The following is a 115,343-nucleotide window of genomic DNA, read 5'->3' as shown; positions in this document are numbered from 1 at the left end:
CTAATTGTAAGGTGGCAAAAACTTCTGATAGAATTTTTGATGGCGATCGCATTAAATCAACTACTCTTGGTTTATTTAGACACATTGTCTGAATCAGGATGTCCAGGATTAAAGGATGAACAGGATGAAAACAGAAGTTTTATTACCAATTACCCATTACCAGCCTAAACTAGATCAGGACTTACGCAAAACAGAATGGAAGTAGGGGTGATTCATGAATTACCCCTACGCAAGAATCAGGTTTTGAGTTCAATCTTGCGTAAGTCCTATAGATAGCTAACAACTTGAGTTATTACTAATTATCTCACCTGCAAGACTAGCACTTCTTCCCGTGGATAAACTAAGGTTTTCCCGACTGGTAAAACAGCTAAAGCATTAGTTTGGGCTAAATTAATTAAATTACCAGAACTATTATTACCCCCGGCTTGATAAAATTCATAAACGCCATTGACTAAATGTAACTTACCCCAGATATAAGTTTCCATTTTGCCATTAGATTGTAGTTCGGAGTGCGATCGCACTTTCAAAAATTGCCCTTGCCAACCTTGAGCAAGTCCCGCTAGTTTTTTAATCGTCGGTTGCACAAAGCGCCAACAAGTCACCAACGCAGACACAGGATTTCCGGGTAAACCAAAGTATAGAGTATTGGGGAAAGTTGCAAAAGTCAGAGGTTTACCTGGACGCATTTGCACAGACTGAAAATGGATTTTTGCGCCCAGTGATTGTAAAATCTTTTCTATATAGTCATAATCGCCTACAGACACGCCACCAGAAGAAATAACGATATCAGAATTAGCGATCGCATACTCGATAATTTCTTTTAACGCAGTCGGATCATCTTTAACAATTCCTAAAACTAACACTTCAGCCCCCACTTCCCTAACCAAAGTTGCCAAAGCAAACTGATTAGAATCTACTATTTGTCCAGCTTGCAGCGCTTCTCCCGGCATCACCAACTCATTACCACTAGAAAAAATTACCACGCGAGGACGACGAAAAACACTGATTTGATCATGCCCTGCCGCAGCTAAAACTGCAATTTCCGTAGCACTTAGGCGAATACCCGCTGGTAAAAGTTCGCTTCCTGCTTTGTAAAAATCTCCCTTGCGTCTCACAAACTCTTGCGGTTGGGGTGCAGCAAAGATAAAAACGCGGTTTTCCTGTCGGTGTGTTTTTTCCTGCATAACTACAGTATCCGCACCATCTGGCATCACCGCACCCGTAAAAATTCGTGCCGCTTGTCCTGGTTTAACAGTAATTTGCGGTTTATATCCAGCGGGAATTTCTTCCACAACTTCTAAAACAGTTGGTTTTTCAGCAGTTGCTTTCAGCACATCTGCATAACGCACCGCAAAACCATCCATTTCGGAATTATCCCAATGAGGAAAATCCAGATAACTATTTACAGAAGTTGCCAAAATTCGATTATGTGCCGTTAATAAATCGACAAATTCTATATCCTTCTGCTTATCTAACCCTTGCACCAAATTTAAAATAGTAGCTTCTGCATCTCTGACTGACAGCATAGTTAATAATGATAGTTTTTGATATTTTAGTCTAGTGTTGTGTAATTTTTAAGTACTCAGTATTTAAAGGCAACAAATATTATATTTTTACCTTGATTGCATAAATAAATTGGTATAAAAAGACTTTCTCTGAAATGTAAAATAAATGTTACTTTTCTAGGAAAGTCCGTATAAAAGTAGTAAATTCTAGATCAGCAATATTACAGCAGATTTCAGAGAAAATAATTACTAAATTGAAGCCAAAAATCCAAGTATAAAGGTCATTTAAGAGTTTATCAATGCTAACCTTTGAGTTCCTTATGCTCAAGCTCTGGGAAGCTTGGCTTCTGAATTTTGCTGTAATTTTTCTTAAATTCCCTAACTATAAATACGCTTTACTCCAATTTTTCAACCGTAAATATACTGCTTTAATCATTTAGGAGACTTCACTCAATGGCTACTCTTTCTTGGAAAAACGCTGCTAACGGCAACTGGAATCTTGCCAGCAATTGGACTCCCGGCACTATACCAAGTTCGGCGGATATTGCCCAAATCACCATTGGTGGCACTTATACTGTTCTCTTAGATATCAACAGAACTCTGACTGGTTTAACTCTTGGTACAACTATAGGAATCCAAACCCTCGATATTAACGGTTATACCTTAACCCTAAATGGCGCGAGTACCGTTAGTAACAATGGTGTTTTAAATCTGGCTAGTGGAACCATCACCGGAGCAGGTGCTTTAACAATTTCCAGCAAACTCAACTGGAGTAATAGCACATTAAGCGGCACAGGCAAAAAGACCGTCAGTGGCACATTAAACCTGAGTGACTATCAATACTTAGATGGAACAACCTTAGAAACATCAGGTACAACGTTTTGGACAGGTAATGGCTATTTGTACGGTTCTAACAACGCAGTTTGGAACAATACCAGCACAGGAGCTATTGACTTACAAGGAGATGCAGATTTGTACTGGGGGAGTGGTAATCAACCCACTTTTAATAATGCTGGTACTTTCACAAAATCCAATGGTACAACCACAGATGAATCCTATATAGGTTTTATCTTCAACAACACAGGTACAGTCCAAGTCAAGACAGGGACATTAAATCTTTACGGTGGGGGAAGTAATAGCAGTATTTTCAGTATTGATACTGGAGCTACATTAAAAATTAGTAATGGAAATTACGATTTAAATACAGGCAACAGCGTCACTGGTGCGGGAAACTTTAATATTGAAAGTGGGACAACTACAGTTAATGCTGCTTCTACTTGGGCTGCCCCTGTTAACTTGATTGGAGGAACTTTAACAGGAGCAGGTGCTTTAACAATTTCCAACAAACTCAACTGGAGTGGAGGTACATTAAGCGGTACTGGCAAAAAGACCGTCAGTGGCACATTAAACCTGAGTAACTATCAAACCTTAGATGGAACAACCTTAGAAACATCAGGTGCAACGGTTTGGACAGGAACTGGCTATTTGTATGCTCAAAATGGCGCAACTTGGAACAATACCAGCACTGGCACTATTGACCTCCAAAGCGATGCCGATTTTTATGCCTCTGATGCTTTATCCACTTTCAATAATGCTGGTACTCTCACCAAATCTAACGGTACAACCACCGATCAGTCCTATATTAGTGGACTCTTCAACAACATCGGCATAGTTGATGTTAAGAAAGGGAAGTTAGGATTTACTGGCAGTTATACCCAAACTGCGGGAACAACTCGCCTCAGTGGTGGTAGTCTCACTTTTGATTCTTCTAGTTTTCTGAACCTGCAAGGAGGAACTTTAGTAGGAGTTGGAACTATCACAGGTAATGTTAACAATACTGGTGGTCAAGTCAATCCTGGGAATACCATTGGTACATTAAATATCATAGGTGACTACAGCCAAAGCAGTACGGGAACACTCAACCTAGAATTAAGCAGTGCAACCACCTTTGATAAATTAGCAATTACTGGTGCAGCAGATATAGGTGGTATCCTCAAACTGAATTTAACCGGTGCCTATACACCCACCATTGGTAATAAATTTACAGTTTTAACTTATGGTTCTGCCACAACCAAGAGCTTCAACAGCATTGAAGGCATAGATATCAGTAGTAGTCTAGCTTTTGCACCAACATCCACAGGTAATAACTTAACCTTAGAAGTAGTAGACCAAGTTCAGAATTTAGGGGCGATAATTCCCTACGTTTCTCAAACAGTCACAGACTTTGTAGGTGATACAGACCTATTTGATTTTTATCGCTTTAATGTCACCACAGCCAGCAATGTCCAACTTAAACTTAGCAATTTGACATCTAATGCCAATGTTTGGTTAGTTGATGGATTAGGTCGTACTCTTGCCCAAGGTATTAAAGCCGGAACTGCTGATGAAATTGTGAGTTCCATAGTTGACGCTGGAACATATTACGTCAAAGTCTTCCGACCTGCTGCTGGGAATAATGCCAACTACACTTTACAAGTTGCAGCCTCAACCAATCCCTGGCCAGTACAGTTTGGAACATCTGGTCAAGAGCAAAATAGTGGAGTCAGCAATGACAGTAGCGGCAGTATTTTTGCAGCAGGCTTTACCACTGGGGCTTTTGCTGGAAATACTAACGCTGGCAACGATGATGGCTATATTACCAAATACAACCCCGATGGCAGTCAAGCCTGGATTAAACAGTTCGGTACTTCTGGTACTGATTATGCCATTGGAACTGGTAATGATAGTGCTGGCAATGTTTATACCGCTGGCTACACCAATGGAGCTTTTGCGGGGGCTACCAATCTCGGTAGTAACGATGGGTTTATTACTAAATATACTTCGGCGGGAACCCTAGCTTGGGTAAAACAATTTGGTACTGCTGCCGATGACACTTCTTTCGGAATTAGTGTTGATAGTAATGGCAATAGCTATATAGTTGGTAAAACCTATGGTGCATTTGCTGGTAATGTCACCCAAGGAGCCTATGACGCTTATATTGCCAAATACGACACTAATGGTACTCAAACCTGGATCAAACAGTTTGGTACAGACCAAGATGATGAAACAATAGGCGTTAGCGTAGATAGTAACAATAATATCTATGTTTTAGGCTCAACAGCAGGGGCATTTGCTGGAAATACCAATGCTAGTGGTTATGATGTCTTTGTCAGTAAATACGACTCCAGTGGAACTCAAGCTTGGGTTAAACAACTCGGTTCATCTGGAAATAATTATGCCAATATCAATGGCATTAGTTACGATAGTACAGGAAATGCCTTTATTACTGGCTATACTGATGGTACTTTCAGTGGTAACACCAGTTTAGGTTCTTATGATGGTTTTGTTGCCAAATATAGCAGCACAGGAACATTGGCTTGGGTTAAACAATTTGGGACAACCTCCGAAGACTATTCTATTGCCTCCAAAACAGATAGCGCTGGTAATACTTATGTTACAGGTTGGACTGGTGGTCAATTTGCAGGAAATACTGCTTTAGGAGGCTATGACGGCTTTCTGGCGAAATATAACACCAGTGGGACGAGACTCTGGGTTAAGCAATTTGGTACAAACTCAAATGATTATGCTAATGGTTTGAGTATTGATAACCAGGGCAATATATACGTTAGTGGTTGGACTGAGTATGGCAGTTTCCCCAGCTATACTAATCAGGGAGGGACAGATAGCTACATAGCCTTATTCGATACTAATGGTAATCAGCTGTCTGTTCCCATCACCTCAACAGTTGTTCCATCCAACATCACCCTAGCTGTATCTCCTGCCAGTGTCACCGAAGATGGAACTACCAATCTAGGTTACACCTTTACCAGAACTGGCAGCACCGCCAATGCCTTAACCGTCAACTATACCGTTGGTGGAACAGCCACTTTCAACACAGACTATACCCAAACAGGTGCAGCCAGCTTTACTAGCACTACCGGAACTATTACCTTTGCAGCTGGTTCGAGTACAGCAACCTTAACTGTAGACCCCACAGCAGACACCACAGTTGAAGCTGATGAAACCGTGGCTTTAACTTTGGCTGCTGGCACAGGTTACACTATTGGCACAACCGCAGCGGTAACGGGAACTATTACCAATGATGATGTAGCACCATCTGTCACCATCAATCTTAGTGCTGACCAGACAATTGTTGAAGGAAGAACCAGTCCACAAAACCTTACCTACACTGTTACTCTTTCCAACACCAGCAACCAAACCATTACCGTGAACTATGCAACTAGTAACGGTACAGCTATAGCGGGTTCAGACTATACCAACACTACAGGAACATTAACCTTCAACCCTGGAATCAAAACTCAAGTCATCAATATTCCCATTGTCAATGATGGTATCAATGAAGCAGATGAAACCTTTACCCTAACGCTGACATCTCCTACCAATGCCAGTTTAGGGACTAAAACCAGTGCCATTACAACCATAACCGATACCCTCGTTGCTTCTGCTACCACTACCTTACCAACCAACGTAGAAAACCTGACTTTAACAGGCACAACGGCTATTAACGGTACAGGTAATGCCGGCGATAACGTCTTTAAGGGTAATCAAGCTAATAATACCCTGACAGGTCTGAATGGTAATGATACATACTCTTTTGTTGCTAATACTGCTTTAGGAACCGACAGGATTATCGAAACTACAACAGGAGGAATTGATACTATTGACTTTAGTGGTACTACTGCCTCAGTAAATGTGAATTTGGGAGTAATCACCTCACAGACTGTTAATAGTAATCTGAAACTCATTCTCTCTGCCAACAACGTCATCGAAAATGCTACAGGTGGCACAGGTAATAACCGTCTCACGGGTAATGCCCTCGATAACCTTCTCATTGGTGGTGAAGGCAATGACCAACTGCAAGGATTAGCAGGAAATGATATTCTCTGGGGAGGACTAGGCGATGATCTTCTCAATGGTGGAGTCGGTAATGATCAATATCGTTTCCAAGGCAATGGAGTATTTAGCACTAGTTTAGGCGTTGATTACATTACCCAGTTTGATGCCGGACAAGATAAAATTGTTCTGAGTAAAAGCACATTCACGGCTATTACTAACACTGTGGGACAGGCTTTAACTAACTTTGCAGTTGTCTCTGATGATGCATTAGTCAATGCAAATGCTGCTCGGATTGTTTATAGTCAAAGTACTGGTAGCCTCTTCTATAACCAAGATGGAAATGTTCTGGGTGTAGGTAAGGTGTTTGAGTTTGCCCGTTTAGGGAATCTTGATATTACCCTTGCTAGTAGCGATTTTAGTCTGATTGCTTAGATATATGGGTGCGTTACACCAGGTTGACGCACCCTAAATCTGGATTATGCTTCCATAATTACAGCAACAGTAAGTTGCTTTTCGAGCAGCTATAGCAACGGACAAGGCAGTTAGGACATCAACTAATGATAAAACTTAGACACCAAAAGACTTTTAGCTCTGTCACCTGCTATATATTCGTACAAATATTATCCCAAGTATCAACCGTAAATAAACTGATTTAACCATTTAGGAGATTTAACCCAATGGCTACTACTTCATGGAAAAACGCTGCCCTGACGCTGACATACAATCAACTCAGCGCATTTTCTGGTTTAGATAATTTCTGGCAGGTTTTCGATACCGCTTTTGGTACGCAATACAATCGTAGTTTCGCGGAAAATCTGCGTTTACAGTGGCAAGCTGGTGATTTTAGTCAACTTCCGCAAATTGAGATTGTTGATAGTAGCATTCTTGGTGGTGCTAATGGGGCTTATGCCAGTAGCACTAATAAGATTTATCTGTCAAATATCCTTATTGCTAATGCCACAACAGCAACTATTAACGCGGTTTTATTAGAGGAAATTGGACATTTTATAGATGCTCAAATTAATTTAACAGATAGCGCAGGAGATGAAGGGGCGATTTTTGCTGAGTTAGTACAGGGTTATAGTTTGGATATTGAAATTTTAGAGGCTTTAAAGGCTGAGGATGATCACACGACGATAGCTGTAAATGGGCAAATCATTCAGGTAGAACAGCAGAATTTTACAGGCACTAATGGTAATGATACTATTACTGGAACTTCAGGAAATGATGTGATTCAGGGCTTGAGAGGCAATGATACCTTTTACGGTGGTGCGGGTAATGATGTATTCGTATTTGATTTTGAACGGTATCAAAACAATTATGATGTAGTCATGGATTTTGTTCAGGGACAGGACAAAATTGATATTAAAAACCTGAATATTAGTGCTTGGTCTACTCTGCAAACGCTCATTAGTAATGATGGACAAAATAATGCCTTAATTACCACTTATTATGGTGGTTATGCGTCCCAATTAAAACTCAATGGCATCAATTCTACTCAACTACAAACTACTGATTTTATCTTCAATACAGTTAATTCCAATGATACTATCGATGGTGATGATTACAATGGCGATCGCTTATTCGGTGGGTTAGGAAATGATACCCTCAAAGGATTTAGAGGTGAGGATATCTTGTTTGGGGAGCAAGGAAACGACCGTTTAGAGGGTGGTGCAGAGAATGATATCCTCTACGGCGGTGCAGGTAACGATACATTCGTGTTTGATTTTGACCGATATCAGCGATATCAAAACAATAATGATATCGTTATAGATTTTGTTCGGGGACAGGACAAAGTTGATATTACAAAACTTAACATTGCTGATTGGGCTACCCTGCAAATACTCCTGAGTAATGATGGACAAAATAATGCGCTGATTAAAACTTATGCTGACGGACTTGAATCCAAGTTACAGCTGAATGGGATTAATTACACTCAACTGCAAGCAACTGACTTCATTTTTAACACAGTTAATGCCAATGATGTTATTGATGGTAATGACTATCATGGCGATCGCTTATTTGGTGGTTTAGGGAATGATACCCTGAGAGGATGGAGAGGTGAGGATGCCTTGTTTGGGGAACAAGGAGATGACCGTTTAGAAGGTGGTGCAGACAATGATATCCTCTACGGCGGTGCAGGTAATGATACAGCAGTCTACGCTGGTACTCGTTCTCAATATCAGCTGAGTAACTCCAATGGACTTTATACCATTACTCATTTGATCAGCAATGGTGACGGAATTGATAAATTATACGATATTGAGAAAATCCAATTTTCAGATCAAACCATAACTCTGATTGATACTGCACTTCCCGTCATTAATCTAGCGTTATCTCCTAGCATTGTCAGTGAAAATGGAAGTGCCAACCTCGTTTATACTTTCACTCGCACAGGTAGCACAGCCAGCGTCCTAACAGTGAACTATAAAGTTGGTGGTACAGCCACCTTGAATACCGACTACAATCAAAACGGTGCAGCAAATTTCACTACTACCACAGGAACTATTAACTTTGCGGCGGGTGCAAGTAGTGCCACTCTCAGCCTTGATCCCATCCCAGATACCATTGTGGAATCTGATGAAACAATTATCCTCACTCTCTTTAGTGGTAACGGATATGCGATCGCAAATACAACCCCTGTCATCGGCACAATTAGCAGTAATATTAATAATAATGTTGGATTTAATTATAGTGAAGCTTTAGAGAAATCAATTTTATTTTATGAAGCCCAACGTTCTGGTGAACTTAAATGAAGCCACAAACCGAGTTCCTTGGCGTGGTGATTCCGCACTCAATGATGGTGCAGATGTTGGAGTTGATCTAACAGGCGGCTACTATGATGCCGGAGATCATGTCAAATTTGGTTTTCCCATGGCTAGTTCCATGACAATGCTGAGTTGGGGGGCTGTTCAGTATCGCAACGCCTATCAGCAAAGTGGACAACTAGACGAAATCATGGATGCTATCAAATGGGGAACCGATTACATCCTCAAAGCCCACGTCACCAACGGTAACATTACCACAGGATTTTGGGGACAGGTAGGATTAGGCGATAGCGATCACGCCTTTTGGGGTCCCCCCGAAAAGATGACCATGGCACGCCCTGCCTTCAAAATAGATGCGACTAAACCAGGTTCTGATCTGGCAGGGGAAGCAGCCGCAGCTTTAGCATCTGCATCAATTATTTTCCGATCCACAAATGTCACTTACGCTGATCGTCTCCTACAAAATGCTATTCAATTATTTGCCTTTGCCGAAACCTATAAAGGTAAATATTCTGACTCCATTACCGATGCCGCCAAGTTTTACAACTCCTACGGATATAACGACGAACTAATTTGGGCTGCAACATGGCTGTACAAAGCAACTAAAGCAGCAGGAAATGCGAACACAACCTATCTTAGCAAAGCCGAAAACTACTCTACAAATCTCAATTTAGGTACATGGACTCAAACATGGGATGATAAATCCTATGGTGCAATGGTTCTTCTCGCCCAAGAAAGTACCAACATTCGTTATCGGACTGAAGTAGAAAAATGGCTTGGTTTCTGGACTAATAAAAACGGTACAGGAGTCACATACACACCCGGTGGACTGGCATGGTTAAATCAGTGGGGTTCTCTTCGCTACGCCGCAAATACTGCTTTTGTTGCAGGTGTGTATGCTGATACGGTGAACGATCCAAATAAACTTTATTCCACTTTTGCAGAAAGCCAAATTGATTACATTTTAGGTGATAATCCCAACCAACGTAGCTATATGGTTGGCTTTGGTAATAATTCACCTCAAAATCCCCATCATCGTGGTTCCCACGGTTCTCTGACAAATAACATTAACGATCCAGTTGTTAATCGCAACGTCCTTTATGGTGCAATGGTAGGTGGACCCAACCAAGCTAACGATAACAGCTACTCAGACGATCGCACTAACTATGTTACCAACGAAGTTGCCCTTGATTACAATGCAGGTTTAACAGGTGCCATTGCACGTATTTATGGACTTAACGGACAACCGTTGAATACTAATATTACTCTAGCTGTAACACCAACTAGCGTCACCGAAGATGGAACTAGCAATCTAGTTTATACCTTCACCCGCACAGGCAGCACCACCAATTCCCTAACCGTTAACTATAGCATTGCTGGTACAGCCAACAGTAGCGACTATACAGGGGCAACACCCGGAACAGGAAAAACCATCATTTTTGCTGCTGGTTCGAGTACAACAACCCTAACAATAAACCCAACAGCCGATACCACTGTTGAAGCTAACGAAACCGTGGCTTTAACTTTAGCGACAGGCACAGGTTACACCGTTGGTACAACCACTGCCGTTACAGGAAATGTTACTAATGATGATGTAGCACCATCTGTCACCATTAACCTCAGTGCAAACCAGGCAATAGTTGAAGGTAGAACCAGTCCACAAAACGCAGCTTATACCGTTACTCTATCTAACACCAGCACTCAAACTATTACCGTGAACTATGCAACTAGCAACGGTACAGCTACAGCAGGGTCAGACTATACCAACACTACGGGAACCTTGACTTTTAACCCAGGGGTAAAAACTCAAATCATCAATATTCCCATTCTCAATAATTCCCTCAATGAAGCAAATGAAACTTTTACTCTGACACTTTCATCTCCTGGAAATGCCAGCTTGGGTACAGTCAAACAAGTAACGACAACTATAACTGATACTCTTACTGCATCTGTGACTACTATCCTACCAACTAATGTAGAAAACCTGACTTTAACAGGAACTGCAAATATTAATGGCACAGGTAATGCCGGAAATAATGTGATTAAGGGTAATGGTGGTAATAATATCTTAACTGGTGGTGTTGGTAAAGATACCCTGTTTGGTGGAGTAGGAACTGACCGATTTAGCTACAAAACCCTTACCAATTCTCTTTTAAATAACTTTGACATTATCACCGATTTTAATGCTACCACTGGCAATGATTTATTTCTTGTTACTAATACACGATCTGGTTTTACTACTGCGGGAACTGTTGCAACTCTTGATGCTGCGGGAATTAGTACTAAATTAACAACAGCTAATTTTAGTGCAAATTTTGCAGCGAAATTTAGCTTTGGAACCCGTACCTTTGTGGCTATTAACGATGCTACGGCTGGTTTTAATGCTGCTGCTGATGCCATTATTGAAGTAACTGGTTTAACGGGAACCCTAGGAATTAATAATTTTGTAACCGTTTAGGTTGAAAACCATAGTTTTTTGGAATTAGGGTTTAGGTGTAGGGGTTTAGCACTGCGCTTTACCCCTACTTCCATAATTGACTGCTATACTATCAAACTAAATCCTTCACACTAACAATTCCTTCAGCACACCACGCTTCTAATAGCCATTTTTTAGATTGGTGATCAAGTGCTGGTAAAATGCGGAAATTAAAAACATCTTGCCAAACTTCAACGTTATTCTGGGAAACAAAGGTTTTTTCCAATTCTTTAAACTGTAGATAATCACGATCATTAATAGCAATCAGCAGAGGAATAATTGTGCTGATTGAAATTTGAGTAGCAGCTATGCCTATAGATGTCATTGTGGGTAATCCTCAAAAATACAAATAAATGGTAAAAACACCTGTTTAGTATTGATGATTGCAACCAAACGCTTATCTTCGCTTGTGTCCACTGCGAAACAGACTCATGCAACAATTACTTAAATTATGACCTTAATATTAAAGATAAGAGCAATGATTATTTCCCTACACCTAAACATAAACACTTATTGTGTATGACCATCGTTAAAGTACCCCAAAAACACTACCCCAAGGCAGAAATTATCCGTCGAGGCATGGCACTGGGGATAGATATTCTTGGTGTCTGGCTAGTTAGTTCCCTGCTAGGGAGCAATAATTTTGGAATTCAATTTGTCCAAATTTGCGTCTTTATTCTCTCTTGGCTAGTTTTGCGGGTAATAGTGGTGTACAACAATCGTGGACAAAGTTTAGGGCGTTGGGCTTTTGATTTAAAAATCTTAGAAGTCGAAGGTGAAAGAATAGTTGGCAGAATCCCCCAGTTGCAGGCATTATTGAAGCGGGAGGGGATTATTTGCTTTAATGCCTTGCTAACATCTATCGCTTTGACAAATATAATAGCTAATCCCACTGCTATACTGCTATTACTTCCTTTAGGAATTGACTGTGGTGCCGCCTTATCAGATACTCAGATGCGGCAGGCTCTGCACGACCGCTATGCTGGAACTATCATCGTTTCATCACGACGTGGCTATTCGCTAGATTTAAAAGTTAAACGATTAGTTGAAAAATTGCAGCGAAGTGTGAGAAGATAGTCATTTGTGTTAATTCTCTCCAGGCTTTACTGTTTGTAAGATTATGGCTAAGAGTAAAGGTGCCCGCATAATAGTGACACTAGAATGCACCGAGTGTCGTACAAACCCTGACAAACGTTCTGCTGGCGTTTCTCGCTACACCAGCACCAAGAACCGTCGGAACACCACTGGTCGCTTAGAACTGAAAAAGTTCTGCACCCACTGCAACAAACACACTGTTCATAAGGAAATCAAGTAAATATGAGCTACTACCGTCGTCGCCTGTCGCCAATCAAGCCAGGAGAACCAATTGATTATAAAGATGTTGATTTATTACGGAAATTTATCACAGAGCGTGGTAAGATTCTACCCCGGCGGATTAGCGGTCTGACCTGTAAACAACAGCGCGAATTAACATTAGCGATTAAACGCTCTCGGATTGTGGCTTTGTTGCCATTCATCAACGCAGAAGGCTAAGAAGATTTTGGATTTTGGATTTTGGATAATGATCCAAAAAAAAGTAACGTTGGTAATAGAAATTAAACGTTCACTTTCAGTCCAAAATCTAAAATTTGATCAACACCAAGGGAGTGTACAATAATGGCATTCCAAATTGAAAATCAACAGATTTGGAGTTAGGTTATGGGGAACAAAAAACAGGAAACAGGTAAGAATTTTACTTTTTTCCTAATCGCCAGCCTAAACTAGATAACTAGGAACTTGGTTTACTAGTCATTTAATCCAAAATCTAAAATCTAAAATCTAAAATTACTATAAAGTGCGAGAGTTGTGGACAAGGGGACGCTAGTTGAATTTAGGGTTCAAGGCGATCGCCGTTTGGGCGTAGTAGATCGTCCAGACGGCAAGACCCGTTGGTTTGTGGTAGATGAACGAGGTCAATCCCACAGCCTCGCGCCTCGACAACTAACTTACATAGTTAACGGGCAAAGTTATCAGCCCTCAGAAATTACCAATTTTTTAGAGCAAGTCAACCCTTATCTAGATCCATCTAGCTTGGAAGTGGCTTGGGAACTATTAGTAGACGACGGGGAAACTATCACCCCTGGAAAAATGGCAAATCTGCTATTTTCCGAATCAGAAGCAGTTCATTGTTATGCAGCTCATTGCTTGTTATCAGAAGACAAACTCTATTTCAAGCAGAAAGGAGAAGCTTATGAACCTCGCAGTGCGGCACAAATAGCAGAACGTAAACATCAAATTGAAGTAGAGACGCAAAAAGCTAAGGGACAACAGGAATTTTTAGCGCGTGTAGAACAGGCACTCAATGGTGAAAGTGTAGAATGGCAACGACCGGATCGCCAGCGCTTAGAAACACTGGAAAAATATGCAGCCCTAATGGCGGACATCGTGCGAATGGGAGTAAATTTTGACTCTTTAGCTCGTGCGTATCCGCCTCCAGCCCCAGTATTAGAAACCATGAATATGCTGGGACGTTCTGCTACTCCCCAGGCTGCTTTTCAACTATTGATCGACTTGGGTTGGTGGAGTTCCCATGAAAACCTGTTCCTGCGTCGTTCTTCAATTCCCGTTCAGTTCCCCAATAAGGTATTAGAAGTGGCGCAACAACGCTTAGATTTCCCACCAACTGACTTGGATGTAAATCGCCTGGATCTAACTCATCTGAAAGTATACACCATTGATGATGAAAGTACTACAGAAATAGATGATGGTCTGAGTTGGGAATTGCTACCAGATGGACAGGAACGGCTATGGGTGCATATTGCTGACCCCACCCGGTGGTTAATACCAGAAGATGAGTTAGATTTAGAAGCCAGAAAGCGGGGTAGTACTGTTTATTTGCCTACGGGGATGATTCCCATGTTCCCAGAGGTATTAGCAACAGGCCCGATGAGTTTGGTACAGGGGAAAATTTGTTGCGCCCTCAGTTTTGGGATAGTTTTAAATCAAACGGGATCTGTAGAAGATTATTCTATTCATCCCACCTTGATGAAGCCTACTTATCGCCTCACCTATGAAGATGTGGATGAGATGTTGGAATTAGGGGTAGAAGCAGAACCAGAAATTGCTGCGATCGCTAATTTAGCAAAACGGCGTAAAACTTGGCGATATAACCAAGGAGCCATCAGCATCAATATGCCAGAAGCAATGATCAAAGTCAAAGATGATGACATCAGCATTGACATTTTAGATGATTCCTCATCTCGGCAATTGGTAGCAGAAATGATGATTCTCGCTGGGGAAGTAGCCGCACGTTATGGACAAACACATAACATCCCCTTGCCTTTTCGTGGTCAACCCCAACCAGAACTGCCACCAGAAGAAGAATTACTGCAACTTCCCCCTGGTTTTGTCCGTTCCTGCGCCATGCGTCGTTGTATGCCCAAAAGTGAAATGAGCATCACACCCGTACGTCATGCTGGTTTGGGCTTAGATACATACACCCAAGCAACTTCCCCTATTCGTCGTTACAGTGACCTCCTCACCCACTTCCAACTCAAAGCCCATTTGCGTGGCGAAGTTTTGCCCTTCTCCCCTGAACAGCTAAAAGAAGTGATGATGACAGTCACCAGTACCACCCAGGAAGTAACAATGGTGGAACGACAAACAAACAGATATTATGCTCTAGAATATTTACGCCGTCATCCCGAACAAGTATGGCAAATCACAGTTTTGATGTGGCTGCGGGAAGATAGCAACTTGGCATTAATTCTCTTAGAAGATTTAGGCTTGCAATTGCCAATGGCTTTTAGGCGTTCTGTTAATTTGGGTGAACAGTTGTCCGTTAAAGTTAGTCTCGCTGATCCGCAAAAAGATATGATCCAATTTCAAGAAATAATTTATCAAGAATCTCAATTAGCAAATTAGATACAAAATACAGCAGAATTTAGGAGTCAGAAATCAAGAATCAGGATTAAAACTGGCTTTGAATTTAGATTCTGTACCTCATTGATCTGTAATCCGCTGTATGAATAACGGGATTTCTCTGAAAAGACCCTACCCATAGCTTGCTTCCCCAGCATAGCTGTAAGGCAAAATTTGGGAAACCCTATGTAAGTTTTGAAAATTAAAGATTTTTGCCAATAGAGATAATTTGTAGCTTAAAAAAGGGATAAATAGAAATAGTTTCGTCTGTGGTGCATATTCCCCTTATTTTTATATGACATATTGCCTCAGAATCGCCGACTTACCAGAAAATGAGCGTCCCCGTGAGCGATTAATGACACATGGCCCGAAAATCTTAGCTACTGCTGAGTTAATTGCCATTCTGCTGGCTACTGGACAAGGGCCGGGTAAACTCTCCGCAGTCGGTTTGGGGCAACATATATTACATGAATTAAGCAAACATCAGCGTGATCCTTTGGCAGCTTTAAGGGAAATTACCCCGGCTGAATTGATGGCAATTCCCGGAATTGGCCCTGCAAAAGCAACAACTATTCTCGCAGCCATTGAATTAGGCAAACGTGCTTTTTTATGCCGTCCTTCAGATGGCACAGTCATAGATAGCCCACTGGCTGCGGCTGCCACGCTTAGTCAAGATTTGATGTGGCAGAGTCAAGAACGTTTTGCAGTACTACTTTTAGATGTGAAAAATAAGTTTTTGGGAACTAAGGTAATTACTATTGGAACTGCGACTGAAACCTTAGCTTCTCCCCGTGATATTTTTCGGGAAGTGATCCGTCATGGTGCAACGCGGGTAATAGTTGCCCATAATCACCCTTCTGGTAATTTAGAACCGAGTGAAGCAGATATAGAATTAACACGACAATTATTAGCAGGGGCAGAACTTTTAAGTATTCCGTTATTAGACCATTTGATTTTAGGTAATGGCACTCATCAGAGTTTACGAGAAACTACAACTTTGTGGGATCATTTACCCCAGGTAGATTGAATTAACTACCGCTATCAAATATATAGGAATCCGGTTTGATTCCTAAATTTACTCGTGGAGGTAGGGAATAGGGAATAGGGAATATATGGTGTACTGAGTTTGTTCAAAAATCAAATAGGAGTCCTATATATTGTTTTCCTGTTGAGGGGGCGACAAGCAAATCTGTTATTCTCAATAGCGGGAAATAGATAAGCACAGAGTTAACACTATGCTTGTTACTCTGTGTTTTTTATTTTGGTGATTGGGGCATTTGCACCCTTAATTTGTAACGCCCTTTGTTTCTTAATCGTTAATTTAAATATTTTTATATTATCTCTCATCTGTCTTACGACTGGTTTAAATATATTACTTTAAGATTACGTTTTTGCCTAAAAATAGTATTTTAATTAACCTGGAATTTTCGATATTATTAAAGATACTTGTAAACAGATTTTATTTTTTCTAAATCATTTTTTTGATGTAGATTTAATTACAAATTAATTATACAAACTACCCAATTATAACTAAGTTATTTAATCTGGAATATTGAGTAGTATGATTGTATTTTACACAAGAACTAAATATCTGATTTTTATCACTAACTGCTAAAAAATCAGTATAAGTTAGCAATTATTGGCTTTGTTGGTTATTTTTTATCATCATTGTTGTAATACACAGATTTAAATTCCACTTGATTTGTACCAGGATTGTAGAGAGTATAGGTAGCTTGACCGGGAGTGCGTCCCACATTTCCCACCCCAACTACTTGACGTGGTGTAACAGTAGTTGTTTGCGGAGATACTTGGTGATCAAGGGTGATAATTCCACTGGTAATAGAACCAGTTTGTAGTTGATACTGAAAAGTTAAACCAGAACGACCGCAAAATAAATTATTCGCTTGCATCCGCGCTAGTTTATCTAGCATTTGGATAGGAGGAGTTTCTGGGGTAAGTTCTTCACTGACATCTATCGTAGAACCGTGAATTAGCAAACAATCCAACTCAAAAAAACCAAAATCAAGCGATCGCACCCACTCCACAGTCTGACGAGAAACACTCTCCCACAACATCTTCACCGTATCCCCTCCATATTTCGCCAATAAATCAGGCGCTTCCCCAGTCGCCCCCAAACCATGCAAAATCAAACACTGTTCCTCCCACCAACCCTTACAAATCATCGGTTCTAACTCACCCTGCAAAGGTGACTTCACCCTTTCCACCAGCGCCTCAGATTCCCTTCTTGGGCCAACTAAATCACCCAAAATATACAAAGCCTCTAAATAACGTTGGCGCTTAATATCTGCCATCACAGCTTCATAAGCCGCCAAATTCCCTTCAATTCCACTCAAAATAGCCCACATAGTCAATTTTAGATTTTAGATTTTAGATTTTAGATTTTAAATTGGTAATGAGTATTCATATTCCCCGTCCCCAATCCCTTTACTTTGTGCAAACATGAGTTGGATCATCAGCCCGTTCTGCAAACTCCAACCCATGCGCCAAACGCCAAGCAAAAATTTTTGGTAATCCCTTCTCAATAATTGCTGCACAAGTTTTTTGATAATCATAAACAACTTCTTGCAAAGTCACAGCTTGACTATCAGTATCGTAAATCACATAAGTCGCATTTGGTCTACCATGTCGAGGTTCTCCTACAGAACCAACATTCACAATTTGTTTGAGAGGAGATGTAAATCTAATATCCCGTGATTCTTCTTTACTATCAACCCGCACCTGTAACTGACCAGCATCAAGATTCCGGGAATAAGGAACATGAGTATGACCGCAAAACAACACATCTGCACCTGTCGCAAGCACCCTTTCTAAAGCGACAAAAGCATCAAGTTCAGGTAACAAATACTCATGATTACTATGGGGACTACCGTGAACAAAAGCTAAATTTCCTTCCTGGAAACTGTAGGGTAAATTAGCTAAAAATTCACGGTTTTCTGAATGAATTTCCTTATTTGTCCATTGGTGAGCTTCTATTCCTCTTTTCTCGGCTAATAATGAGGGATAACTACAATCACAAGCATTCAAACCTTCCACAATATCTTCATCCCAGCAACCGACACAAGTAGGAATATCTAAAGAGCGAATTTGGCTAACGACAGCGTTAGGATGGGGGCCATATCCCACCAAATCACCAACACAAAAGATTTTTTCAGCTTTTTGCTGGTCAATATCTAACAAGACAGCATCTAATGCTTCAAAATTACCATGAATACATGAAATAACAGCTATTTTCACCCTTGTTGCTCCGCTAATAAAATTTCTTTTACCTGTTGTTGATACTGCACAATCAGAGAATCAGATAAACAGCAATCTGATAATGTTTGTTTTAAAGATGGTTCATCTAAATTTTTCCCCACTACTTCAATACCACTAAACCGCTGAGGTCTACCTTCTAAACAGCGTGGTAAATCTAATTCTAGAAAATCGGTTTGGGGAACACCAGCAACAAAATTACAATAAAGAGAACGTCCATCATTGACATCAAAAATGCCCTTAGCACGGCTAACTACACCATAAGCACCATGAGTTATTTCATACCAAAATTCCTCTAAACTGTTTTCATCAATAACTTGACCGGTCGTAGCTACCCGCCAGAGGTTTTCTACTGTCATAGTTTGGGCTGGTGCGCCATAGACAATTTCTTCAGCCCAAGAATTGTATTCAGTGTTTTTGGTATTTGGTGGTAAGACTGCTACAGCACGGTAAGTTAGATTGTCTAATCCTGAAACTATTGATTTTAATTCTAGATAAAAACCCAATTCGACATAAACCGCATCTGCTTTGGGTAGTTGATGAAAAAATTCAATTTCTTGACCATCGCCAAAAACTTGAATACCAGGAAAATCGGTAGCTATGCGAGTTTGGTCAACAATAACATTCCCTGTCCCAGGACTAAAATAAATTAATTTATCAACAGATTTAATATCTCGAATTTGTTGATAAATCCAGTTGGTTTTTCCAGATCCAGATAATCCAGCGACGACAGTAATACTTGGTATAGTCATAATCAGATCATAAAAATACAATAAGTCAAGAGTTAGGTTTCACCGTGAGCGTCAGTCGAACGGAGCCAGAATATTTTTCAAATCCATATATCTAAATTAAAATTTAGTAGGAATATAGCGTTTCTCGGTTGAATGAGATACAAAAACCCCACCCCCAACCCCCTCCCCGCAAGCGATGAGGGGGCTATAATGTATCTCATCCAAGTGCCGCTATAATTTCCATTAACCTAATTAAAAAATCAATAATGTAGAGATAAGAAATTTCCTATTTCTACATAGTACACCTAAATTTACATTTGCATCCAGCCAAGGCTTTTAGTGAAAATTAGGATTGTGTCGAATCAAATTCATAAACTCTTCACGGGTGCGAGCATCTTCTGAGAATACACCACGCATTGCACTAGTCACAGTCCAAGAACCGGGTTTTTGTACACCGCGCATCACCATACACATATGAGTTGCTTCTATAACCACTGCAACCCCTTTGGGTTTGAGTAAACCTTGCAGTGCATCAGCAATTTGTAAAGTTAACCGTTCTTGTACTTGTAAACGTCTTGCATACATTTCACAAATGCGGGCAATTTTTGATAAACCAATGACTTTACCATCAGGAATATAGGCGACATGAGCGCGGCCAATAACTGGCAAGATATGATGTTCACAGGAACTGAAAATATCAATATCCCGGACTAATACCATTTCATCAGCGTCTTCTGTAAAGACTGCTCCATTTAACAGTTCATCTAAGGACTCATTATATCCTTTGGTGAGAAACTGCAAGGCTTTAACGACTCTTTTAGGAGTATCTTTTAACCCTTCCCGGTCAGGATTTTCGCCTAGTCCAATCAGCAAAGTTCTGACAGCTTGCATCATTTCTGCTTCTGTCACAATTGGTTGTTGCTGAGTAGATAAAGATGACACTACCTGAGCAGCAGAATTCAGATCGGGACGAATCGATAAAGTCATTTTCTTTGTTTTAATTGAGATAGATTATGCGTTGGTTAATAGTTAAAAACATTTGAACAACTATTAAGCAACTTGAGCTATTTTTTCACACTTATTGATTATAACAAACATTTGTTAAGTTGTGTGTGAATTTCCCTAGCATCCAATTTTCTACCAATGAAAACTACTTGATTTTTAGGTGAAGTAGACCATTCATCAGCGTGTAAGTTATAACGAGGCCCACTCAGTTGAAAAATATGGCGTAAATCACTATCACTAAACCATAATATGCCCTTAGCTCGAAATACGTCCTGGGGCATTTCTTCAGTGAGAAAATCCTCAAATTTATTAACGTCAAATGGTCTATCAGATTGAAAAGAGATTGAGACAAAGCCATCATTTTCTAAATGATGAGAGTGATGTTCATGATGATGATGGTCATGATTTTTATGGTGTTCATGATCATGATGATGGTGTTCAGATGCGTGAGTATCTTCTTTATCACCAGAAATATATACATCTTTTGGTGTTAAACCTACACCTAAAATTAATGGTAAAGCAACTTCTCCATATTGAGTATGTAAAATTCTCGCTCCATTTTTTACATCATGGATAAAATGTTCTACTTCTTGTAGTTTATCTGGTGTCACGAGGTCTGTTTTATTGAGGAGAATAATATCTCCGTAAGTAATTTGTTGTAAAGCTGCTTCACTTTCAAAATGTTTCTCATTAAATGTCTCAGCATCTACTACTGTGAGAATTGAGTCTACATTTGTTAAATCCCTTAGTTCTGTTCCCAGAAAAGTTAAAATTATTGGTAGTGGATCAGCAACACCAGTAGTTTCAATTACTAGATAATCAATGCGTTCTTCTCTTTCTAAAACTCGATAAACTGCATCAACTAGACCATCATTAATGGTGCAGCATATACAGCCATTACTGAGTTCTACCATATCTTGGTCTACAGAAACTAGTAGTTGGCTGTCAATGTTAATATCACCAAATTCATTCACAAGTACAGCAACTTTTAAATCTTGTTTATTTTGGAGAATTTGATTTAAAAGTGTGGTTTTTCCACTACCTAAAAATCCTGTGATGATAGTTACTGGCATTCCTTGTTTGGGAATTTCAGGAATTATATTTGCAGTTGGTGCTGTTAATTGAGTCATCATCAGTTCAATAATTCGAGACATATAATGAGAATCGTTATCATTCTAGCGCAAAAAGCTCTAAATGTTATTGATGTTGTAGTTTATTTTTGGGGAAATATTTTGAAGTGCTGTTAGCTGGCTTTGATTCCAGTGATGTTACGGGAAAAAGCTACACTGGGTTTAGCGATCGCAGGAACGATTTTTTCACAAGCCATTCTTGCACCAGATAAATTCCTTGCTGTTGGCCCCACTTGTAAGGCAGCTAAACCACCCATGATAAATAATTCACAACCAGGCCAACGCAGATACGTATCTAAAACAGGTAAACCGTTGACGATTTGGATGGGGTAAGCGGCTAAAATTTCTTTTAATAATGGTTCTGTGGTGACATCGAATTTAGTACCAGTGGCTAACCAGATATAATCACACTCGTAAAAGTTACCATCACCACATTCTACCAGCCAATTATTACCCAACCATTCGGCTTTGATGACTTGACAATTTTCATCAATTATGATTTTACCACGATGCTTTTCTTTGCGTAGTTGGGTAGCGAACTGCTGAAAGCAGCAGCGCTTCGCTATCGCAGGTGTGATAGAACCACCATTTCTAGCTTGCTGAATCATTAACCAGCGTTGTTGCCAATTTTGCTCAAAAAATCCTTTGAGATATTTTGGGCCTAACCAACCCGGTGCTGCATCAAATAGCTTTTCTGACAACTGTCGTCGCATCATCAAGTGAACTTTTGCACCACGAGAAATAGCACCTACAGCCAAATGTCCACTTGTCAAACCACCACCAACAATCAAGACTCTTTGAGACTTTAACTGTAATTGACGTAAATCTACAGTTTGAGAATGGCAAAGTCTATCTTGAGGATAGAGTGACTGAATCTTGTTTACCCAATCAGGAATGTGTATTTTACCACTACCCGTTGCCAACACTAACCGCCGTGCAGTTACTTTTTGTCCATCTGACAGCCCTAATTGAAATTGAGGACGAAAATGATTAAATAACGGTTTAATGCTGGTTACAGCCAAAGGGATAACTTGATTTTGTAACTGATGTTCTGCTATTATACCCTCGCAAAAATCCGCAAATAGTTTTGTCCCTGGTAAATCGTAGGGGGGAAAGAGTTCCTGAGAACGAGATTCAGCAAATTTCCGTAAAGCGAAGGGGTTAGGGTGGGGATGATGAACTGCGGGCGATCGCAAATGAGGAATTTCCAAAGCCGCAAATTGCTGTTTCCAACCACTCATCCATGTACCACTGGGGTCAAATACGGCAAAGTTACCTTTCATTGTCTGCCGTTTTTGTAAGAGATGGGCAACTAAAGTCAGTGCATGAGGTCCAGCACCAATAATTGCTAAGTCAATTTTTGTCATTAGTCATTAGTTATTAGTTATTTAGTTATTAGTCATTGGTCATTAGTTACTCGTATTTATTCTGAACTTCTGATAGCGAAGCGTGGCGTTAGCCATACTTCTGAACTCCTGTAACTCCTGACTCCTCAAAAGTTACATCAACATAAGAGCAACTTCTTTGGCAAAGTAAGTCAAAATTAAATCAGCACCAGCCCGTTTCATACTGGTTAAGGTTTCTAAAATCACCTGTTTCTCATCTATCCAGCCATTAGCGGCCGCTGCTTTAATCATTGCGTACTCACCGCTAACGTTGTATGCTGCAACTGGTAAATTTGTTACTTTTTTGACTCGATGTATGATGTCTAGATAAACTAAAGCTGGTTTAACCATGATGATATCTGCACCTTCGGCAATATCTAATTCCACCTCTTTTAAAGCTTCTTGGCTATTGGCAGCATCCATTTGATAAGTCTTTTTATCACCAAATTTCGGGGCTGATTCTAAAGCATCTCTAAAAGGGCCATAGTAGGCTGAGGCATATTTGGCAGAGTAAGCCAAAATACATACATTGATATAACCTTCCGCATCTAAAGCTTTGCGAATTGCCCCAACTCTACCATCCATCATGTCAGAAGGAGCAACAAAATCAGCGCCGGCTGCTGCTTGGGAAAGTGCCATTTTTACTAACACTTCTACTGTGGGGTCATTTAAAATAATGCCGTTTTCATCGACTAAACCATCGTGACCATGAGTGGTGAAGGGGTCAAGGGCAACATCGGTAATAACGATGATTTCGGGAACTGCTTTTTTAATAGCTTTGACAGTTTCTTGTACTAAGCCTTCTGGGTTGTAGCTTTCTGTACCTGTGTCGTCTTTTTGATTTTCTGGGATAACGGGGAAAAGTGCGATCGCATTTATTCCCAAGCGTGAAACCTCAGCTATTTCTTTCAGCAGCAAATCCAGAGAAAAACGATAACATCCGGGCATAGAAAGAATTTCTACTTTTTGTCCTTCCCCTTCCATCACAAACATCGGATAGATCAGGTCATTTACACTTAAAGTCGTTTCCCGCACCATTTTCCGCAAGCTTGCATTCCGACGCAGACGACGGGGACGCTGAGGCAGGTTTAATGGCTTATCGGTGTTTGAATTTGCAGACGACATAGAGTTTATATAAAATGATAATCATTATTATATAGGCTGCGGGGCAGTATGTAGGGGTAAAGCAAGAAATATTAGATATCAACCAGTAAACAGACTATTAACATCTCTTGATTGATGGAGTACCCGAATTATCTCAATTCCATCATCAATTGGTGTGTAAAATATGATGTATGGTTTAATTGGAAAGCTTCTGAGTTCTGGTAACAAATCATCACGGCTTCTGCCCATGCCAGGAAATTGAGCTAACATTGGCAAGCTATTGAGAATTTTAGCAATTTCTTTGTCTGCTGCAATTTGATTATTGTGGGCAAGATAAACCCATATATAGCCTTTCCCACTCTAGTTAGATACAAAATTATCCCTCCCCAACCCTCCCCTTGGTAAGGGGAGGGTGCGCGACAGCGCGGGTGGGGTGTATTTCATGAGCTTGGGAATTGCTATAGTAGGCTGCGTCAGATATTAAAAATTTGTTGATTATTACGAAATTATTAAGTCTGCCCCATCCTAAAAGATATATTTAGTGTGACTACTCCAAGAAGAAAAAGAACCACAGGTAATGATAGTAATGGTGATATACTGTATTACAATCCCGAAGATGAACCAAAAGTGAAGGAAATAGTTCGCCAAATTAATAAACAATATAATCCTTAGTTTTTTCATGCCATATATTGAAATTAAAACCAGAAAAATCATTGATTCAACGTTAGAGTTAGATGCAGGCAAAATTACTAATCGACAAAGATTGATTGATTTCTTTAAAGAAGAAATTGTTGAAGAAAGTCGCAATATGTTGAAGAAATTAGGTGATACTCCTGCGAAAGAGGAATACAAAAAACACAGCTATCCTCTAAAAACATTACAAGCAATTTTAGAAAATTTAGAAAATAAACAATATGGTTATCTTGCAAAATTATCATGATAAGTTAAGTCAAAATAACTAAATCTAAAACCTTTATAAGATAGATACCCGACTTTTTTTACTTCGGGTATCTTCCATATTTTATCCTTTAATCCCTTGATATCTTCCCAAAGCAATTAAAGGAAAATACTGTTGATAGAGGTGATATTTGAGATAAAAATGACAGGGAAAACCTGTTCCTGTAAAATATGATTCATCCCAAGTACCATCTGATCTTTGAGTTTCTAACAAGTAATTAATCCCTCTTTCAATACTATCAAACGGTATTTTTACTGTTGCTTCTCCTGCTGCTATTAACCCAATTAAACCCCAAGCTGTTTGAGATGCGGTACTATCTCCCTTACCTTTCAAACTCGGATCATTGTAACTAAAACAAGTTTCACCCCAACCACCATCAGAGTTTTGAACTTTGACTAACCAAGCTGCACCTTGTTCTATTTCACTGCGATATTTTTGGGGATTTATTAATGCTAAAGCTGATAAAACTCCGCTAGTTCCATAGATGTAATTTACACCCCAACGCCCAAACCAACAACCTTCTTTTTCTTGTTCATTAAGAAGATAATCAAGGGATTTTTCTAACTTATCTGATGGAATTGATAAGTTACAAGCCCCCAACATTTCTAATACTCTAGCGGTGACATCGGCTGTATTGGGATCTATCATGGCTTTTAAATCGCCATAGGGTACAGAATTGAGCCAATCTTGATTATTATCAATATCAAAAGCTGCCCAACCGCCTGGTTGACATTGCATAGATGCAATCCAATTTAAAGCCCGATTTATAGCTTGTTTTTTAAGTTCTTCATTCGGTAATTTTGTTTGATGTAACGCCATGACAACTACAGCAGAATCATCAACATCTGGATAGAAGCGATTATCAAATTCAAACGCCCATGCGCCAGGTTTTCCTTGTTTATTTTTTACTGACCAATCACCATAATCTAAAATCTGTTTTTCTAATAACCATTCTCCAGCTTTTATGATTGCAGGATCATCTGCTGGAAAACCTGAATCAATTAAGGCACGAATTGCCCAAGCTGTATCCCAAACGGGTGAAACACAAGGCTGAACACAATAACTATTCTCTGTTTCAATGGCAAAATTATCAACTGCTTTTAAACCACGATAGATAATTGGGTCGTTAGCATCGTAATCTAAACACTTCAATGCTAACAGGGAGTTCAACATGGCGGGAATAATTCCCCCCCAATCACCTGTAGCTTCTTGACGTTCTAAAATCCATTTTTCTGCGGCTTTAATGCCTTCATTTCTAAAAGGAACAAAATTGAAACTTTCTGCTAATTTAAAGCCATTATCTAAGATGTTAAATATATCCGACCAATCGCCATTTTTTGGTAATTCCCATTTGACGTTTTTCACCCCTTCTGTATATAATTCATCTAAATTTATAGGTTGATCAATTTTAAAGATAGGTTTGCGATCAAAGACTATTAATAAAGGTACTGTGCTGGAACGCGCCCAACTCGAAAGTTCATAAATATTGAAGGGGAAATTATCGGGTAGCAGCATTACCCAGGATGGTAATGAAGGAAGTCCACGCCAGTTGTAGCAACCAATTAAGGCAAGGTGTAATTTGGTGAAAATGCGGGTTTTGCTGATTCCGCCTTTTTCTAAAATCCAAGATTTAGCTTTTATTAGTGCAGGATCATTTGCAGGTACACCTAATAAACGCAAAGCCATATAAGCTTCTACGGTTGTACTCAGTTCTCCACCGTCTCCATAAAATAGTTCCCAACCGCCATGTTCTCGTTGTTGCGATCGCAGATAGGTTTCTACTTTATGCAAAGGTCGAGTTTTATCTGTTCCCCAAATCTTATGCAGCAGAACGGCTTCGGCAGTAATGGTAACGTTGGATTCTAACTCAGCCCACCAATAACCATCTGGCTTTTGAATCGCAAGCAGATGTTTTTGACTGGCTTTAATTGCTTCTGCTATTTGCTTGACTTGCACCCTGTTTTGTGTTTGCATGAATTACTTTCCTCCGCACTACATGATATTTAATCACATATCTTCTGACTACAGGAATATGGATTTAATGAACCGCAAAGGCGCGAAGGACACGAAGGAAGAGGGAAGAAGGAAGATAAAACAGAGTATTCTGTGTGAGTTACTGAGAGTTTGCAATAGATATGGCGACAATTTTATTGGGGTTGGTGGTTTTATCTTTGGTAATTTGGTTATTTTTACTTTTGTTTTGGGGGCAGTTTTGGCGGGTAGATCAGCAATTAGAAACAAGTGAAGACATCTGCACACAACAAGGCTTACCTACAGTCTGTGTGGTGATTCCAGCACGAAATGAGGCTGATGTGATTGCCATTAGTGTGCGATCGCTCCTCCTACAAGACTACCCTGGCGATTACAACATCTTTTTAGTAGACGATCATAGTACAGATAATACAGCACATTTTGCCCAAGAAGTAGCCCAAACCGTAGATAAACCCCAACAATTACATATTGTCTCTAGTCAAGAATTACCCGCTGGTTGGACTGGTAAACTATGGGCGATGGAACAGGGTATACAAAAAGCCAATCAATTACAACCTGATTATTTTTTACTTACTGATGCAGATATAGAACATAATCCTAGCAATCTGCGGCGATTAATTGCCAAAGCTGAAGGAGAGAATTTAGACTTAGTCTCAATTATGGTCAAACTGCGTTGTCAAAGCCTTTGGGAACAACTACTAATTCCTGCTTTCGTCTTTTTCTTCCAAAAACTCTATCCTTTTCGCTGGGTAAATAACCCCAAAAAAACTATAGCAGCGGCTGCCGGCGGTTGTATGTTAATTCGTCCAACAGCCCTAAATCGCATTGGGGGAATACAAGTAATTCGCCAAGCTTTAATTGATGATTGTTCTTTAGCAAAAGCCATCAAATCCAATCAAGGGCGAATATGGTTAGGATTAAGCAATTTAACTTATAGCTTGCGTCCTTATGATTCCTTGAAAACCATCTGGGATATGGTAGCGCGTAGTGCTTACACCCAACTGAATTATTCTCCCTGGCTGCTAGTAGGAAGTGTGTTGGGAATGATCTTAGTTTATCTAGTGCCACCGATGGGAATAATTTTGGGTTTAGGGTTAGGAAATTTGCTTATGACTATCACTGGTTTAATCACATGGTTATTGATGACTTTAGCTTATTTTCCCATCATTCATTTTTATAAATGTTCCCCTTGGCTAGTCTGCTGTTTACCTATAATTGCCCTTTTCTATACTTTAATGACTATAGATTCTGCTATCCGTCACTGGCAAGGACGTGGTGGTGAATGGAAAGGTAGAGTTTATTAAAAAAATGCAGACAGAAGAAGATTAATCAGCTTTTTAACATTAATTTTAAAATTTTTATTCCTTTAGATATAGTCTCTGTAATCATTATCTATTGTTTTTGCATCTATCGGATGATTGTCAAGAGGAATACTTTTGTTAAAATATGGGTGTAAATGATGATTTTTTGATAAAACAAATTTCATCATTTTAGAAAATGTATTTATTGCAGGTTAAGCTTATGACATTACAGAATGAAAAAAGACAAGTTTATCAAGATAAAGTCAAAGCACAATTAGATAAATTCAATGCTCAGATTGATGAAATGAAAGCCAAGGCAAATCAAGCTAAAGCAGATACAGCCTTGGAATATAACAATAAATTGGAAGAAATATATACTAAGCGTGATGCTGCTCAAGCTAAATTAGAAGAATTACAAAAAGCTAGTGAGCAAGCTTGGGGAGAGATGCAAGTTGGTTTTGAAAAAGCTTGGAAAGAACTAAATACGGCTTTTGAAAGCGCTGTTGCTAAACTCAAATAAACCGAATCTACTAATCCCTTTTTCTAGTAGATGAGCTTAAGTCAAAGCATCTCCTCCAGCAGAGAATAAGTATGAGAAAATGAAGTGAAGTTGAGTCGTAACATCACTTTTTTTTATTTACTTAACTTCTCTTCTTTACATTATTTACTAAATTAGCTTAAGGATTCAGAATGTTTGATATATAGTGCTTGCTGAAAAAGTCGTATTTAAGCCAGACCAAGAATCAATTAACAATCCTTTAACTAAACTAATTTTTTTTTACTTGCCATTTTTGAATGGCATCCTGAGCGTCTTCGTAAGCGGGTGTTATTTCTGGAACTAAAGTAGCGGTTTCTATGGCGGTGCTGATTTCTCCTTGGGCGGCACGATTTTTAGCTAAATCTAAAATTTTTTCACTCCATTGATTGATTGATGTTTGGGCAATTTCAAAGCCTGGTTGCCCTGGTGGTACTCGCTTGGCAACTTCAATAGCTCGATTATAGGTTGATGCCTGTCCAGGTTGAATCAAGGCATTAGCGGCATCTAACAAAGTTTTGTTACTTACATACCGCTTGATTTCTAGTCGCCATTTGGCGATCGCAGATTGTGCTTGGGGATATAGCAACTCGTCCTTGGTAATTAACTCAGCAGCTGCGATCGCATCACTATATTCTTTTTGTTGAGCGAGTTCCTCAGCTAACTCTAAAATCAACTGATTCCAAATCTGAATATTTTCCTGAGCTTGTTGATAAAGAGGTTCACCGGGTTTAATTTTTTTAGTCGATGCGATCGCTTGACTCAAATCACTAGCTTTAGTTGCGCTCAAGGACATTTTACCTAGCTCTAAAATTGCTTGGTTACGCTTTTGGGAGTCCACAATGGGCAGCCTAGCTGGTTTTATTGGTTCTACAGTTGGGGTAACAGGGGGGAAACTCTTGGAAAATTGGGAGTCGCTGGTAGTATTATTTACGGTTGTAGAGAACTTTTTGAAACGAAAACTAGCCTGATTGTTGAGAACAAAGGTAGCGATTAAACCTACTATCATCATGCTGCCTCCGCCCCATAAGATAAATTGTTTCCAAATGGGGGTATTTGCCTGAATTGAAGGCGTAGCGTAGTCTTTGGCAGCAGAGGGAATAAACCTAGCTCCTGTGTTTAATTCTGGGGAAGTAGCCAGAATTTGATTACCGTCTACAGATAACGTGCCGACTGATTCATCTGCATTGGCAGAAGTCTTGTTGATGGTAGTTTCTACGGTTTTCTTTTCTGCCCACCAAGCTTTATCTGTAGTCGAATTTTTAGATTTATTGTCTGCTAATGGGGGAGTAGTGAGAGCAACAGCAAAGTTTTCTTCAGGAAAAATCAGTTGCTGTGTTTCTGATTCACTGTCTAATTCCAAGATCGGCAAAATGGCTTGCTGATGGGATGGAATGACAGTTGCAGGGTTTTGAATAGGTCGCCAGTGGTGTTGACAAAGTTCCGGGGTGAGGGAACTGACATAACTTTCTAAATCTGTTACGTAGCCACCTTTGCCAGCACGTAAAGCTTCTAATAAGGCTGCTGTAAAGAATCCGTGACCTAATTCGCTACTTTCGTGGGAAAATTGCTCTGGTTGGCAAGACAGCATGACCGCCATTTGTAATTCTTTGGCCATGTCGAGAATTTCTTGCCCAACAGGAGCATCTGCTTGTGTGCCAAAGGCGCGGTTGATATCGAAAATGAGTAATACATTCAGTTGGGCAACTTGGAGACTTTGCATCAGCGATCGCACTTCTAGCCCAGTTTCAGAAACCATATCTGGGTTTCCTGCCACCGGCATTAAGTAATCTTTGTCGTTATAGTTGACTCCATAACCGCTGAAAAATAACCATAGATGGTCTTCTGGTTGCCAAGATGTTGCTGCTAATTCCTCCAGCAAAGACAAAATATTATCTTTCGTTGGATAGGAAGTTTTTTCCCCTATTGGTGGTGAAGTATTGGTCATCAGTAGGCAGTTTTGGGGGAGTAAACCTGCTTCTGTCAACAAAAAATCATGTAATGCCTCGGCATCGGCTTGAGCGCAGCTTAAAGGTTGAAATAATTCATATTGATTGATGCCAATAGCGATCGCCCAGTAATTTACCATCCCGCTCTTTGTCGGTTGTTGTTTGCTGAAAATTGCGGTTGGCCTTGTCGAAAAACAAAGCTAACCTATGTTTTATCAAACAGAATACAGGAGTTCAGGAGTCAAAAGGAATTCTATGAGACTACTGACAACTGACTCCTTCTTCATAGTCTAGGTGGGTTTCCACTAATTCCTAGATATAATGTAGTTCTTATGACGTTGAAATTTCGGAAAATACTTGCATTCGTTGAAAATGCTTCAGTCATCATTCAGGAGGGCTACAAGTTTATGAACAGGATTTACACTCAACAATCATCATTCATTCCCTTTTCATTTATTGGCCAATTTGGCAGGAAAATCCGGATAATTCAAGCTGGAGTCTTCCTATTCTTAGCGTTTCCTCTCTGGTTGGCTACGGAAGCGATCGCACCTCAAATTGTGCAAGCTTACACAGCCAGAGTTGATTTAACCATTGACAGACTGCCCGCAGAAAACTACGAAACTGTTCTCAGAAGAGCAGAAGCAGTGGCTAGGGCAGCGGCTCAACGCAGTTTTGACCAAGACATCTTAGTAACAGATGTTTCCATAATTGTCTCCGTACAAAATTATGGAGCTATCGCCCCAGTTATAGCCTTAGATGTTAGTCGTCTGCAATGGAAACAGCGTCCTGACCCCCAACGTTGGGTAACTTATTTTAAAACAGCGCGATCGCTACTTTTCTTTGAACAACAGACACCAGTCCCTGACGCTGCTCCTGCTGTACCTCCAACCACAGCTACTCCACCCACAGTTAAGGAACCAACACAACCATAACGATAAAAAACTCATCTTCTTATTTAGACATCTCCGAAAATTCAACTCTCTATCATTGCTAATGTCAATTGATGGCCTAGAATAAAAAGGTTGTCAATAATCACGATATCCGCTATCATGGCTGTTCCAAAGAAGAAAACGTCCAAATCCAAACGAGACAAACGCCGCGCTACCTGGACACATAAGGCTGTTGTTGAAGCTCAGAAAGCCATCTCTCTCGGCAAATCAATTTTGTCTGGACGTTCTAAATTTGTCTATCCAGTTGCTGAAGAAGAAGAAGAAGAGTCATAATCTCTCGTTAAGGAAAAGCACAAACAGCGTATATGGGAGTGCTTTTTCTTTGCTTGCCTGATGGCATTAACGACTAACCGCTAGACGCTTTGCGTTATAGCGGAGGTTTCTAGAAGGTAATTTATGAAATTTTTTCAAGAACCAAACTAAGAAAAAAGTTAATGAAACTATCAAACAGAATCCCTGAAATCTTGAAAATTTCAGGGATTGGATTGTTTATTTTGGAGTTGCTATTGTCAGATTAAACCGAGTTCGCGTTTGAGTAAATTTATTGACTGAGAACCAATGTAGTTTTCACAGCGAATTAGTTTTGGTGGACGAATCAGATCATCTAGAACTATTTGCACTCCGGCTTGAACTGCTGAATAGCTTGCTTGATCTGTACAAAAAATGATTTCAGATCGTTTAACGATCGCTTGCAGTTTATAACCATCCTTAGGCTGGGAAGTCATTACGAGTAATTCATCACCTCGTAAACCGTGGAGGATGACTTCGGTGGCTCTGAGAATGCCAGGACTGAGGCTGACTATACCTATACAACTAGCTTTGGGTAAGTTTTTAACGACATTGAGTTCCTTGGCATAATCGTGAATATCTAGGGGAATCACGCGTACAGCTTTTGGTGCGGCGATCGCTTCCACTTCGCCGATAAAATAACGACTGGTGACTAATGTAGCCGAAGTAGTTTGGTCTAAAACTGCTAGTAACTCTTCCATAGCGACTAACTGAACTGGAATTTCTAAAGCTTCTTCCAATTCATCTACCATTAATTCCCCAGCCCCGATATCCTGAGATGGTGCGACTACAAGCACCCTGGCACTACACCGCAAGCGCCAATCAACTTCTGCTAGAAATAGCTCTCGTGCTTGATTCAGGGAGCATCCTTGACCAAGTAACTCATCGAGAGTTTGTTGAACTACTTTGTATGCTTCAGGATATTGCTTGAGAATTGGCGACTGTAACCTACTCCCACCTTCATGTCCTTGAGCGCGGACATAGATTCCTGAACCCGCGAGACTTTCGACAAATCCTTCTTCCTCCAACTGGCGGTAAACTTTGCTAATAGTATTCCGGTGTAATCCCGTTTGCATAGCCAGCGCCCTTGTGCTAGGCAACTTGTATGCAGGTGAATACTGCCCAGATGCGATCGCAAATCGGATTTGATTAAACAGTTGGGTGGATGCCGGAATTTCGCTGTCTGGCTGAATACGGAATTGAATCATCAACAATTCTCCTGATTACTGGTAGCTGCAATTAACCCGATGTGGATGCTACCTGTTAAATATAATATTCTTGATACGTGAGATGTTTTAAGGAATGTTGCTAATACATTCAAGTTTATTAATGGATAATTTGGTTGAAAGCCGTCTGAAGATACTGGCATAGTTATATCAGACAATTAGAGAGCTTGAGTAAAAATTATTATGACAGAGCGATTAATAAACACTACAAAAGTTAATCTTTCCCAAAATGATTGCCAAGTAGAAGCTTATCTAGCCACACCAACAGCACCCGGTTCTTACCTAGGAGTGATAGTTTTACAAGAGATATTTGGGGTTAACGTTCATATTCGAGATGTGACAGAACGGATTGCTAAACTGGGATATGTAGCGATCGCACCCGCACTTTTTCAACGTCAAGCACCTGGATTTGAAACCGGTTACACCCCCCAAGATATAGAAATAGGCAGAGAATATGCTTGGTCACAAACCAAAGCCTCAGAACTCTTGAGCGATATTCAAGCAGCTATCAATCATCTCAAAACTTTGCCCCAAGTCAAAAAAGATGGATTTGGTTGTATTGGTTTTTGTTTTGGTGGTCACGTAGCATACCTAGCTGCCACCCTCCCAGATATTCAAGCCACAGCTTCCTTTTATGGTGCTGGAATTACCACTCGCACCCCCGGAGGTGGAAACCCCACTATTACCCGCACCAGAGAGATTACAGGCACTATCTACACCTTTTTTGGCACAGAAGATGCAAGCATTCCCAAAGAACAGATAGACGAAATTGAAGCCGAGTTAAAAAAATATAACATTTCCCATCGTGTGTTTCGTTACGATGGATCTAACCATGGGTTTTTTTGTGACCGTCGTGCCAGTTATAATCCTAAAGCTGCGGCCGATGCTTGGGAAGAAGTTCAAAAACTTTTTGCCCGCGTTTTAGCAGCTTAACAAGAGTTTTTTAGGAAATAGAGTTGTTTAAGGGATTTTCTAGCTGATTGTCCCTGTTAGCCTATCTCTCGCGCTTTGGCACTACTGAACTCCTAAATTTCTTCTTCTCATACAATTTATCTTCAAACGTCATGAATTCCGAATCACAACTTTCTCAAACAGCCAATTCGTCTTTTTCAATGGACGACTTTGCTCAAGCACTGGAAAAACACGACTACCAATTTCAAAAGGGACAGGTTGTACATGGCAAGGTGTTTCAACTTGACCATGATGGAGCCTATGTTGATATTGGTGGTAAGTCGTCCGCTTTTCTCCCCCGCGATGAGGCTTCGTTGAGAGCAGTAACTGATTTAGCGGAAGTTCTGCCAATGCAAGAAGATATGGAGTTTTTGATTATCCGAGATCAAGATGCTGAAGGTCAAGTTACACTGTCTCGCAAGCAGTTAGAAATTCAGCAAATCTGGGTAAAATTGTTACAAATGCAGGAAAATTCCCAGACAGTGCAAGTGCGAGTAACAGGAGTGAATAAAGGTGGTGTAACTGTTGATCTTCTTTCTTTACGAGGATTTATTCCGCGATCGCACCTCGCCGACCGTGATAACTTAGAAACACTCAAAGGTCAAACTCTCACCGCTGGCTTTTTGGAAATTAATCGCAACACCAACAAACTCATCCTTTCCCAGCGTTTAGCAACTCGTTCTAGCAGCTTCAGCTTATTAGAATTAGGTCAGTTAGTAGAAGGTAAAATTACTGGCATTAAACCTTTTGGTGTATTTGTCGAATTAAATGGTGTTAGCGCCTTACTCCACATTAAACAAGTGAGCCAAAAATTTATCGAATCATTGGAAAAAGTCTTTCAAATCGGTCAGCCAATTAAAGCCGTTATTATTGATTTAGATGAAGGTAAAGGCAGAGTAGCCCTTTCCACAAGAGTTTTAGAAAACCATCCTGGTGAAGTGCTGGAGAATTTTGCAGAAGTCATGAGTTCAGCCGAAGCGCGTGCTAATCGGGCTGCAAATAAAACTGCTGAATAGATAATTGGTGATTGTTAATTGGTGAGATGGAAGGAAAATATCTGTAACCTTTTCTTTTTTCCCCATTACACAAATCACAGCCCTTTTCCTTAGCGATAGCTGCTTCAGAGTTCTGGAAATGTTTTTCCACTAAAGGCAAATTTAATTAATACAATTAACTTTACTAAATTGTCAAACATAGACTCTGAAGAAGCTTCGCTAATTGACGATTAAAAAATTCTCCCCACAATGACGATGGGTGCTTTGTTTGAGCAAAATTAGGGTCTGCTGCTGGTTTTTTGAATTATCAAAACAAATAAATTTCTATAGTGCAAGCGATCGCACTCCCAACTCCCTACATCAAAAAGCGGTACCTTATGTTAGCTATCTCTCAAAACAAGTTATTTATCTATGTAAATACCATGCAAACCATAACTCTGAACTCTCATGTTGGGCAAGATGGAATATTACATTTAGATATTCCTGTAGATGTTACTAACGCTGACTTAACTATTACTGTTATTTTAATACCTGTTACTGATTCTCAGCAGCAAAATCAACCAAAAGGAAAAGGTTGGCCTGCTAATTTTTTTGAAGAAACATCAGGATGTTTAAAAGATACTCCTTTAACTATAGATTCAGAAGGAGTTTTTGATGATTTAGCGGAGTTTAAATTGTCATGAAATATTTGCTGGATACCAATGTATGTATCAAATATCTCAATGAAGATTTGATTATTCGCCGGAAACTAGAAAATACGGATTTAGAAGATATTGCAGTTTGTTCAGTTGTGAAATTAGAGTTATTTTATGGGGCGATGGGAAGTGATAACCCTAATCAAGTTTGGGCAAAAGTAAAAAGATTTTTAGAAGTGTTTATTTCCTTACCTTTAGATGATATTTCAGCTTTAAATGCAGGTAGGATTCGCGCTCAATTGGCTAATACTGGTACTCCTATTGGTTATAATGATTTATTAATTGCTTCTATTGCGCTGTCTCGTGATTTGATTTTGGTCACTCATAATACTAAGGAATTTGTCAGGGTTGAAGGGTTAAAACTAGAAGATTGGGAAATTGAAGGATAGAAGGTTAAAAAAGATCGCACTCCACAAACCCATAATCCAAAAGCGAACTGACAAGTCAACGCTTGCGCTATCGCTCTCCAAACTCCCTACATCAAAAAAGCGATCGCATTCTTAACTCTTTACACCAAAAAGCGATTGCTCTTACTAAATCATCAGTTAAAAAAGTACAATTTAAAAGAAAAATTACGGCTCTTGCGTCTCTTTTATGGAGAATTAATACTAAAGTGCCAGTTTAATAAACTACGTAATCTGAAATTGCTAAAGTTACGAAATCCATATCCAAGTCTTTTGATTAATTTGAGTTTATTATTAATTCCTTCTACAGTACCACTAGTAGTTCTGCCGTCAAAATAACCTACAACTTCACCAAACCACCTAATCATTGTTCCTATACTTTTGGGAAAATAAGAAAGTCCATCGTGCATCCAATCTAATAAATTCATTATGCTTTCGCCCCAAGACTTAGTGGATTCAAATATGTCTCGAAATTCTTCTTTTAGGGCGTGCATTTTTGCCAGAATAGGGGAAACTTTTTGAACATTATTTAATCTTTCTTTTTGTTGTTCATTTAAAGAATCTTCATTTTTATTAAGCTATATTTGCTTTTATTTAATCCTGCTAATATTCGGTCTCGCTCTGATTTATTATCTAAAGACATGGCGGCTCTCTTTTCAGATTTACGCATAGCATCTAATTCATCATTTACTTGTTTCATTACATGAAATCTATCAGCAGTTATATTCGCATTTGGCATTAATTCTTCTACTAAACTTTTATAAGGAGACCAAAGATCCATACTCACTTCAACTATTTGTTCAAGTACCTGAGATCCCCATTTGACAATAACTTCACGTATTTCTTCTATTCTTCTTGACTTCACCAACTCAATAGGTTTACGAGTATCTAAATCTACTAATACTGCTAAATAACTTCCTTGACCTTTCACCAAAGCAATCTCATCTATGCCTAACCTTTTCACCTGATTTAAATTAATGTTTAATATTTGTGATACTTGTGCCTTTAACATTGATTCAACTTCTTCATCGCTTAAGTCATTTCTTTCGGCAACACTATGAATATTACTGTCTAATACTTGTGCAACTATATCTATGGCTAGTCTTTTAGTATATCCTTTACTTTTATCTACAAAATTTAGCTTTTCACTGAAGACCTTTTTGCACTTGTTACATTTGAATTGACGGCGATTTATTCTTAACAATACTGGTTTTTCACTCCAAGATAAATCGTGAATTAGCCGCCAATGATTTTGATGTATACTATAGGTGGTTTTTTCACAGTCTGGACAAGTAGAATAGTTGACAGCTTTCTCTATTGTTATAATTATTCCTGCCCCAACAAGTTCTTGAAAATCTAACACTTTCATCTCTGGGAGATTGAGGATTTGATCTACGCTAAATTTCATAACTATCCCTAAAACTTTTGTATTTGATAATTATGATTGTAATCCTATGCTTATTCCCATATATCAAAAAGTTTGCAAACCTTTACAGGGATAGAGTTTTCAACTTTAATAATTTAAATTTATCGGCATTAAATTTTAATACTTTTAGTTTTCTCCATAAAAGAGACGCAAGAGCCAAAATTACTATTTAATCTTCATAATCTTCGTATTTTTTAAGCTGCTTCTCTTCAGTAGATTCAGGATTATTAAGATACTCAATTAATTCTTGTAAAACCAGGGCTATTTCATTCTAAATAATTGCTTGAATGTGCTAAGACCAAAACAGGCAAATCTTTAGTGCTTGAGCCATATTTTTAAAGTCATGAGAACGGTAAATATTTAGAGCTAAATTACAAAACGACCTATAAATTTGTATTAATGCCTCCTTATTGACAATATTTTAATCAATCAAACGATAAATTAAGACTTCTTTGTTAACATATCAGAATTGTATTTTGTCAAGACAATTTAGATGCGTTTCCTCTGTTCTTCTATTCCCTCTTATTTCCATTCTTCACGCTGTTTCAGATATGCTGGTGATAAACTTATAATTAACTCCTTTGCCTCTTCATCATTGACATCACTATTCTTTGGTCATGAGGTTGTCGTGTCATGAAATTGCATAAGATACCGACATTTATTAAATTTATTAGGTTTATATCTAGCTTAACTTAATATGATTTAATTATTTAGGGTTTTAGCAATGCTAAACCCTTACAAAATATATCTTCATCAGGTTTGTAATAATTTATTTCACCCTAGTTATCAAGTGGTCAAGCTCAAATTATCTGATTTGTTAATATTCTTAATACTAATAAACTCAAGTTGTTAACAATCTAAATTAATTCCCAAAAATTGAATATTTAATATTGACATCTAGCTACAAAAGAGCATAGGATGTGTTCAAACAACAATATAAAAATACCTGTTAAATATCTTGCAGGAAAAAATATGCTGTTTAGTTCAGCTAACTTACCTTATTGGATTTTCCTGATTACAGGAGTATTGCTTTTTCTATTCATGATTGTTCTGGGAGGGGGAGAATCAGAATTAGATGCTGATGCAGATTTAGATGTGGAAACAGACAGTGATGTGAGCTTTGGAGATTTTCTAGGATGGGCAGGTATTGGCAAAGCTCCATTGTTGTTATTGTTGGCAACAGATTTAAGTTTGTGGGGTTTGCTTGGCTGGATGTTAAATGTTGGACTTGGTGGTATTTTACGAAACAAACAGATCCCTTTTATCAGCGTAATGATTTTATTAATTTCCCTAATTATTAGTTTATTTTTAGGGAGGTTAATAGCTGAACCAATTAGTAAAATTTTTGCAGAATTTAGTGAAGATGCAAGTAGCGATCGCTTAATTGGTTGTATCGGAACTGTTTCTTCTGTTTATATTCCTAGAGAAAATTTAAGCAAAATTGGACAGATAGATGTGCTAGATGCAAAAGGAAATTTTTTAACAATTAATGCCGTTCTTCCAGATTGGGCAACTATCGCACCGCAGAGAGGGGAAAAAGTAATAGTAATTGAACTTAAACAGCAAATTTATCTAGTTATTGCCAAAGAAACTGTAGATGAAGAACGTTGGTTAGATAGCTCAAATCGTAAAAATTAACTTTGATCAAAGGAAAAAATATATGCTTTTTTGGTTAACATTTATCCAGGCTTTACCAACTGTTGATGTACTGGAAATGCCATCAGTTCAGTTACAGTCAAAACAGCAACAGACAACCTTGATTAATCCTACTTTTCCCCTGACAACTCAACCGAGTTTAGCGCAAATTAATGGAGGGTTAGTATTTCCCGGTGTCATTGTTACTTTAGTTTTACTTCTGTTATTGAGCTTATTTGCTTACACAAGAGTTTATGTTGTCACACCCAACAACGAAGCCTTTGTCAGAACTGGGGGATTATTTACTAAAAAGAAAGCAGTTATTCTCTATGGTGGCTGTATTGTTTTACCAGGGTTTCATCAATTAACAAGAGTACCTTTGCGGGAAATTTCTATTGATGTAGAACGGACTGGTAAAATGGCTGTGCGTACCAAAGATTATCTGAGAGCAGATATCAGAGTTACTTTTTATGTGTGTATTAATGCATCCGAAGATGATGTTTTAACAGCGGCTGCAAGACTATCTCAAAATGGTACTAAAATTAATCCTGAAGACATCAAAAATGCTTTAGAAAAAAGAGCAGATGATGCAATTAGAGCCGCAGCTAAAACCAAGGATTTAGCAGAAATTGATTCTGATAAATTGGGGTTTGCTCAGGAAGTACTGAATTTAGTGGGGACAGATTTGAAGAAAGTGGGATTAACACTAAATAATATTGCAATTTCGGAGATATTAGAAAGTGTTACTTATGATCCTGATAACTTCTTTGACGCTCAGGGTGTGCGCTTGCGAACGGAAATTATTCAACGTTCAGTTCAACAAAAACGGGAAGTTGAGTTATCAGCACAGGTGACTATTGAGCAAAAAGAATTAGATGCTCAAAAAAGATCATTGCAAATTGCCCAAGAACAAGAAAGTGCTAAACTATCTCAAAAGCTGCAAGTAGAAGCACTAAAGGCACAGAGAGAAAGGGAAATTCAAGAGTCTAAAGATAGAGAAGCTGCAACTGTACAACGTACCAAAATTTTACAAGCAAAGTCGGTTGAAGAAGAAGAAATTCGCAAAAAATTATCCCTACAACAAAGCCAAATTGAAGCTGATATTACTTTAGAAGAACGGAATAAGCAGCTAAAAGTAGCACAATCATTACAAAAACAAGAAGCGGAACTAGCAGAGATTATCCGTCAGCAAAGTGTAGAGTCTGGTAAGTTACAAGCACAGGTACAGATAGTTGAGTCAGAGAGATTAGCAAGAATAGCTCAAGAAGATCTAGCAATTGCGATCGCTAACAAAAAACGTGAAAGCTTTGTTGCACAAGCAGAACAAGCTAAAGCCGAGGAATCTGTCAAAACAGCTAGTGAAGTCGAAAAAGCTGAACGTACCAAACGATTATCTATTATAGCCGCAGAACGGGAAGCTCAAGAACGCAGTATTAGCGATCGCAACATTGTGGAAATTGACGCTTTCCGTCGTCGTCGTCAAGCTGAGATTGCTCAAGAAGCAGCAGAATTGGAAGCGGAAGCAATTCGCACTCTTGCGGATGCTAACCGTGATAAAGCCTTAGCGGAAGCGGAGGGTATTCAAGCCAAAATTGCGGCTGAAAACACGATTAGTAATGCTAATCTGAGTGCTAAGATGCTGACTACTATCTGGCCAGAATTAGCGGATAAACTGCCAGAAATCGTCTCCGCTTTAGCACCACAACCAGGAGTTTTAGGAGATACTCGTATTTACTCATTCCCTGGTGCAAATGGTACTAGCGGTAGTCAAGATATTAACAAGTTGCTACTATCAACTAGTGGATTATCCTTGATTAATACCTTGTTAGATGAAGGTAAATTAGGGGACTTAATTGGCCAAGTCAGTCAAATGGTACGTGGTAATAACTCAGCCATCACACCAACCCTCAACCAACAAGATACAGAAATTAATTGATAATTCGTAATTCGTAATTCGTAATTCGTAATTGAATAAGAATTATAAATTAGGAATTTTTAAACAGTAGCCATTTCTTGTACTAGGACGTAAGGTTCAATGATCAGGGCATGAAATCGCTTGCTACGATTGCCATTCCACTCTCCTACCTGATCTACAGAGGGTTTGGCAATCAATTTCTCTTCAATCCATTGTTGCACTGAGGGAATGTTGTCACCTGCGATCGCAACTGCTACATCTAATAAGTCTATCCCATCTGCTACTACAATCACTGCATCCCTTTGCACATGGGGAATTAGCCAATCCCACTCTGCTTCATCGAGATTTTGTTTTAATTCTGCTCTTAAATCCGACATAATTCCCGACTTTGTACTTATAATCTTGATTTTACATGATTTATCAAATCGCGTAACATTATTTTGCTCCGAATGCCAGAAATCATAATTTATAAATTCTTAAAAATTTTCATTAATTGCCAATAGCTAATTTTCTGATTGCATTTCTTCGATTTCCAATAAAGCTACAATTATTCCCGCCATAGGAATAGAGATAAAAATACCGAGCAAACCTGCCACCCTAGCACCAATTAATAAAGAGAAAAACACTACTACAGGGTTTAAGTTCATTGTTCCTTGCATAACTCTTGGAGCAATTAAGTTATCTTGAATTTGCTGGAGAATCACACAAGCTATCAATACTTTTAACGCTAACCAGGGATTTTGTGCTAAAACAATTAAAGTAATTGTAGCAACTCCTAATGTTGCCCCTATGCCTGGAATCATATCTAAAATTCCAACTATCAGAGATAGCAATAAAGCAAAGGGGACATTAAAAAATAATAAAACTATGAAGGTTGCACTTGTCAAAAACAAAGTTAATAATAACTGACCGCGAAAAAAACCTAGAAAACTACGTCTGATGATATTGGTAAATCTTTGACGACGATTTGGTGGAACTATTTTGAGAATAAAATTCCATAGTTTTTGTCCATCCAGTAACATGAAAAAAGCGATGACAGCAATAAATATAAAAGTGATGAAATTGGTTAGTATACCTTGTAAAATAGCTAAAGTTGTAACCAGTGTTGATATAGCTTGATCGCGGAGTTGAGTTTCAATTAAACTTAAATCTATCTGCAAATTACGAGTTTGCAGAAATTCTTCTATTCGTTCTATTAAAGGAACTAAAGAATTTAAAAAATTTGAAACACTATCTATTAATTGTTGTCCTTGAGATAAAACTGTTAAGCCTACGGTAATAATGAGTACTCCAATGATCAGAATACTCGCTAAAAAAACTCCAATTACTGCTACGGTATGAGGTAAAAAACGTCGGAGAACGTCTACAGGATAGTTGAGTAAAAAAGCCAAAATTGCAGCGAATGAAAAAACCACAATTACTGCTTGAAAATAATCCAAAAGTTGGACAATAGCCCAACCAGAAGCAACTAAAAGTAAAAATCGAACTAAGACTAAATTATTTAGTCTCTGCCATAAATTCTTGCCTTCAAACCCACTCATATAAATTTTAGATTTTAGATTTTAGACAGAACTTACGCAACTGGAACATCGATAAAGTGCCTCAGACTGTATAAATCTAGTAAATAAACAGATTTTTGATATCTGATGCACCCTATAGATTTTTGGTGTGACACGCAGCTTTAGCCCTATGTGATTATCAAACACTCAAGGAATCAGATTTTGCGAGCATTATCTGTGACAATTATTTTCTCAATTTTTTTAACTAACTAGGGCTTGCTGAAGTTCAAATATATACAATTGACGAATTGTTCGCTACATCCTTAAAGCATATTCCTTAGTGGATAAATACTGTCTGCACTATTACAATTCATGATCCAAAATCTAAAATTGCTGTTATCGCCCTAAATCGTGCATTTCATTAATTACAGTCGCACATTTTTGGGTCATCGCTTCTAATTCTTGTTTATTAGTAGAACTAGGAGCATCAATTACTTTACCAATTCTGACAGTAATGGGAACTGCACGAGGAAGAGATGAACCAGGTTGTAAAATCTTGTCAGTACCCCATAAACTCACTGGTAAAAAAGGTACTTTTGCTTTTCCTGCTAATAATGCTGCGCCTTTTTTGGGGTCAGTAATGCGACCATCTGGAGTACGTGTACCTTCTAAAAAAACACCTACAGCCCAGCCATTATCAAGACATTCTAGAGCCGCACGAATAGCCGCACGGTCAGCACTACCCCGACTAACGGGATAAGCACCATACAACTTAATCGCTTGTGCTAAAACTGGCACTTTGAACAATTCTTCCTTAGCCATGTACGCTACGGGACGACGTACACAATTAGAAACAATTGGTGGGTCAAAGTAACTCGCATGATTGCTAACTACTAGCAATGGCCCAGTTTGGGGGACATTTTCCACGCCATAAATCTTGATACGAAAGTAAGTATGCAGCGTGGGACTAACTACAGACCACTTAAAAGCGTAGTAAAGTGCCAGACTGATAAAAGGTTCGCGTTCTCTGGTCACGGAGGATAATTTAAAGGAGACTAAGGTCTAGGATAAGCGATCGCGATCGCTTTTCATCAGTCAACGGCATCATTTAGCAAAACTATCATCCCTTAGAGGATTTGTACCTGAGATTAAACAGTCTACTGACTTGTTTCCAGACCAGTCTGTGAAGGTGGTGTCATCTTTGTAATGTCGGGGTGTTTGGAGCATCAATTGCCATGCTTGACCAGCATTCAACAAATTGAAACGCTCAGGGTAATGTGTTTGTAATAATGCTTGTACCATTGGTGCATAATCTGAATTTATGCCGGGAAAAATGTGATGTTCTGTATGATAAGAAAAGTTGAAATGTAATAAATCAAATAATTTGGGAACTCGAATAGATAGACTATTTACCAGCACATCATTTATACTTGTCATTTGACACAACATATGATTCGTATAAATATAAAATATCAGACCTGCATAGCCTATCCAAATGGGTAAAAAGTAGCCCAGCAGAAGTTTGATGGGATGGAATTCCAGGTAAGTTAAGATGCTGGCATGGATTCCCACAATCATTAATAATTCTAGAGCGATTGCCCGTCGTTCTTTCCCGCTAACAGTAAAAGCTACCACAGGATATTGGGCTTTACCATTGTTAAATAACAAAACTGAGGTCAAGTTACGAAATGCGTGAACTCCCCAAGCATGACCCATACCGATAGTCAATAAAATAGGATTTACTTCAGCGGAGGGTACAAAAGCATTCTGAATCCATTTACCCCAAGTTTTAGGTTGACTGTCTAAATAATTGCGATCTGGATCTTGCAGAGAATTAGTCTTATTGTGATGCTCTCGATTGTGTACTGCCTTCCATAAAGTAGGAGGCATCCATAACATCGTTAATCCCAATAGACTAATCACGCGTCTCAACCAGGGATTTTTAATCGTGCGGCTGTGTAGCAAATCGTGGGTGCTAAAAAGGAGAACGATGACACTATTAGCCATCACTAATGCTAGTGGTAAATAAAGCCAGAGCAAATACCATTTCCAGCCATCAAGATGATTTGCAATTCCCCAACCCAGCATCAAAATTGCTAGATTAATTAACAAAATCCAGACTTTATTTGTATCAGGTAAAAATGCTTCTGCTGGAAGTAAAGGACGCAACTTTTTAGCATAGTCTGCTTGCGTCATCCAAATTTTTTGATCAACTGTATTCATGAATATTGTTAGTTTTATTTTAAGGGTTATTACGCCAGTTTTTGAGAAATTTTAAGGCAGTATCAGGTTATTTTTTGGCGCTATTTTACTGAAATACTTAACAAATTACTGAAAATAAATTAAGAACCAATTCATCAAGTAAATCTTTGATAATGCGGCAAATTCTAAAAACGCGCTCGATAGTCTACTACACCAAAAACTTCAAGGAATAAAGATTCTACCTGCTCCCATATAGTTTTCAATATCTAATAAAATATCCACGAGACGAGCAGCACATTTTTCTCTATGAGAACTCCACAAAAAAGATGATCCAATCTTGTGGGATGGGCATCTTGCCCGTCCTTGTATTATTAGCGGGCAAGATGCCCGCACCACAAGAAATTTTGGGATATTTTTTTAATTGGAGAACTCTATAACCACGCTCATCGAATCGATCAGGATTTCCAATAGTGATAATTGGTAGTGAAGTTGCTATATTTTCCTCACGAATCATTTGCTCTAGCGAATCATATCCTTTCATATTTCGATTAGCTGTAATCAGAATCATTTGGTTCGATTGAGCAAATTGCCACACAATTCTGTCACTACTATCTGTTGGTAATCCAGCTTGTTTAAATGTAAAGAAACGAATTGATAATAGATCAATCCAGCCTTCAGCAGCAAGTGTTCCCCAAAATAAAACAGCGTTCCCTGTCAAGTTATAGTCAATTAGGAAATTCATGATTGGGATGTGATACACTCTTGCCAAGATTGTAGTTTTGCACGTAGAGCTTGCTGACTAACTTTAGTAGGCATAGCTGTTATTTTGGCAAATCGTTCGCGGTTTTTTTCCTGCCAATATTGTCGAATTTCCTCTGCTGTTTGGAGAAATTCTTGATACTCAGCTTCTATTTCTACAGGATGAGCTTCTATATAGGCTAAAGCCAAGTTCACCTGCTCATCATTTAGTCCGAGCTTTTCACGAATCAATTTGGATGGATATTGGGCTTTCAGATAGTCCATCACATCGTATAAGGTAATACGAGTCCCGGAGATAATTAGTCCCTTTTCTGTCCGAATGACACCTGATTGTCCATTGGATAAGGTTGTCATATCCATCATCTCCTAGAAATTGTTTCTGTTGACCTTAATTTAATTGTGAATGAATTTATCCTAAACAGGCAACTCCCCAGCATTACGAACGTTTTCTAAAATTAATCCAGCCGCAGTGCGTTTGATTAATCCTGTTAATACATTACCTGGACCAATTTCCACAACGCGCTCAATTCCATTTTCTGGTAATTGCAAAGAGATTTCTCGCCACCTAACTGAACCTGTCATTTGTTGAGAAAGGCGTTGTTTGATTATATCAGCATCAACTGTGGGAACAGGTTCGACATTAGACAAAATTGGGACAACAGCAGACTGAAAAATCACTGAGTCGAGAATTTCTTGAAATTCTGTGGAAGCAGCTTTCATTAAATGTGAATGAAATGCACCTGAAACTTTTAAAGGAATTGCACGTTTGGCTTTGACTTGCGACATAACAGCCTGTACACCATCTGGAGTCCCAGAAATGACGACTTGAGCCGAACTGTTATCATTTGCTAAAACTACATCAGGTGTCTCGTTAATGACTTTTTCTAATTGTTCCCGGTCAAAGTTCATCAGTGCGGCCATCATCCCACCAGCAGAGTTATCCATGATTTCTGCCCGGCGTTTAACCAAGTGTAAACCCGTAGACCAATCAAAAACGCCAGCAATATAAAGGGCTATGTATTCTCCTAAACTATGACCAGCAACAACATCCGGTTTTTGTCCCTTTTCTCTTAATAAATCAGCGAGAATACTTTCTATTACATAAAGAATAGGTTGGGTATAAAGTGTGCGTGATAGTTTTTCTTCGTCATTTTTACAGATATCTATAACAGACCAGCCCAAAATTTCCTCCGCTTGGGCAAATTTTTCTTGAGCAGATGGTATTTCTAGTAGATCCATTCCCATACCCAAGGTTTGCGAACCTTGTCCGGGAAACACCCATGCAGTTTTAGTCATTGATAAACGGTAATTTGGTAATTGGTAATTGGTAATTGGTAATTGGTAATTGGTGATTGGTGATTGGTGATTGGTAATTGGTAATTGGTGATTGGTGATTGGTGATTGGTAATTGGTGATTGGTGATTGGTGATTGGTAATTGGTAATTGGTAATTGGTGATTGGTCAGAGAAATTCCAAATCCCCCTCTGCTCCCTGCTCCCTGCCCCCTGCCTCTTCCAAATCCCTATCTTCCCCATTGAAAAATTGCTGCACCCCAGCTTAGACCTGCTCCAAAGCCGGAGGTAGCAATGATATCATTGGGTTTAATTTTTCCTTCTCGCACGGCTTCATCTAATGCTAGGGGAATAGAAGCGGCTGAAGTGTTGCCATAGTTGGCGACGTTACTTATTAATTTATGTGCTGGAATATTTAAACGTTCAGCTACCGCATTAATAATTCGCTGATTTGCTTGATGCAATACAAGCCAATCTATATGATCAACGGTGAGATTAGCTGCAAATAAGGCTTTGTCTATAACTTCTGGCACCTTTTGGACTGCAAAGCGGTAGACTTCTTTGCCGTTCATGCTGATGGGTTGGTAAGTTCCTTTGGTAACATTGATACCTGGACGCAATTCTTGAGCAGCACCTTCATAAGTAAGGTTGAGGTAATGATTTTGAGTACCATCACTTTTAAGAGAAAATCCTAATAAGCGATCGCTCTTATTAGCTTGCAACACTACTGCCCCTGCACCATCACCGAACAATATACAAGTGCGTCGGTCTTGCCAATCTACCCAACGAGAGAGGATATCGCCCCCGATCAGGAGTACATTCTGATAGACACCTGTTCTGATATATTGGGCTGCTGTGACTAGTCCAAATACAAAGCCGGAACAGGCTGCTGTTAAATCAAAGGCAACTGCTTTAATTGCACCTAATTCAGCTTGAATTCGGCAAGCACTACCAAATAAATCATCAGGTGTAGAGGTTGCCAGTAAAATTAAATCAATATCCTCTGCTTTAATCCCTGCCGCTTCAATAGCCTGTCTACCGGCAGTGGTAGCAAGTACACTTAATGACTCTGGTGGCAAAGCTAACCGCCGTTGACTAATTCCTGTTCTTGTAGTAATCCACTCATCTGATGTTTCTACCAGTTGAGTTAGTAATTTATTATCTAAGGTAGTTGCTGGTACTGCCGAGCCACTGCCTGTAATTGCTATACCGTTTAACATTGGCACTCCTAATCTCCCCAGCTATCAGTATTTTTGTCAATTGTCAGTTGTCATAAATCAGTTGTAGTTTTTACCAGCATAAATGACAAATGACTAATGACAATTAACTCTTCAGCTAATCGCTTTCACTCTGTAGGATTTGATATTGGGACTGAAGTCTTTGCAGTACCTGATTATCTACAGCTTCTTTAGCCATGCGAATAGCACTAAAAATTGAAGGCGCTTGAGAACTACCGTGACCGATAAAACAAATTCCGTCTACGCCTAAAAGTAAAGCACCTCCATGTTCGGCGTGATCCATGCGCTGTTTGACACGCTTGAGGTTGGGTTTTAAAATTGCCGTCCCGATTTGACCATGTAGTCCTTGGGGTAATTCTTCGCGCAGAATTTGTAGAATTACGCCTCCGACTGCTTCGGCAAATTTTAATACTACATTACCGACAAAGCCATCGCAGACAATGACATCAAACTCACCGGATAAAATATCACGCCCTTCAGCATTACCAGTAAAATTAATTTGGGTATTTTCCTTTAACATTTGGTGGGCGCGGAGAACGACTTCATTGCCCTTGGTGTCTTCTTCGCCGATATTCAATAAACCTATTTTGGGTTCTTCTGTTCCCAAAACATACTGACTATAAATCGACCCCATGACAGCAAACTGCTCTAAAAACTTAGGACGACAGTCTACATTAGCGCCGACATCAAGTATCAATACTGGCTTACCTGCTTTGATTGTCGGAAATACTGTGCCAATAGCTGGACGGTCAATTCCTGGCAATCTTCCTAAGCGGAGCAAAGCTGATGCCATTGCTGCTCCAGAGTGACCGGCAGAGAATACAGCATCTGCTTGCTGTTTTTTGACTAAATCCATTGCTACATTGATGGAGGCCTTGCGTTTGCGTCTGACTGCATTTAAAGGTTCCTCATCCATAGCGATCGCTTCCTCAGCAGAAACAATCTCTAAATCCACCATATTTGTTTTTGGCGGCATAGCAGCTTCAATTTTTTGGGGATCACCTACCAACAAGATTTTTACACCCAATTCTTCCCGCGCTCGCAGTGCGCCAGCGACGATTTCCTTGGGTGCGTGATCCCCTCCCATAGCGTCAATTGCGATCCTTACACCAGTCGATCCCATTGCTCCTAGCTCAAAGAAACCTTACAAATTTTATCAGATTGCAATACTTAAAACTTCAAAATTCCCAAAAAAGACAGAAGGAACTGGACTTTTTCTGCAACTAAGGGAATTAGGTAAACATTGTTGGCTCAAATTCCGCTTGTAAACGACTAAGTTGTTACGCTGCTAAATTTAATAATTTGTAGCCTATAGTCCTTGGAGTAAGGCTTTGAGGCAAAAAAGTAAATGCGTAACAGCTTATCAAACTGTTTTGTAGACAATGTTATTTATTAAGTAAAATTACTTAATAAATAAATAAAAATTTACTAATATCCCCAGGGTGAAATGAAAAATGAGATTCCCGACTTTTTTGATGAATCGGGAATATGAAAAATTTTATCAACTTCTGGGAGTTTGCGCGTCTAACCAAGTAATTAAATCAGATACTTCTGAAAAATCTAAAAATTCTTCTCCCAATATTTCTAATTGTTCAGTAGATAATAAGCGAATTCGTTCCATTATTGGCGAATCTATGACACCAAAACGGCGATTCAATTGACGATTCAAGAAACGGAAAGCCTCTTTTTGTTCTCCCTTTTGCAAAATATCCTGATAAATTACAGATTCTTGCATAATATCCTCGCTCAATAATTGACGAATTAGATTTTTCTCAAATCGTAAACCTGCTAAAATCTCTGTGTAAGCAGCGGTATTCTGTCTAGCTTCCACATTTGTAATTTTAGCAATTTCTCTGGCGACTTGTGATAATAACCCTGGTGCGGAATTTGTTTTTGTTAATGGCGCTAATGGAAGTAATGCGGGGTTATTGAGAAATAAAGCTGAATCTTGCTCCCACATTCTGATGACTCGATAGCGATGATTTGTCATTTCATCAATATAAGCCTCGGTAAAAGCGATTTCATTACTTGTTTCTTGCAAGAAAATCACCACTTGAGTAACAGGTAGATTATATTGTCTAACTAATCTGACAAAATAATCTAACATTCTTAATGGAATGGGAGTGTCTGATTTGGTATTGGTTTGAAATTCTAGATGTAGGATTCTGTTTTTCGTTTGCAGCAAAATAACAGAATCTGCGCGAATTGGTTCGATGCTGAGTTCGGTTTTTAAGACTTTGATTTTTTCGACTGTTTCCGGTAACAACCAGTTGGCAAAATCAAGGGGATATTTTTCAGCTAAGATTTTACAAACATTATCAAAACTCACGATTTACACCCTTTTTTGGCTGATAGTCAGTAATTCAATATTCAAGTTTTCTTTTACATCTTCTGGCGGTTCAAACATGATCTCAAAACCTCCGTTGGGTATAGTTCGACGCAAAAATCTTAAATGGTCTTCTGCATCTTGGCGGTTAGCAAAACGGGCGACGGTGTGAGATTGGGTAATTATTACAGTTCTGACTATGACCCAAGGATGATTTTGGGTAACAACTGGTTTTATCATGGTGAATGTCTCCTTTTGTTTGGGAGCCGGAAGTCAGAGGGAAGCGTCGGAAACTTATTTGCTGGCTTCTGACAATATTTGTAGTGGGCAGGGTATACCATCCAGTTCTGCGGGGATGATACCCGTGTAAATTAGGCTGTCTGCGTATACTTTGCCATGGGGGGAGAGTGAGAAGGCTTTCGGTTCGGTGTTTTGAATATTCATTTTACAATGTAGATTGTATATTGACAAAAATAAAACTTACATTGTAAAATGTCAACAGACAGATCCAAAAATTTTTTTGACTTCTAATCTCTCTCTATGTATTTGAATCCAGCCTGAACAGCAACTAAAGTTAGATATTTCGATGTAGCGAGGGTTGGCTGATAGGCGTTGTTTTCCCATTGGCTAACTGTTTGCTGATAGACTCCAAGTCTTTCTGCAAATTCTGCCTGTGTTAAACCCATGTGAAGACGCAGTGCTTTGATTAATTCGCCATTCCACAGTACAGTGTCACCTTTAACCTGAACTTGAAAGTTATTAGGAGGTTTGTAAAATTTTACTTGCTGCTGATCAAAATCAACATCTTCAACGCGATATCCTGCTTCTATCCAGGCAGAAGCTTGTAATGCGCCTTTGCTGCGATTACTCCACCATGATCGTTTATTTTTTGCTGAGTTAGGCAGAGTATCTTTGATTAAAGTCTCAATTTCAGCAAAAGAAAGGGTTATTTCATTTTGATCACTGCCACGCAAAAAATCTAGGAGTGGCTGGTATTTGCTACCCTCCTTCATGTCACTTCTTCTTCTCCTAAAATCATTAATCCTTAAGGGGTTTTAGCTTCAGTGACTGGGTTTTAGCTTCGGTATACATCTATTAAACCTAAAGCTTCTTTAAATATCGCCAAGAATTAAGGCAACTTTTTTAATTATATGTATGCAGGTTACACCTAAATAATATGCTATTTTGGGCGATTTCTACGGATTGCACGTTGATCTCGTTTCTATTCAGAGGCTAGGAATGCTATCAGAAAAGACTCTGCCTCTAAAATGTCACTCAAGGCAGAGCCTTTCATAATTCATTCCCATACAGAGTATGGGAACGAGAATAAACTAACTCAACACCCAACTAACTAAAGTTCTCACACCAAAACCGGTTGCACCTGCACCGTTGTAGCCATTTTCCTTATCAGCCCACACTGGCCCAGCAATATCTAAATGCGCCCAAGGGGTATCCTTAACAAACTGTTTGAGAAATAAAGCCGCAGTAATAGAACCACCATAACGAGGGCCGGTGTTTTTCATATCGGCAATTCCCGATTTCAAGCCATCAAAATATTTGTCTTCCATTGGCATCCTCCAAATCTTTTCGCCGCCAGCTTCAGAGGCTGTTTGCAGTTGGGAAGCTACAGCATCATCTGGTGTAAATAAGCCGGCAATATCGTCACCCAAAGCAACTACACAAGCACCAGTGAGAGTGGCTAAATCAACGATCGCATCTACTCCCAATTTATCAGCATAAACCAAGGCATCAGCCAGGGTTAAACGCCCTTCTGCATCGGTGTTGTTGACTTCGATTGTTTTGCCATTAGAAGCGGTTAAGATGTCTCCTGGGCGCATAGCGCGACCGCTAATCATGTTTTCCGTCACGGCAGAAATAAAGTGAACTTCCACATCTGGTTTTAACTGACCAATGGCTTTAGCTGCGCCGAGAGTAGCGGCTGCACCACCCATATCCATTTTCATGGTTTCGATGCCGCTACCTGCACCTTTAATGTTAAGTCCACCAGAATCAAAGGTTACACCTTTACCGATAATTGCTAATTTGCGTTTTGGTGTTCCTGCTGGTTTGTAGGTGAGGTGAATAAATTTTGGTGGTAAATCAGAGGCTTGGGCGACTCCTAAAAATGCACCCATACCTAGTTTTTCACATTCTTCTTTTTCCAAGATTTGGATTTCTAAACCGTAATCTTTAGCGATCGCGATCGCAGTTTCTGCCATAGTAATTGGTGTCACTGCATTCGCTGGGGCTGCTACTAACTGTCTAGCCAAAATTACCCCAGAAACAATTTGCTCTGCACGGGTAATAGCTGCTTCTTGTCCCCCTAATCCTAGTAAATCAATAGTTTCAATTTGGGGATTTTTGTCTTCTGGCTCTGATTTAAAGCGCGTATCTTGGTAAAGTGCTAGTTGTGTACCTTCAGCAATTGCTTGAGCCGTAGCAGTGGGATCATTGTTCCATACTGGTAAACTCATCGCTAGAGTTTTGGTTTTTTGCTTTTTAGCAGTTCGCGCCACTGTAGCTGCAACACGGCGTAAAGTTTCTAGTTTCAGCACCTCTGGTTTACCTAAGCCGACCAAAATCACCTTCCGCACTGGATGACCAGCACCTGCCCGCATCACAATGGTGCTATTGAGCTTACCAGTAAATTCTTCTTCAGCAATGAGTTCTTTTAAAATTCCGCCACATTTCTCATCTAGAGTCGCTAAATCACCTGTTAATTCTACTGCATCTTCAAATAAAGCGATCGCTAAAGTATCACCTGTCCAATCTAATAAAGCTGTATTTGTAGGTTGAATCGTCATTTTTGTAATGTTCTGTAAACTTTCCTTACTTGTACCAGTATTGCTCAAAATTTCCAGGGTGTGGGGACTGAAGTTTGAAACTAGCTTCTCCTGTTAAGATAATCCCTATTAGGGATTGAAACGAAGTTATTCTGTCAAAAATCCCCGATTGGGGATTAAAAACCTATGTTAAACCTCACAAACACCAAGTTGAGCTTTATTGCTAATAATTCTCTTGATGAAAATCAAGCCAAGAGAGAAATTGCTTATAGCATGGATTTATTAATTCCCGGACTGTACTTATGGCTACCAGGAATACATATTCGCATCGGTGGTGCTGTTCCCGACGATCAGCCTTATAGATATCCAGGTAAAATTCACAGTAATGCAGGAATATCTTTAGTATTACCTGGGTATAAAATATTTACAACTTTTTTGCACCATGACCGAAATCACAGCCAACTATGATGAAACCTGGAAAGAAGCAATAGGAGACTATTTTGAGTCATTTATAACTTTCTTTTATCCAGAACTTCATCAACAAATTGATTGGACAAAAAACCCCGTTTCTCTAGATAAAGAATTAGAACAAATTACCGCATCTGCGAAAACAAAAAATCGCCACGCTGATAAATTATTCCAAGTGTGGTTATTAGATAATCAAGAACTTTGGATATTAATTCATGTAGAAGTACAAAGTCAATATGACAAAGAATTTGCACAAAGGATGTTTATCTACAACTATCGAGCTTTTGATTTATATCAAAAACCAGTTGTTAGTTTAGCAATACTAGGAGATGAAACTAAAAGTTGGCGACCCAATTCTTACCAATATGGTTTAGGAAATAGTCAACTGCTTTTTAACTTTTCTATTGTGAAACTCCTAGATTATCAATGGGAAGACCTGGAGCAAAATAATAATGTTTTTGCTATAGTAGTAATGGCACATTTAAAGACCAAAGCCACTACGAGCAATTTATCAGCCAGAGAGCAGTGGAAATGGAATTTAGCCCGGTTACTTTATGAAAGAGGCTATAACCGTAAAGAAATTGCTGATTTGTATAAAGTCATTGATTTAATGATGGCTTTATCTGAAGAACTACAATCAAGTTTTGAAGAAAGATTAGCTAATTATCAGGAGGAAATAAAAATGCCCTTATTAACTAATATTGAAAGACGAGCGATAGAAAGAACTCAAAAGCAAGATATTATCAAACTATTGCAAGTCCGGTTTGGTAATATTCCAGAAAATCTAGTTGAAAAAATTAATCAGGTTGATGATACATCTTTGTCAGAAAAACTCCTGATATCAACAATTAGTGTTAATTCTTTGGAGGAATTTCAACAGTTAATTAACTCTAATTTGCCAGAACCAGAATAAAATTTTTAGTTGGTTTAGGAAAAAGTTAGAGATTTTATCTTCCCCTTTATTCGTAAGTATTCAGCTATCAGCGGTCAGCTTTTTAACGGTTACAGAAAAGATCACTATCCGATTATCTACCGATTGATCAAACATTCTGACTCATGACTCCTGACTCCTGAATTCTTACAGTTTCTACAAATTCATTATCTTTAAGAATTTCATACAGATTGACACTTTCTTCTAACAAACAGGCGTGTCCACTATCAGGAAGCATCACTATCTTGGGATTCGGTAAAATATTATCTAATCGTTCCACTTCACTCACAGAAGGTAACAAGCGATCGCTCCCCCCAGCAATAAGCAAAACCTGTTGCTTCAGTTGTCGCAATCTTTCCTCTTCCACTTGAAACTCCCGCAATAACGACAAACGCCAGTTTACCGTTTCTGCGGGGAGAGAACGCATCGTTCTGAGTAGTTCATGGCGATCGCTACTAGACATACGGGATAACGATGCTAAAAATGGTAATAATCCCAATGCACCAACATCATAAAACCATGACGGTACGAAGTCTGTTAGTTGCGATAAAGAGTTCAGCCAAGGACGCAGTTGAAACGCTGAAGCTGGATTAATCAAAATAATGCGTTTAAATAAATGTGGTGATTGGATAGCGACTTTCATAGCCAAACAACCACCAAAAGACTCCCCACATAAGTAAACTGGACGGTGACAGCTTTTTTCTAATTCCGCATGAATCAAGTCTAAAACGTTCTTTGTTAGCACCTCCCAGGTAGTGAGGTCTTGTCTGGGGATCGCCAAACAACGGACATCAAAGCCAATTTCTAGACCGGCAGTTTGCGATCGCAACAGTTGACCACTTCCATCCATTCCTGGTAAATAGACAAACAGCGGATATTTTGGTTGTATGCGTTTGGGAGTCAGGAAACAAGGTTTAAGTTCAACGTCTGCCATTTTACCAAGGTGTATATCTTTATTTATTGACCTTGTTTAACTCTACACTTTCACTTGCACTGATGGGGAGATGAAAAAATGGCAAGAAACAAAGTTGAGATTGGACATGAACACATACAATACAAAATCCTTTAATTCAATAATTTTAGCCTTTTGCCTCCAGCATAGCCACCTCAAACCACAAAAATCAACTTTTCTAGACAAAAAATAGCCAACTCTGAAACCATGATTACAGAATTAAGTAAAGTTTCAATGAATTATATAGAAATGAGTGAAAGCACTTCATCGACCCTTCATAAATTCACTCAAGATGATTAATAGATAATTGGAAATAGCTGACCGTAGCTTTAGCCATTTATCATGAAAATGTGAAGGGTATAATACACTTAATCTCCTGATGAGGCAAGCACCAAAGTTTACCTTTTTCAGGGAAGCTATTGCTACTAAAAAAACACTAAATCATGATAAATTTGCCCATCATACCAAATGAAAAAATCCTGCTGAAATATACTTTAAATAGCAAAATATCTGCATGAGAAATAATGCTAAATAGTAACAAAAAATATCTACCAATTAGTTAGACTTCTAGCTAATTAGTACCTTATTTCAGAAAAAATCGTAGTTTTTCTTGATATAATCTTTATATTTCTTTACTATAGCCTAGTCAGTCTATAGCTAATGCCAAGCTGCGCTATAAGCCAGAAATGTCTAAATTATAGAGGTTAGTGTATTTTCCATAACATCTATTTGTAACAATCACTGTAACAAACAGCTTTCACCATGATTATTAGCAACTACCATCCTAAAACTTGTAATAAATTAGCTGATTTTCTAAATATTACAAAAAAATTATGGAGTTGATAAATTTGCTAATATGAAATTGCTGCTGGAAAAAATAGCGGCAATGTTATATAATTGCTTGGTTTTGCGGGATTAACTAAGAAAACTGTATGAAGAAGAAATTCAGAATGCATAAGTGCTACTCCTGTAACTCATTAATTTTTTCTTGTTAATAATTTGTTTTTTTAATTTACATGACCCTAGTGAATAAAACAAAAAATACCTTTGTACTGACAACACCTTTATACTATGTAAACGATGTTCCTCATATTGGCAGTGCTTATACAACAATAGCTGCGGATGTAATAGCCAGGTTTCAACGCTTATTGGGAAATCAAGTACTGCTGATTACGGGTACAGATGAACATGGGCAAAAAATTCAGCGTACAGCAGAAAATTTAGGAAAAGCACCACAAGAATTTTGTGATGAAATAGTACCAAGTTTTCTGAACTTATGGCAAGTTCTGAATATTCAATACGATCGCTTTAGTCGCACTACCACGGCAAATCATCAAGCAATTGTCAAAGAATTTTTTCAGCAAGTTTGGGAAAACGGCGATATTTACCAAGGACAACAAAAAGGTTGGTACTGCGTATCCTGTGAAGAATTTAAAGAAGAAAGAGAACTGCTAGATGACAAACGTTGCCCCATACATACTACCAAGCCAGTAGAGTGGCGAGACGAGCAAAACTACTTTTTCCGTTTATCCAAATATCAAACCAAACTAGAGGAATTCTATCAGTCTAGACCAGATTTTATCCAGCCGGCAAGTCGGCGAAATGAAGTTCTCAACTTTGTGAGTCAAGGTTTACAAGACTTTTCGATTTCGCGGGTGAACTTAGATTGGGGTTTTCCAGTACCTGTAGATTCCAAACATACCCTTTATGTGTGGTTTGATGCCCTCTTGGGTTATGTCACCGCATTGTTAGAACCAGACGATCCAGAACCGACTTTAGCCAATGCCCTAAAAACCTGGTGGCCAATTAATCTCCACCTGATAGGTAAAGATATATTGCGCTTTCATGCAGTTTACTGGCCAGCAATGCTGATGTCAGCTAATTTACCCTTGCCAGAGCGAGTATTTGGGCATGGATTTTTGACTAAAGACGGTCAAAAAATGGGAAAAACTCTAGGTAATACCCTTGATCCAATCGCATTAGTCAAAAGCTATGGTAGTGATGCCGTTCGTTATTACTTCCTTAAGGAAATCGAATTTGGCAAAGATGGAGATTTTAATGAAATTAGGTTCATTAATGTTTTGAATGCAGATTTGGCAAATGATTTAGGTAATTTGTTAAATCGTACTTTGAACATGGTGCAAAAATACTGCGCTGGAAAAGTGCCTGCAATTGCTCCAGAAGTTATTCCGGTTGAGAATCCTTTGAAAGCGATTGGTTTACGTCTAGGGGAGCAAGTCAAACAAGCCTATGAGACACCAGCTTTCAGTGAAGCTTGTCTAGCTGTTCTTTCACTGGTACAAGCCAGCAACAAGTTTATTGATGAACAAGCTCCTTGGTCATTATATAAGCAAGGAAAACAGGAAGAAGTGGAAGCAGTGCTGTACACAGTTCTGGAATCTGTGAGACTAGCAGCTTATCTCCTATCTCCAATTATTCCTAATATCAGCAGTGATATTTATCAGCAACTAGGATGGGGCATAAACTTTAACAATCAACCAGAAAGTTCAATTGCTGCTCCTTTTACTAACCATGCAAAATGGGGCTTACTTTCAGATAAACAGCAGTTGGGTACACCCCAACCAATTTTTAAACGTATAGAACCACTAAAAAACGATTAGTACTTGCAATTTTTGATTCACTTTAAAGACTGAATCGGGGCTTAACTTATATTTAGCCCCGGAAAATTATCATAAGCCAATCTAAGAAGTATGTAAAAGTTATACCAAGAAAGAAAAATGATGGTGAAAAATGGGATGTACATAACCTAGATGCACAAAGCGATTCCCAATCAATTCGGATGATCAGCGTAGCTCCACAAAGTAGCACAGCAATCCCTAAGGGGAAGCAAGCTACACAGGGTAAACCCCCAAAATCGCGCTGCTTCACCAAAATCCAAAAAGGTATTAGTGATTTCTATCAAAAATAACAAGGATAAAAACTGAGGTATGAGAACGATGTTGAATAATTTGGAAAACGACTCAATATTTACACCAGAACAAGTTTTAGAAAATCGTGGTCGTGTAGCCATATTTATAGATGGCTCAAATTTATTTTATGCGGCTTTACAATTAGGAATTGAAATTGATTACACTAAGCTTTTATGCCGATTAACTGGGGGATCAAGGCTGTTGCGGGCTTTTTTCTATACTGGTGTAGATCGGACAAATGAGAAGCAACAGGGATTTTTGCTCTGGATGCGTCGCAATGGTTACCGAGTCATTGCTAAAGATTTGGTGCAACTGCCAGATGGCTCAAAAAAAGCTAACCTGGATGTAGAAATAGCTGTTGATATGATGGCTCTTGTTGATTCCTATGATACCGCAGTTTTAGTTAGCGGTGACGGCGATTTAGCTTATGCTGTAAATTCGGTCAGCTATCGGGGTGTCCGGGTCGAAGTGGTGAGTTTGCGATCGATGACTAGTGATAGCTTAATTAATGTGAGCGATCGCTATATTGATTTAGAAGCCATCAAAGAAGACATCCAAAAAACACCCCGTCAAAGCTATCCATATCGACCTTTATCTAGTATGGGTTTTTTGGATGAGCATCGAGATAGTGAAGGACATCTAGAAATTCCTGAATAATGCAACATCAAAAAGGCAGGACGAATGGAGGCAGAAAGTCACAACTTCCGGGGGGAAGTAAAACCAACTCCCCTCACTTCTATTCATGGTCAGGGGGAAAATTATGGGAGAATTTTAAATTGCCAAAAAATTGGTCTTACCTGCCTTTGACCTTATTTTTGGTCATCGGTTTATTTTCCTGTGGAACTCCATCTCCTACTAAACCAGATCCAGGGGATGCATCTAACCAAGATAGAGATAGTAAGTTGACTTTCTTTGGTGTAGCTTTAGAACAATTTGATGAAGTAGGCAGACCAATTTGGAAAGTTAAAGCTATTAGAGCAAAATATACCAAAGAAAAGGAAATTGGTGAGGCTGAAAATCCTGATGGCGAACTTTACCAAGATGGCAAAATAGTTTACACGATAAAAGCAGACAAAGCCGACATTCAGCAAGATGGTAAACAACTGTTGCTTAGAGGTAAAATTCTGGCTACAGATCCTCTTAATGGTGTAGTCTTGCAAGGTAATGAGTTAGAATGGCGACCCCAAGAAGATTTATTAATTGTTCGTAATCAGTTAAATGGTAATCATAAACAATTAAAAGCTACAGCCCAGGAAGCAAGAGTAAAAACCCGTGAACAACGGGTAGAATTTTCTGGAAAAGTAGTGGCAACTGCTAATGACCCACAATTGCAAATGCGAACCGAACATTTAATTTGGCAAGTCAAAGAAGAGAAATTAATTGGTAATCGTCCTATTGAAATTGACCGCTATAAAGACAATAAAATAACTGATCGTGGTCGAGGAAATGCAGCAGAAATTAATTTAAAAACAAAAGTTGCTACTATTCAACCAAAAGCCCAATTAGAGTTACTAGACCCATCTATGCAGATAACCAGTAACTCTATGACCTGGAACATTAAACAAGAAATTGTGAAAACAAATTCCCCTGTGCGTGTTTTTCACAAGACTGAAAATGTAACTGTAACTGGCAATCAAGGGGAGATGAAAATCCCACAAAAAACAGTTTATTTAACAGGCAATGTTAACGCAGTAGGGCAACGTCGTCAGTCTTTAAAATCAAATAAACTCACTTGGTATTTAGACAGAAAACTATTAGAAGCCCAAGGAAATATAGTTTATCGTCAAATTGACCCGCAATTAAATTTCACTGGTGAAACAGCTATTGGGAATCTACAAACAGAAAATATTGTTGTCAAAGGTGGCAGTTCCAAAGAGCGAGTGTTAACAGAAATTATTCCCCAAGATGGTAGTTATTAGGGTGATGGTATGTTGGGGAAGACAAATAAATTCTGACTCCTGTTGTATCTTTTTCCCGTTCCTCATCACTAGCTTCTATATAAAATCTCATTTCTCTGAACTGAACCTAATTTTGGTAATGACTGTGTAGCCGAGTGAGGAGTAAGGACAGTAGGAACACCAGCGGATGCTTGCAATTGTTTGACCAGATGTTGCAAAAGTTTATCTTGTTCGGCACGGAAACTTGACACATTGTTACCACGATTGATGATCGCAAACCAGACTAAACCGCGATCGCGTGTAGGCACAACTCCGGCTAAAGCACTCACATCGCTGAGAGTTCCTGTTTTCATCACAGTCGCAGCGGGCATATGTCTAGAGTTCATTGTCCCCCGGTGATCTAACCCAGACATAGGAAACAAATCACCTAAGGTCAGATTATAGGCAGAAGCTGCATTTTGTAGCGCCATGAACATGGCACATACTGCTCTAGGGGAAATACGATTTTCTCGTCCCAGTCCAGAACCGTTAATTAATTGAATTTCTGACTGGGGAACTCTGGCCAGGTTAGCAGCAGTAGCTTTAACTATATTTGCTCCACCCACCGACTCAGCTAACATTTCTGCCATATCGTTATTACTGTAAATATTCATCTCCTTAATGAGTTCCTTTAAGGGTAAAGAAAGATGACGTACCAGTAAAGTTTGTTTAGGGTTAGGCTGCGGTGCGACTTTAACCGTACCAGCAATCACAATTTGGGGTTTGGGTGTTCCCTTGGGCATGATTGAGTATTGGTAAATCACAGAACGATTCCACGTTTTATGATCTAGGGCTTGTTTGAGTAATTGACCAGCCAAGAGGGGATTGCGTTGAAAATTCATGGCGAAATTGCCAGTAATTACCAAGTTGCCCTTTACCTGCTTGATGCCAATTTTGTTGAGAGCATTAGCAAGAGCGATCGCTTCCTCACCCACAAACATCGGATCACCACTACCAGTAATCACCAAATCACCCTGAACAACCCCATTGACAATTGAGCCTGTAGTACTAACCAAAGTCTCAAATTGATGGTCTGGCCCCCAAGTTTTAAAAGCCGCTAGTGAAGTCGCTACCTTAGTTAAAGATGCTGCGGGTAGAGGGATTGTACCTTGGTGATTAGCCATCAGCATTGGCCCAGACTGCAACCAAATTCCCTGGTGCTTGATCAGATCTTGGGTTACTACCTTGGAGGTAATTAGGTCTTTGAGATATTCTTGTACACTCATAGCTCCTGCTGGGTTGGGATCAGGGGCAATGACAAAGCCCGGACTACTTTGCCAAGCCAATGCATCTAAAGCATTTAAAGGCTTGATCTTGACCCCAGCCATATCGAGCCAAAGTGAAACCAAACCTGAACCTAATAATTCCAGCATATTTAATTCCTCTATCTTTGTTCAGATGTCTGATATTGTTTTTTAGTTTGCAGAGAGATTTCTCGGTCGATCTGTAGCTTGTTTCCCTTTAGGTTATGCGATCGCGCCTTAAAACCGCATTTTTTATTGTTTAGATACTTGCCATCAGGAAAGCTCAATCATCGACAGCTTAACTATACAAGCTTTATTTACCCTCATCAGCATTGAGTCATAATAACTAGTGTTCTGCGTATTTGGAAGTAGGATGTATCACATTATTTAGATAATTACTCCATCTAAAATTAGAGTTAAATTAACCAAAAATTTCCAGGTTTATTTTTTAACTCCTTTGATTGCACGGATAATATTAAATCTCAAATTATTGCTCTTTGCCTGAATAAATATCTAGTGTAAAAAGGTTCACTTATCCTAGATCAAACCAGCTTTTTTCCCTAAGAACCCTCGTCATAGAGCCTATTTCCTTTCTGGATGTGCAGCTTCCTTAGCAGAAGGAATACACATTTCATTAATGACCGCAATCAGTTGATATAAACGACCCAAATCCCGTTGATTGAAGTATAAAACTAAACGGGGTAGCTCAGATGTTTCATCTTGACCCTCTTGAGGTAATATCTGACTTTTTTCAATTTTGCCTTTGACAAGAATATCACTGAAATTATCATTCAGTTGTTCTACTTTGGTATCCGATAAATCTTGTTTGAGACGAATTACTAACTGATCACCGACATAACGGCTAGAGTGATAAACCTGGTAAAACCGAGTAATAGCATTGCAAGCAACTTCCAAATTATCTGTAATCGTGTACAGACTAGGATCATCTGGACTAACCAGACCTTTTGCCACCAATTGATGATTGATATATTCGCTCCAAGAGCGCCAATAATCACCACCAGGAGGATCAATTAAAACTACAGGAACTGGGCCAAATTTACCTGTTTGGCTTAATGTGATACATTCAAAAGCTTCATCTTGAGTACCAAACCCACCAGGAAACAGAGCTACCGCATCACTTTCTTTGAGCAAAAACAGCTTGCGGGTAAAGAAATATTTAAAGTGAAGCAGTTTAGGATCACCATCAATAAAATGGTTGGCCTGCTGCTCAAATGGCAACTGAATATTTAAGCCAAAAGAATTGTCTCTTCCTGCGCCTTCTTGACCGGCTTGCATAATACCACCACCACCGCCTGTCATCACCATAAAGCCCAATTGAGAAACAGCACGAGCAAATTCAACTGCCATCTGGTATTCAGGTGTTTCTGGCGCTAAACGAGCAGAACCAAAGATAGTAACTTTGCGAACGTGTCGATAACCATAAAATAGTTGAAAACCTCCTTCCATATCGGCTAAAGCAGCAGATAATATTTTCCAATCAAGACGATCAATTTCATCATCAGCTAGACGCACTATGGTAGCAAGTGCCTGCTGAATAAACTGCCGATGTTTTAAAGTTGGTAGACGATCTATTAATTCAACAATATCGGCTTGGAGAGATTCTAATATTTCAAACGATGCAGATGAATTCATGAGAACTACCATAACAATGGCATTATATTTTATCTAAATTTTGTCTGTCATGTATCAATACCTTGATACTCTCCCATGCAAATTCTTGAATAAGCCAATACAAAATAGGGATGTATCCTCTGGAAAAGATACATCCTTAGCTGTTCAACATACCACTTTTGTGGAAAGAGTTTTTCAGAGACGCAAAATTTGCGCCTCTTAGCTTAAATAGTTGACAAATACAGGACTTACGCAAAACAGGATGGAAGTAGGGGTAATTCATGAATTACCCTTACGTAAGAATCAGCTTTTGAGTTCAATCTTGCGTAAGTCCTAAAATATTCACCTAAAACTAGAGTCAATGGATGACTCCAAAGAATTTTGTAACTTGATTGATCTCAAAGATACTTTTCTAGGGTTGTAGATAATGTAGTTTTAGGCACAGCACCTACAACCATATCCACCTTTTGTCCACCTTTAAAAATCATTAATGTGGGAATGCTGCGGATACCATACCGACCAGCAACTTGGGGATTTTCGTCCGTGTTGACTTTCACCACTTTTAGTTGGCCTTCGTACTGAGCAGCGATTTCCTCGACAACAGGAGCTACCATGCGGCAAGGACCGCACCAAGGGGCCCAAAAGTCAACTAAAACGGGTACATCACTTTGGAGTACGTCTTGATCAAAACTATCATCCGTAACACTTGCGGCTGCTGACATTCCTAAAAACCTTTGACTATTATATTTCTGAGTTTTGTGAAAATTCTACCATAGCAAAAACATCTGCTTGGGTGTAAAGAATGTACATTTGCAAAGAAGCTAGATAAGGAACCGCCCGAACAGTAGTCCGGGCGGAGTGTGGTGTGAGGAGTGAACGGAAACATGCGTCTCCGCTATCTCTATTGTAGGCGACAGATGAGATTTTTCCCGTGATTATTTAGGGTACTGGAAAAATTTCTTGGAGGCAGAAGGCAGAAGAAGCAGGGGAGATAAGGCAGGGGGCAGAGGCGAGGTGTTTTCCTCCTGCTCCCTTTCCTCTTTCCAATACTCAGTAACTTTCGTTATTTGCCCATGCCCAACTGTTGAGCTTTTTGGTAAACTTTCCCTTCAGTTAGTAGAGAAGGAGCAATGACAACTTCAACTTGTTGCATTTCTTGAATATTTTTAGCTCCTAATGTACCCATGCTAGTTTTTAAGGCTCCTAAAAGATTATGAGTACCGTCATCTAATCCCGCAGGGCCTATAAGTATTTGCTCTAGAGTACCAGTAGTACCAACGCGAATGCGAGTACCACGAGGCAATACTGGGCTAGGAGTTGCCATACCCCAGTGATAACCCCGTCCAGGGGCTTCAGCGGCTCTGGCAAAGGGAGAACCAATCATAACACCATCAGCACCGCAAGCGATACACTTACAAATGTCCCCACCTGTGATTAAACCACCGTCGGCAATGACTGGGATATACTTACCCGTTTCCCGATAATAATCATCTCGTGCTGCTGCACAATCTGCGATCGCAGTTGCTTGAGGTACACCCACACCCAACACCCCACGAGAAGTACAAGCAGCACCAGGCCCAATTCCAACCAATACCGCAGCGGCTCCGGCTTTCATCAAATCCAAAGTCACTTCATAGGTTACACAATTGCCCAGTGCCACAGGAATGGGCATAGAACGGCAAAATTCTGCTAAATCAAGCGGTATAACAGACTCCGGTGACAAATGGTCTGTAGAAACGACTGTCGCTTGGATAAAAAATAAATCAGCCCCAGCTTTGGCCACTACCTCACCAAATTTACTAGCACCTACTGGAGTAGCACTCACTGCCGCAATGCCACCTTGTTGTTTAATTTCCTGAATACGTTTTTCAATTAATTCCGGCTTTATTGGTTCGGCATAGAGTTCTTGCATGAGGGCCACAAATTCATCTTTCCCCACAGACGCAATCCGATCTAAAATCGGCTCTGGATCTGCATAGCGAGTTTGGACACCCTCTAAATTAATCACGCCCAAAGCCCCTAGCTGGGACAAACGCACAGCCATCTCTACATCGACAACACCATCCATTGCACTGGCAATAATAGGGATTTCTCGCTCAATATTGCCAATACGCCAGCTAGTATCTGCCAAACTCGGATCGAGTGTTTTGTTCCCAGGGACTAGAGCAATTTCATCAATTCCATATGCTCTACGAGCTATTTTTCCCCGCCCAAGTTGAATTTCCACGCTTTCACTTTTCTCAAATCTGTTTAAGCTAGGGTATCAAATTGTGGGGATGTTGGCAGGGATTTTTTTCTAGGAGACTAGGGATTGGGAAGACTAGGGACTGTAGCTGGAGATAAATTTTATCTTTTTCCTGCCCCCTATCCTCTAGCTCTTGAAAAATTATTATCTATTTTTTACCTTGTTCAGCACCTGTGTAACCAGTTGCTACCCACAAGATGGCTCTAACTCCATCACGAATAGATTTTTCAATAGGTTCCGGCGATGTTTCCGAGGGGACTGATATAGATTTAAACTCAATACCCCGACTCCCCAAAACAATCTCACCGATGACACAAGCACGACGCATATGAAAATCGGAAGTAATTAAATAAACGCTTTTAATGCCACGAGCTTGCAATTCATCTACCAACGTAGTAAAATTAGTAACCGTATCTACAGCTTCATAGTCCAAGTGTAAACGCCGGGGATCAACTCCTGCTTTAGTAAATACTTGTCTTGTATATCTAGGTGGACTACCTCCAGTAATCCATATTGGTATATCTGGGTGATCTTTTGCAAAATCCGCTGTGAATTTCTCCCTTTCTAAACGTCTAGTAGAACCGCCCAACACTAACATGGCTTGTGGATGTACAATCCGGTTTTGTACTTCCTTGTATCCCCACCACACCAAAATTGGTAAGATAAAAGATATAAGCCGTAAAGATTGACCCGTAAATAGTGGCTTATTCAAGGCTCTCTAGGTGTGTCTGCAAAGACCAGAATTTTTTCTAAAAATTATGTAGGATAAAAGACTTAGGTAAGATTTACCCAAATCAGGACTGGGAGTATTTTTATGTTCAGAAGGATTAAATCACGATATAGTTCTGATTACTCTCTTCGATGAACTATCCTAACCTAGATCGGACAAATCATGATAGGGGTTAAAACCCATTTATTTATTAAATTGTTTTTAGACAATGGCATCAAACAAGATTATGATTGTCGTTTTCTGTGATGTAAATTCTAATAATTTACGAAGTAGTTAAAATTATACTGCACACGGATGAAACCTATGGCAGGCTACGCTATCAGAATGACATTTTTAAACCATTTTTAATATATTGTTGCCATATTCTTTGACTCCTTTCTTTTTTAGTATCACATACTACTTGTAAAAGGTAGCAATTGAACTATCCAATAAATGACGTATTCATTACCTAATTTATATGATCCGGAAGCATTTTCTAGTAAAACTTCACGAAAATGCAAGGAAAAAATAAGCATTTTTTCAGTAGTTATGGTTCTAACTATTATTCCAACTATTATTTATATATACGGGACTGGTGCGACTTGAACGCACGACCTGACGCTTAGGAGGCGTCCGCTCTATCCAACTGAGCTACAACCCCAACTGTGAAGCATACATAATTATAGCAGTAGTTTTACAAAGATTGCCAAATATTCTCCCAACCGTCTCCACCTATTTCTAAACCACAAAGATGACTTTGTGCCTTGAGAATAATTTTAGATTTGCCTCCAGTAATTTCACGCAATTCTAAATCTAATTTTCCTTGCATGGTGTCTCGACAACAAAATGTTAAACCATCTGTTGTGGGTGCGCGTAAGGGTGTACCTGGTAAATCAGTAATTCCTGTCAGTTCAACCTCATATTTAGAGTTTTTGGCTTGCATTTGCCATTTTCCCCAAGGCTGAATTTCCCAGTTTACTTGTGAGTTCCAAGGAACGAATTCATAAAACTTGCCTTGGTAGTGTATACCAATCATGGCGACGGATTCCATCCACCACAAGACACCACGTTTTCCACCACCAGCAGTTAGTGCTAAATCAGGCTCGTTGTCAAAATAATTACAATTGAGCCAAAACCATTTTTGTGGAAAAGCACCACCCCAATTTTTCTCACTGTAAGCTGGTGCGTTGGTAAATTCGTATATTTTGCCATTCCAGTCTATCGAACCCGTGGCTAAACCATGAGCCATTAAAATTTGCCATCCCGGTTCAAATATCTGCGAAAATGATAGCCAACCGGCGGTTGATTGCTGAATGCTATTTTGATTACCCCAAGCATATACGGGCTTAATTTCATATTGCCATCGGCAATAATTACCCGTGGCAGGATCAGTAATTATGCCTTGGTTTAAGGTAGCAGTGGCTTGATAGCCTTCTTGAACATGATGCTCAAATTCTGTGGGAAGGAGATATAAGGGAGAAACCTGGACATTTGTTTTTCCCCAATGTCCTAAAGCTAAGACATCCCGACTCGCCCAAAATTTGTTGACATCAGGAAAGGTACGAAAGAGGTATTCATCATTTATACCCAGGATTTGGGCTGCACCGCCACTGTAAGGCTTACCACCTACGGGATCTTCGATGGAGTACATGAAGGCGAATGTTTGCCGAATTTCGGGCAATGTGACGCGATAATACCAGCCTTCAAAGAAGCGGCGGTTTGTACCGTCCCAATGGTAGCCGCTGTGGGGTGTTTGAGTTGAGTTGAGGAAGTTTTTGGGAATACTCAGCATAGATGCTTTTATTGTGCCTATTTTTCAGGATATGCGATGTCAGTTCGCTAAAAGCTGGCTATAAAAATTATCAATAATCTTCAGTAAACTTTATTAATGGTGCTTTAGCGATAGCGTAACGCACCCTACAAATACTGTCCTTCGGACTAAAAAATTGCCAGTAGAATCACATTTTATCTAAGGGTTGGCAGGATTTAAAAAGCTGAATCCAAATGGCAATAATGCTATTTACCCAAGTTGCTAGTTATAGGGAAAGCGATCGCATTCTCAAGGTAGCACCCACGATTGCAGATTTGCCAGGGGATGATGATGTCAGACTGCAATACATAACATAAGCTATTAAATATTAGATTATTAATACAATAAAGTAATAGCGGTACTACGTTTGGTTAAAGTTTTGTGATACATAAAAAAAATAAGCAAGGTTAGAATGTGGAAAATACATACAAGCCCTATCTTAATGAATCCTTTACTAAGCTCCACTCTGACGCTAACACACAATCAACTGAGCGCATTTTCTAGTTTAGACAGCTTTTGGCAGGTTTTTGATACCGCTTTTGGTACGCAATACAACCGTAGAATAGCGGAAATTCTTCGTTTACAGTGGCAAGCTGGTGATTTTAGTCAAATTCCGCAAATTGAGATTCTTGATAGCAGCATTCTTGGCAATGCTAATGGGGCTTATGCCAGTAGCACCAATAAGATTTATCTATCAGATACCTTTGTTGCAACAGCCACACCAGCAGCTATTAGTGCGCTTTTATTAGAAGAAATTGGACATTTTGTAGATAGTCAAATTAATCTGACGGATAGTGCCGGAGACGAAGGCGCAATTTTTGCTGAGTTAGTACAGGGTTATAGTCTAGATGATGCCACCTTACAAGCTTTACAAGCCGAAGATGATTCAGCAACCATTACTGTAAATGGGCAAACTATTCAGGTAGAACAGCAGAATTTCACCGGAACATCAGGTAGTGACAATATTACAGGAACCTCTGATGATGATGTCATTCAAGGCTTAGGTGGTAATGATACACTTTCTGGACAAGGTGGAAATGATCAATTATTTGGGGGAACAGGTTCTGATACCCTCACAGGTGGAACAGGACAAGATCAATTTGTCTTTGAATATTTCAATGGTTCTAGTATTGCCCAAGACTTAGATGTAGTCACTGATTTTGTGCAGGGAGAAGACAAAATTGACCTCAGAAATGTTGGTATTGCTGACTATCAGACACTCTCATATCTCATCAGTGATGATTCTCTAAGTAATGCCGTCATTGCTGCCCGCTATAACAACTCTTCTAGTTCCATTTATGGTTATAGATTGAGAATCAATGGTTTTAGTAGCAGTCAACTAGCAGCTACAGATTTTATTTTCAGCACATCTGTGGTTAATGATACCATCACAGGAACCAACAACAGTGATGATTTGTTTGGTGGTTTGGGTAACGATATTCTACAAGGTAGTGGAGGAAATGACCGTTTATTTGGTGAACAGGGAGATGATAGGTTTCTGGGAGGAACAGGTTCGGATAACTTCTATGGTGGCACAGGACTAGATACATTTGTCTTTGAATATTTCAATGGTTCTAGTATTGCCCAAGACCTAGATATAGTCAGTGATTTTGTCCAAGGACAAGACAAAATTGACCTCAGAACTGTTGGTATTGCTGACTATCAGACACTCTTAACTCTCATCAGTGATGATTCCCTAGGTAATGCCGTAATTGCTGCCCGCTACAACAACTCTTCTAATCCCATTTATGGCTATAAACTGAAAATCAATGGTTTTAGTAACAGTCAACTAGCAGCCACAGATTTTATTTTCAGCACATTAGTTGTTAATGACAATTTCACAGGAACTAATAACAGTGATGATTTGTTTGGTGGTCTGGGTAACGATACTCTACAAGGTAGTGGAGGTGATGATCGTTTATTTGGTGAACAGGGAGATGATAGATTCCTGGGAGGAACAGGTTCTGATACCCTCACAGGTGGAACAGGACTAGATCAATTTATCTTTGAATATTTCAATGGTTCTACTCTTTCCCAAGACTTAGATGTAGTCACTGATTTTGTCCAAGGAGAAGACAAAATTGACCTCAGAACTGTTGGTATTGCTGACTATCAGACACTCTTAACTCTCATCAGTGATGATTCCCTAGGTAATGCCGTAATTGCTGCCCGCTACAACAACTCTTCTAATCCCATTTATGGCTATAAACTGAAAATCAATGGTTTTAGTAGCAGTCAACTAGCAGCCACAGATTTTATTTTCAGCACATTAGTTGTTAATGACACCATCACAGGAACTAATAACAGTGATGATTTGTTTGGTGGTCTGGGTAACGATAATCTACAAGGTAGTGGAGGTGATGATCGTTTATTTGGTGAACAGGGAGATGATAGATTCCTGGGAGGAACAGGTTCTGATACCTTCTATGGTGGAACAGGACAAGATCAATTTGTCTTTGAATATTTCACTGGTTTTACTAATAGTCAAGATTTAGATGTAGTCACTGATTTTGTTAAAGGACAAGACAAAATTGATTTGAGAAATATTGGTATTGCTGACTATCAGACACTCTTAACTCTCATCAGTGATGATGTTCTAGGTAATGCTCTCATTACCACCCGTAAAAACAACTCTACTGGCGATTATAGAATGCAAATCGATGGTTTTAGTAGCAGTCAACTAGCAGCCACAGATTATATTCTCAGCACATCAGTTGTTAATGACACCATCACAGGAACTAATAACCGTGATGATTTGTTTGGTGGTTTGGGTAATGATACTCTGCAAGGTCAAAATGGCAATGACCGTTTATTCGGTGAACAGGGCGATGATAGGTTATTTGGGGGAATAGGTAATGACAGCCTTTATGGGGGTGAAGGAAGTGATACAGCAGTTTATTCAGGTACTCGTTCCCAATATCAAATTACCAGTAATGCAGGAGTATTCACAATTACCGATTCAGTAGCTAATCGTGATGGCATAGATACATTATATGGTGTCGAAAAAGTACAATTTTCTGATCAAATCATCACTATTGGTGATGTAGCATTACCAAGCATTACCCTAGCGGTATCTCCTGCCAGTGTTACCGAAGATGGAGCAGCCAATCTGGTTTACACCTTCACCCGCACAGGTAGCACCACAAACGCCTTAACTGTTAACTATAGCATTGGCGGCACAGCGGCTAATACCGACTACACGGGTGCAACACGTGGAACAGGAAAAACCATCACCTTTGCAGCTGGTTCCAGTACCGCAACTCTAATAATAGACCCCACCGCAGATACAACTGTTGAAGCTAATGAAACCGTGGCTTTAACTCTAGCTACAGGTACAGGTTACACCATTGGTACAACCGCTGCGGTAACGGGAACTATTACTAACGATGATGTAGCATTACCCAGCATTACCCTAGCTGTATCTCCTGCCAGCGTCACGGAAGATGGAACAGCAAACCTAATTTACACCTTCACTCGCAGCGGAGGTACTACCAATGCTTTAGTCGTCAACTATAGCATCGGTGGAACAGCAAGCAGCAACGACTACACAGGTGCAACACCAGGAACAGGTAAAACCATCACCTTTGCAGCTGGTTCCAGTACCACAACTCTAATAATAGACCCCACCGCAGATACAACTGTTGAAGCTAATGAAACCGTGGCTTTAACTCTAGCTACAGGTACAGGTTACACTATTGGTACAACTGCTGCGGTAAGCGGAACCATTACTAATGATGATGAAACATCATTTATAACTGTTAACCTCAGTGCTGACCAGACTATAGTCGAAGGTCAAACCAACCCCCAAAATGTCACTTATACCGTTACTCTTTCCGACACCAGCACCCAAACTATTACGGTGAACTATGCAACTGCTAACGGTACAGCTATAGCAGGTTCAGACTATACCAGCACAACAGGAACTTTAACCTTTAACCCAGGGGTAACAACTCAATCCATTATTATTCCCATTGTCAATGATGCCATTAATGAACCGAATGAAACCTTTACTGTGACGCTGAGTTCTCCCACTAATGCCAGTTTGGGGACTAAAGCCAGCGCCATTACAACCATTACTGATACTCTGAATGCCTCCACTACCACTACTTTAGCCGCAGGTATAGAAAACCTGACTTTAATAGGAACAACGGCTATTAATGGTAAAGGTAACGTCAACGATAACGTCCTCAGAGGTAATAGTGCTAATAACATTCTGACAGGTTTAAATGGTAACGATACTTATGCTTTTGTTGCCAATTCCGCTTTAGGGACAGATAGGGTTGTAGAAACAGCAACAGGTGGTATTGATACTCTTGACTTTACTGATACTACTGCTGCTGTCAAAGTAAATCTTGGTACAACTACTACACAGACTGTCAATAGTAATCTTAAACTCGTTCTTTCCGTGAATAATGTCATCGAAAACACCACAGGTGGTAACGGTAATGATCGTCTAACAGGTAATTCATTAAATAACCTGCTTGTTGGTGGTGATGGAAATGACCAACTGCAAGGTTTAGCAGGAAACGATACCCTATCGGGAGGTCATGGTGATGATGTTCTCACAGGAGGAGTTGGTGCTGATGAATATCGTTTCCAAGGAAATGGAGTTTTTAACACTAATTTAGGCGTTGATTTGATTACTGATTTTGCTGTTGGACAAGATAAAATTGCTTTGAGTAAAGCTACATTCACGGCCATTACTAATGCGGTCGGACAAGCATTAACCGATTTTGCAGTAGTTGCAAATGATGGGTTGGTAGATCCTAGTACTGCCCGCATTGTTTATAGTCAAGAAACTGGCAGTATTTTCTATAATCAAAATGGTAATGTTTTGAATGCAACAGCAGTGTTTGAGTTTGCTTATTTAAGTAATCCTGATATCACTCTCAGTAGCAGTGATTTTATTTTGATTGCTTAGTTTCCTGCTATCGGATTCCTATTTGATTTTTGAACAAAACTACGTGTTTTAGGGTGCATTAGGGATTTCATCCTAACGCACCCTACAAATAGTATAAATACTTAGGGTTTTTCAAAGTTCAAATACTATTGCCGTACAAGCTGGCTATAGAAATTATCAATAATCTTAAGGAAGATTTCAGAATTGTTGCGATAGATTCAGGACTTACGCAACTGGCACAAAATAACAGCGTGACTGAGTGAAGCCACGTAGTCATTGAAATCAAATCAAATCAAATCAAAGACTTATGAACCTCTGGACGTTTTAATTGTTGAAATAGATAATTAGACAGTAAATTATGCTTGATCTTATAAATAGTTTGACCTGTTTGATAGGCTAAATTTTTAATCTCAGCCAAACCAACATAGCACATGCAATATAATTTCTTTGAAGACGTGCTTTACGACATTGACATGATTCAATGCCTGTAAATTGTTTAATTTATCGGTGAAACTCCCCTATTTTCCAACGGATGTCACACACCTGTTGTACAACATCCGTATAACTTTGAGATAAATCGTTAGTTGCGGCGTAATCCGTTCTATCGGTAGAGATAGTAACCCGGAATAATTTCACTTTTTTGTCAGCCGGGAACGCTTTGATTTTTATTATTTTACCACATTCTAAATCCTCATTACTCCATTCTAATAATTCAATATTTTTATATTTTTTTGCCGAAAGTATCATCAAATAAACGATTAGTCTTCAAAAGACAATAGTAAATTTTATCTAAACTCTCAACATAAAGCATTAAATTATTTACTGCATACTACGTATTCATTAAAACAGTATTAAATGGAATAAGCTCTTGATATACAAGGTTTTTCAGCATATTTTCAACATGGTCTATCTTGGTTAAACCATCGTTCTAAGCAACTATTAAAAGATACCTATTATTATCTCACTCAAAGTAGGATAATCATATTTTTATTACTTATGATATTTGTCGTGAGAATTAGCATTTTAAATATTTGTAACTCAGGTAATATTCAGGTTGCTACTTCACAGTTTCCAGATCAATTGTGCCACTCATTTAGCTTTCGATGGTATAAGATATCACTCAGTCATACTGTCTTCATGAGGCTTAATAATTAATTTGCTATATTTGCGCCTCAATAGCCAAAAAAATCATTTTCTTCAAATCGTAATTTTGAACTTTTAATATAGTCTTCATCAATTTCAAAAGCTAACCAACTCCTTTGTAAAGTTTCTGCAATTCTACCTGTCATATTAGAACCAGCAAAAGGATCTAGAACAACATCCCCCGGTTCGGTACAAAGGTTAATCACAAATTCTGGTAATGCGTGGGGGAATCTTGCTGGATGTGGTTTAATATTTGTTTCTTTACAGCGTCTTTGATAATAATCATTGGAAGCCGTATTTGAGGCAGAAATAACATTTACTGAATGTATTAAATCTTCTGAAAATATTTCTTGTGAAAGTGTTGGTTGTCCTATTTCTTCTTGATCTGTATTTCCTCTGCCATCAATAATATTGGGAGGAATAGCACCTCCTCTATCATTGCCAAACTTATTAGAGATATCATGCCCTGATGGTCTAATTTTTGGTTGATAACCATTTTTGAGCAGGTTTTTCATCGACTTGCTATAGGGTTTTAAAACCCTTCTGTTATTAGCTTTAGGATGGGGTTCTTTTGACAACCACCATACGGTATTTACTGCATCTTTAACTCGTTCTCTGCGAATTGTTACCCACTCCGCTGGTGTGGGGAGTTTGGCTGGATTATACCAATATAATTCCTGCGCTAAATAAAATCCCAATCCACCTTTTTGTTTTGATTTACATAGGGAAATAACCAGTTCAAAATGATAAAGAGAGCGAACTGGCATTCCCTTAATCCAACTACCACCAATATCAATAATTAATGAACCCGTCGGTTTCAAAATCCGGTGAAAGTGTGCTGCAAAATCTTGAAACCATTCAATATATTTGTCTGCATCAACATTACCATATTCTTTTTTTCTCACCAACGCAAAAGGTGGAGATGTGCAAATTAAATCAATGCTTTCATCAGGAATGTTTACCATTAATTCCAGGCTATTTCCCAAGTAAGCAGCACCCAATTTTGTTGTATAGTAAGGTTTACAGTTCAGTTTCATATCAAATTTTTAATACTATTCTATGCTGATTAAACACAATTCAGCTTTCGGGTTTCAAAATAAGTCATTGTCAGTTTTGTTACCTTTGAGTATTAATTCCTGTTTTTCCAGATGCTACATGAACATAAGAAGCAATGTTTCTGTAAAATTAGGTAAAGTAATGTTTCCACCTAATTTACTAAACACCACAGCTAACCCATGCAACTGCAACTTAGAGAATCTAAATCTCTCGTAGCTTCCTTACTGTTAATTGCTCCTTTTTTCCTCTGGGGTACGGCAATGGTAGCCATGAAAGGGGTGATACCTCATACAACACCTCTGTTTATGGCAGGACTACGGTTATTACCTGCGGGGGTGTTAATTCTCATCGCTGCGGCATTTATGGGTAGACCCCAACCCAAAGGATGGTTAGCATGGCTGTGGATTGCTATATTTGCCCTTGTTGATGGTACGTTATTTCAAGGCTTTTTGGCAGAGGGGTTAGTCAGAACCAGTGCGGGGTTAGGTTCTGTAATGATTGATTCTCAACCTTTAGCAGTGGCTTTGCTGTCTCTGTGGCTATTTAAAGAACATATTGGCGTTTGGGGATGCTTAGGGTTAGGATTGGGAGTTGCTGGTATTAGTTTAATTGGCTTGCCAGAAGAGTGGATTTTTCAGATTTTGGACTCAGGGGTAAAAATTACAACTGACAACTGGCAACAATTGTTTGCTAGTGGTGAGTGGTTGATGTTATTGGCAGCTTTGTCAATGGCTGTGGGAACCGTGTTGATTAGGTATGTGTGTAAGTATGCTGACCCGATCACGGCTACAGGATGGCATATGATTTTAGCAGGGTTGCCGTTGTGGGGACTTTCTGCAACCGTAGAAGTTGAACAGTGGCAAAATCTTGTACCATCTGATTGGTTAGCTTTAAGTTATGCAACTATATTTGGGAGTGCGATCGCTTATGGTTTATTTTTCTACTTTGCTCAAAGTGGTAATCTGACTAGTTTAAGTTCTCTCACTTTTCTCACACCTGTTTTTGCGTTGATATTTGGTCATATTTTCCTCTCGGAAGTTCTCACTACCATTCAATGGTTAGGAGTCTTCATAACTTTAATCAGTATTTATTTAATTAACCAACGGGAAACCCTAGCAGGTCAAAATAACAAAGTTACTATCAGTGAAAAAGCCATACCACAGCAGCAACTAGTTTTAGAAGCATCCACTACTAAGAGGTTGACCACTCTCACCTCATCTGTAAGAGAATCTGAACCAGAAGCTTCACCCTAACAAGTTACTTCGGAGATGAGGAATATGCGGGAGATCAAGAAACAGGAAAATCAGGTCAGCAGCAAACAGGAAACAGAGGAAAACAAATGTCTCCAGTTGCCTATTCCCCATTTCATCTTGGTTTTTATTTCTTGTTTCTGCCTGGGTTTATACCCAAATCGATCTATGGCAGCTAGACCTAACTTAGTACCTTTCCAACCAACTATTCTCAATCCAGGTATGACAGGTTCGGAGGTGCAGGTGCTGCAAGTCCAGTTGAAGGCATTAGGATACTACAATGACTGGATTGACGGACAGTATGGACTCAGTACGCAAAATGCAGTAGCTAAATTTCAGAAAGCAGGAGTACTTAAAAGAAAAGATGGTATTGCTGATTTAACCACTCAAAATAGTCTAAAAACAGCTTTATTAGGTCAAAATAAATGTACAACTGCTCCTGTTTCTGCTCCTATTCCTAAAGCTAATACTACATCCCCACCCAGCCAGATAAATTTGATCTGGTGGTCACTACTTGGATCAGGAATTTTAGGAAGTGTTGGTGCATTTGTTTACTTAATCAAAAGGGTTGATAAAATCCAATATTCAGCAATATCAGAAAGTCAAAAACTTCTCAGCCCATCCGTTCAGGATCATCCTAAATTCTTTTTAAGTCCAGCACAAACACCTCCTGTATCAAGTTCCATAGCAAGTTCCATAGAATTATTACAACCAAATGCAAGTGCTATGGTTGCTAAACTTAATATTTTTGATGAATTGATTAAAGAGTTGCGGGTTGATGATCCTAACCAAAGACGTAAGGCTATTTGGAATTTAGGACAACAAGGAGATTCGCGGGCTATTAAGCCACTAGTGGACTTGATGATTGATGCTGATTCTCAACAATATGGTTTAATTTTATCAGCTTTGGCAGAAATTGGTAGTCGCACTCTCAAACCTTTGAACCGTGCTTTAGTCATATCTCTGCAAAATGAAAGTCCTCAAGTCAGGAAAAATGCTATTCGTGATTTACTTCGCATTTATGACATGATGGGGCAAATGAGTCAGGTTTTATGCCACGCATTGGAAGATCCTGATCCAGAAGTACAAGCAACAGCACGATATGCTTTTACGAAAATTAACCGTGTGGGTAAGATTCCCGAATCACAAATTTTCACGGATATGAATACAGAAGAACAAAATTGATAATTGGTAATTGGTCAAATTTTTTCCTTTCCCCATCTCCCCCATCTCAATGTCCAACATCCAAAAGTGCAAATCTGCTATCTTACCTCAACCCCTGAAACCTGGTGATTTATTGCGTGTAATTGCCCCTAGTGGTGCATTGCGAGAATTTGAGGCTTTTAATAAAAGTGTGGAAATTTGGCGATGCCTTTCCCATGGCTACCGAGTCGAAATTAGCCCTAACATAGATCATAGACATGGTTATCTTGCCGGTACAGATGCCCACCGTCGTCAACAATTAGCAGCAGCATGGAATGATCCGGAATGTCGGGGTATTATCTGCGCTAGAGGTGGTTTTGGTAGTACCCGCATTTTAGAAGATTGGAACTGGCAACAAAATATAGCAGATCCCAAATGGTTGATAGGCTTTTCTGATATCACAGCCCTGTTGTGGAGTCTCTATAACGCCGGAATTTCGGGTGTTCATGGTGCTGTCATGACTACCCTCGTCAATGAGCCAGAATGGTCAAGACAGAGGCTATTTGACATAGTAGCAGGTCGTGCGATCGCACCATTAAAGGGTAAAGGCTGGGGTGGTGGTACAGTGACAGGTGTGTTACTTCCTGGTAATCTGACAGTTGCTACCCATCTTTTAGGGACACCGCTTTTACCTAACCTTGATGGTGTGATATTGGCGTTTGAAGATGTGACAGAACCACCCTATCGGATTGATAGGATGTTAACTCAATGGCGATTAAGTGGAGTTTTATCTAAAGTTCGTGGTATTGCTTTAGGAGGGTTTACCAAGTGTGACGCACCACCTCATATACCTAGTTTGAGTATAGAAGAAGTTTTGAGGGAACGGTTAGGTGACTTAGGTATTCCCATAGTTTCTGATTTACCCTTTGGTCATGATAGTCCTAATGCAGCTTTACCTGTAGGGGTGGAAGTAACTTTAGATGCACAAGAAGGAATATTGCATCACAGTCCATAGATACATCTTCATCAACAATCATGCATATTTATCAGTCAAGATGACCATATCCATAGGTTTCATTTTACTTACCCACAGGAAACCCCAGCAAATTCACAGACTCATAGCTCATTTGAACAAAATGTTCAATTATCCGCGAATTGTCTGCCATCATGATTTTTCCAAATCTGATTTGTCTGTGGATACTATATCGAAAAATGTCTCCTTTGTCCGCCCTCATCTACAAACCCAATGGGGTGATTTTTCCATAGTAGAAGCTACGGTACAGGCAATTAAACTCATGTATGAGTCGGCAAATTCTCCTGATTGGTTTATATTGCTTAGTGGCTCAGATTATCCCATTAAAACTGCGAAGGAAATCTTAGGCAATTTAACCTCAAGTAAATATGATGCTCATATACACCATGAACAAATTATATATAAAGTTTATCAGCAAAATGTCAAAATGAGTCTGATATGGCAGATACTAGCCTATCAACGATATTGTAGTTACGAATTATTTTCAGTTCCTTTGATAAAAAATCTCAAAATTCGTCTGGAACATCCATTATTAACTAAACCCTTTCTTCCCTTTTCCGAGGAACTTCGCTGCTTTGCTGGAGGTCAATGGTTTTCTGCTAACCAGCGAGCAGCAGAGTATATTATTAACTTCCACAGTCAAAAAACAGCCTTAGCATCACACTATCGTCATCGAATGTTTGCGGACGAATCATATTTTCAAACTATCTTGGCTAATGCACCGCACCTTAACTTAAAAAATGATGATTACCGCTATGTAGACTGGTCAACACAAGGCGCTCATCCTAAAATAATGGTTATGGAAGATTTGCCCAATCTTCTTACCTCTTCATGTCATTTTGCCCGAAAATTTGACCTAGATGTAGATAGCAATATTCTTGAACAGCTTGACACCATTACCTTAGCATGATAGCGTCAGCTTTGATTGCAGAATCATCGCAGTTTATAATAAAAATCAGAAAAAAACCTATGATTAAGACTTATGTAAGCAATGCTTTCTTAAAAATCGAAGATTCTCATCTGTATGCAATTTTTGCTTGGAGTCAGCGCACAGCAGAAATTATTAATTCCAAATCGTGGTTAACAGTACTGGAAATATTCGTTCATGAACATTGTCTAGAAAAAGCCTACCAAATATTTCAACAAATTAAATTAGCTTCGGTTCCAGAAAAATTAATTGCAGATCTAGACCAATATCAATATTTAATTCCCAATGCCATAATATTTTTAGCAGATGGCAAAATCACAATTTTTGGTAAAGGTTTTCGGAGCTTTATTGAAAAAGAAATGTTATTTGAACTCGGTGACATCAGCCAAGAAACTTACCAAGTATTGCCAGAATTATTTTTTAATAATCAATTAAAAGATGATTTAGAATCTATTGAATCTATTGAAAATATAGAAGCATTCCGCCATTTAGTAGAACATCTAGAAAAACTTGGTTTGCTATCTCCTGCTACAAATTCTATAGATTGGGGAGATTTAAAAAAGGCTGTTCCTATTTGTCAGGCCTTTGGTTTAACCAGAGGTACGCCTGTAGATAGATACTATCTCAGCAAATATCTAGAAGAGATTCAAACGCAAATTTCTGGGAATATCCTAGAAATAGGAGGAATACCAAAAGATAAAGACTTCTATGAAGTCAATCCTGGTACATCCTATCAAATTATGAATATAGAACCAGGTCCAGGAATAGATATAGTTGGTGATGCTCATGATACATCTTTAATTCAACCTGAATCCTTTGATTCAATTGTAATTTTTAACGTTCTCGAACATTGTTATGCACCTTGGCAAATAGTAGAAAATATCTATACTTGGCTGAAACCTGGTGGCAAGTGTTTTGCAATGGTTCCCAGTGCTATTAGACTTCATGCTACACCAATGGACTATTGGCGACCTTTACCTGATGCCTTTGCATGGATGTTTAGAAACTTCTCTCAGCAAAAGTTGTATGTCTATGGTAATCCTACCAGTGTCATAGCTAGTTATCATGGTATTGCTGTAGAAGAACTAACATCTGAAGAACTAGATGCATTTCATCCAGATTATCCCGTCGCTACCTGTATCGTTGCTGAGAAATAAAATTCACAATCTATAAATTGCCATGAGTCCTATTAATTTTGATATCCAACCAGAAGTTAGCATCATTTTATGTACATACAATCGCGCCAAATATTTAAATCAATGTATTGATAGTGTTATTCATCAAACTTTTCCAAATTGGGAATTGTTAGTAGTTGATGATGGTAGTAATGATCATACTTTTGAACTTGTCAATCTGTATTTACAAAAAACTCAAAACATCCGTTATTTGAAACACAAAAACCGCAAATTAGCTTATGCTAAAAATGTGGGTATTCAAGCTTCATTTAGCCCATATATCACATTTTTAGATAGTGACGACACCTATGCACCTAATCATATAGAATCTCGTCTTAATTATCTAAAATCACATTCTGAAATTGATTTACTACAAGGTGGATTTTTCTCTAAAGAAGAGATTTTAGTAGCTGATTATTATGAAGCGGGGAAAACCATTAATTTAAAAAAATGTGTTTTAGGTCCCACATTTTTTGGTAAACGTAAAGTATTTTTTGAATTAGGGGGATTTGATAATATAGCTTACGGTGAGGATACAGATTTTTGGGAACGAGCAGAAAAAATATTCAAAACCCAAACAATTACAAAACCGGAAACCTATATTTACACAAGGGCAGAAACAAGTATTACTAAGAGTGTTTTAGAGAAGATTTCTTCATCAGATTAAGTAATTGTTATGAAAATTAATATTTCCTTCTCCAAAATTAGAAGTTATTTTTACCTAATTGTCGGAATTGTTCTCAGTTTATCTCTATTATTTTTATCGAGTTGTCAGACTACATTAAACAAAGATAATAACGTAATTCATCTGACACTATGGCAATCAATTAATCCACCTACAAACCGGGATGTTTTTGAGAAACTGGTAGAAAAATTTAATCACAAGCATAGTGATATTCAAGTAGAGTCTGTTTATGCAGAAGGATTACCGAAGATATTAACGGCTGTTGTTGGTAATGCCGCTCCAGATATTCTGTCATTTTATCCTCAACTTACAGGTCAGTTTGTAGAACTGGGAGCAATTGTTCCTTTAGAAAAATGGTTTGACCAATTATCATTTAAGTCAGAAGTTATTCCCAACACATTGGAGGAATTAAAATTAGATGGTCACTTGTGGTCAATTCCTCTTTATACAAGTAATATGGCTATTTTTTATCGTCCTAAACTTTTTGAAGCTGCGGAAATAAAATCACTGCCGAAAACTTGGGAAGAACTGCGGGAAGTTGCCAAAAAATTGACTATAGATAAAAGTGGTGACAAGCAACCAGAACAACATGGAATATTACTACCTTTAGGAAAGGGAGAATGGACTGTTTTTAGTTGGTTTCCATTTTTATTAAGTGCTGGAGGTGAAATAGTCACTAATGGCTATCCCAATTTAACTAATACCGGCGCTATTACAGCTTTAAAATTCTGGGAAGACTTAATTAAAGATGGTTCAGCAATTCTTTCTGGTCCAGAACGGGGTTATGAAGAGGATGATTTTCTTGCCGGTCGTGTGGCAATGCAAATAACTGGACCTTGGACTTATATTACTAAATCTAAAGTGGATTACAAACTATTTCCCATACCTACTAATGTTGAGAAAGCGACAGTGATAGGTGGTGGAAATCTTTATGTGATGAAAACTAAGCCGGAAAGAGAGAAGGCGGCGCTGAAGTTTTTAGAATTTGTGGTAAGTGAAGAATTCCAAACAGAATGGGCTGTGGGTACTGGTTTTTTACCTGTTAATCTCAAGTCTGCTCAAAGTCCAGCTTATCAACAATATCTCAATTCTAAACCTTGGTTAAAAGTTTTTGCAGAACAAACGTCTGTGGCACGCGCTCGACCAATTATTGCTGGATACAATCGTTTATCGGATAGTCTTGGTCGAGCAATTGAGTCCACATTACTAGGTAAATCTTCTGCTGAACAAGCACTCAAAGAGGCTCAAGAGCGTTTAGAAGTAATTTGGAAGAGTAATTAATTAGTTACAAATTCCGGTTTTTTGTTCTAGAAGATAAAGCTTTGTTGATTCTTCGTAATAAGCGGTAGCTGCCGCCGATTCAGAGGCAATTAAGCGTTGAATAACTTCAGTTAGTTGGGGAACTTGGGGGTGGTTAACATGAACATAATCTACAACATTGTAGCGATACCAAGGTGCAACGCTAGAATGAGCGCGTAATTTCTCACGGATGCGATCGCAAATCACAAAGTTAGATTGCGTAAATAAACTGTGCCAGTAATCACGAGGGTGTAAATTAATATGTCCGTGTCCACCTTGACTGGGAACGGCTGCGGAAAATACGACCACTGGTGCGACTTTAGTTAACCAATTTATAACAATAGGTGAACTTTCTGGTTGTAAGTGTTCAGCTACCTCTAAGGATATAGCTAGATCAAAATGTTTATCTTGAAAAAGGTTAGCGATCGCTGTAGGATCATTCAAGTTGAGAGGATAAAATTCTACTGGTAATCCGGCAAAATCAGGTTGGGAATAACCATCAACAGATGTAACCTGTACCCCTAGTTTTGCTAGTTCTCTACTGAGATGACCAGGCCCACAACCAAATTCTACTACTGTTTTCGGATTATAAATCTCCACAATAGATAAAGCTAAAGTTTGGTAATCAGTATCAAAAGCTACGGTCTGGAAATAATCTGAAGTGTAAGCAATAGTGTCATTAGTCATTGGTTTTTATTCGACTCATACACCGAATACAATAACCGATTAAGTTACCATAAGCCACCGAATGCCCCTCCATCGAGGATGTCAATGGGTAAATCTTCTGCTAAACAAGCACTCAAAGAAGCTCAAACACGTCTAGATTTAATTTGGCTATAGCTATAATTTATTCATATTTTCTGGCTTAACTAATTGATACAGCAGATTATAACTTAGCCAGAAATTACGCAAAATTTCACGGAAACAGCGGGAATTCATCAATTATCGGTATGTAAGAATTAGGCAAAAATTCAGCCTTGATCTCCTTAAAAATTAAATACTTTTTCTAGCTTCCCAGCTTTAGATTTTCGACATCTGATGCGCCATACTAATATAGCAATTGTGTAAGTCCTGAATAGAATGGCTATATTTGACTCAACCCTGCCCATGTTAGCATTTAAGTGTAAAGCAGTCGATTGTCAGCAATTGTTAGCATTTTTGTATCGGAGAATGGGAACTTGGATGAATTAAGGACTGTACTGGAGTTAGCTACCGAAGAAGAACTGCAAGACTTAACAGCTATTCTGTTTAGTCGCAAGTTTAATCCCCTAGATTATGTTCACACACCTGAACCGATTAAAGTACAAAGCCAAGATCGTCAAGCTTGGCTAAATGCACTAGAAGATCGTTTTCGTTTTCTAGGGGCTGATGGGATGACTGTATTACGCGGACACACCTGTCAAGTCACATATCGACAAGTCTTAATTCAAGTATGCAAGTATTTGAAAATTTCTTATTATCACAATTTAGCAACTGTTGATTTAGAAGCAGAAGTTTTTTTGCATCTTTTAGGAAAGGTGTGGAAAAAGCTGCCAGCACAAGAGAAACAAAAATTGACCGAAAGATTACAAAGCCACTTGCTGAAATCCGATATTAAACAACCATTACCCCTATATTTACAAAAAGATCCTTTAGGATTAATTTTCAAAGGTGGTAGTGCTTTGGCTGTAACTTCAGTTCTGCAACCATTTGTGCTTAAACAGATTGCCCGTCAATTTGCTACCCACTTTGCTACCTATCAAGTTGCTAAGGAAGCAGCAATCACAGGCACACAGGTGGCAAGCAAACAGTTCCAAAGCTATGTAACTGTAAAAATGGCACAACGAGGGATGACGATGAGTGCTGCCCGTTATGGTGCGGTTCGCAGTATGTTTGCCTTGATTGGACCGATGATGTGGGGTTGGTTTTTAGCGGATTTGGGTTGGAGAGCGATCGCTACTAATTACGGTCGCATTATTCCGACTATCTTCACCCTAGCGCAAATTCGTCTCACCCGTGCAGAATGTTGGGAGCCAGCTTGAACAAGGCTTTTTACCATCCCAACTCTAGTTTGCAACCCGCTTGGAACTGTCTTCAATTTGGGTTGCTTGTCTTTCCTCTCAATCCCTTTTTGGGGGCTGTAACTATATCTTTGGCCGCATTAATAACGTGGGCTAAACAATACCGCACAATTAGCCGTCGTCCCCTGCACCGAGGATTTGCAGTTTTAAGTTTATTGTTGTTGATAACTACCGGGTTTGCTTCTCACCAAATGGAAGCTTTCCTGGGGTTATTTAACTTATTACCCTATTTTTTCGTGTTTGCGGGATTAACTGCCCTGATTCAAACAGCTGCCCAATTACGGCAAATCTCTTGGATTATGGTATTTGGTTCTTTACCTGTGGTGATGATCGGTTTTGGGCAATTATTTTTTGGCTGGACTTTCAATTTACAGTTTTTGTGGGTTCTCTTAGATATCACAATTTCCCCTGGTGGAGTACCATTAGGCCGTATGTCTTCTGTGCTAATGCACGCTAATACCTTAGCCGCTTATTTGGTGACTATCTTCATTTTGGGTTTAGGGTTATGGCTAGAAAATTATCAAAAACTCAAAGTCAAAAATCCGCCCTTAAAAGTCTCTTATCGTCCCATTATCTTCTTAACGGTGGCTGTGTTTGCCAATTTTATGGCTTTAGTTTTAACTAACTCGCGGAATGGGTGGTTAATAGCCGTTTTTGCCTGTGTAGCTTATTCTTTCTATCAAGGTTGGCGACTTCTCGTGGCTGGTTTCCTGAGTATGGCCACTAGTATTCTTTTAGCAGCTTTTGCACCTTTAGCGATCGCACAATTTTTCCGTCGTTTTGTTCCCTATTTTATCTGGGCCCGTGTCAATGATGATATGTATCCCGACAGACCAGTAGCCATGATGCGAAAAACCCAGTGGGAATTTGCCTGGAATTTAACTCAACAACATCCTTTGACTGGTTCAGGTTTACGCAGTTTTAGCGGACTCTACAAAGCTGAAATGCAAATTGATATCAATCATCCCCACAATTTATTTCTCATGTTATCTGCGGAAACAGGTTTGATTACTACTTTATTATTTTGTAGTTTACTCGCTTGGATTTTAATTGCAGCCATGCAACTTTTGTGGAATTCAAAATATATACAACTAGAAAACAGATTAATTTTCTTTAGTTATATCATCACCTTTATCGGCTGGATATTATTTAATACTGTCGATGTCACAACTTTTGATATCCGCTTAAGTACTCTATTTTGGGTATTTTTAGCCGCCCTCTGTGGAGTAATATATCAATTAGCAGGAGTTCGGAGTTCGGAGTTCGGAGTTCGGAGTTCGGAGTAAAACCAATACTGTTCAGTTAATAATTTTTGTGAGTTAATCGGAGAACTCCACAAAAAAGATGATCCAATGCAAAAGCTCAAATTTTGGCCTTGCGAAGTATATTGAGGATTGTTATGTCTAGTAATTTATTGATAAGGGTTTCGTGAATTTTTATCACAATAAAGTGCAAGGTTTTGGCTGATGGTGTCTCAAAACAGGTGCATTTTTCTGGTCGAATCTGGGAAACTGAGGATATGAAAATGGCTAAAACTGTTCCCTATTCCCTGCCCTCATAGATAACTGTTACGCCTAACGGCACGCTACGCGAACAGCAAACCCTAGATATCTAATCTAATTCTCGCCGACCTTCTAAAGCTCTAGCCAGTGTCACCTCATCAGCATATTCTAAATCACCACCCACCGGTAGACCAAAGGCAATACGAGTGACTTTGGTAAATGGTTTGAGTAGCTGACCTATATATAATGTTGTTGTTTCCCCTTCCACACTGGGACTAATTGCCATAATTACTTCTTGCGGCTTTTGTTGACTAACTCTCCGCACTAAAGGTTGGACTGTCAACTGTTCCGGGCCAATACCGTCCATTGGGGAAATTACCCCACCTAAAACGTGATACTTGCCTTTATATTCGCGGGTTTTTTCTAGTGCAATTACATCACGGGAATCTGCAACTACACAGATAATTTTATTATCTCGGTTGGGGTTGCGACAAATTTCACATACAGGTTCAGATGAGAGGTGATAGCAGACTTGACACAAACCTATTTGTTTTTTTGCATCAATCATGGCCTGTGCTAAGGCTTCTACTTCTGTCTCTGGACGTTTCAAAATATGCAACGCTAGACGCTGGGCAGATTTGGGGCCAACTCCGGGAAGGCGTTGCAGTTGCTCAATTAACCGGGCTAAAGGGCGTGCGTAAACCGTGGCTTTGTCTCCAGTGCGTTTTTACCTTTACTATAATGACATTTTTGGGGAGTTTTGGAGAAACTGTCTGAATCAGGATGTCCAGGATTAAAGGATTAACAGGATGAAAAAAGCGATTTGATCAGCAATTAGGGTATTGGATGTGTTTCCATCCCCTTGCGGGGAAGTGGGTTTGTAAAGTCAGAACAACAATGTGGTGAAATGGTTGGGTTAATGAAAGTTTCCATCCCCTTGCGGGGAAGTGGGTTTGTAAAGCAGGTCAGTGGTAACCTGAATACCACTGTATGTTTCCATCCCCTTGCGGGGAAGTGGGTTTGTAAAGATAGTTGATTCTGCTAAAGAAACTGAAGAAGAATGGACGTTTCCATCCCCTTGCGGGGAAGTGGGTTTGTAAAGAGTTCACTTCTGGAAACCTTACATAGCAAGGGTTTGAGATACCCTAATCGACACACCTCTTGAAAATGGAAAAAAAAGTTTCAGAAATGGTCGAAATTGTAGCCTGAAAACCTTGTGGTGTAAGCCATCGACACACCTTAACGAAGTTATGCGGTTTTCAAGGTTCGGGCGAGGTGCGTCGATAAATTTGAACATATCACATTAAAATAGATAATTTTACTGAAAATGTCAATCCCAAAATGTTAAAAATGTTCCCGCTTGCAAAATCTAAAATCCCCGACTTCTGGCATCAATTCATAATTTCTTGACAAGTTTAAAAAAAGAAGTCGGAGATCTGATTATTCACAAATCACTTAGTGCGATCGCAACCTAAACCGTCACCATTTCTGGCTGTTTTTGAGACAGATTACCAAAAAAGTCGTAATAATCCAAGGCTTCCAAAATACCCCAGGCATAATTACCTTGAGCAAAATAAATCTGTGGATAACCCCGCAGCTTTTCAATTTCTTGGCTGTAATTCCCCACCACAACCCCTAAAGTGTTACCACCAAGCATGGTTTCATCATTACCTGATGCCCCTGCTACCAGGAAACGTTGAACAGGTAAACCCCATTTCAAAGCCACATAGCGAATTGCATCGCCCTTAGAAGCCCGGATAGGAACTAAATCCAAATACATATTGTGGCTGTAAATCCCTTTTACAGGTAGTTGATGACGACGCAAATGGCGGATAATTTCTCGGAAGTTAGGCGCTTTAGCTTCATCAACAAAATAGCTAACCTTAAACTTGCGTTGAGCTTCTTCTGGTTGCAATTCTACACCGGGAATATTCTTCATTGCTGCCCGAATTGCTTCAGCTTGCCATTGGTAACCAATGTGTTTTTGCCAACTTGTATCTGTAACTATCTGCGGCCCGTAGTAAATTTCACTACCTGCTGATGTAATTAACAAATCTGGCATCGGGAATCGCCATTCTTCCAACATACTCAAAGTACTTTCTAGAGTGCGACCTGTGGCAATACCAACCCCAGTTGTATGTCCTTCGTTACGAATGCGCTGAATCAATTTTTCTAGGGCTTCTTTGTCACCCAGCAGCGTATTATCAATTTCACAAACTAGGAAACGATCAGCGGTAGGTAAACGGTTGGTATCTGGCACATTCCACTCTGGATGATCAGTCGCAGGAGATGCCGGCAAAGGACTAAGTAGAGATTGAATTCGTCGTTGGGGAAATAGGTGTATTTTCTCTAAATATTTCTCTACATGACTATTCCAGGAGAAATATTTGCGAACATTAACTAAACCATTGCTAGACCAGTTTTGCCATTGTTCCTTATCTGTTAAGGCTTTGCGGAGAGCATTTTGTATTTCTTGAATATTTAAGGGATCAATTAGCAATCCATTCTCACAAGCTGCCAAAATATCCCGTGGGCCACCGTCAGCAGTGGCAATAATAGGTACACCGCAAGCACTCGCTTCAATTAAGGTAAGTCCAAATGGTTCTGTCAAGGCAGGATTAATGAATACCCCTTGTGTTCTAGCTGTCAGCCGATATAAATCTGGCACATCGTCAGCATTATGGTGTTTAGGATAAGCAATGTGACCGTAGAGGTCGTAGCGATCTATTAATTGCAATATCTCTATAAATACCTGACGTGGCCCCGATTCCATCGTCATGATGTCGTCCCGCTTGCCCAGGACTATGACTAGGTTTGCCAGTTTCCGCAACTCAGGATCTTCACCATAAGCCTTAATCAGACTACTGACGTTTTTACGAATAGCTGGACGGGAAATTGCCATGATGATTGGCTTTTGCGGATCTTTGAGAAATCGATCCAATTCTTTTTGAATCGGTGGATTGTGCCAATCATCTCCAGGTAGGTAAAATCGATCCAAGTCTACACCAGGAGGAATCACCACCATTCTTTCTGGTTGATAGCGATCGTACACACTATACTGCTGCTCAACTTCTTGATTAGTGCTGGCTATAACTAAAGCTGCACCACCAAGTGTAATTTCTTCTGCTTCAATTCTTGTACTAATATGAAAATGATCTTCAATCACTTCCTGTTTAGTTCCCTGTTCCAATAATTTTTGCTGTTTAACCCGTCCCAGGGAGTGACCAGTATGTACAAGAGGTGTTCCTAACCAACCTGCAACCCGACTGCCAACATATCCTGCATCAGCGTAGTGTGTATGAATTACATTTGGTATTCTGCCAACTTTACGAATGTGTCTGAGCAATTCATCTGCAAAGGTATCTAAATGCTGCCAGAGAACTTCTTTGCGGAGATAGCGACGTGGCCCGCAAGCAAGACGAATGATCTGAGCTTTATCTGAGAGAATTTCTATTGGTTGAGCATAGTCAGGACTAACTTTTGGATCATTCACCAACCGAGTAACTAAATCCACTCTTTCTACTTGAGGATTTTTGGCTAATGTGGTGGCAAGTTCGACTGCATATTTTGTTTGTCCACCAGTGTCGGCATCTCTTCCTAATTCTAGATTATGACCTCTAATTAAACCGTGAACACTAACCAGCAAAATGTACAACCCTTGGCTGTTTGACATCTTGTCTTCCTCCATAATTGACTGTATAGCAGGCTGTATCCAGCCTTTTTATACCAAATGGACTTGACTGTTATAGGCGAAACGTCCATAATCCAGACAGGTTGAGCAGTTTTACACCCTTGTGAAGTATGAACATAAAATGAGTAACTCTTAGGGTTTTAAACTCGTAACTAATCATGGCTCAACCTTGATAGCTACATTAGTATATTAACACGCTTGGTATAATAGTTAAATAAATAGGCAGTGCAACTGCGGAAAAAGTATCTGAGAGTATAGTCTTAATCAAAATTACATCACAAACAAAAAACACCCCCCTTAAGGAGAGTGTTTTTTGTTTAACTAAATCTTAGTTATTAACCGTTGATTGCAGGTGCAGTTAAAGCAACAGGAGCAACATCACCAGCAGCCAAATCTAAGGGGAAGTTGTGAGCGTTACGCTCGTGCATTACTTCCATACCCAAGTTAGCGCGGTTGATTACGTCAGCCCATGTACCAATTACACGACCTTGAGAATCAATGATTGATTGGTTGAAGTTGAAACCGTTCAAGTTGAAAGCCATTGTGCTGACACCCAAAGCTGTGAACCAGATTCCGATTACTGGCCAAGCAGCTAAGAAGAAGTGAAGTGAACGGCTGTTGTTGAAGGAAGCGTATTGGAAAATCAAGCGACCGAAGTAACCGTGTGCTGCAACGATGTTGTAGGTTTCTTCTTCTTGACCGAATTTGTAACCGTAGTTTTGTGATTCGGTTTCGGTTGTTTCACGAACCAAGGAGGAAGTTACCAAAGAACCGTGCATTGCAGAGAACAAGGAACCACCGAATACACCAGCTACTCCCAACATATGGAAGGGGTGCATCAAGATGTTGTGTTCAGCTTGGAACACGATCATGAAGTTGAAGGTTCCAGAGATACCTAAAGGCATACCGTCAGAGAATGAACCTTGACCAATTGGGTAGATCAAGAATACTGCGGTAGCAGATGCCAAAGGCGCGGAGTAAGCTACACAGATCCAAGGACGCATACCTAAGCGGTAAGACAATTCCCACTGACGACCTAAGTAGCAAGCGCAACCGATCAAGAAGTGGAAAATTACCAATTGGTAAGGACCGCCGTTGTACAACCACTCATCTAAGGAAGCTGCTTCCCAGATTGGGTAGAAGTGCAAACCAATAGCGTTGGAGGAAGGAACAACTGCACCGGAGATGATGTTGTTTCCGTAGATTAAAGAACCTGCAACTGGCTCACGGATACCGTCGATGTCAACGGGAGGCGCAGCGATGAATGCGATGATGAAGCAGGTGGTAGCAGCTAACAGGGTAGGAATCATCAAAACGCCGAACCAACCGATGTAGATACGGTTTTCGGTGCTGGTGATCCACTCGCAGAAGCGATCCCAGACGTTAGCGGTTGAACGCTGTTGAATGGTTGTGGTCATTTTATGAGTGCTTTATTTTTTTATGATGTTGATAGGTGGTTTTGCCTACCTGTATCCAACATTAAAGCCTTAGTTGCGTTTTGTAAAGATAAATAAAATAAGTATTGGTTATATCAATTATAGGTTTTACTAATGTATTTAGATTTACAGTAATGATTGGTGCGGGCAGGATGCCTACACCACAAGATTTATAGTTGATTTGCAGATGTGAAAATCAACCAGGAGGCCAGGACATAGGGCGACGGCCTAGTATATGTATATGTAGGTGATAGACTGTTTGACCGCCATCAACACCAGTATTCATAACTACGCGATAACCGTTTTCTAGTCCGGCTTGTGCTGCGACTTTCTGGACTGTTAATAAAAGATGTCCTAATAAAGCTTGATCTTCTGGTTCGGCTGTTGCGAGGTTAACTATGGGTTTTTTGGGAATGACGAGGATGTGAACTGGTGCTTGGGGGTTAACATCTGTGAAGGCTAAAGCTAAGTCATCCTCATAAACGATATTTGCGGGAACTTCTTTACGGATAATTTTGCTAAAAATGGTGTCTGTGGTGTTACTCATGCAGTGTTGCCTATTCATCTTCTAGAGATTTTAGACGATGCTAGTCATCCCATGGTCTTACTTTAATGAATTGGATGCTTTACTCAGTAAATCGCTAAAAGCCTGGTTAAATCAAGGGATGAGGTTTTCTATTCAGGTCAAATAGTCAAAATAAAAAGACATAAATGTATTAGTTATGTCCAAAAAATTGATTCAATTATTTTCTGAATTTCTCACTAAGAAATAAAAAAGGAGTTAAAAACTGTGAACATATAGGAATCCGGTTTGATTCCTGTTCGCGGTAGTGTGCCGTAGGCATATCTACTTGTGTAGTCAGGGAACTCTTAACAGGAAAGATAGAATTGATACCTACTAAGTCTTGTATGGCTACGCCACGCAAGCTATCAAAAATCAAATAAGAGATTTATATAGCCTTTTCCACTCTAGTTAAGATACAAAATTACCCCTCCCCAACCCTCCCCTTGGTAAGGGGAGGGTGCGCGACAGCGCGGGTGGGGTGTATTTCATGAGCTTGGGAAAGGCTATATATACAAATTCCCAGTAGTCCTAATTTTAATTTTCATGTTTTACCTAAATATCAAAATATTAAGAAAATTGATTTTTATGCACTAGAAGCATTCATATACACAAACAAGGTGGATTGTGATTTATTAACTGTACACACACGAAAAGTTTATTTATAAATATTTATAAATAAAATGTCCGCAAGAGCGGACATAAATTAGGGCTTCTGTCACTTTTATTGGCTACAATCATGTGTGGAACATGATGCTTTCATTGTTAATGATAAAAAACAAAAAATCAAGTATTTACAAGCATTTCAATAGACATAACTACTTGAATTATATCTTTTTATTAAATATTTAAGCTACAAAAAAGAGAGTTTTACATGAAATATTCATGGTGATAATAATTAAAAGATATCCATATTTAGAATATAAAATAAATTTGTGGATCAGGATAGCACGAGTTACAAAATTTTTTTATTTATTTTCAGACATAAATCCAATAGTTATGTCTTCGAGTCCTCAAAAGTTCTGTTATGTTTAAATAACAAAGGTAAAGGTGGTCAGGTATCACAGCCCCAAGAATAAAAAATTATTCTTGGGGCTTTATTTATTACTGATTTAAGGATTTCACGGAATGAAGGATTTTTTCGTAAATAAAAAAGATTTAAATCCTTGTTTGAAACTGTTTTATCACTTAATTTATGAAAATTGATTAATTTTAGGTTTGGTAACGGCGCGGCGTATAAACCCACTTGGTATGATTGCTTTGCATCTGCCGAGTTTGAGAAGAACCAACAATAATCAGGGTTCGCATATCAGCATCTGTGGGTTTTAAGTGTTCAATGGTAATAACTTTTACCACTTGTCCAGGTCTGCCCAAATTCCGCCCTAATACCACTGGGGTATCTGGCTTTCTGTACTGCAATAAGATATTTTTAGCTGCGGCTAATTGCCAAGTCCGTTCTTTAGAAACAGGATTATAAAATGCGATGACAAAATCACCTTGGGCGGCTGCGGTGATGCGTTGGATGATAATTTCCCAAGGCTTCAAAATGTCAGATAGAGAAATAGCACAGAAGTCATGCCCTAATGGTGCGCCAATGGCTGCTGCGGTGGCTTGCATGGCTGAGATTCCAGGGGCGACTTGAATATCAATATTTTGCCATTCTGGTTTGTTGTAGCGGTCTAGAACTTCAAATACTGCTGTAGCCATTGCAAAAATGCCAGGGTCGCCGGAAGACACTACTACTACATATTTTCCTTCTGCGGCTAAGTCTAGCGCCATTTTTGCCCGTGCTTCTTCTTCCCGGTTGTCGGATTCATGGATATGTTTACCATCTGCTAAAGAACCGATTAAATTTATGTAGGTTTTATAACCGACTAAATCAGTTGCAGCGTTGAGAATTTCTTTGACTTCAGAAGACATCCATTTTGATGCACCGGGGCCAGTACCAATTATGGCTAATTTTCCGCGTTGTTTTTCATTGGTTTCGGAGTCAATAGCCGCAATTTTTTCCAGGTGATAAACTAAACAGTTGGGTTGAGGAGTTCCCAAGTTTTCAGTTATCTGAATTGTTAACTCTCCATTGGGGTCAATTGGTAGTTGACTTTCACTCAACCAGGAGGCTGTTCCTTCTAATTTAACTTTTGCCCCTGCGAGTAAATCAGCAATAAACTTTTTGGCATCTTCTGGGTTAGCTAAATGATATCCAGCAGGAGGAGATAACAAAGCTGTACGAAAACGTAAATCTCCTGTGGTTGTAATTGCTGCTTGTATATCTAACATTGCTGCAATTTGACGTGCTAAATCATTCACCCCACTGAGTCCACCTAAAAGCGGGACTACGGCACTACCATCTTCAGCTACGGCTAATACTGGCGGTTCTTGTCCTTTATTTGTTAGCAGAGGTGCAAGGGTTCTAATCAGAATACCAGCCGCACAAATGCCGATTAAAGGTGTCCCAGCAGCGAATAATTCCCGTAAGGTTTCGCCAAAATTTGTAAAACTCACATCAACATCTGAGGTGCGATTGGCTAAACCGTATAATTTAGCCCTTGGTAAAACACTGATAATTTGCCGTCCTAATGCTACACTATTTTGACTTAGTACGACGATGGCAGGTGCAACCCTTTTGTTCATAGCTTCTGTTTTGTCGGGATGACAATCATGGAGAAATAAGGAACGTCCTCTGGGTTCACTTCATCTAGGGAGACAATTCGCTGCTGGGTTGTTGTTGCCCGTTCAATATATTTTGCCCGCGATGCCATGCCTAATTGATGTAGGATATCGCGTACTTTTGTAAAATGGCGACCCAGTTTCATAATTGCGGCCGCATCTGTTGTTAATAGATGTGAAGTGAGCATTTCTGTAGATAGTGTAGCAGGTAGTACTGTGAGGACATCGTTGTAGTAGGTGAAGGGAACGCCCAAGGACACGGGACAGGCCATGAGTGAAGATATACCGGGAACAACTTCCGTTTGGTACTGGTCAGACAAACGTGTAAAAATATACATAAATGACCCATAGAAAAACGGATCACCTTCACACAGTACAACTACATCACGACCTGCTGCCAGATGTGCAGCAATGGGTTCAACTTCTTGGTCGTAAATGGATTTGGCTTTTTCGGGTTCTAAGGCACGGGGGAGATGATATAATACCTCGATTTGATTGCCGGGTAAATATGGCGACACTATTTTTCTGGCGATACTTTCTTTGTCTATTGCTGATTGATAGGCAATAACAGGGGCAGACTGTAATAATCGCAGGGCTTTTAGTGTCAATAGTTCTGGATCTCCTGGGCCGACACCAATTCCATATAGACGACCTCCACTGTTCATTGTTATTCTTCCTCTGTTGCTAAGGCATTAATGGCAGCAGCTGCGATCGCACTTCCGCCCCTCCTTCCATGTAAAGTTAAAAACGGTACATTGCGGCTATTTGCTGCCAACGCTGCTTTTGATTCTGCTGCACCAACAAAGCCCACAGGAAAGCCCAATATCAATGCTGGACGTGGCACACGTTCATCTAGCATTTCCAATATCCTAAATAAGGCTGTAGGTGCATTACCAATTGCGACTATTGCCCCATCTAAATGGAAACGCCATAATTCTAAAGCTGCTGCTGACCGCGTATTTCGCAACCGTTTCGCTATTTCTGGAACTTCAGGATCATTTAGGGTGCAGATAACTTGATTATTAGTAGGTAATCTTTTTCTTGTCACACCTTCGGCCACCATCCGACAATCGCACAAAATTGGTGCGCCTGATGCTAAAGCTTTTCTACCTGACTCCACTGCCCTTGGTGAATATCCCAAGTCTGTGACAATATCCGTCATTCCACAGGCATGAATCATCCGTACTGCGATTTTTGCTACATCAGGCGGTAAGATATCTAAGTTTGCTTCTGCCCGGATAATCGCAAAAGAATTGCGGTATATTTCGTCAGCATCACGTATATAGTTAGACATGGGACTTGGGATTTGGGATTGATTTAACTGTGAATAATCGTTGTAGTTGGGATGTGTCATAACGGTAAACAAATTCCCTAAAGGACTCATTAAGGTTTAATCGTTGATTTTTATACACACACAACATTGTGGCAATGATTTTTGGTAATTCGGCAAAAGTCACATACTCATAGAGTTGATAACCAAATTTTTGTAACTTACCATCACCAATATAGAGTTGATAACCCTCCATAGTTTCATTTTCTGACTGAATGCGAACTCCTAACAAGGTAATATCAGCTTGTTGGTGTTGAGCGCAAGATTTAACACAACCACTAAAGTGAATATTGATTGGATGCTCTAGAGTAATATATTCTAGATAGTCTGCTAATGCTAAAGCGTGGTCTTTGGTTTCAGTAGCCGAAGCAGCACAACCGCGTTTACCAGAACAAGCTACTAATGAAGTTTTGATGTTCGTTGGTGAGATATTTAATCCTAAGCGGGTAATTTCTGTTTCAACTTCAGCAACTTGTTTTTTGGGTATATCAGTGACAAGTAAGTTTTGCCAAGGAGTTACCCTGAGATTACCATTACCATATTTTGCTGCCAAATCAGCTAACCGTCTCATTTGCCAGGTTTCCCACCTTCCTAGTGGTAACACTACACCGATATAAAATAATCCTGCTTGTTTTTGGGGATGAATACCAATTGAGTTCGCCGGAACAGTTATCATATCTGTTTGGGCTGGTAATTGGTAATTGGTAATTGGTAATTGGCAAAAGTAATGACTAACTACGCCAAACTTATCAACAGCAAGGTGTAAAATCTCCCCAGGAAGTTGGGAAGTTAGAGATTTACTTGTAAAAGCTAAACGCAGATAATTTTCTATACCTAAATCATTGATAACTTCTCGCAAACGTCGCTTGCGTTGACTTGTTACACCGATATGATCTAGATAAACATCAGCTAAAACTGCTAAAACTGGTAAACATTCATCTGGTTTTAACAAAATTCCCGTATTTTGGGGGGGTTGTCCTTTTTCCCCAAAACTCAGATAAAGCTGAAAGTAAACATTTCCATTTTCCGCGACAGCAGCAAAGGTGATATCGTTAACGCAATTCTGCACTGAAACTTTACCACCACCATCAAAACCAACGCTAAATTTAGCAGATAGTCCTGCTAGATGGGGATGTTCTGTAATATAGTCATCCCATGCTTTAACGAAGGGTTGAGTATCTATTAATTCTTGAGGATCAATACCCGCTGTGGGGCTAGTCATGATGTTGCGAATATGGTCTACAGTGGGGTTGGCAGAACCTAAACCCAATTCCTGTAAACGCTGGAGAATTTCAATATTTATCCCAGTTTTAATTTCCCGAATTTGCAAATTAGCACGATTAGTAATGTCAACATAGCCACCACCACAATTATCGGCTATGTTTGCAATAAATTGACACTGTTCACTATTAAGAATCCCACCGGGTATTCTTACACGAGACAAGATTCCATCTTGGGCTGATATATTATAAAACAACCCTGGACAAGCAGTAGAAGCGGTTAACAAAACGAGAACTCCTTCCCCGTGCGACGCAGAGACAGAGTAGGGGTGGGGTATCCCTCCCTTACATCCAAATACATTCGTAGAGTTAGCATTCTGACTTGGAAAATATGGCAGGAGTAGGGGCGAAGCATTCGGGTGATAAATTATCAGTTTTTGCCAAAGAATATTTTCCGAATGCTTCGCCCGTACAGGAGTCAGAAGTCAGAATTTAGGAGTAAAACCCTGTTTTATGAAGAGTTTCATCAATATTCTTTTGCTTTTCGCCTTTTACTCTTTGCCTTTTCTTTACAGCTGCGGCACAGTCTCGGAATTTAACCGGAGTTTCCCAACTCTAAGATTTATTAGTCTAGCACGAGGAGGTATTTATGCGATCGCTTTGACTCAATGACAGCGAAAAAGATAAATTTGAAACTTACCTGCAAACTTTCTTTACGCGAGGGATATTTCGTGCTGTTGTCTGACTTGTACCAAAGCGAATGTATCTGATAAGTTTGGTCAAAAATTTTGACCGCACTCTCGAACGTTCCAATGTCAAGCTCAAACGGTTATCTGTTGCAAATACCGTCTGAGAAGATATCAAATGGGTTCTATACATGAATTTGTATCATCTTAAATCTTCTCTGCGCCTCTGTGTGATAAAACCCTATTCCTGATTCAAAAACTCCAAATACCCTTTACTCAATTCCCCCACAGCCAAATCATAAAACTGTTTACCATGTTCTGGTGTTGCTAAAGCCGGATTTGAACCCATGCGGCCATCTGGGTAACTTTCTCGAAAATTAGCTGCACCATAAATTCTGTGTCCACTTGCGACTTTTGAAGATAGGGGTGCTTGTTTGATTGCTTCTGGATAGACGTATTGGGTAACAGCTACTTCACTAGGGGTAGCATGAGAACCTTCTTGATCACCATATAATTCTTTGGCAAGTTTATATACAGAACCGCACATAAACCAATTAGCAATTTGACATTGAACTTTTTGAGAACTAGGAAGTTGTAAATCTTCTAAATGTGCATAAGTTTCTGAAAAAGCAGCTTTCAGAGTCGCAATATTTCCACCATGTCCATTAATAAAGTAAAACTTGGTAAAACCTGCTTTTGCTAAACAAGTTATATAATCCCGTACTACCAAGATTAAAGTGCTAGGACGGAGGCTAATTGTACCGGGAAAAGCAGTATGATGTAATGCCATACCGATATTGATTGTTGGTGCAACCATTCCTTGAGTTTCTTCTGCTACACCATGGGATATTGCTTCTGCACAAATGGCATCAGTCCCAATTAAACCCGTTGGGCCATGTTGTTCTGTGGAACCAATAGGGAAAATAATTCCCTGGGATTTTTGTAGATAAGTTTCTACTTCTGGCCAGGTGCTTAAATGTAATTGCATTTTCTCTAAATCTCAAAGTCTGATTCAATTCAGCAAATATACTTAACTACTAAAGTTGGCAGTAGGATATTTATCCTAATAAATACAAATAAAAGTTAACAACGAAGTCATTCTGTCACAGAGAATACCTCATTTGTGGATGTATGTCGAAGGGATATAAGGGATATTTACAATTTTAAGAGTGGGCGGGAGGAGAATCGAACTCCTATACCTTTCGGTGCCGCATTTTGAGTGCGGTGCGTCTACCAATTCCGCCACCCGCCCGTGGGTGTCACTTTCATAAGTATAGCCTATTTTTTTATTTTAGCAACAGGTATTTAGATTTATTTAGGGATTGTTTATTGTGGAGGGTAATATTGTGGAGTCGTCACCGGGGCTGGATAAGTACCTATAGGAGTATTGTTAACTGTTCCGTTAGGTACTATTGGAGTCATTCCCTGGGGTTGAATAAAGGGTTGAACAGGTTGCGGAAAATTATTTGTAGGTAGATTATTTGTGGGAGTGCGGGGTGTGATAGCAGTTTGGCTAAAGTGTTGGTAAGCAGCACTAGAAATGGCGCTAATGAGTTTCTCCGCAGTAGGGTCATTGTTGGGACGTTGTACCATGACAGCAGCTATATAACGCTTGCCGGTGGGAATATCAATTAAACCTGCATCTCCTAACATTGTGCCGATATCACCGGTTTTGTGGTATGATTTTGCTCCTTCTCCTAAGCCGGAAGGTAGGAGATTATTTCTTTGTGTGCGGCGCATAATATCAAGCATAATATCGCGCGATCGCATACTCACCATATTTCCCTGATTGAGTGCCGCAATCAAATTCCCCAATTCTCTAGGACTGGTGGTGTTTGTGCCTTGTAAATCTGGGAGTGGAGAGCGAATTATTGTAGTTGCTAATCCCCAACTGCGAAAACGCTCGTTTAGTACCTCTTGACCTCCCAATCTGGCAATAAGCATATTGGTGGCTGTGTTATCACTGATGGTAATCATCTTTGTGGCAACATCAATGGCAGTGTACTGACTACCTACTGTACTCGTCTGTAAAGTTCCAGAACCACCTGCAATCATCTCTTGTTGCACAGTCAGCATTTCATCCAGACGTATTTTCCCCGCGTCTACATCCTGAAAAAAAGCAATTAGAATTGGTACTTTAATCGTGCTGGCAGCAGAAAAACTAGCAGTACTATTAATATCCACATAAGCCCCAGTATCTAAATCTACCATGAACACCCCAGGGGTCAGATTTGGATTTGCCGCTGCTAAATTCTGCACATCGGTTTTTAAAGGGATGATTTCTTGGGATAAATATAAACTGGAAGCGGTTGCAGAGGAATTAGTTGGAGATTGTGTTTGAGATGGCCCCGCGTTAGTCTGAGATGGGGAAGAAGATGTGGTGATGCGATTAGCAGGGTCTAATACTGACAACAGCGTGCCTACAATTGCACCTAAGCCGATGCCCACAATCAACAACCGTAACGTATACAATATGGTTCTAGCCATTGGCTTTAACCGAGTTTTGCGGGATGCTCGCCTATCTATTTTTGGCTTTCCTTGCTTTGGTACACGCACTGTCTTCAACTTTGCAGTACCCGGTTGTGGCATCTTGCCCTTAGATTTAGGGATGGGTTTAACTGCTGTCGGCATAACTATCTTGGAGCGTGGTCTTCGCCCCTCAGTAGGGAGAGCAGGAGGAATGATATTATTATTATTAAGCCGTGTGAGCGCCACACTTTCGCCTCTAGCTATAACCTGTTGCGGTTTCTTGACAACGGGTGTTTGTCCAGCCTTTTGGTTTTGGCGTGGACGGCGACGACGCTGTGAAGGTTGCTGTCGTGAGATAGCTATTAGTTTGTCACTTGATTCTGACACTACTCCTCCTTGTGACCCACTCGACTGTTTTGTTTGTAGATGTTCGACCCAAAATTAAATCTTCCAGCACCTTGATATACTCAGATAAACTTCTGGGATTAAGTAGCTTTTCTTTTTCCTGCTCAGTTTAAGTCATATTAACCCAAGTTGCTAGTTAGGGGATTGCTCATTGGTGATTGGGGAAGAATATTTATCTTTCTCCTGCACCCCCTACCTTCTACCTTCTGCTTCCTTCAATGCCCATTCTATTTGTCGTAGAATTCCGCGTAACATAGCAACTTCAGCAGTTTGGATGTGGGCGCGATTATACAAGTGTCGGAATTTTTCCATCCTACTAGCTGCTGTATGGGGGTAAATATAACCTATGGATAATAGCAGAGATTCCAATTCCTGATAGTAAGGTTCTACAATATCTAAAGGTGCGATTTCTGTAGGAGGTATTTCCGGTGTTATAAATATTTCTGCTAATTGTGATAATTCGTAACAACAGATGGAGACAGCGGTAGCTAAATTCAGGGATGGATAGATGGGACTTGTGGGAATGAAAACTAACTTTTGGGCATAATTTATTTCTTCATTGCTTAGTCCTCGGTCTTCTCTGCCAAAAATCAGGGCTACTGGTTTTTCTGGTTCTTCTAATAGCCAGGGTAGGGTAGTGCGGGGGTTTGTCTAGGGGAATTTCTCCGCTGTAATCACGGCCTATGGTAGCGATCGCACGCACGCATCCTTGCAATGCTTGTGGTAATGTGTCTACTATGATCGCAGAATCTAAAATTTCTTTGGCATGGACTGCCATTTTTAGAGCATCATCAGAAGAGCGATCGCACTGCGGATTCACTAATACTAGGTTACATAACCCAAAATTTTTCATTACCCTAGCAATTGAGCCTAAATTCAAGGGTCCTGCTGGTTCCACCAACACAATTCTAATTCCAGCCAAACCCATATTTACTCCTCCTGTTAAATGAGTATTGAGTAACGAATACCGAGTACCGAGTAAGAATTTTCTCTACCTACTGCTGCCACCTCCATCCTACTCGACACATAACTGTACAATCTTCTCAAAATGAAAGTCATGCACTAAATTAGTGAGAGATTTGGCGAGATTGCTATGTAATTCAGGGATTTGATTGATTAATTCAACAGTTTGACGTTTACTACATCGACCAGCAGACCCATGTAGTTGAGTAATCCATTCAGCAGGCATTACCTGTAAAGATGCAGAAGTAAGAATAAAAGATGAAGATTGTTCTGCTTCCCTTTCTATATTTTCGGTCTTTTCCTCATAGGTGTAGCTAAGACCTAAATGTTCTGCCAGTTTATTCAACAGAAATTCTTCTCGAAATGGCTTGTGAATGAAATCGTCACAACCTATAGACAAAATATAAGTCCGCTGTTCTTCAAAAGCACTAGCAGTCAAAGCAATAATTTTAGTTTGGTGTTGAACAGCAACTAAATTGTCTATTTCTCCTGCCCGAATCTGTCGTGTAGCTTCGTAACCATCCATGATAGGCATTTGCATATCCATCAGAATTAGATGGGGTTGGTAACGCTGCCAAAGTTCTAATCCCTCTTGGCCATTTTCCGCTGTATACACCTCAAATCCCAGTGGACTAAGCATCTCTACTAGAAGTTTTTTGCTCTCCCATTGGTTTTCCACAATTAATAATCGGTAAGTGGGTTGATTAGGAGCCAAGTGAATAACTCGATGGTAAGATAATAGAGCAGGAATATCTACTTTTTCTGCATGATCAATCTTGATATGGAACTTAAATACACTTCCCACACCCACAAGACTTTCGACCTTAATCTCTCCTTCCATCAGCTTGACAAATTTTTGGCTAATGGCTAATCCTAATCCTGTTCCTTCATGGGAATGAGCGGTGTTAGTTTGCACGAAAGGAGTAAATAACCGCTGTATTTCCTCTGGTGCAATGCCGGGACCAGTATCTTTAATCTCAAATATAAGAAAACTAGAAACCTGCTCTTGCTTATCTTTACTTTCTCCTGTGGTGATGCCCAGAGTCACTTGCCCTTGTTGAGTAAACTTAATTGCATTTCCCAACAAGTTCAGTAAAACCTGGCGTAATTTAACTTCATCGGTTTTGATATATTGGGGAATATTGGGAGCGCGATTAAAGATCAGCGTTAATTGCTTGGAAGTAGCTTTTAAGCGTAATAAATGTTCTAGATGATTGAGTAAGTAATATAAATCAAAACTAGTTGTATTGAGTTGGATTCTGCCTGCTTCCACCTTGGACATTTCTAATACATCATTGATCAGTTCTAGTAGGTGTTGACCACTGCTGTTGATGATATTAAGATGTTCCTGATGTGTTTGATGCAGGGATACATCACGGCTCATTACTTGAGTGAACCCCATGATAGCATTAAGTGGAGTTCGCAATTCGTGGCTCATGTTAGCCAAAAATTCGCTCTTGGCTCGGTTAGCCGATTCAGCTGCATCTCTGGCTTTTTCTAGTTCTACTGATTGATGTTGAATTTGAGTAAATAACTCTGCTTGATGGAGGGCTATTCCTAGCTGTTGACTAATGTTAATGACAAGATTGATCTCACTTGATTTCCACGTACGGGGAGCAGAGTTTTGATAAACTGCCAAAAGTCCCCACAACTTACCAGACTGAAAAATTGGGACGATGATATAGGCTTTAGCTTGGAATTTTTCCAAAAGTTGGAGATAACAATTTTCAAATCCTGCCTTGTATATGTCATCTACAACTCGATAACTTGTTCCTTGATTATAAATACTATCTTTGTTTTCTCGGATATAAGTATCTGTACAGAAACTATAGTTATCAGTATTACTATTTTTGATTGCTCTGTCTAGCTTTCTTCTCTCAAATTTTCTGATCGAACATCGCTCATTAAAAATGATATTTTCTGCAAATTGGGGATAAGTATTGTAATTTGGCAGTAAAGAAATCCATCCATTACCTACAGATTCGTCCACAAATTCACCACTCCAATCAGAATGGAATTGGTAAATAGCTACGCGATCGCATTTCAGCAGATTTCGCAATTCTACCGTAGTCGTATGGAAAATTTGAGAAATATCTAAAGTCTGTCGCATCCGTTCGACTACTCGCAAATTTGCCCGTTGCTGTTCTATACTTTCTTGCAAAGCATTTTCAAATAATTGCCTCTCTAGCTCTGCTCCTGCACGGGCTGCAAAAATTCTGACAATCAGTTCTGTAGTCTGGTTGTTAACCATTGGCTTGGTGTCCAACACTTTCAAATATCCCACGATTTTTCCCATGGAATCATTGAGTGGGATAGCTAAGTAGCTTTCAACTTTTAAATCGACTAGATGTTCATGATGAGGAAAAAACGACTGGATGCTATGGGGATAGAAAACGACTTCTCCAGATAATATTTGTTGACAAGGTGTTCCTTCCAAGCTGTACTCAAAGTTTTCACCAAAGTCTTCTCCAGCCCAGAATGCTAGTGTACAAGCCCGCATTTTTGCAGAATCTATAAATTGGGTCACAAAAGCGTAGCGAACTTGTAAAACTTCTGCTAGGTAACGCACCAATGAACGAAAAAATTGACTTCCTGTTTTTGAAGCTGTACCTTCAACTATCATTTGTAAGGCTGTTTGTTGGCGTTTGCTTTCAGTGATATCTTCAGAAATACCCAGCAGATACTGTGGATTTCCATTTTCATCAAGAATGGGGATTTTTTTAGTATGCAGGGTTCTGATTCCCTGATATCTGGTGTGAATAGTTTCTTCAGGAATGTCTAAAATGTTTGTGTTGGCTAAAACTTCTCGATCTTTGGCAATAAAAAAATCTGCTTCTGTTTGGGGGAAAAGGTCTGCGTCGTTTTTACCGGTTAATTCTTCTCTGGTATGGCCTAGTAGTTCTTCCCCTGCTTTGTTAAGCCTGACAAACTTGAGATCCTTGGCATCTTTAACAAAGATCATATCGGGAATATTTTCAATGATAGAATCTAGGAATGCTTGAGTTTGTCTAATTTCTTCTTCTTGCTGTTCGCGTTCGGCTTCAAGCTTTGCTTTTTCGCTAATATCTGTATGGCAACAAATAAATCTAATTGGCTTACCATTTTGATTCCAAAGTGCCTGACCTCGTACCAAAATCCACTTGTAACTACCATCTTTGCACAACATCCGATACTCTTGTATGAGGCTGGGAGTTTCCCGATTCATATGAGCGCGATTTGCCTGAATCACCCCTTTGAGATCATCTGGATGAATACGCTTGATCCATTCGTTAATATCATTAGCAATTTCTCCTTCTTCATAGCCCAGTATTTCTTTCCAGCGAGCCGAGTAAAAAACTTCAGATGTTTGTAAATTCAAGTCATAAATACCATCTTTACTGGCTTGAATTGCTAATTGCCAACGTTCCTCACTTTGTCTTAATTCCTCTTCTGCCTGCTGGCGTTTTTTCTCTGTTTGATGAGCGCTGATAAACTTACCAATACTTTGAGCCATCAATTCAATAATTTCTTTTTCGTGGCTCTCAAATTTATTAGGTCTGGTATCAGTAGAAAAAAAGCAAAGAGTACCATAGATATATCCATCTACCCAAATAGGAGTGCCAATGTAGGACTCTATTTTTAGGCTTTGGTATAGTGGATGGCAACACATCTCTATCATTTCTCCTACATGGTGGAAGGTAACAGTTTGTTGTTGTTCAACAACCTTTCCACAATAAGCATCTGATAACTTAATTTTTAGCCCAGGAACCAGGCTGCTTATATTAGATTGCACGGCCAAAAATGAATACATTTGCTGGTTAATCTGACCAATTGATCCTGCTGAAAATCGCAGAACTTGACAACCTGTATTTAAATAATCTAAAAATAGTTTTTCAACATTACTAAAGTCAGTCATGTTAATTCGATGTAACTGCTTTAGGCTAGAACTAAAATCAGCCAATGCCTGGGTTTTTTGCAATAATTCTTCATTCTGCTCAACTAGCTGATTTTGTAAGCGCTGAATGCGGAGTTGATTTTCAATCCTGGCAATTACTTCTTCAGCTTGAAAGGGTTTGCTGATATAATCTGCACCACCCATACCAAATGCTTTTACCTTATCTAAGGGTTCATCAAGGGCGCTAATAAAAATTATAGGTATGTCACGGCTGTATTCATTTGCTTTCAGCCTTTTACAAACTTCATAGCCATCTATATCGTTCATCATAATATCGAGCAAAATCAGATCGGGCAACTTGGCCTGAACTGACCTCAGTGCTATATCGGCATCTAGTGCAGACCGCACTTTATAACCATAATTAGTAAGTACCTTGGAGAGCAGAACTAAATTTACTGGACTATCATCAACCACCAAGATATTTGCTAGGGATTGAGAAGGTTGCTGCTGGTTCATATTCATTTTACGGGTAAGCAAGCGATCGCTTGCCCTAGCGAAAGCGTATTCATTAGCTAACGGCTGTAGACTGATTGAATAAAAAATCTACAATCTCATGATTTTCTAAGGGCTTGGCAAAGAAATATCCCTGTCCTTGATTACAACCGATTAATTGAAGCTTGTTCATTTGTTCAACTGTTTCTACCCCCTCGGCAATTACCTCAAGTCCTAAGTTATGTGCTAGGTTGGCGATCGCTTGAACTATGTGGTTGCCGCTGGAACAATCCAACTTCTGTACAAAAGAACGATCAATCTTTAAGACATCTAATGGCAGTTCATAAAGTCGGCTCAGGGAAGAATAACCCGTGCCGAAATCATCTATATACAACCGAACTCCTAAATTTTGTAAGTCCGCTAAAGTTTTATGAGCATTTACCTGGTTATCAATTATAGCACTCTCAGTAATTTCTATTACTAAGTTGTGAGGCTGTAGACCAGTTTCCTGCAAAACTTGCTTCACTTGTTCCACTAAAAGAGGAAGTGCCAACTGTTTACTAGAGACATTTACACTCATCGTCAAGGAGTTAAAAAGGTCAGGAGAATGCTGTTGCCAGCTACAAAGTTGACGACAAGCCTCTTGTAAAACCCAAAAACCTATGTCAATAATCAAGCCTTTTTCCTCTGCCAGAGGAATAAATTTGTCAGGATAGATAATCCCCCAAGTGGGGTGTTGCCAGCGAATCAAAGCTTCAAAACCGCTAATTTGATTGTTTGTCAAGGAAACTATTGGCTGATAGCACAGCTTAAACTCATTGCGAGTCAACGCCATTTTTAGATCTCGCTCCAACCGCAGGTGAGCAAATTCTGCCGGTGACAGGAAGAGAGTTTGAGCTTCTGGCTCTCGTTCAATGGCATTCGTCAGCCGCATCAGCCGTTCTGTATTTTTGGTCGCAATCTCCACCATCCGTAGTTCCTGCGGCGAAAGATTATTGCCGAGCTTGCCTGAACTTAACAGATCAAGAGCAACCTGAATTGCTGTCAAAGGGGTACGCAATTCATGACTGATACCCAAGAAGAAATTTTCATCCTTAATTTCTAGATTAGCAGCATCATTAAAGTGTAGATTTGAATCTAGGATATTTGTCATAATTTGTACTCTGTATTAACTAAGTAATTAGGCTATTAATTTAAAGATTGTATTGCCAGATTGTGGAAAATTCGTGGATATATATTGAATCAGCTACAGGAAGAGAGCAAATTACTTACTTCCTGGACAAATCTTTCACCAAAACATTTCCTAATGATTTATTTTTTGGATTAATCCACAATATTTCCATGACTCCAACCAAGAGCTAGTAATAACTTTTCAGCTAATTGAGCCGGCTTAAAGGGTTTAGCAATCAGCGCTCGAACACCCAAATCCGCAAAGAGTCGTTGATCAGATGCCTGTACTTTGGCAGTTAGCAAAATAACTGGAATATTCTGAGTTAATGGGTTGGACTGGAGTTTCTGAAATGTCTTGACCCCATCGAGATCTGGTAACATCACATCTAGTAAAATAGCATCAGGTTGTTCAGTCTCAGCTTTTTGTATTCCTTCATGGCTGGTTCTAGCTAAGATAACTTTTAATCCTGCCATAATTTCTAGGCTGATTTTTGCAACCTCCCGAATATCATCTTCATCATCAATCACCAAAACTGTTTTTCTTTTCATCTCTACCTCCTAGAAAACCAATACTTACCCGTAGGGAAGTATACATCTGCTAGATTATGACTTGGAGAAGATAATATCCAATAAAAATAGATAATCTTCACTTTTTTCAGTATTCCGAAATCTTGATCATCAACGTGGGCAGCAAATATCACATTATTAGTCTACTCCAGCTTGTAGGCCTTCAACCAGAAATCAATCAATGTATTAACCAAATATTCAGTAACATTACATAACTTTTAATTTGAGTATAGTTATAAAATTTAACTTAAAGAGATAAATTGTGAGGATACACAGGAGTTAAAGATTAACCTATGAGGATTTTACTAGTAGATGATGATGAAACTATAGTGAAAGTTTTGACTAATGTGCTACAGAAACAAAATTATGTGGTAGATGTAGCCAGCGATGGTGAGACTGGTTGGGAGTACATAGAAAGCTTTCAATATGATCTAGTATTGTTGGATGTGATGCTCCCTAAACTGGATGGGATCAGCTTCTGTCGTCGTTTGAGAGAGATAAAAAATCCAGTTTTGGTAATGTTACTGACTGCTTGTGATACCACAAATGATAAGCTTATGGGGCTAGACAGCGGAGCAGATGATTATGTTGTCAAGCCATTTAATGTTGAAGAACTGGCTGCCCGTATCCGTGCCTTAATCCGTAGAGGAAGTACATCTAGTTCTGTGGTACTCATGTGTGGTGAATTACGCCTTGATCCCAATCTGCATGAAGTAACTTATGGATCACAGTTACTAAAGTTTAGCCGCAAAGAGTATCTTTTAGTAGAGTTGTTTTTTCGCAATCAAAAACGGATTTACAGTTGCGGAGATATTGTTAATCATCTGTGGGCATTTGATGATGAGCTACCCAATGAATCTACAGTTAGATCACATATTAAAAATATTCGCCGTGAGTTAAAAGCAGTTGGTGCTGGTGATTTCCTAGAAACGGTATATGGTCAAGGATATCGAATTAATTCTGCTTTCCTTTCCACAAAAAATGATCAATTAGTTGTTAATTCAGCTAAACAAGAAACTTTAGATAACTCTATTGTCCAAATATGGCAGCAGACTAAAAACTTAACTTTTGAACGTTTGACCGCTTTGGAACAATTTATATCCACTTTAGTAGTTGGTTTATTTGATGAGATCTCACACCAAAAAGCAATTCAAAATGCCCATAAACTTGTGGGATCTCTGGGTATGTTTGGCTTTGAACAGGGGAGCAATTTGGCTCGACAAATAGAAATTTTCTTGGAGTCAGATTTTAAATCTCCATCGCACTTTACGGTAGTTTACCAACAAAAAATTGCTCAAAAATTAGAACCGTTAGTAATTGCTTTACGTCAAGAAATAGAAGGCTCTGCTAAAGAGATAATTAATTTAAGTAATATAGACGAAGAATTTAAGTTATTTAACCCGATCAATGCCACAATTCTAGCCGTTGATGATGATCCACAAATTCTGATGACCTTAAGAATATTATTAGAACCTTTAGGAGTACAGTTAACTTGTTTAGAAAATCCAGAAAATTTTTGGGAAACATTAAGACTGACTTACCCAGATTTTCTGATTCTCGATATTAATATGCCCAGTGGAACTGAAGGGTTAGATTTGTGTTGGGATATACGTCAAAATCGTGACTGGAACTGGCTACCAATATTATTTCTGACTAGCTGTGCTGATGCGGAAACTTTGCAGAAAGCCTTTACCAATGGAGCAGATGATTACCTAACCAAGCCAATTGTCCCGAAGGAATTATTTACCAGAATTGTCAACCGTCTCCAGCGCATCCAAACACTCAGAAATAAGACGTGATAGTAAGTATTTATTTGTTACCTTTAAAATATTTGTTTGGGCTAGTAATGAGGAAGAGAAACTATCAAATAGACTAGGTTGATTATAAAGTAATTATCTAAATTTGAGATGAAATACTAATTTACATAATTTTTTAACCAAATAAAATAAGATTTATCTAGTTTTAAACTCGCTTTAATTATGAATAATTTTCAGTCCTATCCCTGTAAAGCTAACATTCTAATTGTTGATGACACACCAAACAACCTACATTTACTGTCCAGTATGCTGGAGGAACAGGGATATGAGGTACGTTGTGCCAATAGCGGTGCGATCGCACTCAAGGCAGTGGAAATCGAGCATCCAGATATCATATTACTAGATATCAATATGCCTAACATGAATGGCTACGAAGTCTGTGAGCGCTTAAAATTGGATAAACAGACTCAAGCTATACCAGTAATTTTTCTTAGCGCACTCAGCGAAACAATAGATAAGGTTAGAGCTTTTAAAACAGGAGGGATAGATTACATTACCAAACCTTTTCAGTTAGAAGAAGTTCTGGCTCGAATTGAGACTCAATTAAGCCTAAGACAAATGCAACAAGAACTACAAAAAGCAAAAGATCAAGCTCTTAAAGCTTTAAAAAAAGAGCAAGAACTTAATCGGCTTAAATCAGAATTTGTCTCCATGATTTCCCATGATTTTCGTAATCCACTCACTAGTATTCAAGGTTTTGCAGGGTTGCTTGAATGTGGTGATGACATTCCTACTCCAGAAATGCTCAACCGTTACATTAACAAGATTAATAATGCTGTTGACCAACTGCTTTCCTTGCTAGATGAGATACTCCTCATTGGGAAAATAGAAGTAGGTAAAATGCAGTATGAGCCTGTATTAGTTGACTTAGAAAATTTTTGTAAAGAACTTATTGATAGTCTGCAATATAGTTTGGGTAATCAACATCTAATCTGTTTTAATTGCGCTAGCAACTCCACAAAAGCAGAGATGGATTTAATATTACTCCAGCGTATCCTCACCAACTTACTTTCCAATGCTATTAAGTATTCTCCTTCTAGATCTGAAATTTATTTAGATTTAGAATGTCAGAATCATATTACTATCTTCAAAGTACGTGATCAGGGAATAGGAATTCCCTTAGAAAACCAATCACACTTGTTTGAAGCATTTTACCGCTGTAGTAATGTAGGTAACATCAAAGGAACGGGTTTAGGATTAGCAATTGTGAAAAAATGTGTTGAAGTTCATCAAGGAAATATTTCATTGGAGAGTCGAGAGAACTTAGGTACAACATTTATTGTATCCTTACCTCGTTATGCTCAGAGTGAGTTTTAACATCACTATAGAAATCCAGATTGATAGCAATTTTGTATTAACTAGATGTGCATAAAGATTCGTCATTTACAGAAGGGAGGAAGCAGGAATTGGATAGATGCACATTTTTGGGTGCAGTGCTTAAATATTTATCTACTATGCTCCAAATTTTATCAATTGATATAGGTTTATTAATAAAATCTGTAGCACCAAATACCTTAGCTCTAGCTCTATCAAAAGCACCATTACTTCCTGTTAAAATAGCTAGTGGTGTGTTGGCGAAAGTGGTAGTGCGTCGCAAACTAGTGCAAAGTTCGTAACCATTCATACCTGGCATCATCAAATCTAAGAAAATCAAGTCTGGTTTATTTTGAATCAGAATCGGTAAAGCTTGCAGAGGATCTTGAATCTTGAGAAACCTCATTCCATTTGAGGTAATGATGCGCTCTAGAATTTGACAAACTTGAGGGCTATCATCTACACAAGCAATGAGAGGAATGTTCCCACTATTAATGCGTGTAATCATATGGCTATTTTTAACTCTTGCAACTGCTAATGGTAAATCAGGAACTTCTACAAGTTTTGTGATTCCTTGCTGAATATAGGGTAATAATGAACGAGAAACTGATAATACACTCTGTTTCATTTTGACGGCTAAATCCCACAGAGTATGTTTACCGTTGATTAAGTTCTCAAAGTTTTTGTAGACATTTGGGCTAACTTGCTGCCGGAGTTTTTCTGGTTTTAGTAGAACTGGTGCCAAGTCAGGAGACAAGCTTGCTAAACCAGCTTGTGACCAATTATTCCAGCAGTTTTGCATTTGCTGGAGAAACATATTTGCATTAGTGGAAGAAGTTTGTAGTCGTAGTATTACCTCTTGATTACGTTCACAATTAAAAGAGTTGAAATTTGCCTGCTGAACTAAATCAAACAAAAGTTCTGATATAGTACTTTCGGCAATAGCATTAATTTGATTTAGTTGGATTTTCTGGTCTTGATGTAAGTTTTCTAAAAGTTGATAATCCCAGTAATCTAGTGAGGTATCTTCAGAATTTAAAAATAATTTATTAGTATCAATCTGAGGACAGAATTGAGCGATATTTCTACGTAATCGACGAGAGGGGTGAATCCCTCCTGTTGCCCAAACTAACTGTCCCAGACTGTAATAGAAAATCCAACTTTTTCCTTGTAAGGTTTGAATTTTTAACTGTCCGTTGTATTGCAGTTGTGTACAGATTTGAAATTCTTGAAAGAGTAGTTTAGTTTCCATAGATTTTAGATTATTCATAGATCTACTTAGAAGTTATTTTTACATAATTTTTAGATGAACTCAGGACAAGGAGAAGCACTGACAGTTTTGTCACAGGCATCGTCCTATCACCCTGATGGTTCTAAATTTAGACCATTATTGTGCAAAACTTGTGGAGAGAAAATATATATTTCTGGCAGAAATACATATTTTCATGTACAAATATATACAAATGTATAGTAGTATAAAATTTAGTTTGAGTGATTTGCTGCTGGTAGTGGATAAAATATCGGGATTGCAATACTTACAAGTATCTTTTTATCAAGCAGCAAAGCAGCTTTCAGTAGATATTTCAACTAAATGTTCCCAATAGCGGCAGAACTTTCTGTTGTAACAACTCAATTAAAGCAAGTTCCATATATTCATACTCATCGGGAATGTCTAAACAGATCACCCTTTTACCCTTGAGAAATGGCTGAAAATTCTTAGATAGCTTGCTTTTGTGGGATTTTTCCATTACAAAAATAATATCAGCCCAGTTAATAGATTCTGTAGAAACTGGGTTATCGGCTGTTCTGTCCAAACCAGCAGATTCTACCTCTAGTCCTGGATATTCTGAAAACACAGCTTCAGCGGTAGGACTACGCAGTTTATTTTGGCTACAGAGGAATAATAGCTTTTTCATTTATATAGCAATTACTATTCAAATAAGGTGCAAGCTGTAATAATTAAACGCAGATAAACGCAGATGATTTTTTACTTCACCATTCCTTTCTTGTAAAATATCCAGACAATTAATAGCAGAAAAATTAATCAAAGGTGTAGCGTTGCAAATAACAGTCACAATTCTTAAAAACCTTCTTGAATAGTATTTACATCTTCTAATAAATCAACTTCACTATAATGTCGTTCAATTTTCCTTGTTCCTAAAAGTTGCTGAAATTCCTAAACAGATAAATTAGCTAAACGTCGTGCTTGACCAAAATTAAAGATATTTTGGTCATACAATTGTAAAGCCAATTCTTGACGAATAGCTTGCTCACCTTCATTAATTAAATCAGATGATAATTGTAAATTAATGGAAGTCATAAGCTGTTACTATATGTTTAGTATTCATCTAATTCCAAAAAAATTTCTTCAGCATTCCACACTAAATCTTCATTTGATAAAGGTGGAAATTCTAAATTTGTAACCCGTTTCAAAATTACCACAGCTATTTCTAGTCTTTCTGATTCTGGTAAACTATCAAATGTGTTTAATAATTCTTTCACTAAAGTAGTCATATATTTCTTCCTTGAATTTTGAATTTTCAGAAGCACAAATTAAACTACAGTTATCCGTGCATTATTTTTAGATGTAGGTTTGACTGTAATTTCAACATCAATTCCCAATGTATTGAGAAATCTAAACATTCTTTCTAGAGAAAAACCTGTAAGTCTTCCTCTCATTAAAGCCGAAACTTTTGGTTGATCAATTCCTAATAATTCAGCTGCTTCTGCTTGGGTGATATGACGAGCAGTGATAGCATTACTAATTTTACGAGCTAATTCTGCTTTTACTAGCATTTCATCTGGGTTGGGTAAACCTAAATCAGCGAATACATTACCGCTGCTGGTTTTCATACGAATATAGTCTGTCATTGTTATTTATTTTGTCAGTGTTCTTGAAGTATTAATGTTGAAAACGTCAATTTTTTATTAATCAGCAATTATGTCGTCAAGTATTTTTTTCATGCATACAGGCTGACAATTAGCATCACTCATTCTCGCTAAAATAAAATTCCTGAATATTTCATATTTTACAGAACTACTCTTTGCATCAATACTAGAAACAAATTTGTCAGTGAATAGTTTTAATACATCTCTACCAGGAACTATTTTACGCCAAGTATCATCTTCTAAAGACTTAATTATCTTAGCATGGTACTGTTTTTCAAGTTCAATAAGTTTATCAGAAGAAAGCTCATTTTCAGCTAATTGACTGATGCGTTTATAATATCTATCTACTACTTTTGCAAATTCAGAACCTAGTGATTGAATACTTGGATTAAAACCCAGATTATTTTCTTTTAATGTTAACAAACCATATACATAATTATAAAGTTTTTGTTTAACTAAAGATGTAATCGAATTCAGTGCCAATTTCTTAAGCTCCTCATCAATCTTCTCTTCAGAATAATCTCGACTAGGGGCATTCATATCTTGAAGAACTTTGAGGATAAAACGTGATTCAAGTAGATAATTCTCAATGTGATATACATCCCAATGGCGATTAGATGTTAAATTACTGGATTGTTTATCCGAATTTAAAATCTTTAAATCACCATCAGTTATTGCATAGAATTTTTCACGTATATAACCATCCTGTTTGGCTTGCTCTAGAATTTTGTAAGCATTTTTTACTTGTTCATTACTACTACCTGATATGATATTAACTTTAGCTGCAAATTCTGGGAATAGTTTACTTACCATTCGTTTATCAAAGTCAGTATCACCCCCACCTTCAAGAATTACAATCTTTTTTCCCGGATGGTAAATTGCTAAATCCCCAACAAGACTAATAATTAACCTTTCAATATCATTATTTGCTTTAACTTCTATAGCTTGATTTTCACAAGTTAATTTGCTAGACGGTTCTAGATGAAATACTTGAAAATTTTTGACTCCAACTGCTTCTCTAATAAGAGTGTCAGAGTGTGTAACTAACCATAACTGATTTCCTAATGGTTCACCTAAATGTTGATGATAGAAGTTAGCTAGACAACTTACCAAACGAGGATTAAGGTGTAGTTCTGGTTCATCAATTAATAGTACAGAATTTTTAGGAGCGGTATTCCATAAACGTAAATATCCATAAAGAACTTCTTTTTCTCCCGAACTTAATTCATTTATATCATGTATCGCTCCAGAGAAAGTTTTGACATCAAATGATATGCTTCCATCAGATTTAGGTTGTGGTCCCAAAAATTCTTTACCTGGAAAG

94 protein-coding genes, 2 tRNA genes and 4 pseudogenes (2 of these 100 cut by a window edge) are annotated in these 115,343 nt (G+C 39.1%); 39 read left to right on the top strand and 61 right to left on the bottom strand.

Translation table 11 applies throughout. The features are described from left to right. Nucleotides 1-85 carry the beginning of an MATE family efflux transporter gene (locus ACOWPH_RS20150; RefSeq protein WP_015217166.1) on the bottom strand. Its footprint begins 1,373 nt before the window's first position, so 85 of the gene's 1,458 nt are visible here — the first part of the coding sequence; the start codon lies at nt 83-85; its stop codon lies off the left edge, out of view. Between the two features lie 214 nt (nt 86-299). Next, entirely contained in the window at nt 300-1,526 is a 1,227-nt protein-coding gene (gene glp / locus ACOWPH_RS20145; protein WP_015217165.1) for a gephyrin-like molybdotransferase Glp, read from the bottom strand. 432 nt (nt 1,527-1,958) lie between these two features. Here glp and ACOWPH_RS20140 point away from each other — a divergent pair, with 432 nt between their 5' ends. The 3 genes from ACOWPH_RS20140 (at nt 1,959) to ACOWPH_RS20130 (ending at nt 11,567) form a co-directional block, all read left to right on the top strand. After that, nucleotides 1,959-6,773, top strand: a complete 4,815-nt coding sequence (locus ACOWPH_RS20140) for a beta strand repeat-containing protein (RefSeq protein WP_015217164.1) — start codon at nt 1,959-1,961, stop codon at nt 6,771-6,773. A 245-nt stretch (nt 6,774-7,018) separates the two neighbouring features. Next, the gene (locus tag ACOWPH_RS20135) at nt 7,019-9,097 is read left to right on the top strand and encodes a M10 family metallopeptidase C-terminal domain-containing protein (protein ID WP_422665614.1); all 2,079 of its coding nucleotides are present in this window, start codon (nt 7,019-7,021) and stop codon (nt 9,095-9,097) included. Next, nucleotides 9,066-11,567: a glycoside hydrolase family 9 protein gene (locus ACOWPH_RS20130; protein ID WP_422665613.1), complete on the top strand. Its 2,502-nt coding sequence runs from the start codon at nt 9,066-9,068 to the stop codon at nt 11,565-11,567. Before ACOWPH_RS20135 ends, ACOWPH_RS20130 begins: the two co-directional genes overlap by 32 nt. 91 nt (nt 11,568-11,658) lie before the next feature. Here the strand turns inward: ACOWPH_RS20130 and ACOWPH_RS20125 are convergent, their stop codons facing one another. Then, nucleotides 11,659-11,910, bottom strand: coding sequence for a hypothetical protein (locus ACOWPH_RS20125; RefSeq protein ID WP_015217162.1), 252 nt, complete (start codon nt 11,908-11,910; stop codon nt 11,659-11,661). A gap of 194 nt (nt 11,911-12,104) precedes the next feature. Here ACOWPH_RS20125 and ACOWPH_RS20120 point away from each other — a divergent pair, with 194 nt between their 5' ends. The 5 genes from ACOWPH_RS20120 to radC all read left to right on the top strand — a co-directional run bounded on the left by ACOWPH_RS20120 (nt 12,105) and on the right by radC (nt 16,512). Continuing rightward, the gene (locus ACOWPH_RS20120; protein WP_015217161.1) at nt 12,105-12,662 is read left to right on the top strand and encodes an RDD family protein; all 558 of its coding nucleotides are present in this window, start codon (nt 12,105-12,107) and stop codon (nt 12,660-12,662) included. Nucleotides 12,663-12,705: 43 nt separating this feature from the next. Beyond that, nucleotides 12,706-12,900 (top strand): 50S ribosomal protein L33, encoded by a 195-nt coding sequence (rpmG, locus tag ACOWPH_RS20115; protein ID WP_015217160.1) that lies wholly within the window; start codon nt 12,706-12,708, stop codon nt 12,898-12,900. Between the two features lie 2 nt (nt 12,901-12,902). Beyond that, nucleotides 12,903-13,118, top strand: coding sequence for a 30S ribosomal protein S18 (gene rpsR, locus ACOWPH_RS20110; RefSeq protein WP_015217159.1), 216 nt, complete (start codon nt 12,903-12,905; stop codon nt 13,116-13,118). Nucleotides 13,119-13,430: 312 nt separating this feature from the next. Then, on the top strand, nt 13,431-15,488 hold the full coding sequence (locus ACOWPH_RS20105) for a ribonuclease catalytic domain-containing protein (RefSeq protein ID WP_015217158.1): 2,058 nt from the start codon (nt 13,431-13,433) through the stop codon (nt 15,486-15,488). A 292-nt stretch (nt 15,489-15,780) separates the two neighbouring features. After that, a complete protein-coding gene (gene radC, locus ACOWPH_RS20100) occupies nt 15,781-16,512 on the top strand; it encodes a RadC family protein (protein WP_015217157.1) in 732 nt (243 codons plus the stop codon). A 625-nt stretch (nt 16,513-17,137) separates the two neighbouring features. On the opposite strand, the gene ACOWPH_RS20095 is transcribed toward radC, so the two are convergent. The 8 genes from ACOWPH_RS20095 to ACOWPH_RS20060 form a co-directional block, all read right to left on the bottom strand. Continuing rightward, a complete protein-coding gene (locus ACOWPH_RS20095; RefSeq protein ID WP_042465459.1) occupies nt 17,138-17,857 on the bottom strand; it encodes a hypothetical protein in 720 nt (239 codons plus the stop codon). A gap of 73 nt (nt 17,858-17,930) precedes the next feature. Beyond that, entirely contained in the window at nt 17,931-18,740 is an 810-nt protein-coding gene (locus ACOWPH_RS20090) for a metallophosphoesterase family protein (RefSeq protein WP_015217155.1), read from the bottom strand. Further along, nucleotides 18,737-19,510 (bottom strand): GTP-binding protein, encoded by a 774-nt coding sequence (locus ACOWPH_RS20085; protein ID WP_015217154.1) that lies wholly within the window; start codon nt 19,508-19,510, stop codon nt 18,737-18,739. The genes ACOWPH_RS20090 and ACOWPH_RS20085 overlap by 4 nt, the downstream gene beginning before the upstream one ends. 315 nt (nt 19,511-19,825) lie before the next feature. Beyond that, a complete protein-coding gene (gene folE, locus ACOWPH_RS20080; protein ID WP_015217153.1) occupies nt 19,826-20,476 on the bottom strand; it encodes a GTP cyclohydrolase I FolE in 651 nt (216 codons plus the stop codon). A 98-nt stretch (nt 20,477-20,574) separates the two neighbouring features. After that, on the bottom strand, nt 20,575-21,624 hold the full coding sequence (locus tag ACOWPH_RS20075; RefSeq protein WP_042466202.1) for a CobW family GTP-binding protein: 1,050 nt from the start codon (nt 21,622-21,624) through the stop codon (nt 20,575-20,577). Nucleotides 21,625-21,737: 113 nt separating this feature from the next. Further along, nucleotides 21,738-22,991 (bottom strand): FAD/NAD(P)-binding protein, encoded by a 1,254-nt coding sequence (locus ACOWPH_RS20070; protein WP_015217151.1) that lies wholly within the window; start codon nt 22,989-22,991, stop codon nt 21,738-21,740. A gap of 132 nt (nt 22,992-23,123) precedes the next feature. Continuing rightward, on the bottom strand, nt 23,124-24,134 hold the full coding sequence (gene hemB, locus ACOWPH_RS20065) for a porphobilinogen synthase (protein WP_015217150.1): 1,011 nt from the start codon (nt 24,132-24,134) through the stop codon (nt 23,124-23,126). A gap of 78 nt (nt 24,135-24,212) precedes the next feature. Beyond that, the gene (locus tag ACOWPH_RS20060; RefSeq protein WP_015217149.1) at nt 24,213-24,458 is read right to left on the bottom strand and encodes a type II toxin-antitoxin system RelE/ParE family toxin; all 246 of its coding nucleotides are present in this window, start codon (nt 24,456-24,458) and stop codon (nt 24,213-24,215) included. Nucleotides 24,459-24,656: 198 nt separating this feature from the next. Here ACOWPH_RS20060 and ACOWPH_RS20055 point away from each other — a divergent pair, with 198 nt between their 5' ends. After that, nucleotides 24,657-24,785, top strand: a complete 129-nt coding sequence (locus tag ACOWPH_RS20055) for a hypothetical protein (protein WP_277882381.1) — start codon at nt 24,657-24,659, stop codon at nt 24,783-24,785. Between the two features lie 7 nt (nt 24,786-24,792). After that, the gene (locus ACOWPH_RS20050; RefSeq protein ID WP_015217148.1) at nt 24,793-25,053 is read left to right on the top strand and encodes a hypothetical protein; all 261 of its coding nucleotides are present in this window, start codon (nt 24,793-24,795) and stop codon (nt 25,051-25,053) included. A gap of 81 nt (nt 25,054-25,134) precedes the next feature. On the opposite strand, the gene shc is transcribed toward ACOWPH_RS20050, so the two are convergent. Beyond that, a complete protein-coding gene (shc, locus tag ACOWPH_RS20045; RefSeq protein WP_015217147.1) occupies nt 25,135-27,045 on the bottom strand; it encodes a squalene--hopene cyclase in 1,911 nt (636 codons plus the stop codon). A 161-nt stretch (nt 27,046-27,206) separates the two neighbouring features. Between shc and ACOWPH_RS20040 the strand changes: the two genes are divergently transcribed. Both ACOWPH_RS20040 and ACOWPH_RS20035 read left to right on the top strand, forming a co-directional pair. Next, nucleotides 27,207-28,367 (top strand): glycosyltransferase, encoded by a 1,161-nt coding sequence (locus tag ACOWPH_RS20040; RefSeq protein ID WP_015217146.1) that lies wholly within the window; start codon nt 27,207-27,209, stop codon nt 28,365-28,367. 217 nt (nt 28,368-28,584) lie between these two features. Further along, nucleotides 28,585-28,884, top strand: coding sequence for a hypothetical protein (locus ACOWPH_RS20035; RefSeq protein ID WP_015217145.1), 300 nt, complete (start codon nt 28,585-28,587; stop codon nt 28,882-28,884). A 247-nt stretch (nt 28,885-29,131) separates the two neighbouring features. On the opposite strand, the gene ACOWPH_RS20030 is transcribed toward ACOWPH_RS20035, so the two are convergent. Then, the gene (locus ACOWPH_RS20030) at nt 29,132-30,988 is read right to left on the bottom strand and encodes a caspase family protein (RefSeq protein WP_015217144.1); all 1,857 of its coding nucleotides are present in this window, start codon (nt 30,986-30,988) and stop codon (nt 29,132-29,134) included. Nucleotides 30,989-31,255: 267 nt separating this feature from the next. Between ACOWPH_RS20030 and ACOWPH_RS20025 the strand changes: the two genes are divergently transcribed. Beyond that, the gene (locus tag ACOWPH_RS20025; protein WP_015217143.1) at nt 31,256-31,780 is read left to right on the top strand and encodes a hypothetical protein; all 525 of its coding nucleotides are present in this window, start codon (nt 31,256-31,258) and stop codon (nt 31,778-31,780) included. A 117-nt stretch (nt 31,781-31,897) separates the two neighbouring features. Continuing rightward, nucleotides 31,898-32,071, top strand: a complete 174-nt coding sequence (gene rpmF / locus ACOWPH_RS20020) for a 50S ribosomal protein L32 (protein WP_015217142.1) — start codon at nt 31,898-31,900, stop codon at nt 32,069-32,071. Nucleotides 32,072-32,307: 236 nt separating this feature from the next. Here rpmF and ACOWPH_RS20015 read toward each other — a convergent pair whose 3' ends face one another. Continuing rightward, a complete protein-coding gene (locus ACOWPH_RS20015) occupies nt 32,308-33,294 on the bottom strand; it encodes a GntR family transcriptional regulator (RefSeq protein WP_015217141.1) in 987 nt (328 codons plus the stop codon). Between the two features lie 201 nt (nt 33,295-33,495). Between ACOWPH_RS20015 and ACOWPH_RS20010 the strand changes: the two genes are divergently transcribed. The 4 genes from ACOWPH_RS20010 (at nt 33,496) to ACOWPH_RS19995 (ending at nt 36,342) form a co-directional block, all read left to right on the top strand. Further along, nucleotides 33,496-34,245 carry a dienelactone hydrolase family protein gene (locus ACOWPH_RS20010; RefSeq protein ID WP_015217140.1) on the top strand — a complete coding sequence of 250 codons (750 nt, stop codon included), beginning with the start codon at nt 33,496-33,498 and terminating at the stop codon, nt 34,243-34,245. Nucleotides 34,246-34,376: 131 nt separating this feature from the next. After that, a complete protein-coding gene (locus tag ACOWPH_RS20005; RefSeq protein WP_015217139.1) occupies nt 34,377-35,279 on the top strand; it encodes a S1 RNA-binding domain-containing protein in 903 nt (300 codons plus the stop codon). 356 nt (nt 35,280-35,635) lie between these two features. Next, nucleotides 35,636-35,941 carry a hypothetical protein gene (locus ACOWPH_RS20000; RefSeq protein ID WP_015217138.1) on the top strand — a complete coding sequence of 102 codons (306 nt, stop codon included), beginning with the start codon at nt 35,636-35,638 and terminating at the stop codon, nt 35,939-35,941. Then, entirely contained in the window at nt 35,938-36,342 is a 405-nt protein-coding gene (locus ACOWPH_RS19995; RefSeq protein WP_015217137.1) for a type II toxin-antitoxin system VapC family toxin, read from the top strand. The genes ACOWPH_RS20000 and ACOWPH_RS19995 overlap by 4 nt, the downstream gene beginning before the upstream one ends. Nucleotides 36,343-36,545: 203 nt before the next feature. Here ACOWPH_RS19995 and ACOWPH_RS19990 read toward each other — a convergent pair. Then, nucleotides 36,546-37,765: pseudogene (locus tag ACOWPH_RS19990) on the bottom strand (ISL3 family transposase). Nucleotides 37,766-38,755: 990 nt separating this feature from the next. On the opposite strand from ACOWPH_RS19990, the gene ACOWPH_RS19985 reads away from it, so the two are divergent. Then, on the top strand, nt 38,756-39,421 hold the full coding sequence (locus tag ACOWPH_RS19985; protein WP_015217136.1) for an OB-fold-containig protein: 666 nt from the start codon (nt 38,756-38,758) through the stop codon (nt 39,419-39,421). A gap of 22 nt (nt 39,422-39,443) precedes the next feature. Then, a complete protein-coding gene (locus ACOWPH_RS19980; RefSeq protein WP_015217135.1) occupies nt 39,444-41,354 on the top strand; it encodes an SPFH domain-containing protein in 1,911 nt (636 codons plus the stop codon). A gap of 59 nt (nt 41,355-41,413) precedes the next feature. On the opposite strand, the gene ACOWPH_RS19975 is transcribed toward ACOWPH_RS19980, so the two are convergent. The 14 genes from ACOWPH_RS19975 to ACOWPH_RS19910 all read right to left on the bottom strand — a co-directional run bounded on the left by ACOWPH_RS19975 (nt 41,414) and on the right by ACOWPH_RS19910 (nt 53,453). Further along, nucleotides 41,414-41,710 (bottom strand): DUF2288 domain-containing protein, encoded by a 297-nt coding sequence (locus tag ACOWPH_RS19975; RefSeq protein ID WP_015217134.1) that lies wholly within the window; start codon nt 41,708-41,710, stop codon nt 41,414-41,416. 126 nt (nt 41,711-41,836) lie between these two features. Further along, nucleotides 41,837-42,874, bottom strand: coding sequence for an AI-2E family transporter (locus ACOWPH_RS19970; RefSeq protein WP_015217133.1), 1,038 nt, complete (start codon nt 42,872-42,874; stop codon nt 41,837-41,839). 354 nt (nt 42,875-43,228) lie between these two features. After that, nucleotides 43,229-43,867, bottom strand: a complete 639-nt coding sequence (locus ACOWPH_RS19965; RefSeq protein WP_015217132.1) for a lysophospholipid acyltransferase family protein — start codon at nt 43,865-43,867, stop codon at nt 43,229-43,231. 69 nt (nt 43,868-43,936) lie between these two features. Further along, nucleotides 43,937-45,055, bottom strand: a complete 1,119-nt coding sequence (locus tag ACOWPH_RS19960; RefSeq protein ID WP_015217131.1) for a fatty acid desaturase family protein — start codon at nt 45,053-45,055, stop codon at nt 43,937-43,939. A gap of 283 nt (nt 45,056-45,338) precedes the next feature. Next, entirely contained in the window at nt 45,339-45,776 is a 438-nt protein-coding gene (locus tag ACOWPH_RS19955; RefSeq protein WP_042465456.1) for a DUF5615 family PIN-like protein, read from the bottom strand. Then, nucleotides 45,773-46,147, bottom strand: a complete 375-nt coding sequence (locus tag ACOWPH_RS19950; RefSeq protein ID WP_015217130.1) for a DUF433 domain-containing protein — start codon at nt 46,145-46,147, stop codon at nt 45,773-45,775. The genes ACOWPH_RS19955 and ACOWPH_RS19950 overlap by 4 nt, the downstream gene beginning before the upstream one ends. A 60-nt stretch (nt 46,148-46,207) precedes the next feature. Next, nucleotides 46,208-47,089, bottom strand: a complete 882-nt coding sequence (fabD, locus tag ACOWPH_RS19945; protein ID WP_015217129.1) for an ACP S-malonyltransferase — start codon at nt 47,087-47,089, stop codon at nt 46,208-46,210. Then, nucleotides 47,086-47,328 carry a hypothetical protein gene (locus ACOWPH_RS19940; protein ID WP_042465453.1) on the bottom strand — a complete coding sequence of 81 codons (243 nt, stop codon included), beginning with the start codon at nt 47,326-47,328 and terminating at the stop codon, nt 47,086-47,088. The genes fabD and ACOWPH_RS19940 overlap by 4 nt, the downstream gene beginning before the upstream one ends. After that, the gene (locus tag ACOWPH_RS19935; RefSeq protein WP_015217128.1) at nt 47,316-48,305 is read right to left on the bottom strand and encodes a beta-ketoacyl-ACP synthase III; all 990 of its coding nucleotides are present in this window, start codon (nt 48,303-48,305) and stop codon (nt 47,316-47,318) included. Before ACOWPH_RS19935 ends, ACOWPH_RS19940 begins: the two co-directional genes overlap by 13 nt. A 115-nt stretch (nt 48,306-48,420) precedes the next feature. Next, on the bottom strand, nt 48,421-49,446 hold the full coding sequence (plsX, locus tag ACOWPH_RS19930) for a phosphate acyltransferase PlsX (protein WP_015217127.1): 1,026 nt from the start codon (nt 49,444-49,446) through the stop codon (nt 48,421-48,423). Nucleotides 49,447-49,824: 378 nt separating this feature from the next. Beyond that, nucleotides 49,825-50,652, bottom strand: a complete 828-nt coding sequence (locus ACOWPH_RS19925; RefSeq protein WP_015217126.1) for a DUF4351 domain-containing protein — start codon at nt 50,650-50,652, stop codon at nt 49,825-49,827. Nucleotides 50,653-50,655: 3 nt separating this feature from the next. Further along, nucleotides 50,656-50,889 carry a hypothetical protein gene (locus tag ACOWPH_RS19920; protein WP_015217125.1) on the bottom strand — a complete coding sequence of 78 codons (234 nt, stop codon included), beginning with the start codon at nt 50,887-50,889 and terminating at the stop codon, nt 50,656-50,658. A 287-nt stretch (nt 50,890-51,176) separates the two neighbouring features. After that, on the bottom strand, nt 51,177-51,662 hold the full coding sequence (locus tag ACOWPH_RS19915; protein WP_015217124.1) for a helix-turn-helix domain-containing protein: 486 nt from the start codon (nt 51,660-51,662) through the stop codon (nt 51,177-51,179). 318 nt (nt 51,663-51,980) lie between these two features. Further along, complete coding sequence (locus ACOWPH_RS19910) at nt 51,981-53,453, bottom strand: leucyl aminopeptidase (protein ID WP_015217123.1); 1,473 nt, start codon at nt 53,451-53,453, stop codon at nt 51,981-51,983. A 165-nt stretch (nt 53,454-53,618) separates the two neighbouring features. Here ACOWPH_RS19910 and ACOWPH_RS19905 point away from each other — a divergent pair, with 165 nt between their 5' ends. Together ACOWPH_RS19905 and ACOWPH_RS19900 are read left to right on the top strand one after the other, a co-directional pair. Continuing rightward, nucleotides 53,619-53,900, top strand: a complete 282-nt coding sequence (locus tag ACOWPH_RS19905) for a hypothetical protein (RefSeq protein WP_015217122.1) — start codon at nt 53,619-53,621, stop codon at nt 53,898-53,900. Then, nucleotides 53,875-54,813, top strand: coding sequence for an Rpn family recombination-promoting nuclease/putative transposase (locus tag ACOWPH_RS19900; protein ID WP_015217121.1), 939 nt, complete (start codon nt 53,875-53,877; stop codon nt 54,811-54,813). The genes ACOWPH_RS19905 and ACOWPH_RS19900 overlap by 26 nt, the downstream gene beginning before the upstream one ends. A 127-nt stretch (nt 54,814-54,940) precedes the next feature. On the opposite strand, the gene ACOWPH_RS19895 is transcribed toward ACOWPH_RS19900, so the two are convergent. After that, nucleotides 54,941-55,765 carry an alpha/beta fold hydrolase gene (locus tag ACOWPH_RS19895; RefSeq protein WP_015217120.1) on the bottom strand — a complete coding sequence of 275 codons (825 nt, stop codon included), beginning with the start codon at nt 55,763-55,765 and terminating at the stop codon, nt 54,941-54,943. Nucleotides 55,766-56,799: 1,034 nt separating this feature from the next. On the opposite strand from ACOWPH_RS19895, the gene metG reads away from it, so the two are divergent. The 3 genes from metG (at nt 56,800) to lptC (ending at nt 60,632) form a co-directional block, all read left to right on the top strand. Then, nucleotides 56,800-58,404 (top strand): methionine--tRNA ligase, encoded by a 1,605-nt coding sequence (gene metG, locus ACOWPH_RS19890; RefSeq protein ID WP_015217119.1) that lies wholly within the window; start codon nt 56,800-56,802, stop codon nt 58,402-58,404. Between the two features lie 336 nt (nt 58,405-58,740). Then, the gene (locus ACOWPH_RS19885; protein ID WP_015217118.1) at nt 58,741-59,370 is read left to right on the top strand and encodes an NYN domain-containing protein; all 630 of its coding nucleotides are present in this window, start codon (nt 58,741-58,743) and stop codon (nt 59,368-59,370) included. Next, entirely contained in the window at nt 59,370-60,632 is a 1,263-nt protein-coding gene (lptC, locus tag ACOWPH_RS19880) for an LPS export ABC transporter periplasmic protein LptC (RefSeq protein WP_015217117.1), read from the top strand. The genes ACOWPH_RS19885 and lptC overlap by 1 nt, the downstream gene beginning before the upstream one ends. A 68-nt stretch (nt 60,633-60,700) precedes the next feature. Here lptC and ACOWPH_RS19875 read toward each other — a convergent pair whose 3' ends face one another. The 7 genes and pseudogenes from ACOWPH_RS19875 to ACOWPH_RS19845 all read right to left on the bottom strand — a co-directional run bounded on the left by ACOWPH_RS19875 (nt 60,701) and on the right by ACOWPH_RS19845 (nt 68,272). Continuing rightward, a complete protein-coding gene (locus tag ACOWPH_RS19875; RefSeq protein ID WP_015217116.1) occupies nt 60,701-62,023 on the bottom strand; it encodes a D-alanyl-D-alanine carboxypeptidase in 1,323 nt (440 codons plus the stop codon). A 453-nt stretch (nt 62,024-62,476) separates the two neighbouring features. Then, nucleotides 62,477-63,547 (bottom strand): LOG family protein, encoded by a 1,071-nt coding sequence (locus ACOWPH_RS19870; RefSeq protein WP_042465451.1) that lies wholly within the window; start codon nt 63,545-63,547, stop codon nt 62,477-62,479. A gap of 377 nt (nt 63,548-63,924) precedes the next feature. After that, nucleotides 63,925-64,269 (bottom strand): annotated as a pseudogene (trxA, locus tag ACOWPH_RS19865) (thioredoxin); the annotation flags it as partial. A 320-nt stretch (nt 64,270-64,589) separates the two neighbouring features. Then, nucleotides 64,590-65,753: a GuaB3 family IMP dehydrogenase-related protein gene (locus tag ACOWPH_RS19860; protein ID WP_015217113.1), complete on the bottom strand. Its 1,164-nt coding sequence runs from the start codon at nt 65,751-65,753 to the stop codon at nt 64,590-64,592. 166 nt (nt 65,754-65,919) lie between these two features. Continuing rightward, nucleotides 65,920-66,483 (bottom strand): YdcF family protein, encoded by a 564-nt coding sequence (locus ACOWPH_RS19855; RefSeq protein WP_015217112.1) that lies wholly within the window; start codon nt 66,481-66,483, stop codon nt 65,920-65,922. Nucleotides 66,484-67,067: 584 nt separating this feature from the next. Further along, a tRNA-Arg gene (locus tag ACOWPH_RS19850) sits at nt 67,068-67,141 on the bottom strand. A 33-nt stretch (nt 67,142-67,174) separates the two neighbouring features. After that, the gene (locus ACOWPH_RS19845) at nt 67,175-68,272 is read right to left on the bottom strand and encodes a tocopherol cyclase family protein (RefSeq protein WP_015217110.1); all 1,098 of its coding nucleotides are present in this window, start codon (nt 68,270-68,272) and stop codon (nt 67,175-67,177) included. Between the two features lie 212 nt (nt 68,273-68,484). Between ACOWPH_RS19845 and ACOWPH_RS19840 the strand changes: the two genes are divergently transcribed. Together ACOWPH_RS19840 and ACOWPH_RS19835 are read left to right on the top strand one after the other, a co-directional pair. Further along, complete coding sequence (locus tag ACOWPH_RS19840) at nt 68,485-68,607, top strand: hypothetical protein (protein WP_150111053.1); 123 nt, start codon at nt 68,485-68,487, stop codon at nt 68,605-68,607. Nucleotides 68,608-68,732: 125 nt separating this feature from the next. After that, complete coding sequence (locus tag ACOWPH_RS19835; protein WP_150111052.1) at nt 68,733-73,211, top strand: beta strand repeat-containing protein; 4,479 nt, start codon at nt 68,733-68,735, stop codon at nt 73,209-73,211. Nucleotides 73,212-73,482: 271 nt separating this feature from the next. Here the strand turns inward: ACOWPH_RS19835 and ACOWPH_RS19830 are convergent. Together ACOWPH_RS19830 and ACOWPH_RS19825 are read right to left on the bottom strand one after the other, a co-directional pair. Beyond that, a pseudogene (locus ACOWPH_RS19830) lies at nt 73,483-74,115 on the bottom strand (IS701 family transposase); the annotation flags it as partial. A 247-nt stretch (nt 74,116-74,362) separates the two neighbouring features. Further along, complete coding sequence (locus ACOWPH_RS19825) at nt 74,363-75,370, bottom strand: DNA-methyltransferase (protein ID WP_015217108.1); 1,008 nt, start codon at nt 75,368-75,370, stop codon at nt 74,363-74,365. A 198-nt stretch (nt 75,371-75,568) separates the two neighbouring features. Here ACOWPH_RS19825 and ACOWPH_RS19820 point away from each other — a divergent pair, with 198 nt between their 5' ends. Genes ACOWPH_RS19820 through ACOWPH_RS19790 form a run of 7 tightly spaced genes read left to right on the top strand, consistent with a single transcriptional unit; the run spans nt 75,569 to nt 82,884 of the window. After that, nucleotides 75,569-76,642 (top strand): DMT family transporter, encoded by a 1,074-nt coding sequence (locus ACOWPH_RS19820; RefSeq protein ID WP_015217107.1) that lies wholly within the window; start codon nt 75,569-75,571, stop codon nt 76,640-76,642. Nucleotides 76,643-76,666: 24 nt separating this feature from the next. Beyond that, nucleotides 76,667-77,824 (top strand): peptidoglycan-binding protein, encoded by a 1,158-nt coding sequence (locus ACOWPH_RS19815; RefSeq protein WP_015217106.1) that lies wholly within the window; start codon nt 76,667-76,669, stop codon nt 77,822-77,824. A gap of 49 nt (nt 77,825-77,873) precedes the next feature. Further along, nucleotides 77,874-78,797, top strand: coding sequence for a S66 peptidase family protein (locus ACOWPH_RS19810; protein ID WP_015217105.1), 924 nt, complete (start codon nt 77,874-77,876; stop codon nt 78,795-78,797). Beyond that, complete coding sequence (locus tag ACOWPH_RS19805; RefSeq protein WP_081593720.1) at nt 78,763-79,725, top strand: beta-1,6-N-acetylglucosaminyltransferase; 963 nt, start codon at nt 78,763-78,765, stop codon at nt 79,723-79,725. Before ACOWPH_RS19810 ends, ACOWPH_RS19805 begins: the two co-directional genes overlap by 35 nt. Before the next feature lie 59 nt (nt 79,726-79,784). Continuing rightward, on the top strand, nt 79,785-80,900 hold the full coding sequence (locus tag ACOWPH_RS19800) for a class I SAM-dependent methyltransferase (protein WP_042466196.1): 1,116 nt from the start codon (nt 79,785-79,787) through the stop codon (nt 80,898-80,900). Between the two features lie 22 nt (nt 80,901-80,922). Then, nucleotides 80,923-81,585: a glycosyltransferase family 2 protein gene (locus ACOWPH_RS19795; RefSeq protein ID WP_015217102.1), complete on the top strand. Its 663-nt coding sequence runs from the start codon at nt 80,923-80,925 to the stop codon at nt 81,583-81,585. 9 nt (nt 81,586-81,594) lie between these two features. Next, nucleotides 81,595-82,884, top strand: coding sequence for an ABC transporter substrate-binding protein (locus ACOWPH_RS19790; protein ID WP_015217101.1), 1,290 nt, complete (start codon nt 81,595-81,597; stop codon nt 82,882-82,884). Here ACOWPH_RS19790 and ACOWPH_RS19785 read toward each other — a convergent pair whose 3' ends face one another. Continuing rightward, the gene (locus ACOWPH_RS19785) at nt 82,885-83,589 is read right to left on the bottom strand and encodes a methyltransferase domain-containing protein (protein ID WP_015217100.1); all 705 of its coding nucleotides are present in this window, start codon (nt 83,587-83,589) and stop codon (nt 82,885-82,887) included. A 491-nt stretch (nt 83,590-84,080) separates the two neighbouring features. Here ACOWPH_RS19785 and ACOWPH_RS19780 point away from each other — a divergent pair, with 491 nt between their 5' ends. Further along, nucleotides 84,081-84,923 carry a YaaW family protein gene (locus ACOWPH_RS19780; RefSeq protein ID WP_015217099.1) on the top strand — a complete coding sequence of 281 codons (843 nt, stop codon included), beginning with the start codon at nt 84,081-84,083 and terminating at the stop codon, nt 84,921-84,923. After that, nucleotides 84,905-86,248, top strand: coding sequence for an O-antigen ligase family protein (locus ACOWPH_RS19775; RefSeq protein WP_015217098.1), 1,344 nt, complete (start codon nt 84,905-84,907; stop codon nt 86,246-86,248). The genes ACOWPH_RS19780 and ACOWPH_RS19775 overlap by 19 nt, the downstream gene beginning before the upstream one ends. Before the next feature lie 325 nt (nt 86,249-86,573). Here the strand turns inward: ACOWPH_RS19775 and recR are convergent, their stop codons facing one another. The 15 genes and pseudogenes from recR to ACOWPH_RS19700 all read right to left on the bottom strand — a co-directional run bounded on the left by recR (nt 86,574) and on the right by ACOWPH_RS19700 (nt 107,981). After that, entirely contained in the window at nt 86,574-87,131 is a 558-nt protein-coding gene (gene recR / locus ACOWPH_RS19770) for a recombination mediator RecR (RefSeq protein WP_199327442.1), read from the bottom strand. 804 nt (nt 87,132-87,935) lie between these two features. Next, nucleotides 87,936-90,137 (bottom strand): HAD-IIB family hydrolase, encoded by a 2,202-nt coding sequence (locus ACOWPH_RS19765; RefSeq protein WP_015217096.1) that lies wholly within the window; start codon nt 90,135-90,137, stop codon nt 87,936-87,938. Between the two features lie 353 nt (nt 90,138-90,490). Then, nucleotides 90,491-91,573 carry a photosystem II q(b) protein gene (gene psbA / locus ACOWPH_RS19760; protein WP_015213182.1) on the bottom strand — a complete coding sequence of 361 codons (1,083 nt, stop codon included), beginning with the start codon at nt 91,571-91,573 and terminating at the stop codon, nt 90,491-90,493. Between the two features lie 214 nt (nt 91,574-91,787). Further along, nucleotides 91,788-92,138, bottom strand: coding sequence for a histidine triad nucleotide-binding protein (locus ACOWPH_RS19755; protein ID WP_015217095.1), 351 nt, complete (start codon nt 92,136-92,138; stop codon nt 91,788-91,790). Between the two features lie 1,227 nt (nt 92,139-93,365). Further along, entirely contained in the window at nt 93,366-94,787 is a 1,422-nt protein-coding gene (cobJ, locus tag ACOWPH_RS19750; protein ID WP_015217094.1) for a precorrin-3B C(17)-methyltransferase, read from the bottom strand. Continuing rightward, on the bottom strand, nt 94,784-95,488 hold the full coding sequence (locus ACOWPH_RS19745) for a precorrin-2 C(20)-methyltransferase (protein ID WP_015217093.1): 705 nt from the start codon (nt 95,486-95,488) through the stop codon (nt 94,784-94,786). The genes cobJ and ACOWPH_RS19745 overlap by 4 nt, the downstream gene beginning before the upstream one ends. 2 nt (nt 95,489-95,490) lie before the next feature. Then, a complete protein-coding gene (locus ACOWPH_RS19740) occupies nt 95,491-96,117 on the bottom strand; it encodes a precorrin-8X methylmutase (protein ID WP_015217092.1) in 627 nt (208 codons plus the stop codon). Further along, nucleotides 96,110-97,660, bottom strand: coding sequence for a precorrin-3B synthase (cobG, locus tag ACOWPH_RS19735; RefSeq protein WP_015217091.1), 1,551 nt, complete (start codon nt 97,658-97,660; stop codon nt 96,110-96,112). Before cobG ends, ACOWPH_RS19740 begins: the two co-directional genes overlap by 8 nt. 640 nt (nt 97,661-98,300) lie before the next feature. Further along, on the bottom strand, nt 98,301-99,047 hold the full coding sequence (locus ACOWPH_RS19730; protein WP_015217090.1) for a creatininase family protein: 747 nt from the start codon (nt 99,045-99,047) through the stop codon (nt 98,301-98,303). Nucleotides 99,048-99,229: 182 nt separating this feature from the next. Beyond that, nucleotides 99,230-99,311, bottom strand: a tRNA-Leu gene (locus ACOWPH_RS19725). Between the two features lie 74 nt (nt 99,312-99,385). Then, nucleotides 99,386-100,915 (bottom strand): serine hydrolase, encoded by a 1,530-nt coding sequence (locus tag ACOWPH_RS19720; RefSeq protein ID WP_015217089.1) that lies wholly within the window; start codon nt 100,913-100,915, stop codon nt 99,386-99,388. Between the two features lie 210 nt (nt 100,916-101,125). Beyond that, nucleotides 101,126-101,861: pseudogene (locus ACOWPH_RS19715) on the bottom strand (RNA methyltransferase). An 87-nt stretch (nt 101,862-101,948) separates the two neighbouring features. Further along, nucleotides 101,949-106,292 carry a response regulator gene (locus tag ACOWPH_RS19710; RefSeq protein WP_015217087.1) on the bottom strand — a complete coding sequence of 1,448 codons (4,344 nt, stop codon included), beginning with the start codon at nt 106,290-106,292 and terminating at the stop codon, nt 101,949-101,951. Nucleotides 106,293-106,338: 46 nt separating this feature from the next. After that, on the bottom strand, nt 106,339-107,415 hold the full coding sequence (locus ACOWPH_RS19705) for a putative bifunctional diguanylate cyclase/phosphodiesterase (RefSeq protein ID WP_015217086.1): 1,077 nt from the start codon (nt 107,413-107,415) through the stop codon (nt 106,339-106,341). A 170-nt stretch (nt 107,416-107,585) separates the two neighbouring features. Then, nucleotides 107,586-107,981 carry a response regulator gene (locus tag ACOWPH_RS19700; protein ID WP_015217085.1) on the bottom strand — a complete coding sequence of 132 codons (396 nt, stop codon included), beginning with the start codon at nt 107,979-107,981 and terminating at the stop codon, nt 107,586-107,588. A gap of 311 nt (nt 107,982-108,292) precedes the next feature. On the opposite strand from ACOWPH_RS19700, the gene ACOWPH_RS19695 reads away from it, so the two are divergent. Then, nucleotides 108,293-109,798, top strand: coding sequence for a response regulator (locus ACOWPH_RS19695; protein ID WP_015217084.1), 1,506 nt, complete (start codon nt 108,293-108,295; stop codon nt 109,796-109,798). A 180-nt stretch (nt 109,799-109,978) separates the two neighbouring features. After that, nucleotides 109,979-111,133, top strand: coding sequence for a hybrid sensor histidine kinase/response regulator (locus ACOWPH_RS19690; protein ID WP_015217083.1), 1,155 nt, complete (start codon nt 109,979-109,981; stop codon nt 111,131-111,133). 37 nt (nt 111,134-111,170) lie between these two features. Here the strand turns inward: ACOWPH_RS19690 and ACOWPH_RS19685 are convergent, their stop codons facing one another. After that, nucleotides 111,171-112,400, bottom strand: coding sequence for a response regulator (locus ACOWPH_RS19685; RefSeq protein ID WP_015217082.1), 1,230 nt, complete (start codon nt 112,398-112,400; stop codon nt 111,171-111,173). 36 nt (nt 112,401-112,436) lie between these two features. Between ACOWPH_RS19685 and ACOWPH_RS19680 the strand changes: the two genes are divergently transcribed. Then, the gene (locus tag ACOWPH_RS19680; protein WP_250855251.1) at nt 112,437-112,601 is read left to right on the top strand and encodes a hypothetical protein; all 165 of its coding nucleotides are present in this window, start codon (nt 112,437-112,439) and stop codon (nt 112,599-112,601) included. Between the two features lie 112 nt (nt 112,602-112,713). Here ACOWPH_RS19680 and ACOWPH_RS19675 read toward each other — a convergent pair whose 3' ends face one another. The 5 genes from ACOWPH_RS19675 to ACOWPH_RS19655 form a co-directional block, all read right to left on the bottom strand. Then, nucleotides 112,714-113,046, bottom strand: coding sequence for a low molecular weight protein tyrosine phosphatase family protein (locus ACOWPH_RS19675; RefSeq protein ID WP_015217081.1), 333 nt, complete (start codon nt 113,044-113,046; stop codon nt 112,714-112,716). 260 nt (nt 113,047-113,306) lie between these two features. Beyond that, complete coding sequence (locus ACOWPH_RS19670; RefSeq protein ID WP_015217080.1) at nt 113,307-113,450, bottom strand: hypothetical protein; 144 nt, start codon at nt 113,448-113,450, stop codon at nt 113,307-113,309. A 17-nt stretch (nt 113,451-113,467) separates the two neighbouring features. Beyond that, nucleotides 113,468-113,644: a hypothetical protein gene (locus ACOWPH_RS19665; RefSeq protein ID WP_015217079.1), complete on the bottom strand. Its 177-nt coding sequence runs from the start codon at nt 113,642-113,644 to the stop codon at nt 113,468-113,470. 39 nt (nt 113,645-113,683) lie between these two features. Then, nucleotides 113,684-114,001 carry a helix-turn-helix domain-containing protein gene (locus ACOWPH_RS19660; RefSeq protein WP_015217078.1) on the bottom strand — a complete coding sequence of 106 codons (318 nt, stop codon included), beginning with the start codon at nt 113,999-114,001 and terminating at the stop codon, nt 113,684-113,686. Between the two features lie 57 nt (nt 114,002-114,058). After that, nucleotides 114,059-115,343, bottom strand: the 3' portion of a protein-coding gene (locus ACOWPH_RS19655; protein ID WP_015217077.1) for an AAA family ATPase. The gene runs 908 nt beyond the window's last position; only the last 1,285 of its 2,193 coding nucleotides appear in the window; its start codon lies off the right edge, out of view — the gene reads right to left on this strand; it ends in the stop codon at nt 114,059-114,061.

This window comes from Anabaena sp. PCC 7938, assembly GCF_049315035.1.
Classification (GTDB): Bacteria; Cyanobacteriota; Cyanobacteriia; order Cyanobacteriales; family Nostocaceae; genus Anabaena; species Anabaena cylindrica.
This window is presented reverse-complemented; position numbering and strand designations above follow the sequence as displayed.

Coding starts and splice junctions, on each gene's coding strand:
- glp (WP_015217165.1), bottom strand. CDS start 1,526: ATGCTGTCAGTCAGAGATGCAGAAGCTACTATTTTAAATTTGGTGCAA.
- ACOWPH_RS20140 (WP_015217164.1), top strand. CDS start 1,959: ATGGCTACTCTTTCTTGGAAAAACGCTGCTAACGGCAACTGGAATCTT.
- ACOWPH_RS20135 (WP_422665614.1), top strand. CDS start 7,019: ATGGCTACTACTTCATGGAAAAACGCTGCCCTGACGCTGACATACAAT.
- ACOWPH_RS20130 (WP_422665613.1), top strand. CDS start 9,066: ATGAAGCCCAACGTTCTGGTGAACTTAAATGAAGCCACAAACCGAGTT.
- ACOWPH_RS20125 (WP_015217162.1), bottom strand. CDS start 11,910: ATGACATCTATAGGCATAGCTGCTACTCAAATTTCAATCAGCACAATT.
- ACOWPH_RS20120 (WP_015217161.1), top strand. CDS start 12,105: ATGACCATCGTTAAAGTACCCCAAAAACACTACCCCAAGGCAGAAATT.
- rpmG (WP_015217160.1), top strand. CDS start 12,706: ATGGCTAAGAGTAAAGGTGCCCGCATAATAGTGACACTAGAATGCACC.
- rpsR (WP_015217159.1), top strand. CDS start 12,903: ATGAGCTACTACCGTCGTCGCCTGTCGCCAATCAAGCCAGGAGAACCA.
- radC (WP_015217157.1), top strand. CDS start 15,781: ATGACATATTGCCTCAGAATCGCCGACTTACCAGAAAATGAGCGTCCC.
- ACOWPH_RS20085 (WP_015217154.1), bottom strand. CDS start 19,510: ATGACTATACCAAGTATTACTGTCGTCGCTGGATTATCTGGATCTGGA.
- folE (WP_015217153.1), bottom strand. CDS start 20,476: ATGACTTTATCGATTCGTCCCGATCTGAATTCTGCTGCTCAGGTAGTG.
- ACOWPH_RS20075 (WP_042466202.1), bottom strand. CDS start 21,624: ATGACTCAATTAACAGCACCAACTGCAAATATAATTCCTGAAATTCCC.
- ACOWPH_RS20070 (WP_015217151.1), bottom strand. CDS start 22,991: ATGACAAAAATTGACTTAGCAATTATTGGTGCTGGACCTCATGCACTG.
- hemB (WP_015217150.1), bottom strand. CDS start 24,134: ATGTCGTCTGCAAATTCAAACACCGATAAGCCATTAAACCTGCCTCAG.
- ACOWPH_RS20050 (WP_015217148.1), top strand. CDS start 24,793: ATGCCATATATTGAAATTAAAACCAGAAAAATCATTGATTCAACGTTA.
- shc (WP_015217147.1), bottom strand. CDS start 27,045: ATGCAAACACAAAACAGGGTGCAAGTCAAGCAAATAGCAGAAGCAATT.
- ACOWPH_RS20040 (WP_015217146.1), top strand. CDS start 27,207: ATGGCGACAATTTTATTGGGGTTGGTGGTTTTATCTTTGGTAATTTGG.
- ACOWPH_RS20035 (WP_015217145.1), top strand. CDS start 28,585: ATGACATTACAGAATGAAAAAAGACAAGTTTATCAAGATAAAGTCAAA.
- ACOWPH_RS20030 (WP_015217144.1), bottom strand. CDS start 30,988: ATGGTAAATTACTGGGCGATCGCTATTGGCATCAATCAATATGAATTA.
- ACOWPH_RS20025 (WP_015217143.1), top strand. CDS start 31,256: ATGAACAGGATTTACACTCAACAATCATCATTCATTCCCTTTTCATTT.
- rpmF (WP_015217142.1), top strand. CDS start 31,898: ATGGCTGTTCCAAAGAAGAAAACGTCCAAATCCAAACGAGACAAACGC.
- ACOWPH_RS20015 (WP_015217141.1), bottom strand. CDS start 33,294: ATGATTCAATTCCGTATTCAGCCAGACAGCGAAATTCCGGCATCCACC.
- ACOWPH_RS20010 (WP_015217140.1), top strand. CDS start 33,496: ATGACAGAGCGATTAATAAACACTACAAAAGTTAATCTTTCCCAAAAT.
- ACOWPH_RS20005 (WP_015217139.1), top strand. CDS start 34,377: ATGAATTCCGAATCACAACTTTCTCAAACAGCCAATTCGTCTTTTTCA.
- ACOWPH_RS20000 (WP_015217138.1), top strand. CDS start 35,636: ATGTTAGCTATCTCTCAAAACAAGTTATTTATCTATGTAAATACCATG.
- ACOWPH_RS19995 (WP_015217137.1), top strand. CDS start 35,938: ATGAAATATTTGCTGGATACCAATGTATGTATCAAATATCTCAATGAA.
- ACOWPH_RS19985 (WP_015217136.1), top strand. CDS start 38,756: ATGCTGTTTAGTTCAGCTAACTTACCTTATTGGATTTTCCTGATTACA.
- ACOWPH_RS19980 (WP_015217135.1), top strand. CDS start 39,444: ATGCTTTTTTGGTTAACATTTATCCAGGCTTTACCAACTGTTGATGTA.
- ACOWPH_RS19975 (WP_015217134.1), bottom strand. CDS start 41,710: ATGTCGGATTTAAGAGCAGAATTAAAACAAAATCTCGATGAAGCAGAG.
- ACOWPH_RS19970 (WP_015217133.1), bottom strand. CDS start 42,874: ATGAGTGGGTTTGAAGGCAAGAATTTATGGCAGAGACTAAATAATTTA.
- ACOWPH_RS19960 (WP_015217131.1), bottom strand. CDS start 45,055: ATGAATACAGTTGATCAAAAAATTTGGATGACGCAAGCAGACTATGCT.
- ACOWPH_RS19955 (WP_042465456.1), bottom strand. CDS start 45,776: ATGAATTTCCTAATTGACTATAACTTGACAGGGAACGCTGTTTTATTT.
- ACOWPH_RS19950 (WP_015217130.1), bottom strand. CDS start 46,147: ATGACAACCTTATCCAATGGACAATCAGGTGTCATTCGGACAGAAAAG.
- fabD (WP_015217129.1), bottom strand. CDS start 47,089: ATGACTAAAACTGCATGGGTGTTTCCCGGACAAGGTTCGCAAACCTTG.
- ACOWPH_RS19940 (WP_042465453.1), bottom strand. CDS start 47,328: ATGGGGAAGATAGGGATTTGGAAGAGGCAGGGGGCAGGGAGCAGGGAG.
- ACOWPH_RS19935 (WP_015217128.1), bottom strand. CDS start 48,305: ATGTTAAACGGTATAGCAATTACAGGCAGTGGCTCGGCAGTACCAGCA.
- plsX (WP_015217127.1), bottom strand. CDS start 49,446: ATGGGATCGACTGGTGTAAGGATCGCAATTGACGCTATGGGAGGGGAT.
- ACOWPH_RS19920 (WP_015217125.1), bottom strand. CDS start 50,889: ATGATAAAACCAGTTGTTACCCAAAATCATCCTTGGGTCATAGTCAGA.
- ACOWPH_RS19915 (WP_015217124.1), bottom strand. CDS start 51,662: ATGAAGGAGGGTAGCAAATACCAGCCACTCCTAGATTTTTTGCGTGGC.
- ACOWPH_RS19910 (WP_015217123.1), bottom strand. CDS start 53,453: ATGACGATTCAACCTACAAATACAGCTTTATTAGATTGGACAGGTGAT.
- ACOWPH_RS19905 (WP_015217122.1), top strand. CDS start 53,619: ATGTTAAACCTCACAAACACCAAGTTGAGCTTTATTGCTAATAATTCT.
- ACOWPH_RS19900 (WP_015217121.1), top strand. CDS start 53,875: ATGACCGAAATCACAGCCAACTATGATGAAACCTGGAAAGAAGCAATA.
- ACOWPH_RS19895 (WP_015217120.1), bottom strand. CDS start 55,765: ATGGCAGACGTTGAACTTAAACCTTGTTTCCTGACTCCCAAACGCATA.
- metG (WP_015217119.1), top strand. CDS start 56,800: ATGACCCTAGTGAATAAAACAAAAAATACCTTTGTACTGACAACACCT.
- ACOWPH_RS19885 (WP_015217118.1), top strand. CDS start 58,741: ATGTTGAATAATTTGGAAAACGACTCAATATTTACACCAGAACAAGTT.
- lptC (WP_015217117.1), top strand. CDS start 59,370: ATGCAACATCAAAAAGGCAGGACGAATGGAGGCAGAAAGTCACAACTT.
- ACOWPH_RS19875 (WP_015217116.1), bottom strand. CDS start 62,023: ATGCTGGAATTATTAGGTTCAGGTTTGGTTTCACTTTGGCTCGATATG.
- ACOWPH_RS19870 (WP_042465451.1), bottom strand. CDS start 63,547: ATGAATTCATCTGCATCGTTTGAAATATTAGAATCTCTCCAAGCCGAT.
- ACOWPH_RS19845 (WP_015217110.1), bottom strand. CDS start 68,272: ATGCTGAGTATTCCCAAAAACTTCCTCAACTCAACTCAAACACCCCAC.
- ACOWPH_RS19840 (WP_150111053.1), top strand. CDS start 68,485: ATGGCAATAATGCTATTTACCCAAGTTGCTAGTTATAGGGAAAGCGAT.
- ACOWPH_RS19835 (WP_150111052.1), top strand. CDS start 68,733: ATGAATCCTTTACTAAGCTCCACTCTGACGCTAACACACAATCAACTG.
- ACOWPH_RS19825 (WP_015217108.1), bottom strand. CDS start 75,370: ATGAAACTGAACTGTAAACCTTACTATACAACAAAATTGGGTGCTGCT.
- ACOWPH_RS19820 (WP_015217107.1), top strand. CDS start 75,569: ATGCAACTGCAACTTAGAGAATCTAAATCTCTCGTAGCTTCCTTACTG.
- ACOWPH_RS19815 (WP_015217106.1), top strand. CDS start 76,667: ATGCGGGAGATCAAGAAACAGGAAAATCAGGTCAGCAGCAAACAGGAA.
- ACOWPH_RS19810 (WP_015217105.1), top strand. CDS start 77,874: ATGTCCAACATCCAAAAGTGCAAATCTGCTATCTTACCTCAACCCCTG.
- ACOWPH_RS19805 (WP_081593720.1), top strand. CDS start 78,763: ATGCACAAGAAGGAATATTGCATCACAGTCCATAGATACATCTTCATC.
- ACOWPH_RS19800 (WP_042466196.1), top strand. CDS start 79,785: ATGATTAAGACTTATGTAAGCAATGCTTTCTTAAAAATCGAAGATTCT.
- ACOWPH_RS19795 (WP_015217102.1), top strand. CDS start 80,923: ATGAGTCCTATTAATTTTGATATCCAACCAGAAGTTAGCATCATTTTA.
- ACOWPH_RS19790 (WP_015217101.1), top strand. CDS start 81,595: ATGAAAATTAATATTTCCTTCTCCAAAATTAGAAGTTATTTTTACCTA.
- ACOWPH_RS19785 (WP_015217100.1), bottom strand. CDS start 83,589: ATGACTAATGACACTATTGCTTACACTTCAGATTATTTCCAGACCGTA.
- ACOWPH_RS19775 (WP_015217098.1), top strand. CDS start 84,905: ATGTTGGGAGCCAGCTTGAACAAGGCTTTTTACCATCCCAACTCTAGT.
- ACOWPH_RS19765 (WP_015217096.1), bottom strand. CDS start 90,137: ATGTCAAACAGCCAAGGGTTGTACATTTTGCTGGTTAGTGTTCACGGT.
- psbA (WP_015213182.1), bottom strand. CDS start 91,573: ATGACCACAACCATTCAACAGCGTTCAACCGCTAACGTCTGGGATCGC.
- ACOWPH_RS19755 (WP_015217095.1), bottom strand. CDS start 92,138: ATGAGTAACACCACAGACACCATTTTTAGCAAAATTATCCGTAAAGAA.
- cobJ (WP_015217094.1), bottom strand. CDS start 94,787: ATGAACAAAAGGGTTGCACCTGCCATCGTCGTACTAAGTCAAAATAGT.
- ACOWPH_RS19745 (WP_015217093.1), bottom strand. CDS start 95,488: ATGAACAGTGGAGGTCGTCTATATGGAATTGGTGTCGGCCCAGGAGAT.
- ACOWPH_RS19740 (WP_015217092.1), bottom strand. CDS start 96,117: ATGTCTAACTATATACGTGATGCTGACGAAATATACCGCAATTCTTTT.
- ACOWPH_RS19730 (WP_015217090.1), bottom strand. CDS start 99,047: ATGCAATTACATTTAAGCACCTGGCCAGAAGTAGAAACTTATCTACAA.
- ACOWPH_RS19710 (WP_015217087.1), bottom strand. CDS start 106,292: ATGAATATGAACCAGCAGCAACCTTCTCAATCCCTAGCAAATATCTTG.
- ACOWPH_RS19705 (WP_015217086.1), bottom strand. CDS start 107,415: ATGACAAATATCCTAGATTCAAATCTACACTTTAATGATGCTGCTAAT.
- ACOWPH_RS19700 (WP_015217085.1), bottom strand. CDS start 107,981: ATGAAAAGAAAAACAGTTTTGGTGATTGATGATGAAGATGATATTCGG.
- ACOWPH_RS19695 (WP_015217084.1), top strand. CDS start 108,293: ATGAGGATTTTACTAGTAGATGATGATGAAACTATAGTGAAAGTTTTG.
- ACOWPH_RS19690 (WP_015217083.1), top strand. CDS start 109,979: ATGAATAATTTTCAGTCCTATCCCTGTAAAGCTAACATTCTAATTGTT.
- ACOWPH_RS19685 (WP_015217082.1), bottom strand. CDS start 112,400: ATGAATAATCTAAAATCTATGGAAACTAAACTACTCTTTCAAGAATTT.
- ACOWPH_RS19680 (WP_250855251.1), top strand. CDS start 112,437: ATGAACTCAGGACAAGGAGAAGCACTGACAGTTTTGTCACAGGCATCG.
- ACOWPH_RS19675 (WP_015217081.1), bottom strand. CDS start 113,046: ATGAAAAAGCTATTATTCCTCTGTAGCCAAAATAAACTGCGTAGTCCT.
- ACOWPH_RS19670 (WP_015217080.1), bottom strand. CDS start 113,450: ATGACTTCCATTAATTTACAATTATCATCTGATTTAATTAATGAAGGT.
- ACOWPH_RS19665 (WP_015217079.1), bottom strand. CDS start 113,644: ATGACTACTTTAGTGAAAGAATTATTAAACACATTTGATAGTTTACCA.
- ACOWPH_RS19660 (WP_015217078.1), bottom strand. CDS start 114,001: ATGACAGACTATATTCGTATGAAAACCAGCAGCGGTAATGTATTCGCT.